We start from the raw sequence: 81616 nt of genomic DNA, 5'->3' as shown, positions 1-81616 counted from the left end.
TCACGCCGCACGCCGCCTGGTACAGCGAGGACGCCCGTGAGGAGTTGAACCGGAGCGCCGCCGCCGACGTCGCCGCCGTTCTCACCGGCGAGGTTCCCGACGGGCGCGTGGACCCGAACGCGGACTGGCTGTAGGTCGAGCGGTCACGGGCCGTAGGTCGGGGGCTCACAGCCGGTCGGTGAGATCGAACTCCGATCCGTCACCGTCGGGTCCGTCGTCCGAACCCTCGTCGTCCGCGTCGTCCGAACCCTCGTCGTCCGCGTCGTCCGAACCGCCGGCGTCCTCGGATCCCCCCGTCTCGATCGTGTCGACGCCGGCAGATTCCAGTCCGGCGGCCAGTCCATCGCCGAGTCCGTAGGTGTCCCGGACCGTCCTCGCGAGCACCCCGTCCCGCTCGAAGACGACGTAGACGGCGACGAACTCGTGGGCGGCCGGCCGGAGCACGAACACCTCTCGGGGCGCGTCGTCCCCTCGGGTCTCGTTGACCCGATCGACGAGCGGCTCCACCGGGAGCCGGGCCGCCCGAAGCTCCGCGAACGTGTCGGTTCCGGAACCGTCGGCGAACAGGTAGAGCGCGCCGTTCGGCTCGCCGTCGGTCGACCGCGTCGTGACCGATCCCATCGCCTCACCGTCGGCGCGGATCGTCCGCCACGCGTCGACGGCCGCCTCGAACATCCCCTCGACGCCGTCGGCGAACCGGAACCGGCTCTCGCGGACGGTCGTCACCTCGGTGAACCGCGCGGTGCCGTCCTCCCACGCCAGCGTCGCGTCGACGACGTTACCGGGATCGAGATCGGCGACCCGCTCGGCGAGTTCGCCCTCGTACCCGGTGGCCGTCGCGTACAGCGGGTCGTACGCCTCCGCGGCGTCCGGATCGGTCGGGTCGATCGCGTCCTCGGGCAGTTCGACGAGGACGAACTCGGCGGGCCCGTCGCCGCCGTCGACGGGTCGTGGTCGGCGGTCGTGGACCCGGAATCGACCGGTCGTCGTCGGGTTCATACGGACGGGACGGACGGTCGTCGGATAAGCCGGTCGGAACCGGACGGCGTCGGATCGGAACCGACTCCGTCGTCGAGTCGGGATCGGCCCCGCCGTCGAGTCAGCGTCGCCGGCCCGGACCGGATCCGTGTCGTTATGGGGTCGGCTCCCCAACCGGCGGTCAATGGGGATCCTCGAGGACAAGTCGAACGCCCGGCTGTTCTACAAGTACCTCTCGAAGGTGTACGACCGGGTCAACCGATTCAACTGGAACGAGGAGATGCGGGCGGAGGCGCTCTCGTGGCTGGAGTTCGGCGAGGACGACCGCGTGCTCGACGTGGGCTGCGGGACGGGATTCGGCACCGAGGGCCTCTTGGAGCACGCCGACGACGTCCACGGGCTCGACCAGAGCGTCCACCAGATGGAGAAGGCCTTCGAGAAGTTCGGGAAACGCGATCGGGTCGACTTCTACCGCGGCGACGCCGAGCGACTCCCCTTCCGGGACGACGTCTTCGACGTGGTCTGGTCGTCCGGCTCGATCGAGTACTGGCCGAACCCCGTCGAGGGACTCAGGGAGCTCCGTCGCGTCGCGAAGCCGGGCGGGCAGGTGCTCGTCGTCGGCCCCGACTACCCGCACAACCGCGTCCTCCAGCGGGTCGCCGACGCGATCATGCTCTTCTACGACGAGGCCGAGGCCGATCGGATGTTCGAGGAGGCCGGCTACGAGACGTTCGAACACCACATCCAGCGCGCGACGCCCCGGAGCCCGCGGGCGATCACGACCGTCGCGCGGGTCCCCGAGGAGTAGGTCGTCGCGCGGGTCCCCGAGGAGTAGGTCGTCGCGCGGGTCCCCGAGGGGTCCCGGGCCGACGCTCATCCCGGACGGGCCGTCGCCTCCAGCGTCGCGACCGGTCGCTCGCGAACGGCGAGGCGCACCTCGACCCGATCGCCGGGAGCGACGTGGGGATCGTTCGTCCCGGCGATCCGGAACGACGCGGACCCGCCGACGACCCACTCGTCGTCGCTCGCGGCGTTGAACGCCCCGGTGGGTCCGGGTCTGAATCCGGCCGCGGAGAAGAACGGCACCGGCGGCTGACGAGCCAGCGGCTCCCCGTTCACGCTGACGCGGACGGACAGATCGTCGACGGCGATCGGATCGCCGCCGTCGTGGGTGAGCGTGATCCGATCGCCCTCGACCTCCATCGAGACCATCGCGGTCGGGGCCGGTTCGGCGGGCGGATCGATCGTCGTCGCCGCCGTGACGCCGACCGCGAGAACGACGGTCATCGCGACGAGCAGCAGCCCGGCGAGCGGAGCGAGCGCGCGCGCCGAGTGGGACGGGTTCGACGCGTTCGACGCGTGTGATGGGGTTCGGGACGGCACGGGCCGTCTGGTTCGTGATCGGATAAAAGGGGTCGCCGCCGACGGTCACCCGCCGTCGTCCGTCTCGGACCCGTCCGCGACGTCGTCCGTCACCCGCGGCGTCTCGATGGGGTCGATGTCGTCGATCACGGCGACTCGCGGCTCGTCCACGACGGTGATCCGGTACGAAGCGGCCGGCGAGAGCGTCCGAACCACGCCGTCCCCGTCGGTGTTCCCGATCGTCTCGCTCGGACTGCCGCCGGAGCTCTTCGTCACCGTGATCCCCTCGAGCGGGTCGTCGGTGGCCGGATCGAGAACCGTGACGGTCACCGGTCCGCCGGGGTACGTCCGGTTGACGGTGACGTTGAAGCCGTCCTCCGACGTCGACACGGAGTCCGTGTCGGGGAACGCCGAGAGCGCCATCCGCTGGTGTTCGAGGAACACCTGCTCCGTGCCGCCGCTGACGAACGTCCGGAGGCTCCCGAAGTCGTGATCGACGGTGATCCGCTGGACCGCCCCCGCACCGAGCGCGTTCGGCTCCCGGAGGTCGGTCGTCTCCGGGTAGCTCTCGATCGTCGCGTTGATCGCGGCTTCGCTTCCGAGGTCGTCGCCACCGCGGTCCCACCGATCGCGCCGGAACGCCTCCCTGACGTATTGGTCGCCGTCGATCGCGGCGAGGACCAGTGCGTTCGAACTCGACTGGACGTGGATCTCGGTTCCCGTCCGATCGCCGCGGACCGTCTCGAGCGCGATCCGTCGGACGGGACCGTCGTACACCTGAAGCCGGACCTGAAGCGCGCTGACGCGGTCCGGCGTGTTGAACCCGTCCGTCTCCTCGGCGAGCTCGGAGAGCGTGTCGAGCCGACTGTCGTACTCGCGTGCGAGCGCCGCGATCCGAACCAGCTCGTCGAGGAGCTCGCGGTCGGTCAGCTCTCCCGAGGCGTGTGCGTTGATCGCCGTCGTCTGTCGACTGTCGAGGCTCACCTCGTTCTGTTCGACCTCGTTTATCGCGGAGAGGATGCGTCGCTGACGCTCGGCGTTCGTCTCGGCGGACTCGATGCGCCGTACCGCCGTTTCCGTCCGGAGGGCCGCGTCCGAGTCGCCGACCGCGAGCCCCAGGGACGTGCCGAGGTTGACGCCGCGCCGGTGGCTCGAGAGCCGCGGCTCGACCCCGGGGGGCGTCGACAACACGCGGAGCGTGAAGTTCTCGCCGTGTGTCGAGGCCGGTCCCGTTGCCGGGTCGATCGATCCCGTCCGAGCGGGGTCGGACTCGGGGACGGCGGACGCCGAGGCGGACCGAGCGTCGGCCGTCGCTCCGGCGGGACCGACCCCTGCGGCGATCGAGGAGACGAGGAGGAGGACGGCGACGAAGACCGAGAGGGCTCTCATCGTCGTCCGCTTCTCCGGCGAGGGTGAAAAACCCACCTCAACTCGGCGGGGGTCCGCCACGACCGACGGCGCGGGACCCGTGCCGTCTCAACGCGGAGATCCCCGCGATCGGCGACCGAGACCCGCCGCCGTCACGGGTCTCCGCGATCGACGAGACCGGGTATAGAAAGCGTTTTGCCCGGGGCGCGAGTGCCCCCGAACTACATGCGGAACCCCGCGACCCGCGTTCTCCTCGTCGCGTTCCTCGTCCTTGCCCTCGCGGGCGGATCGGGGATCGCGGTCGGGGAGACCGCTCCCTCCATCCACCCGTCACCGCCGGATCCGACGCACTCGAGTTCGATAGGGCCCGGCCCGTCAGCCCAGGTCGACGGGGCGGCCGTGCCGACGGGCGAGACGCGGATACGGATCGACTTACGGCCGAACCGCGACGCGCGGTGGGAGGTCGTCGTTCGCTACGAGTTCGCCGAACCGAACCGAACCGCCGCGTTCGAGACCGTCGGAGAGCGGTTCGTCGACGGGGAGGTGGGACCGTCACCGGCCCTGTTCGAGCGGTTCGCCGAGGAGGCGAGCCGAAGCGCCGACCGCGAGATGTCGGTGGTGAACGTCGACCGCGAGTTCGTCGTCATCGAGGACCCCGGGACGGCGAACGGGACGGACGGGGACGGAGGCGTCGACGGGGACGGAACCGACGAAAGCGTCGGAGCCGAGGACGTCGCTGCGGCCGGGGAGTTGCGGTTGACCTTCGTCTGGACCGACTTCCTCGCGGAGGACGACCAGGACCTCGTGTTGGGCGACGCGTTGACGACCACCGAGAACGGGACCTGGCTCCGGTCGCTTCAGTCCGGCCAGACGATCGAGGTGACCACGCCGGAGGGGTTCTCCGTCTCGGGGACGCCGGGCGCGAACGTGAGACTCGAGGACAACTCCGTGGTCATCGAGGGGCCGCGAGTGTTCGCCGACGGCGACCGCGTGGCGGTCGTGTATTCGCCGACGTCGCCGCCGCCGACCGAGGAAACGCCGCCGTGGACGCTGTTGGCCGGCGCGATCGTCCTCGCCGCGGTCGTCATCGCCGGAGGGCTCATCGGCTATCGCCGGCTCGAGTCCGGGGGCGACCCGACGTCGTCCGACGGGCCCGACGGACCCGACCCGGGGGCGGCGGCCGGCATCTCGGCGGCCGCCGGGGACGACGACGCCCCGGACGCACGGGACGACGGCGATCCCGGCGGCGAGGGCGAGGACGGCGAACCCGAGGAGGACCTCTCGCTCCTCTCCGACGAGGAGCGCGTCGAGCGCCTGCTCGATCGGAACGGCGGACGGATGCGACAGGCCGACATCGTCGGGGAGACGGGGTGGTCCGACGCGAAGGTCTCCCAGCTCCTCTCGGCGATGGCCGACGAGGGACGCGTCGAGAAGCTCCGGCTCGGTCGGGAGAACCTGATATCGCTGCCCGACGACCCCGACGCGGACGGGTCCGACGGAGCGGGCGGGTCCCCGGGCGACGAGGCCTGAGTCGACCCGTCTCGTCGCCACCGGCCGACGGCGAACCCGGGAGCCGAGGGTTCAAATCGGAGGCCGGCGAAGGGTCGGGCATGTACGCGGTCGTCGGGTGTAACCGGTGTGGAAACCTCTGGCTCGTTCGCGACCCGCGATCGAGCGAGACGGCCCGTTGTTCGCGGTGTGAAACCACCCATCGAACCGCGAAGCTCAAACGCCTCTTCGAGTCCGACGACCGCGAGGCGGCCCGCGAGGCGCGTGCGGCCCTGCTCGCCGAGAAACGGGGCGACGGCGAGGCCTTCGCCGACGTCGGGCACGTCTCGGAGCTCGAACGCGCCGTCGAGGACGCCGGGATCGACGACCGGGAGTACCTCGAAGCCTCGGGGCTCGACGCCGACGCGGTGTTCGACGCCGGCTCGCGTGCCGAGGGGAGCGCCGGGTCGACTCGCTCGCGGGAGGAGGTCGTCCGGGACGGGGTCGACGAGGCCGCGGAACCGACCGAGGAACGGATCGTCGCGTACGCGACGGACCACGGCGTTCCCGCCGAAGCGGCCCGTGACCTCCTGGAGAAACTGACGCGTCGCGGGGAACTCTCGGAGTCGCAGGGTCGGTACCGGACCCTTTGATCCGGCGGACAAAGCACTTACCCCCGGGCCCGGATCGCGGCGTATGGACACGCGAACCACCCTCCTGGCGGTCGCCGCCGCGGTCGTGCTCGCGGGCGCGGTCGGGATCGTCGCGGTCCCCGACGCGATCGACGACCCGCGGGCGGAGACGGACCGACCCGGACAGATCGACCTCGCGGACGTCGTCGTCTCGCCCGGCGAGGTCCGCGGGGAGACGGCCACGCTCGACCTCCTCGTCGACCTCAGACACCGCGGCTCGACCGTCGAGAACGTCACGGTCCGCCACCGCGCGATCGACGCGGACTCCGGGCTGCTCGTCGACGAGACGACCGTCGACGTCGGCGACGTCGACCGCGAGGGGGAGACGACCGTGAACGGCAGCCTCGACGTGGAACGGGAGGGCGGGTATCGCCTCGAGACGGTGGTCTACGCCGACGGCCAGCGTCGAAGCGAGCGGACCACGCGGGTCGCCGGCGTCTCGGCGCTCACGCCGACGTACGCGGACTCCCCGGTCGAGTTCGCCGACGGGAACGTCTGGCCGACCGTCGCCGTGAGCGTGGCCGGGACGAGCGAGGAGACGGCGACCCTCTCGGTGTCGGTGTCGGTCACGAACCGCGGCGACGACGCCTCCGAGGAGATCGACCTCCGGCTGCTGCTCCGACAGGCCGACTCCAACGTGATCGCCGACGAGGCGACCGAGACGGTCGGGTCGGTGCGTCCGGGCCGCACCGCCACGGTGACGACGACGCTCGAGGCCCCGGACGGGTACAACTACTACGTCGACGCCGCGCTCTTCGACGACGACGTCCTGATCGACGAGACGCAGGGCGTGGCCAACCTCGATCCGCAGGAGCGGATCACCGCGAACGAGACGGTCCGGGACGTCTCCTTCGAGATCGAGGACTTCTCCGAGGAGGCCGGCGACGACGCCCTCGACGGCGGCGCCGACGACGGCGCGCCGGACCGCGGAGACGCGAGCACCGACGACGCGACGCCCGGATTCGGGTTCGTCGTCGCGGTGGCGGGGCTCCTCGCCGCCGCGCTTCTCGCACGGAGGGAGTCATGAGCGACGACCCCTCCGACGGGCCGCCGAACGCCCGGACCGATCGCGACCGAGCCACCGACCGACGAGACGCCCGCCCGACCGACTCACGGAACACCGACGCCATGACCGACACCTCAGACGAAACGGAGACCGATTCGACGCGGACCGCCCCGACGACCGCTCCAGCAGCCGAGTCGGCGACCACTCCAGCAGCCGAGCCGGCGACCGCCCCGGACGGGGGCACCGCGGAGGACGACCCCGAACCGGCCGAGGAGAGCGGGTCTCGACTCTCCCGGCTCTCCTCCGAGGACCTCCGCGGGCTGCTCGACCGGATCGGCCTCGCCGCCCTGGTGTTGCTCGCGCTGATCGCGGGCTGGAGCTTCTACAGCCAGACCGGGCGGGCGATCCGGACGTGGCTCGATCCCGCCTACCAGCCGATCGCGCTCGCGGCGTTCAACCTCGCGGTGCTCTTCGTCGCGCTCGCCGGCGTGGCCCACCAGCTCTACCGGATCCGCGTCGGCGACGGCGGGACGGCCGATCCCGAGCCGCCCCGAACCGAAGAGCCGCGGGCGTCCGAGGACGCGGAACGATAGACGACGGGGCTACTCCTCGGGCAGGTCTTCGGTGTTTGCGGGGATCCGTTCGACCCGCCCCGCGAGCGTCGCGGCGTCGCCGGCGACGGTCGACGCCTCGACGCCCGCCTCGTCCGCGACCAGTTGGACGTGCGCCGCGAGCAGCGCGAGCGCGCGCAACCCCTCCGACTCGGGGTCGTCGGCGGTTCGCTGGGCGAACGTGGTGTCCACCTCGCCGTCGCGGACGACGCCGACGTGAACCGCCTCTATCTCGTCGCCGTCGAGCAGATCGCGGGCGCGCTCGAGTTCGGCCGCGAACTCGTCGCGCTCGTCGTCGCGTTCGTGGTCGTCGCCGCGTTCGTGGTCGTCGTCACGTTCGTCGCCGCCCTCCGACCGCGGGTCGTCGTCGCTCATGGACGCGCTTCGGACGAACGAGGGAAAAACGCCGCGCTACGCGGTCAGTCCGGACGCGGCCGCGCGACGAACAGCGCCTGTTCGAGCGTGAACGGGTCGTAGCCGGACTGGTGACAGACGCAGTAGGTCCCGTCGCCGACGCCGTACCGGGAGGACTCCTCGAGCTGTTTGTAGCCGGGGATACAACAGAAGTGCGTACAGACGTTGAGGTACGCCATGAACCCCTGGTCGGTCGAGGCCTCGATCCACTCGTCCTCCTGGGCGGCCTCCTCGATCCGCGTCGAGCGGATGACGGTCGCGTTGAGACTGGAGTCCGCGTCCTCCGAGCGCCACGTCACGGCCGCCGGCTTGCCGACACCGTCGCTCCCGACGCCGTTGCCCCACGTGTCGTAGTTCTGGAAGTCGTCGATGTGGATGCGGTCGCCCGAGTCGTACGTGTCGTCCTGCCACTCGTACTGGCCCGTCTCCGCCCGGAAGAGGTTGTCCGACTCGAAGTTCGGTGCCACGTTCTCCTGTGACTCCACGCCGCAGTACTGGAACCACGCGCCGGAGTACGTGCGCCCGCCGAGCTGCTCCTGGGCGACTTCGATCTCCACCCCGTTCTGCTCGATCGTCTGGACCTCGGGCCAGATCCCCTCGATGTACCCGTCGTCGGTGACGCGGACCGGGATCTGCGGGAGTCCGCGCGGAGCCGGTCCGGTCACCTTGGCGATCGTCATCGCGGTGGTCTGACCGCCGCCGACGCCGCCCGCCGTCGTCAGGGTGTTCACCGTCACCGACCCCGTCGCGCCGACCCCCGCGAGGGCCGCGCCGCCGACGACGCCCTTGACGAAGCGCCGCCGCCCGGACTCGGCCGGGTACTTGTCGGACATGCTCATACGATCGGTTCGGGATGGACCGGTAAAAAGGGTGACGAACCCGCCGGTTCTCCCCGGGTCGAAGCGAGGCCCCCGACGGCGCCTCGGCGAAGTCCACACGCAAACGATCGTGAACGTTCACTCGAATCCGAGGCAAACGTTCGGGGATACGGCGGTTTTAACCGGAACCCACCGAAGTGTGGATGGTATGGAGTTGCACAATCGGAGCGTGCGGACGGACGTCCGCGAGCTCGGCGCGCTGCTGGGCGACGTCCTCGCCGCACAGACCTCGACGGAGGCCTACGAGACGGTCGAGGACCTCCGGACCGCCGCGATCGAGTACCGCCAAGGCGACGCGTCGAGTCGTGGCGTCCTCGAGGAGACGATCGACGACCTCTCGGGACCTCGTCAGGACGTCGTCGCGCGGGCGTTTACGACGTACTTCGAGCTGATCAACCTCGCGGAGGAGCGCGAGCGGGTCCGCTCGGTCAGGAACGCGGACGCCGACGGCTCGTTACACGACTCCCTCGAGGCGACGGTCTCGGAGCTCGCGGCGGCCGGCGTCGAGGCCGACGAGTTCGAGGAGCTGCTCGCGGACGTGCTCATCGAGCCGACGTTCACCGCCCACCCGACGGAGGCGCGGCGGGCGACCGTCAAGGCGAAGCTCCGCTCGATCGCGACCCACCTCGAGGAGCTGGACGAGCGCGACATGACCGACCGCGAGCGCGACGCCGTCTGGCGCGACGTCACCGCCGAGGTGACGAGCCTCTGGGGGACCCGACAGGTGCGCCAGCGCCGTCCGGAGCCCGCAGACGAGGCCCGAAACGTCCAGTGGTACCTCGAGAACACGCTGTTCGACGTGGTCGGCGACGCCTACGAGGAGTTCGAGGAGACGATCTCGAGCGAGTACGAGGACGTCGACTGCCCGAAGCTGTTCGAGTTCCGCTCGTGGGCGGGCTCCGACCGCGACGGCAACCCGTTCGTCACGCCGGAGGTGACGGCGGAGACGCTCGAGCGACAGCGGGCGGTCGCCATCGACAAGTACCGCGACCAGTGTAAGCGGCTCTCGGCGGTGTTGAGCCAGGACGGCGACCGGTACGCGGTGGACGGCCCGCTTCGGGAGTCGCTCGCGGCGGACGCCGAGCGCTTCCCGACGGTGGTGAAGGAGGCCCGCGAGCGGTACCCCGACGAGCCGTACCGCCAGAAGCTGAAGCTGATGCGCGAGCGGCTCGATCGCGTCGACGACGTGCGGCCGGGCGGGTATCCCGACGGCGAGGCGTTCCTCGCGGATCTCGAGGTCATCGCGGAGTCGCTGACGGTCGACCGCAACGACGTGGTCCGCACGTCGTTCATCGAGCCGCTCCGCCGCCAGGTCGACACGTTCGGGTTCGTCCTCGCGTCGCTCGACCTCCGGGACCACCGCGAGAACCACACCGACGCCGTCGCCGAGGCGGTCGCGGCCGAGGGGGTCGACTACCGCGGAATGGACGAGGAGGCCCGCACCGAGTTCCTCACCGAGGCGATCCTCCAGGAGGAGCCCGTCGTCGACGCCGAGGAGCCCGGCGACGTCTCCGAGACGACCGACCGCGTGTTCCGTCGCTTCCGCGAGCTCGCCGACTGGCAGGCGGAGTACGGGTCCCAGGCGATAGACACCTACTGCATCTCGATGACCGAGGAGCCGAGCCACGTCCTCGAGGTGCTCTTCTTAGCCGACCAGGTCGGCGTCGTCTCGCTTCCGGACCACTGCGGGCTCGACGTCGTCCCGCTCTTAGAGACCGAGTCCGCGCTCAACGGCGCGGAGCGGATCCTCGGGACGCTCTTCGAGAACGAGGCGTACGGAACCGCCCTCGAGACCAGAGGGGAGATCCAGGAGGTAATGTTGGGCTACTCCGACTCCAACAAGGAGAACGGCTTTCTCGCGGCCAACTGGGACCTCTACAAGAACCAGCGCCGGCTCGCGAGCTTCTGCCGCGAGGAGGACGTCACCCTCCGGCTGTTCCACGGTCGGGGCGGGTCCATCTCCCGCGGCGGCGGGCCGATGAACGAGGCGCTGCTCGCGCTCCCGAACGAGACGGTCACCGGGCAGGTGAAGTTCACCGAGCAGGGCGAGGCGATAGCCGAGAAGTACGCAAACCACCGGATCGCCGAGCGCGAACTCGAACAGATGCTCGACGCGCAGATCCGCGCCCGCCACGAGGCCAACGAGGAGCCGACGGAGGACGTTCCCGACGAGTGGGTCGACGCGATGGAGACGATGGTCCCGGCCGCCCGGAACACCTACCGCGACCTGTTGAACACCGACGGGTTCGTCTCCTATTTCGGACAGGCGACGCCCATCTCCGTCGTCGAGGACCTCAACCTCGGGTCCCGGCCCGCCTCCCGGAGCGGGGAGCGCACCGTCGAGGACCTCAGGGCGATCCCGTGGGTGTTCTCGTGGACGCAGACCCGGCTCATCCTCCCCGGCTGGTACGCGCTGGGGTCCGGACTCGACGCCTACCTCGAGGCGGTCGGCGAGGAGGCGGGCCTCGAGACGCTCCGGGAGATGTACGAGGAGTGGCCGTTCTTCCGGACGACGCTCGACAACGCCGCGCTCGCGCTCGCGCGGACGGAGCCGGAGATCGCCGCCGAGTACGCCGACCTGGCCGACGACGACCTCCGAGAGCGGTTCTTCCCGGAACTCGTCGGAGAGTACGAACGCGGACGGGAGCTCGTGCTCGCGATCAGCGGTCGCGACGAGCTCATCCGGCGCGACTGGCTCGCCGAGAGCCTCGAGCGGCGGAACCCCTACGTCGACCCGCTCAACCTGCTCCAAGCCGACCTGCTCGGGCGGGGCGACCGGACGGAGGCGGAGGAGCGAACCCTCCGGCTCACCGTCAACGGGATCGCGGCCGGGATGAAGAACACCGGGTGACGCGAACGTTCACCGCCGGAGCGACCTCCGGGGCGACTCTCGAACCGACCCGAACCGATCGAGGAGAAGCGCGAACCTACGGGAGCGCCGACCGGAGGTCCTCACGGAGGTCGTCGGCGTCTTCGAGGCCGACCGACACCCGAACCAGCGTCTCGGGGATCTCCGCCGTGGCCTCCCCGTGACTCACCTCGTCGGGGAGCATCAGCGACGGCACCTCGATGAGGCTCTCGACGCCCCCGAGACTGGCTCCCGGCGTGAACACGTCGAGGCCCTCGACGAACGCTTCGAGCTCGACGAGTGTGCCGTCGAACTCGAACGACAGCATCCCGCTGTACCCCGACATCTGTTCGCTCGCGAGGTCGTGTTGCGGATGGCTCTCGAGACCCGGATAGCGAACCCGAACGACCCGATCGTGGTCCTCGAGGAACCTCGCGACCGCCGTCGCGTTCTCCTCGTGGTGTTCCATCCGTGCCGGGAGCGTCTTGATGCCCCGCGCGACCAGATAACAGTCGAACGGCGAGAGCACGTTCCCGAGCCCGATCCGCTGGGAGAACGCCAGCTTCTCGAAGACCGCGTCGTCGTCGGTGATGACGGCACCGCCGATGGAGTCGGAGTGTCCGTTGAGATACTTCGTGGTGCTGTGGACGACGACGTCGGCACCCAGTTCGAGCGGAGCCTGGAAGTACGGGCTCGCGAACGTGCTGTCGACCCCGAACGGGACGTCGTGGTCATCGGCGACGTCGGCCATCGATCGGACGTCACACAACCGCACCAGCGGATTCGTCGGCGTCTCCGCCCAGATCAGGTCGGTATCCGGGTCGACGGCATCGGCGACGTTTTCGGGGTCGCGGGCGTCGACGAAGTCGACGTCGACGCCGAAGTGACCGGCGACGAGTTCCGTGAGCAGCTTCTCGGTCCCGCCGTAGACGGAGTCCGACGAGACGACGTGACCTCCCGGCGGGACCAGCGACAGGACCGTCGTCGAGATGGCGGCCATTCCCGAAGCGAACGCCAGCCCGTGGTCACCGCCTTCGAGACGGGCCAACCGCACCTCGAGAGCCGCCCTCGTCGGGTTGCTCTCGCGGGAGTAGTCGTGTTCGTTGGCGTCGTCACCGTCGGCCCACCGAAAGGTGCTCGAGAGATGGACCGGCGGGACGACGTCGTGCGCCCCGCGCCCGTGAGAACGCGTCGCGTTGCCGGCTGCCCCGACGGCGATCGTCGCGAATCGGTCCTCGCGAGCGTCGCGCCCCGTCATCGTCGGATCACCCGACGATCCGCTCGAAGTCGGACGGTACCGGTTGGGTCGTCCATGGGAGACGTTCGGCGTGGCGGGGGATACGTCCGGAGGTCGAGGCGAGACTGGCCGAGACGAACACGCGGCCGATCTGCCGAATTCAATTTTGATATATCGTTATAGAGTATACTACACGGTCGCTCCTTGAGGTCGGGGGCTCTACCTCGAATCGTGCTGAAAAGTGGACGTCGACGGAATCGAGCAGCCCTGACGCCGACGAGCCGACGGCTCACGGCGCGACGAAACGCGAAAAACGGAGAAGACCGGTCTCAGGCGTAGCGTTCGAGTTCCGGCCGGTCGAGGTCCTCGAAGACCTCGGTCGCGACCTCCGAGAGGAACGCCTCGCCCTCGTCGGACACCCGGCGACCCTCGCCGGCGGCGGTGGTGACGAGCCCTTCCTCCTCGAGCGCCTGAAGCGACGCACGGATGAGCTTGCGGGAGCCGCTCTCGTGCTCGCCGGGACGGACGATGTATCGGTTGGAGCCACGCTTCTTCGAGCCGTACTCCGTGGCGAGCCGCTCGATGCCGACCGGCTCGTTCTGGGCGACCTTGCGGAGGAGACTCGCCGAGCGGACGTACCAGAAGTCGTCCTGTTCGGGCGGGAGCTCCTTGCCCGCGCCGGTCTTGGTGAACTCCACCCAGTCGGGCTCGTCGATCCGGTCCTCGAGTCGCGCCGCGACGGCCTCGATGAGGGCGTCCGCCGGCACGTCGTAGATGGTTACCATTAGGGGAGAATTCAGCCCAAGGTCGTTTAAACCCATCGTATTCGAGAGCCGTCGTGTGAGCCGTTTTCACGGAGAACGGCGGGCCTGACGGCTCGCCGGGAGGCTACTCGACGTACTCGTATTTCCGCTCGTTCATCCGGCCCCAGCCGGTGAAGACGAACTCCCCTTCGGGGGCGGTGAATTCCTCGATCTCGCGGTCGAGGTCCTTGTCGTACTCGTGGATGTCGTGGACGTCCTCGTACTCCTCCCACGAGAGGTCGTATCGGTCCTCGAGTTGGTCGTCGATGTCGAGCGCGTCGACCTCCGAACGCCACCCCTCACGAACCGTCTCGGCGTGGATCTCGGCCTGCGCGCCGGAGCCGTAGGAGGCGACGAGCAGCGTCTCGCCGACGAAGTCGCGGTCACGCGCGAGCGCGTCGCGAAGGGCGCTCACGCGGGCGACGTGGACCGAGGAGGTGTACCAGTTTCCGACCTCCCGGGAGAGCCCCAGCGTGGGCTCGACGGCGTCGTCGTACCACGTCCGATACTGCTCCGTCGTCTTCAGATCGTCCATGTAGCCGCGGATCGCCTCCTCGTAGGCCTCGCGGTCGTCGTACTCGTCCTCGCGCGGCTGGCGGCCGATCTCGCCGGCGAGGTCGTCCTCGTACTCGGTGTCGCGGATCACGTGGCGGTACGCGAGCAGGGCGGCCTTCCGGACCATCCCCGGGAACGGCGTGTGGAACGGGGCGTACGCGAAGTCGTCGAGTTCGATCTTCCCCGCGACCGACTCGTAGTCCTCGAGCGCCTCGCGCATCCGCGAGAGGTACACCTGCATCGAGCGCTTGCCGTCGACGCTCGGGAACTGCTGGTTCGGCTTCAGGAAGTCCGTCTCGTCCTTCGAGCCGTATCCCTGGTCGTCCGAGAGCTCGACGAGGTTCGGCTTCTCGGCGATAAGCATCGCGACCGCGCCCGCGCCCTGGGTCGCCTCGCCGGGGTCGCCGCGGGCGTACAGCGCGGTGTCGGTCGCGATCACGAGCGCCGCCCGGCCGCGGTTCCGCCCCGCGCGGATCCAGTTGTACGCGTCGTCGACGGCCTGCGTGCCGGCGACACAGGCGAACTTGCGCTCGCCCTTGTTGGCGTGGACGAAGTCGCCGTCGTACACCTTCTCGAGACACCCCGCGATGTACGTCGAGACGGGCTTGGAGTGGTCGAACGCCGATTCCGTGGCGACGTCGATCCGCCCGATGTCGTCGGGAACGAGCCCCTTGCGGTCCATCAGGCGCTTGGCCGCGTTCGCGCCCATGGTGACGATGTCCTCGTAGACGTCCGGAAACGAGGAGTTCGTGAGCCCGAGTCCCTTCGTGTACTTCTCCGGGTCGTCGCCCTTCTGCGGGGCGAACGTGCCCGGTAAGTCGAGTTTGAGCTTTCCGGATCGGATCTCGATGGCGTCGATCCCCACTGCGGTCATAAACGGTCGTTCATGGGACAGGCATATGGGTGTGTCGATAGGGTGTTACGTCGGTCGTCGAACACTGGCGACACTAATAGTTCTCGTTGACATACGTGGAACAGTTCTGTCCGCTGATCGTAGACCCCTGTCCACAGCTGATGTCACCGGCAGAATCGACGAACACGTCCGCTTGAACCGCACTCGATTGACCGAGAGAGACCTGTCCATCGGAAGTCACGCTGCCTTCGATGATGGCCCCCTGTTCGATAGTCACGTCGCCGCTGGCAACGACATCACCTCTGATGATCGAATCCTGTCCGATCGTCACTGCTCCCTCACTCGTGACGGTCCCATCCACTTCTGAATCGAAATTCAGTGTGATATCACCCCGTGCGTTTACCCCTCCCCCGACAACCGACTCTTGGCCGATTGTCACCGCTCCATCACTGATGATGGTTCCGCCCACCTCCGAACGGAAGTTCGTGGTGACATCCCCTTGCGCATCGACACCGCCTCCAACGACTGACTCTTGACCGACCGTCACCGCTCCACGACTCGTGACGGGTCCATCCACTTCCGAGCGGAGATTCAAAGTTACATCTCCTTGCGCATCAAGGCTATCTCCAATAGTGGACTCTTGGCCGACTGTCACCGCTCCACCGCTCGTGACGGACCCACTCACCTCCGAACCGGAGTTCATCGTAACATCACCGTTACCACTCGCATCACCGCTGATTGTGTGATCTGATGCGACGGTCAGTGATCCGGTCGAAAAGACGTTTCCGTTAACGTCGTTACTCACAGTCCGGTCTCCCGCTGCGGGCGCGATACCGAACGTCGTCATCGCTGTCGACCCGCTTGCCGGTTGTTCGAACACGACGTTATACTGTTCACCCGCGACATCGCCGGTACTGACGCCGTCAACCGTGACTTGGAGTTCGATTCCACTCGGATCACCACCAGATCCCGCCGTATAGACGATCTCCGCATTAGGTCCTCCAACGGTGATTTCGGCAGTTCCTGATCCAGCATCAACCGTTACGGTCGCCCCGTTGTACTGGACCTCTTGGCTGCCCGGAGGACCACCAACATCCTGCGGATCGTTGAGATCAATAACGATTTCTTCTCCCTCTGCCAGATCTCCGTCCAGCGAGAAGGAGAATGTCTGACTCTCACTGTTCGAGTTCTCAACCATATTCGTCACGAAGACCGAACTGAATTCGGTGATCTGTGTTCCATTAGTAGGTTCGGTAATCGTTACTTCAGCAGTTCCTACCTCCGTTTCGTCAGTCCAGCGACCACTGGCATCCTGCCCTCGAACCGTAACGTCATACGCACCAGTTTCCCAGGAGTCCGTAGATATCACCTCAGAGAGGCTGTACGTTCGTTCCGTGGTATCCGGGTCGTAGTTGAACGAGGTTGTGTAGGATGTACCATTCTCATGTTCAGCAAGGACTTCCGCGGCTTGGATCGGCGTTCCAGTTCGTATCGGGGATCCGTCGCCAACGCTGCTGATCGTGGAAGTGAGACTGAACGAATTTCCACGTGGGAGAGTTGTGGGTGAGACGGCAGTATCGTATACCTCCGGACCAGACACATTCCCGTTGCTGTCAGACGTCTCCGAAGGGATAACGACTCTCTCGTAGCCCTCGCCGTCTGTGCCGTCAGCATCGACACCATTGATCGTGAAGACCGTTCCACTCTCAGATCGAACTTGCCCGTTCGAATCTGTCCGAAGCGTTTGTTCGGGATCTGTGGCAGTCGTACTGTTGTAAACATCAACTTTCGCACCCGTGACTGGGTTATTATATCGATCACGAACCTCCACGATAGCGGTCCCACTCTCTGGAATTCGCACGATGTATCCGCTCGATTCGTCCTCAGCCGTGAGCCCAGACCCGATCCCAGCCTTTCCGATCCTAAGCTCGTACGACTCGGCGTTGATCGTCAGTCGAATATTATCTTCAGAAGTTACGCTAACAGTACCGTTTTCGATCCGGTCATCCCACTCAGTTGTGAGTCGCTCAAGTTGCTGATCCCCGGAGACGCTCGTCGGAAGAACGATCTCTAATGGTTCTGTCGGGTTTTCTCGCGTCAGTGTTACCGTTCGTTGACTCGCCGAGAGGGTCCTCGGTTCGATGCTCTGCTGATCAACACCACTCTCCGAGAGTTCTCCATCAAGCAGTGGGATCATCACGACACGCTGTTCATTACGAACGAGCGACTGTCCGGATCTTCCGAGTGCGGTTTCGTCGAATTCCGCAACGACGAGCGAATGTTCATACAGCAGATCCGGATCTCCTTGGATCTCGTTGTAGTTCACTGAATATCGAACCGAACGGGTGTTGAACGTGAGATTTCCGGCGTCATTATTCGGCCCATTCGTCCAGAAATCTCCTATATTCCCGTCTTCGGATACGTTAGCGTTCTCGATACGTAGCTCACGTGGTTCACTCGTTGATAACGATCCCGAGACGGGTGGGGGATTCAAAAAGAACGTCCGGGGTGGATACCGAGTCCCAAATTGGAGCGAAACGGGTCCGGAGTCTCCAGTCGTACTGGCAGATAACAGAGAATTCCGCAGGTCCAGGAACTCCCCTTCCACCTGCTGGCTGTGTTCGAACTCGATCTCCTCGTTTTCCGCGGGTACGAACTGGACCTGATACGTCGCCATCGCGAGGATCAGGAAGCCGAAGAGGATCACCGTCCCCACCACGACCGACTGGCCCCGACGGTCGTGACTGAAACTCATTGCCGTCTCTGGGTCGCCAACGGTTATAAATTCCCGCGACCGTGTTTCACGCGCGATAACCACCATTCCTCCGAGACGAACTACGACCCGAGACGGTCGGGATCGATCCGGCCGACCCACCGTCCATACACTTCATATCGGTATAGCAAATTCCGATCCGATCGCGATCTAGGCCTGATCCCCCACCGAGTACCGGGTCGTTTTTGCGCGCGGCCGCTGGAGACGGTCGTATGGCGAAACAGCCGCATCTGCTGGTGGAGGAGGGCGACGTCCACGAGACCGCGATCGTTCCCGGCGACCCGGGCCGCGTCGACCGGATCGCGGACCTGTGTGACGACAGCGAACTCGTCGCCGAGAACCGCGAGTACAAGGTCGTCAACGCGACCTACGAGGGCGTCGACCTCACGATCTGTTCGACCGGGATCGGCTGCCCGTCCGCGGCCATCGCCGTCGAGGAACTCTCGCGGGTCGGCGTCGAGACGTTCGTCCGCTGTGGCACCTGCGGGGCGCTCCAGGCCGACATGGAGGTCGGCGACATGGTCGTCGCGACCGGCGCGGCCAAAGAGGAGGGGACGAGCAAGCGCTACGAAGACGAAGTGTACCCGGCGGTCCCGGACTACGAGGTGCTCTCCGCGCTCGTCGACGGCGCGGAGGCGAACGACGAGGAGGTCCACGTCGGCCCCATCGTCTCCGACGACGCCTTCTACAACGAGAGCGACGAGTACGTGGTCGATTGGGAGGACGCGAACCTGCTGGCGATCGAGATGGAGGCCGCGACCGTGTTCTCGCTCGCCCGCCGGAAGGGCCTGGCCGCCGGCGCGATCTGTACCGTCGACGGCAACCTCGTCGCGGGCACCCAGAAGGGCGCCGACTCCGACGACGAGCTCCCCGAGAAGGCGAAGGACAACGTCGAGCGCGCGATCCGGATCACGCTCGATGCGGTCACCGGGCTGTAGGGTCGGTTCGACGCCGGCTCTTCCGAGCCCGCTCACTCCTCCTCGGCTTTGAACTCCACGAGCGTCAACTCTCGGTCGAGCGCGCAGTAGTCGTGCGGCGGGTCTCCGAGCACCCGCTCGATCCGGCGCTCCTCGTCGAAGTCGGCCCCGTCGGGGACGCAGTACTCGTGGCTCGGGCACTCGGTGTGGGGACACGGCCCGGCGAGCGTCGCCCGGCTCCCGGCGTACGCGCCCTTCGACGGGACGTTGGCGGGGACCGGCGCGGGCTCGACCTCGACCGCGCGGACGCCGGCGTCGTGGACGGCACAGTCGAGCGTCTGGGCGTTCTCGCGCACGTCGGTGACCCGGTACCGCGTCCCGACCGAGAGGTTGAGACACTGGCTTCGGTAGGGACAGCCCGCACAGTCGGACGACTCCCCCTCGTAGACGAACTCGCGCCCCGTGTCCGCGAGCCGCGAGCCGATGAGCGTGACCGTGGGCATGCCCGGAGGGAGGTCCCCCGGCGTCGTAAGCCTCCCGCATCGGAGGGGACGACGACGACCGCCCCCACGCCGCCTCGCCCGCGACCGCCGAAGGCAACGTACATCCCCCGCGCCCGAGAAGGGCCGTCGAATGATCGCGGAGCTGGCGAGGGACCTGAAACGCGAGGCCGAACGGGCGAACCAGCGGCGGCTCCTCGTGCTCGCCGGCGACCGCGACCGCGGCATCGACGCCGCATACGACGCGATCGAGGCGATCGGCGTCGACGAGGGAAGCGTCTCTCTCGTCTCCACCCGCGAGGGGTTTCGATTCGAGCGAGTCGCCCCGCGCGGCGCGAACGACCTCCTCGGTCGAACGCGAGAGGCCGTCGTTCTCGACTGTCACGACCGGTTCGTCCCGAACGCACTGGGTCGAGCCGCGGGCGCGGTCGACGGCGGCGGGCTCTTGGTGCTTTTGACGCCCCCGCTCGACGACTGGCCGGGGCGGCGGGACGGCTTCGACGAGTCGCTCGCGGTTCCGCCGTTCACGCTCGCGGACGTGACGGGTCGGTTCCGCGAGCGGCTCGTGGGGACGATACGGACGCATCCCGGCGTCGCCGTCGTCGATCTGGGCGAAACGGAAGAGGGGGTCGGTGGGAGCGGAGACTGGACGCCCACGATCGAACGCGAGGGGCTCACCCACCCGTCGCCGGCGCGGGCGCGGTCGCCGCCGACCCGCCCCGCGACCGCGACGTTTCCGGAAACCGTGTACGAGGCGTGTCTCACCGCCGACCAGTCGCGCGCGGTCCGCGTGCTGGAGTCGCTGTCGACACCGGGGTCCGCGGTGGTCGTCGAATCGGATCGGGGACGGGGGAAGTCGAGCGCCGCCGGGCTCGCCGCCGGCGCGCTCGCGCTCGACGGGAGCGACGTGTTGGTCACCGCGCCCGCCTATCGCAACGCCGCGGAGGTGTTCGCCCGTGCCCGGGAGGTCGTCGGTGCGGACGACGACGAGGGCAGCGACGAGGGGACGAGCCCGAACGACGCTCGAACGATCCGCGCTCCCAGCGGCGGCTGCGTCCGGTTCGCGTCGCCGGCGACCGCGGCCGAACTCCCCGAGGACCCGGACTGCGTCGTCGTCGACGAGGCGGCCGCGCTCCCGGTGCGGCTGCTCGAGCGGTTCCTCGCCGCGCCCGCGGTCGCGTTCTGTACGACGGTTCACGGCTACGAGGGGGCCGGCCGCGGCTTCTCGGTGCGCTTCCGCGACCGGCTGGCCGAGAGCGACTTCGCGGTCCGCGACGTCCGGCTCGACGAGCCGATCCGGTACGCCCGCGAGGACCCGGTGGAGTCGTGGGTCGCACGCGCGCTGCTCCTGGACGCCCGCCCGGCGGTCCCTGAGGCGGTCGCCGGGACGACCGTCGACGACGTCCGGTACCGGGCGCTCGCGCCCGACGAACTGCTCGACGACGAGGTCCTCCTCGGCGAGGCGTTCGGGCTGCTCGTGGCCGCGCACTACCGGACGGAGCCGAACGACCTCGCGCGGCTGCTCGACGCGCCGAACCTCGCCGCGCGGGCCCTCGTCGCCGGCGATCGCGTCGTCGCCGTCGCGCTGTGCGCCCGGGAGGGCGGGCTCGACCCGGAGACGCGCGCGGGGATGTACGAGGGCGAGCGCGTCCGCGGGAACATGGTGCCGGACGTGCTCACGAGCCAGCTCCGCGACGAGTCCGCCGCCGAGCCCCGCGGGCTCCGAACCGTCCGGATCGCGGTCCACCACGCCGTCCGCGACCGCGGACTCGGATCCCGCCTGCTCGACCGGGTTCACGGGGAGTTCGCGGACGACGTGGACTACCTCTCGGTCGGGTTCGGCGCGACGCCGCGGCTCCTCCGCTTCTGGCGGCGGGCGGGCTACCGGAACGTCCACCTCTCGACCACCCGCAACGACGCCTCCGGCGAGTACTCCGCAGTCATGCTCCGGCCGGACGGCGAGGCCGGGAGGTCCCTGCTCGACCGACACGCAGTCGCCCTCCGGGACCGCGAGCGCGACGCGCTCTCGGACGCCCACCGCGACGTCGACGCCGACGTGGTCCGCGGCGCTCTCGCGGCCTGTCCCGCGTCCGAGTCGATCGATCTCACGGACCACGAGTGGCGAGCCGTCGTCGGGGCGTCGTTCGGTCCGGGGATGTACGACGTCGCGCCGGGCGCGTTCCGCGACCTCGCGGTCGCGGTGCTGGTCGGCGGAAGCGGCGATGTCAGCCTCGACGACCGCGAGGAGCGGTTGCTCGTCCGAAAGGTGTTACAGGGCCGTCCGTGGGAGGCGGTCGCCGACGAACTGGACTACGTCTCGACGGCGGCGTGTATGCGCGCGCTCGGGTCGGCGTTCGAGCCCCTCGTCGAGTGCTACGGGACCGACCTCGCGCTGGCGGAACGCGACCGGTTCGTCGACCGCTGAGCGTCGGAGTTCGGTGATTCGGAAGATCGGAGAGCCGAGGAACGGAGAAATCGAAAGATCGGAAAACCGGTCAGTCGTCGGCGGACTCCGGGTCGTGGACCGGGATCGGGAGGTCGGCGACGTGGTCGGCGGCCTCGGAGAAGTTCGGCCCGGGTTCGATCTCGCCGGTCTCGGGGTCCCACTCGATGTAGCCCGCCTCCTCGAGCGCGGGGAGGTGGGTCTCGCGAAGCGCGGCCTCGATCTCCTCGGCGCGGCCGCGAGGTCGAAGGTCGGTCACCGATTCGACCGCGTCGTCGGCGATCGCCGCGACGACCCGTCGTCGCGACGCGAACTCGAGCGGCGACGTGTCGGCGGCAGTGGTGTCGTGGGCCATGGTCGGTTCCGTGTGTATTCGTAATCACACGGTACGGAGAAATAAAACTACGGGCGCGCTCGACTCACTCGGACCGATACGCCCGTCGGAGGAAGACGAGCACGCCGCCGAGCATCGCCAGGTTCCCGAAGAAGGCCAGCCGTTCACCGTCGCGGTCGTCCTCGTCGGCGTCCCAGAAGTCGTGCATCGTCACCGTGATGACCGCGAGGAAGGTGGCGGCCGCGCCGGTCGCGATCCGAGGGAGCCGCCAGAGCGCGATCCCCAACCCGGCGACGACCATCGTCCCGGATCCCAGCGGGGCCGCGATCTCGGGCAGCGGAACGCCCGCGGAGTCGGCGTAGTCTATCGTGTCCTCCATGTCGCGGAAGTCCTCGGAGGCCTGAAGCGCGAGCCCGAGTCCGAGCGCGACCCGGCCGAGCCGTGAGAGCGACTCGCCCGCGTCGGATTCCGATGTATCTCCGTTCATGTCCCACACGACGCACGCGAGGTACAAAACTCTACAGTCGGCGGCGGGGCGTTTCGGGGTCGCCATCGAACGGACTCACGACCGCGGTTCGAGAAACGCCGCCGCCGCCTCGCCGACGTCGACGGCGCGTCCGACGAAGAAGTGGTCGGACTCGAAGGCGACGGTCCCGATCCCCAGCACTCGCGCGCGCTCGACCACCGGCTCCCAGTCGGCCGTCGAGTCGCGGGTCGCGTACCCGATCCGAACGGGGACGTTCCCCGCCGCGAGGTCGTCGAGTGCGGCGACCGCGTCGACATCGGCCGCGAGCCGATCGGTCGGCGCGAGCGCGAAGACGCCGGAGAGATCCGGTCGACTCGCGGCCGTAACGAGCGCGACGGTGCCGCCGAAGGAGTAGCCGAACAGCCCGACCCGGTCGTATCGGTCGATCGCCCAGCCGACGGCGTCGTCGGCGTCGGTACACTCGCCGTACCCCTCGTCGTACTCGCCGTAGTCGAACCGCAGACAGTCGATCCCGAAGTCGGCGAGCGCGTCGCTGACGGCGGTCAGACGCTCGTCTCCGCGGTGGCCGCCGTGTCGCGGGTGCGGCGGACAGGCGACGACGACCGCGTCGGCGTCGGTGTCGACATCGTCGCCGTCCGCGACGTCCAGCGTCGCGCGCACGTCGCGGCCGCCGGGGATCAGGACGGTGTCGCTCACGGACGGGGCAGCCGTCAGGGCACCTGCGTCACGCGGTCGACGCCGTCGAGATCGGACAGGTCGGCGGCGAGCGCCTCCTGGTCGACGCCGGCCTCGTAGTAGAACACCACGTCGAAGGTACCCTCGCGCAGGAGCTGTTGACACTCCCAGACGAACGCCTCCTCGTCGAGGGTGCGCCCCTGGAACTGGTTCGAGGAGAAGTCGGTGTCGTCGTTGCCAGCCTCGATGAACGTCTCGCCCTTCCCGGCGTGGTCGGCGATGACCTCGTTGGCGTCGACGGTGAGCTCGTGCATCTCGAGGTCCTCCTGGCCGGAAAGCTCCGTGTGGACGATACAGCCGACGAGTTCGATGTCGCCGGGCTCGAGGAGCGCCTTCGTCCGCTGATAGAGGTCCGACTCCAGGGTCTCGCTCATACCCGATCGTTCGGTTCCGACGCTAAACGAGTGACGGTTCGGGCGCGGCGGTGAACCGCCCTATCGGAGCAGAGCGACCGTCCGATCGTCCCCTTCCTCGATCCGGACGAGACCGTCGTCGGCGAGGTCCGAAAGGAGACCTCGCAGCCACTCCCGTCCGTGTTCCCCATCAGGAGTGTAGTCCACGCGAATCCGATGGCCGAGCGTGTCGAGATCCATCTCGTCGTGCTCGCCGAGGAGCCGAACGATCCGCCCGCGGAACTGTCGCCTGCTCCCCTCGAAGCTCGGCTGTGTCGGAACGTCCGGCGCGGTGAAGTCGCCGGTCCCGTAGGCGTGACACCACTCGCGCCACGGGCAGCCCGCCTCGTCACACCGCGGTTGCTTCCCGCAGGCGACGCCGCCCAGTTCCATGATCGCGTTGTTCCAGACGCGCGACTCGCCGTCGGGCATGAGCAGCGAGGCGACCCGCTCGAAGGCGTCCTCGTCGTCCGGGACGTCGAAGGCCCGATAGAGCACGCGTTTCACGTTGGTGTCGACGACCGCGTCGCCCGCGTTGAACGCGAAGGAGGCGACCGCGTTGGCGGTGTAGGGACCGACACCCATCAGCTCCCGAAGCTCGCCGGGAGTCTCGGGAAACGTCCCGTCGTACTCCGTTTCGACCTGCGTCGCCGCCTCGTGGAGGTACTTCGCGCGGTTGTTGTACCCGAGCGAGTGGTCGGACCAGAAGGCGACCACGTCGCTTCGGTCGGCGGCGGCGAGGTCGGCGGCCGTCGGCCAGCGCTCGAGGAAGTCCTCCCACGCGGGAACGACCCGGTCGAGTTGGGTCTGCTGGCTCATCACCTCGCTGACGAGGACCTCGTAGGGGTCGGCCGTCCGCCGCCACGGGAACTCCCGGTGGTCCGCCTCGTACCACTCGACCAGCGCGTCGCGGACCGACTCGCGGTCCGTCGGGAGCGACGGGGCGTCGCCGTCGGCCAGCGACGGGGGCGTCCCCTCGTCGGATTCGACCATACGACCGGTCGGGCGGCGGGCGGTTTATCGGTGATGGTCCGGGGCGGTCCGGATCGGCCGTAGCGGTCGGTCGGTGGTCGGGCGGCGGTCGGGGGCGAGCGGGCGTCCCGCGACGGTCCCTCAGGCGACGTCCTCGATCGCGGCCGTCAAGAGCTCACAGCCGAGCTCGATCTCGCGTTCGGTGACGTCCAGCGGCGGGAGGATCCGGATCACCTTCTGGCCGCACGCGAGGGTGAGAAGTCCGTGTCGGACCGCCCGGTCGACCACCTCGTCGCGGCGGTCCGTCGTGTCGAACTCCACGGCGAGCATGAGTCCCTTCCCACGGACGTCGACGACGCCCTCGGGGTCGGCGTCGCGCATCGTCTCGAGGAACTGCCGGCCGCGTTCGCTGGCGTTCTCCATGAGTCCCTCCTCGCGGATCGCGTCGATCGTCAGCGAGCCCTGAAGCGCGCCGATGACGTCGCCGGCACCCCACGTCGAGGAGATCCGACCGGTCTCCTCCGGGAACACGTCCGAGCGGGAGACGGTGGCACCGACGCGGAGGCCCTTCGCGCTCGTGATCACGTCGGGCTCGAGCGCGTAGTTGTCCGCGCCCCACATCTCGCCGGTGCGGCCGAGCCCGGACTGGATCTCGTCGGCGATGAGGGTGATGTCGTGTTCCTCGACGAGGTCCGCGATCTCGTCGGTGAACGCCTCCGAGGGGAACCGGTAGCCGCCCTCTCCCTGGATCGGTTCCATGATCAGGTACGCCACCTCGTCGGGGTCGATGTGGCCGCTCTTCGGGTCGAGCTTCTCGCGCAGTTTGGACTCGCCGCCGGCGAAGAAGCCGCACGAGCAGGTGTCGGCCGAACAGGTCCGGTCGTCACAGAACGGCACGTCGTGGACGCCGCTCATCTCGGGGAAGTCCCGGCGGTAGACGGACTTCGAGCGGTTGAGCGAGAGCGCGCCGAGCGTCCGGCCGTGGAAGGCACCCTCGAAGGTGAGCGCGTACTTCGCGCCGTCGGCGTCGTCGTAGGAGATCTTGATCGCGTTCTCGACCGCCTCCGCCCCGGAGTTCGAGAGGAAGACGGTGTCCATGTCGTAGTGGGAGGTGATGTCGGTGAGCCGGTCCATGAGGTCGGCGGGACCGGGGGACGCCTCGCCCGGCGGGTTGCCGTCGGAGACGTAGAAGTCCTGACCCGCGATCTTCGTCGGGTCGACGACCCCGAACTCCTCCATCGGCTCGGTGATGAGCGGGTTGTTGTACCCGAGCGGGGCGGCGGCGACGTGGCTCGTGAAGTCCATGAGGACGTTGCCGTCGACGTCGGTACAGAAGGGCCCCGTCGCGGGCGCGCTGCGGTCCCAGACGAACTCGTAGACGTACGTGCTCGGTGCCGCCGATCGGTGGTGGTAATCGACCCACTCCTGGGCTCGCTCGCCCGGGAACTCGGTCACTTCGGGTGTTACGGTGTCACGGTCCATACACTAGTGTGTATCCCGGCCGCGAAAAAACAGGGGGCTACCATGGGAGGAGGGTCCGTGACGGACGTATCGATGGGAGAACGGAAGGGAACGGGTCGGGTCGGTCAGTGTTCGATGTACGTGGTCTCCCACTCCGTGCGGGCGTCGATCTCGCGTCGTCCGCGGCGCGTGAGCGTGTAGTAGTTCGTGCGACGGTCGCGTTGTCCCTTCTCGACGAGCCCCTTCTCGACGAGCGTATCGAGGTTCGGATAGAGCCGGCCGTGGTGGATCTCCTTTTCGTAGTAGTCCTCCAGTTCGTCCTTTATCGCCAGTCCGTGCGGCTCCTCGAGGCCGGCGATCACGTAGAGCAAGTCGCGCTGGAAACCTGTGAGGTCGTACATGCGGCTATGCGGACATATATGTGGAAAATAAATAAATATACCGTTACATCCGATCCCGAATACGGAAGCATCCGACACGTATCGCACCGATGTGAGCCGTTCAGTACTGTCAAATAAGAGACCATCATTCCCGGATCGACGACCGTTTTCGGCGTCTAACTGACATATGGGATCCGACATTATCTCGGCGAACTCGAGGGACCCCCACCGAACCGAGACGTCAACGTCGACGAGCCGTCGGCTCGCGATTCGATCGTCGAGAACGAACGCAGGCCCCACGCGGAAAAAAGCCGCGTGAGGCGGGCGTTCGAAATTGGTCCCCGCTGACGCTTCGGCCCTCCAGACGAAGCGTCACCTGACAGTATTGGGTTGATAGTAATAAACCTATCGAGCGCGCGCTACATGTGTTCCTTCTCCAACACCCATCCGAGCGCGCGTTTGTAGTGGGTGAACAGCTCCTCGACGCCGCGGTGGGACATCTCCTCGTCGGCCAACTCCTCGCACAGGAACTCGTACTGCTCGCGGATCTCCTCTTCCGAGCGCATGCGAACCGGTAGGGGAGCCCGATTCAAAGGGTTGTGGTCGCCGCGAGGCGTCGCCCCGACGTCGGGTCGGTTCGACCGCGAGCGACACGCCTATACGGCGACCCCGGATACACGACGGAACGATGGACGATCGGACGCGGGAGTACCTCCGGGGTCGGTTCGGCGACTACTACCGGGAGGTCTCGCTGTCGCCGCCGCCGGACGCACACCTGCGCGAGTGGGGACACATCCCGTGGACGCCCGGCGCGGGCACGACGATGGTCCGCCACCAGTCGATGTACGACCTGGGCGATCTCGACACGTTCTTCGCGGACAACGCCCCGCGACACGCGTACTTCTCGGCCGCGCGCTACGACGACCCCGGCGCGTCGACCATGTCGAGAAAGGGGTGGCGCTCCGCCGACCTCGTCTTCGACCTCGACGCCGACCACCTGCCGGGGGTCGACCCGGAGGAGGCGACGTATCGGGAGATGCTCGCGGCGTGCAAGGACGCCCTCCTTCGGCTGCTCGACTTCCTCGAGAACGACTTCGCCTTCGAGGACCTCTCGGTCGTCTTCTCGGGCGGACGCGGCTACCACGTCCACGTCCGCGACGAGGCGATTCGAGAGCTGGGAAGCGAGGCCCGCCGGGAGGTCGTCGACTACGTCCGCGCGATCGACCTCGACGTCGACGGACTGATCCGGACCGTCTCGGACCGTGGCACGACGAAGCGCGTGCTCCGCACCGAGGGCGGCTGGGGCGCGCGCGTCCACGAGGCGCTCGTCGAGTACGCCGACGACCTCCGGGAGATGGACGACGAGGACGCCCGAGAGCGACTGATGGAGCTCGACGGGATCGGCGAGGGACGCGCGAAGACGATCCTGGGCGCGTTCGACCGCAACCCCGACGCGGTCCGCGAGGGGAACGTCGAGGCCGGCGGGCCGGGCGTCCGACGGCTCGTCTCCGCGCTCGCCGCTCGGGTGGCCGCGACCGACGCCGCCCCGATCGACGAGCCGGTGACGACCGACACGCGTCGGCTCATCCGCCTGCCCGGAACGCTACACGGCGGGTCGGGACTCGTCGTCACGCCGATCGCGCGCGACGAACTCGACGCGTTCGACCCCCTTCGGGACGCGGTCCCCGACCGCTTCGTCGGCCGCGACATCCGGATCGACGTCGACGCCGATCGGACGGTAGAACTAAACGGAAAGAGGTGTACGATCCAAGCCGGCGAGAACACCGTACCCGAGTTCGCGGGCGTCTTCCTGATGGCCCGCGGCGAGGCGCGGAAGGCCCCCGAACGATGAATCTGGACGAACTGCGCTCGGTACAGGCGAAGGAACGCCGCAAGGACAGCCTCCAGCACCTGCGGGACGCCTTCTACGACGACGTCGCCGCGTACGTCTCCGACCTGCGCGCCGCGCGCGACCGGCGCGCGGAGCAGGTCGACAACCCCTTCTCGGACGACGACGTCCGGCGGATGTCCGACGAGCTCGAGACCGCGGAGGAGGTCGCGGAGGCGCTCTACGAGCGCCGCGTCGGCAAGGTGGTCAAGCTCGCGTCGTTCGCGGCGGCCGAGATGTCCGTCGAGACCGAGGGGATGACGACCCAGGAGCGCGCGCTCTTCGACGACCTCGTCGCGCGGATCCGCGCGAACAAGTCCGAGGTCCTCGCGACGCTGGCCGGCGACGTGCCGACCGCGGGAGACGACGGAACTCCTCCGGATCCCGAGCGGGAGGGGGAGCCGGCAGGAACCCCGACCCCCCGCGACGACGACGCCGGGTCGCCGGCGAGCGAACCCGACCCGCCACCCGAGACGGGAACCTCGGACGACCCCGATACACGGGAGACTGACGAGGCCGTCCCGCCGGAATCCGAGGGGTCCGTCCCGCCGGAAGCCGACCCGAATTCGGACGTACTGGCGGGAGCGATGGGCGGCGACTCGAACCCGTCCACGGCCGATACCGCGAGCACCGACGGCGGCCCGACGACCGTGGAACCCGACCCCGCGCCTCCCGGTGCGCCGGGCGTGGATGATCCGGTCGCCGACGGCCCGGAGACGACCCATGCCCCGAAACCGACGACCGACGGCCCGGAGACGGCTGCGAGCGACCGGACGGCCGACGATCCGGGACCGATGGGGGACGGGACGGCCCCGTCCGGAGGGATCGAGGCTCCGACGACGGACGGAACCGACACGCCGGAGATAGACCGGGAGACCGTCCGGATCACTCGCGACGTCGGCGAGATATTCGGCGTCGACGAGCGCGAGTACGACCTCGCGAGCGAGGACGTCGTCACCCTCCCCGCCGCGAACGCGAAGCCGCTCGTCGAACGGGACGCCGCAGAGCGGATCGAGTGAGCGAGCGCGAGTCGCTCCGCGGTCACGACCCTTTTCGTCCCGACTCCCCTCCGTTCGTCCATGAACGACGACGCAGGTCCGGGATCGCTCCGGGAGGGTCCGATTCCCGTGCGCACGCTCGGCGCGGCCGCGACGCTCGCCGCGCTCGGCGGGATCGTCCTCGCGATACGCCTCGATCCGACGTTCTCGTGGACGGCCGACGCGCTCTCGGACCTGGGCGTCCGCGACCGAAGCGCCCCGGTCTTCAACGGGGGACTGGTCCTCGGCGGGCTCGCGGGGCTCGGCTACGCGGCCGGGCTGTGGGAACGCGGGCGGGCGAACACCGCGGGTCGGCTCCGAGCCCTCGTCTTCGCGCTCGCGATGGTCTCGATGGCCGGCGTCGGCGTCTTCGATCTGACGCGGCCGCTCCACGCCCCGGCGGCGGTCGGCTTCTATTCCCTCGTCACGGTCGCGTTCGGGATCGACGGAGTCGTCCGTCGGAGCGTCGCGACCGGCCGGGTCGCGCTCGCGTTCGTCCCGGTCCACGTCGCCGTCTGGGCGACGTTCCTCGCGGGGTACTGGCCGGTGACCGGGCTCGCGCTCCCAGAGCTTCCGGGCGCGCTCATGCTCGCCGCGTGGGTGTGGTTCGTCGGCCCACTGCCGGTGGTCGGCGGACGTGAGGTCGGCGGGACCGACGGACACTAACCCGGTCGCGGGCTACGGGGGCCATGGACGTCGAGTTCCTCGGCGGGGCCCGCGAGGTCGGCCGGAGCGCGGTCCTCGTCGACGGCTCGCTGCTCCTCGACTACGGCCTGTTGACGGCCGACCCGCCGCAGTACCCGATCCGCGACCCCGAGCCCGACGCGGTCGTGGTCTCGCACGGCCACCTCGATCACGTCGGCGCGGTGCCGGCGCTCCTGAAGGGCGACCGGCGGCCGGCGGTCCACTGGACGCCGCCGACCGCCGACCTCGCGAGGGTCCTCGCGCGCGACACGCTGAAGCTCCACGGGAACAGTCCGCTGTGTCCGTTCTCCGAGGAGCACGTCGCCCGCCTGGGTGAGGTGGAGGTGCGACACGGCTACGGCGAGTCGTTCCCGGTCGCGGGCGGGGTCGACGGCGGCGGGAGCGATGCCGGCGGGACCGGATACGAGGTGACGCTCTTCAACGCGGGTCACGTCCCCGGGTCGGCGCACGTGCTCGTCGACGACGGGGACACTCGCCTACTGTACACCGGCGACTTCCACACCGACGACCAGCGGCTGGTGTCGGGGACGAGGGCGCGGCCCGACGCCGACGTCGTGATCTGCGAGTCGACCTACGCCGACGTGACCCACGAGGAGCGCGCCGCGGTCGAGACGCGCTGGGCCGACCGTGTACGGACGACGATCTGGGAGGGCGGGACCGTCGTCGCGCCCGCGTTCGCGATCGGCCGGACCCAGGAGCTGATGCTCGTCGCCGACGCCAACGACCTCACCCCCTACGTCGACGGGATGGGAAAGGAGGTGACGCGGCTGGTCCGCCGGCATCCCGAGTTCCTGCGCGATCCCGAGGCGCTCCGGCGCGCGAAGGGGGCCGCCCGGTTCGTGACGGGTCGGGACGGCCAGCGCGAGCGGATCGCCGCCGACAACGCCCTCGTTATCACCACGAGCGGGATGCTCGCCGGGGGACCGGTCCACTCGTACCTCCCCGAGATCCGGACGAACCCGACGAACGCGGTGACGCTGACGGGCTACCAGGTCGAGGGGACGCCCGGCCGGGAGCTACAGGAACACGGCCGGCTGGAGTTGAACGGGCGGGTTCGACCCGTCAGCGCGCGGGTGGACTCCTTCGACTTCTCCGCGCACGCGGACCGCGAGGGGCTGGAGTCGTTTCTGGACGACTATCGCGACTCGCGCGTGCTCGTGAACCACGGCGACCGGTGTGTCGCGTTCGCCGAGGACCTTCGGGCGGACAGGTTCAAAGCGAGCGCGCCGGAGTTGGGCGAGCGGATCGAACTCTGAGGATCGGAGGAGGATAGTCGCCGTCGGCGGTGGGGAAGGTGCTTCGAGAATCGACGGGTCTCACGTCACGACCGTGAGATCACTCGCGTCGACGGTACTCGTATTCGTCCCAGTGGTGTTTGTAGTGGTCGAATTCGTCGAAGTCGTGTTCCCGGAGGTATCCGGCGACTCACACGTCACGGTGTGGGTACGCTCCAGCGAGACGTTGACTCCTGACCCGTTCCCGGTCGCCACGAACCTGAGATCGACCTCCTCGTCCGCGTCAGAACAGGTCAGCGTGACCTCGATCGGCTCTTCCTCTCCCTGGTCGAGGGTGACGTTCACGTCCTCGTGACGCTGCCCGCCGGCCTCGACCGTGACGTCGAGCGTGAGTTCGCCGCTGAACCGATTGTGGTACTCGACGACGACTGTGGGGTCACCGCTTTCGACGGTGTCAGTGACCGCTTCGTAGCCGAGATACGCGTCCTCGTCATCGGTCACGTTGACCGCGAGTCCGCGGTCGGCCTCCATCGCGGAGAAGCCAGCCGTGCCGAAGACGAGCCCGACCGCCGCCGTGAACGCGAGCAGGACGCTCAGGGTACGCAGGGCGCTCACGCGGGCCGGCGGCGTTCGGCTGGTCGTGCTCATTCGTAGTTTTATCGCTTATTCGCGCTTTCGGAGCTCCGGTGGTTTCTCCGTGTTGCCGAGGCGCATCCGGCGGCCGATGGCGTAGTGGGCGGCGGCGGAGATCCCGAAGGCGGTGGCCGTGAACATTCCCACGTCCAGCGGGGCGAACGCGGCGAACCCCGGCGTGCCGGTCGCGACCGCGAGAAGCAGCGCGACCGCGACGCCCGCGAGCCCGACGTAGTAGAGGCTCCACGGGATCTCCCTGGTTCCCAGTACCTCGACGTAGATGTCGAGGTTCTCCAGTTCGGGCGTCGCCCAGACGAGGTTCTCCTCCTCGTCGAACGTCACGACGTTCTTCTCCTCCAGTTTCGGGAGGTGGGTGCGCTGGAGCGTGCTGTACACGTTCCGTCGGTCCTCGTACTCGACCTCCTCGGGTTCGACACCGACCTCCCAGGCGGTGACGTGCGTGGAGAGGTCGGAGACCTCGACGGCCCCTTCCTCGCGTTTGAGTGCGTGAATGACGAACCGTCGGCGACGGTTCGAGAGTACCTCGAAGATCTCGTCCTCGGAGAGCTCACCTCCGTTCGCGTTCGACTCGGTCGCCGTGGCGATAGTGGATAGCATCTGTGTCGGGACCCTCCTTGATCACCTACCGGTCGAGCACCTCCGTCCCCGAACCGGTAGATTTCGCTTGTAGCGTGTGAGAGGAGATGACATAAATAGGTTGGATAATTAACTTGTTAGTTTCAGAAATCTGATGATTGAAGCCCGCGATCGGTATCCGCGAGAGAAGCGGTTGAATTACGACAGGGAGCGCGTACGGCCCTTCAGGGAGCCATCGATCGACCATACACGACCGCCTGAAACCCGCTATGAGGGACACATGGTGTTCACGAGCACGGATCGATGGCGTCGTGAGCCGTGCTCGAATCGCATCGATCGGGACCCTTTGACCCATCGAGTCCGACCCGCGTACATGTCGAGGATCTCATAACGAAGTACCTCCCTCCGTATGTGACATCCAAGCACTCCCGGCCCGGACGTCCGGGTTGCGGGGGTGTGCGAACACAGGTGAGATACGACATGGAACGGCGCAAGTTCGTGATCGGTGTGGGATCGCTCGCTGCCGGCGGGGCAGCTGCAACGGGGACTGGTGCGTTTACCGCTGCGGAATTAAATGGACGGACCGCAAGTATCGGAGTCGTCGATGACACTCAGGGGCTGATCGGCCTCGAAGCCGGAGATAGCGAACTGGTTACTGACAGCGGAGGAGATACTGGCAACGAGCTACAGATCGATTTCAATACGGGGGTTAACGGTAAAAGCACCGGTGTCAATCCGAACTCCACCTACCAAGTTGGTGGACTTGGTGGAATTGATAATCTCGATCAGGTTCCAGGTAGTGGTTCTGGGACGAGTGCCCTAGATATCGCGATTGACACTACTTCGGATATCGAGAACAATTGTGCCTTCCGGCTGATGAACCAATCGGGCAGTAGCCAGCAGATCGAGATTACGTATCAGGCTAACGATAGCCTCCCATCCGGAGCGGAGGTCTACATGATCTCTCACTATGATCAGGGAGACGGTGAACCTGAAGAAACCAGTGCTCTCGAAGCGCGGGCAACGCCGGACGATCGGAGCGCAAGTATCCTGTACGACGAAGAGAGTCAATATTCCAGTAACGTTGCCAGTGGTACTGACGTTGAGGTCACCCTGATCGTTGATGTCGATGATGTGAGTGCCCCTGATGATCTCGGTGGAGAAATCGTTGTGCGTGCGGGAAGCCACGACGACTTTATTGATACGGACGATTCAGACGATTCCGCTCCTGAATAACTCGTCATGAACAGACGTGATGTCGTGGTTGGGCTGGGAGGGCTGGTTAGTACGGGAGCGTTAGCTTCCGGTACCGGCGCGTTTAGCGCTGCGGAAGTCTCTCGGCAGGCGAGTATCAGCGTCGTCAATGACAACAATGGTCTAGTCGGATTGATTGCGAATCAGGAGATTGCGGGCGTTCAGATGGATGGCGGTAGCGAGTTGACGATCTCGCTCGGAGATGGTAACAATCCTGGAGTAAACGTCAATTCGGTGTATCAGTTTGGGGCCTTCGTCACTGACGATGAAGTGAGTGACATCACAGGCGACACGTTCTCCGTGGTTACAGACGGAGATCCTTCCGATCTGAGCACCGGACAGGATTCGCTTGAATCAGCGTTCGCCATCGTGAACCAATCGCCACAGGACCTCTCAGTCACTGTGGATTTTGACCTCAACGACGACATTGATGGCGGAACGGCGTATGCCTTCGAGCTACAATCATCTCAAGGCGGTAACGGTACACGGGAAGGTGTTACGACGAGTCCCGTCACCGGTGAACTCCCCGCAGAGTTGGCTACCGGTGAGTCGATCGGAGTTTCGTTCATCATCAATGCGCTGGAAGGTACTACAGGTGATGCGATCTCTGGTAGTCTAAGCATCTCTGCGGAATCCGTTTAAAACACCGATTTTTCCCACTGTGGTGGGTTCCGGCTAAAGGGTCAAAAATCATCCGGGGAACCGGTCATAGATTGTGACAACGGTTTCGCTTCGAATAGATTCAATATAATATATAACTCAACATAATATAGTGGTGTGATTGCTATTGTAGTTCATTTGGAGTATCGATTGAACTGTATCGAGGATCGCCTTCGAGAACCCAGATATTCATTTACTCTCCCGAGACAAGTGCCTGAGGACTACTATTACGGTAAGTAGTATCACAGGGTTAGAATAATAGAGCCATGAGCCGTGCTCTTTCTGATCAAAAAATCTTGAAATTTTAATGAGCTGAGGTTGGTTCATATCGAGGATATCATAACGAAGTACTTCCCTCCGTATGGGTTATCCGAGCGCTCCCGGCCCGGATGTCCGGGTTGCGGGTGTGTGAACGCAGGTGAGATACGACATGGAACGGCGCAAGTTCGTGATCGGTGTGGGATCGCTCGCTGCCGGCGGGGCAGCTGCAACGGGGACGGGCGCGTTTACGGCTGCGGAACTAAATGGACGGACGGCGACTATTGGAGTCGTCGATGACACTCAAGGGCTGATCGGCCTCAAAGCCGGAGATAGCGAACTGGTTACTGACAGTGGAGGAGATACCGGTGACGAACTACAGATCGATTTCGATACGGGGGTTAACGGCAAAGACACCGGTGTCAATCCGAACTCCACCTATCAGGTCGGTGGACTCGGTGGAGTCCCCAGTCTCGACACTCTCCCCGGGGATCCCCCTGCTGAGGATGCTGCCGCCGACTTGGCAATCGATACAGAAACCAGTATTGAAGAAGAATACGCCTTCCAACTTCTCAACCAATCCGGTAGTGATCAGAACGTGGAGATCACATACGAGGCAAACGATGCGTTCCCGGATAATGCCTCGCTATACATGATTTCACACTATGACGAACCAGCGGATGATAATAACAGCGCGCTTGTAGCCTCATCCGAGCCCGATGCGCGACGTGCGAGTATCTTATACACCGATGACCCAGATGTGAATTGGTCGACAGACGTCGACTCTGGTCATAGTATTGAAGTTACTATAATCGTTGAAGTAGGTGAGGTTGGTTCTGGCGAGAGTCTTGGAGGTACCCTCGTCGTGCGTGCGGGAAGCCACGACGAATTCACCGACGATCCTGAATCCGCCTAACTAATCACCACAAAAACTCTGTCACTGTGGATTTCGATCTCAGCGATGACATCGATGGTGGAACGATAAATATAATCCATGGTCTAAGCATTTCCGCGGAATCAATCTAATACACTTTTAGTCACACTAGTAGATCAGAATAATATATTATGCCGCGGTCGAATATCGACTAGCACTAAGGTTCTCTGTATCTTCCATCGGACGTATTCTTACGCCTTTCCTGAATGATATCAGACTTTACACCGTCAAAAACCATCGCTCGATGCCCCATCGAGGACCGATTACTTTGGTGTCTGTGGATTGATATCCAAGTCGATGAGCATCCGCGGTTCGACGACGACACTGCTGATCCTCGCCGCCATCGCGGCGACTGCCCTGATCCTCTCCACAGGTGCTGCGATCGTCGACGGCCCCACCGATCCTCTCAACGACGAGGTCGCCCTCCAGCCCGGCGACAACCCGTACACCAACCTCGACGAGGACGGCGAACTCGTCATCGACGTCAGCGAGGACAACCCGAACCTCGACGCCGAAGGGGTGAACCCGAACGCCCTCACGGTCGAGAACGACCTCTTCTACGTCGTCTACAACGGGAGCGAGCCGGCCGAGGTGTGGATCGAACACGACTCGCAGGCGGTGACCTTCGTGATCAAGGGCCAACCGGCCGAGAGCAGTGAGAACCCGACGCTTCTGACCGCCGAGGACGAGACCGTTCCGGTCGGCGTCCGGGTCGACACCCGCGTCGCCGACCTGCTGCCGGGCGACCGCGTCCTCGACGAGATCTCGGTCCACGCCCGCCCCGCCGACCCGAAGGCGATCACACAGGAGAACGGCGGGATCGATGGAGACGGGGACGATGAGGACGGAGACGGCGAGGACGATGACGACGACTCCGATCCGACCGTCCTCGTCGACTCGCCCGATCCGACCGCCCGCCAGGTCGAGGTCTACTCGGTCGCGGTGGAGTCGGAGACCGAGGTCGATCTGGCGGACCTCGAGATGGGCGACCCCGCGGTCCGGCTCGACCGTCTGTCGTTCGTCCGGAACCGCTCGGGCGACGTGGAGTTCTCGGTCGAGGGGAGCGCAGAGCCCCCGGAGTCGGTCGAACCCGTGGACCGCCCCGGCGTCGACCCGCTCGGCTACTACGCGGTCTCCTTTTCGGAGCCCGACCAACCGATCGAGGCGGCGACCGCGGAGGTGGTCGTGGACCGCGACCGGCTGGAGGCGGCCGGTGTCGATCCCGAGCGGCTGGCGGCCTACCACGAGACCGACGACGGCGGGGGCGCGGGCGAGGACGACGGCTGGCGGACGACCGAGACGAGAGTGATCGACGAGGCCGACGAGACGGTCCGGCTCGCGGTCCGGTCGGACGGCTTCTCCGCGTTCGCGATCGGGGCCCACCGCCCCGCGCTCGAGCCGATCGAGGCGACCGCGTCCGCCGAAACGGTCGCGCCCGGCGAGCGGGTGACCCTCGAGGTGACACTCTCGAACGTCGGCCCGGTCCCCGCCGAGGACGCAGATCTCCGGGTCCGGACCGTCGACGGCGACCGCAAGGGCCGTTCCGACGGCGACCTCGCCGACTTCGCAGTCGACGCCGAGCCGGGGGCGACGACCACCGAGTCGGTGGCGGTGTCCCTCGAGGAGCCCGGCGAGTACGACCTCGTTCTCGAGGGCGACCGGCTGAGGAAGCCCGCGACCGTCGCCTCGCTCGCGGTGCGGGAGCCCGAACCGGATCCGGACTCCGATCCGGACGACGGGGCGGACACGGACCCTGGAGACGGATCCGCCGACGGGCCGGAGCCGACTCCCGGGACGGGATCCGACGACGGAACCGGATCGGACGCCGGCGGCGAGGAGTCGGTCTCCGGGAACGGCGCGGTCGGCGACGACGACCCATCACAGGAGCCGACGGAACCGGCCGCGTTCGACCCGGCGGACTTCGGCGGACTCGCGGTGCTCGTCGCCATCGTCCTCGCCACGCTGTTCTTAGTGCGCCGCGCGCCGCGGTGATCGACGCCGGGCGCGGTCGGACGGAGATCGGAGAACGGATCGCAGGCTCCGGGAAACGAGTCGGAACTTCGAAAAGGGAGTTCGTGTCGGGGTCCGGACCGACCTGCGGCCTACTCGCCGCCGTCGGTGTACGCCCGGTCCGCGAGCACGCGTTCGGCCGTCTCGTTGGCCTCGGCGGGGGTCGGACAGTCGCCGCAGTCGACCTCCTCCGCGAGCTCGCCGGCGAGCGTGTAGACGGCGGCACCGTCGGCGCGGTCGGCGACACGCTCGAACGTCGGCCGGTAGCCGGCGGCGGCGCGCTGGCCGATCTCGTCGAGCGAGGCGTCGATGGCGTATTCCAGCTGACGGACCGCTTCCTCGGGTCTCATACGCGTACCTCTCCGCCGGACGCACTTAAGTATACTCGGATTCGGAACTGAGTTAATACTGTCGAGGTCGGGCCCGTCGCCGGATCGACGTTTATACGCGTCCGGGGGCCGGATCCGGGGCATGACCGACGCAGACGAGCGCGCCGCGCTCGCCGAACGGGCCGCGCGGGCGGGTGCCCGCGTCGCGAGCGACGCGTTCCGGACCGACATCGCCGTGGAGGCGAAAGGCGAGGACGACGTCGTGACCGAGGCCGACCGGGCCGCCCAGCGGACGACCATCGAGACGATCCGCGAGTCGTTCCCGGAGGACGCGGTCGTCGGCGAGGAGGAGGACGCCCGCAAGCGCGTGCCCGACGAGGGTGCCGCGTGGGTGATCGACCCGATCGACGGCACGCACAACTTCGTCCGCGGGATCCGCGTGTGGGGGACCGCGGTGGCGGCCGTCGTCGACGGCGAGCCGGTGGCGGCCGCGACGGTCTGTCCCGCGCTCGAGGACGTCTACACCGCCGACGCCGACGGGGCGTACCGCAACGGCGAGCGGCTCTCCGTCAGCGACGTATCGGACCCCCGACGGGGGACCGTCGACCCGACGCTGTGGTGGGACCACGACGCCCGCGACGAGTACGCGAACGCCTGCGAGGCGATCGTGACCCGCTTCGGCGACATGCGCCGGCTCGGCGCGGCACAGGTCGTCCTCCCGACGGTCGCCGCGGGCGGGCTCGAGGGGACGATCTCGAACCTCCGGGCGAACCCCTGGGATTCCGTCGCCGGCGTCTTCATGATCCGGCAGGCCGGCGGACGGGTGACCGACCTGGAGGGGGACCGCTGGCGACACGACTCGACCGGGCTCGTCGCCTCCAACGGCCACCTCCACGAGGACGTGCTGGTTGCCGCGCGAGCTATCGAGGGCGACGACCGGGAGTGACGCAGGGAACGACCGTCCCGCTACCGACCCAGGTCCGCGTGCGCCGACGCGAGGTGTCTCGACCCGAGCGCGGCGAGAAGGGAGAGCTCGCCGGCGAGCGCGCCGACCGCGATCGCCTCCGCGAGCGCGTCGGCGTTGCTGCCGGCGGGGTCGCCGCCGCCACGAACGCCGAGCACGTCGAGTCCGGCCGCCTGCGTCGGGAGCTTCGTCCCGCCGCCGACCGTGCCGACCTCGAGGCTCGCGATCGACACCGAGACGTAGAGGTTCCCGTCGGCGGTCGCCTCCGCCGTGGTGATCGCGTTCGATCCCTCGACGACCTGCGCCGCGTCCTGACCGGTCGCGAGAAACATCGCCGCGACCGCGTTGGCGACGTGGGCGTTGAAGCCGAGCGACGCCGCCTTCGCCGAGCCGACGTGGTTCTTGCGTGTGTTGATCTCGGCTATCGCCGCCGGCGTCGTGTGGAGCCTGTCCTCGACGACCTCGCGGGGGATCTCGACGTCGGCGGTCACCGACCGCCCCCGTCCCTCGACCGCGTTGACCGCGGCGGGCTTCTTGTCCGAACAGAGGTTCCCCGAGAGCGCGACGAGTTCGGCGTCGGTCTCGGCCTCGAGCACGTCGCAGGCCTTCCCCGTCGCGATGGTGACCATGTTCATCCCCATCGCGTCCTTCGTGTCGAAGCGGAACCGGAGGTAGACGTTGTTGCCGACGACGTAGGGCGTGACGTCGAGCAGCTCGCCGTGGCTCGTCGTCGACTCGGCGGCCTCGCGGAGCCGGTCCTCGTTGTCGCGGACCCACTCGACGAGCGCCTCCGCCTCGGCCACGTCGGTCACGCGGAAGACGGGTGCGCGGGTCATCCCGCTCTTCGTGACGCGGGCGGTCGCTCCCCCCGCCGCGTCGATCACCGAACAGCCGCGGTTGACCGAGGCGACGAGCGCGCCCTCCGTCGTCGCCATCGGGAGGAACCGGTCGCCGTCGAACGCGCCGCCGTCGACCGCCACCGGCCCCGCGACGCCGAGCGGGATCTGGACCCCGCCGATCATGTTGTCGATGTTCGGGTCGGCGGCGGCCGCGTCGAAGGCGTACTCGCCGACGACGTCGAGGTCGGCTCCGGATCGGTCCGCGACCAGCCGGCGGCGGACGGTCGCGGCCGTCCCGGCGTCGACGTGGTCGTCCAGCTCGTGGAGCCGCACGTCGCCCTCGCGGACGCGCTCGAGGAGGTCCTCGACTGTGGGATCGGTCATGCCCGCGTCTCCTCGGGGCGGGTGCTAATGCGTGTCGATTCCGGGGCTTGGCGGGGTCGGATCTCTCGTGGGGAGACCTACCCGCGGACGAACTCCGAGAGGCGCTCGCGGAGGCTGTTCGGTCCCAGCGTGAGGTAGTAGGCGTCCCCGCCGTCCTCGTAGTAGCCGTCGATCCGCCGTTTCACCTCGAAGCCGATGTGTTCGTAGAAGCCGAGTGCCCGCTCGTTCGTCGTTCGCGCGTGACACGAGACGGACTGGTACTCCTCGGCGACGTCGGCGATCAACCGCTCGGCCAGCCCGCGCCCCCGGTGGTCCGGGTCCACGGCGAGAAAGAGCACGTAGCCGTCCCGTCGGACCGAGGCGAACGCGATCACCTCGTCGTCCTCGAGTATGAGATGGGTCGTGGACCGGCGGTAGGCGTCGGTGAAGAAGCCGCGTCGCTGGCGGAGGACGCCGTCGACCCGGTGGATCCGCTCTTTGAGTTCCCACGCCTCGCGGACGTGTTCGGCATCGCCGGGCGGGTCCGTCCGTCTCTCCACGTTGACGCTCACTGGGAAAACGTAACACGCCTGTGGAATATAACTCCACCGGCCGCGCGGCGCGTCCGCGACCGTTTCGACCGACCGAAGCCGGCCGGCCGAAGCGTTTTGACGGACTCCGCCGTGTCTTCGCCATGGCCGGCGCCGGCGACGACGCGACGGTCGGCGGCGATGACAACGCGGAAGCCGACTCCGCCCGAAGCGACGGACCGTGAGCTACGAACTCCGGGACCACACGGCCGACGTCGCCGTCGAGGCGACCGCCCAGAGCCTCTCGGCGCTGTTCGCGGCGGTCGCTGACGGGCTGACCGCCGCGAGCTGTGAGTCGGTTCCCGCGGGCGACGGTGACCGTTTCTCGATCCGCGAGACCGCGGAGAGCCGCGAGGCGCTGCTTTTCGACTACCTCGATCGGCTGATCTACGAGCGCGACGTGCGACTCGTCCTCCCCGCGGACCACGAGTGTCACGCGATCCCGCCGGACCCTTCCGTCGAAAGCGACCTCGACCCCGACGACGATCCGGCGTGGACCGTCGAGGCCAGCGCCCGCGGCGTCCCCCTCGACGCGGTGGCCGCCCGGGAGATCAAGGCGGTCACGTACTCCGAGATGACGCTCGAACGGCGCGACGGCGGGTGGTACGCCTACGTCGTCTTCGACGTCTGAGCTCGAGGCGGGACCGGTTCGACCGTCGTCGGTCGATCCCGCCGCCGGCCACCTGACGTAACGCCCTTCCCCGCCGGCGTCGAACTCCCGCGTATGACTTCACGCGAGTTCGACGGGATCCGGTTGGAGAAGCTGCGAGAGCACGTCTGGGAGATACCGCGCGAGGGCGACATGAACGTCCCGGCGCGGGTGCTCGCCAGCGAGGACCTCCTCGAGGAGATCGGCGAGGACGACACCCTCCGCCAGTTGAGGAACGCGACGCACCTCCCCGGAATGGTCGAACCCGCGCTGTGTATGCCCGACGGCCACCAGGGGTACGGATTCCCCGTCGGCGGCGTCGGCGCGATCGACGCCCGGACCGGCTGTATCTCGCCCGGAGCGGTCGGCTACGACATCAACTGCGGCGTCAGGATGGTCCGCACGTCGCTCGCCTACGACGACGTCCGCGGCCGCGAGGAGGAACTCGTCGACGCGCTCTTCGAGGCGATCCCCTCCGGGCTCGGTGGCGGCGGCGTGATCGACGGCGACGCCGACGCGATCGACGGGGCGCTCGAGCGCGGCGTCGAGTGGGCGGTCGAAGAGGGGTACGGGATCGAGAGCGACCTGGCGCAGTGCGAGGACGAGGGTCGGCGGCCCGACGCCAGGCCGGAGTACGTCTCCCAGAAGGCCAAGGACCGCGGCCGCAACCAGCTGGGCTCGCTCGGGTCGGGCAACCACTTCCTCGAGGTCCAGCGCGTCACGGACGTCTTCCGCGACGAGGTCGCAGACGCCTACGGGCTCTCGGAGGGACAGGTCGTCGTCCTGATCCACTGCGGAAGCCGCGGGCTCGGTCACCAGACGTGTAACGACTACCTGCGCCGGATCGAGCGGGAACACGCCGACCTCCTCGAGTCGCTGCCGGACAAGGAACTCGCGGCCGCGCCAGCGGGCTCCGAACTGGCCGAGGAGTACTACGGCGCGATGGGCGCGTGTATCAACTTCGCGTGGGTGAACCGCCAGCTGATCACCCACCGGACGCGGGAGGTGTTCGGCGACGTCTTCGACGCCGACCCGATCGACGACCTCGAGATGGAACTGCTCTACGACGTGGCCCACAACATCGCGAAGAAGGAGACCCACGAGGTCGGCGTCGGCCCCGACGGGCTGCCCGCCGTCGGCGACGAGGCGGTCGACCGCGCCGACCGCGAGTTATACGTCCACCGCAAGGGGGCGACGCGGGCGTTCCCCGCGGACCACGAGGAAGTCCCCGAGGCGTACCGGTCGGTCGGCCAGCCCGTGATCATTCCCGGGAGCATGGGCGCCGGTTCGTACGTGCTCCGCGGCGGGTCGGAGTCGATGTCGGTCTCGTTCGGCTCCACCGCCCACGGAGCCGGCCGGCTGATGAGCCGGACGCAGGCCAAACAGGAGTTCTGGGGCGGCGACGTACAGGACGACCTCGAGAGCGAGCAGGCGATCTACGTGAAGGCCCAGTCCGGCGCGACCGTCGCCGAGGAGGCCCCCGGCGTGTACAAGGACGTCGACGAGGTGGTCCGCGTCAGCGACGAACTCGGCATCGGTGACACGGTGGCACGGACGTTCCCGGTGTGTAACATCAAGGGGTAGACGGAAGGGTCGACGGAAGCAAGAGCGACCCGATCAGTCGTCGTCCGCGTCGCTCGCACCGTTCGTCCGGTCTGCGTCGACCGCGTTCTCCCCGCCGGCGCGGTCGGGGCGCTCGCTCCGCTCCTCCCGTTCACCCCGCTCGCTCCGCTCGCCCGTCCGGAGCACGTGACAGTCGCGACACCGGGCCTCGTAGGACTCCGCCGCGCCCACGAGGATCGTCGGGTCCTCGACGTGGGCGGGCTCGCCCTCGATGAGCCGCTGGTTTCGGGTGGCGGGCTCGCCACACACCGTACAGATCGCCCGGAGCTTGTCGACGTACTCGGCGGTCGCCATGAGCTGCGGCAGCGGCTCGAACGGCTCGCCCCGGAACGTCTGGTCCGTCCCCGAGACGATCACCCGGGAGCCGCGGTCGGCGAGCGCGTTACAGGCTTCGACGAGGTCGTTCGAGAAGAAGTTGGCCTCGTCGATCGCGACGACCTCGGCGGCCGGGTCGTCGTCGAGGATCCCGAGCGGGTCGTCGTCGTCGACGACGGTCGCGTCCCACTGCCGGCCGTTGTGCGTCCCGATCGTGGTCTCGCCGTAGCGGTCGTCGACCGCGGGCTTGTAGACGGCGACCGACTGGCCGGCGATCTCCGCGCGCCGCAGCCGGCGGAGGAGCTCCTCGGTCTTCCCCGAGAACATCGAGCCGGAGATGACCTCGACCCACCCGGACTGGGTGATCGCGTGCATGCGCTCACCGGGTGGATCCAGCGACTAAACGGTTTCTCTCCGGGCGTGCTCCGTCACCTCGGACCTCGGCGAACGGAGAGGAGGGGTCACGCCCGATGGACCGTCTCGCCGCCGAGAACGACGCGGGAGACGTCGGCGCTCCCCGCACGGCGCACGACCGCCCGAACGACGTCCCGCGCGCCGGCGAGGTTGTCGGAGTCGCCGTCGAGCACGAGCAGGTCCGCCGGCCTCCCCGGCTCGACGACGCCGCGGTCGAGCCCCGCGATCGCCGCCCCGTTCAGCGTCGCCATCCGGAGCACCTCGCGGGCGGGGAGGTCGGAGAGCTTCGCCGCGAACTCCATCTCGCGGAACATCGACGGCGAGTCCAGCATGACGTTGTCGGTGCCGAGCGCGACGGTCGTCCGCTCGGCGAGCTCGCGGATCGGCGGCACGCCGACGTTCGTCACGAGGTTCGACCGCGGGCAGACGGCGACCGGCGTCCCCGCCTCCGCGAGTCGGTCGAGGTGGTCACCCTCCGCGTGGACCATGTGGACGAGGAAGTCCGGGTCGAGGTCCATCGCCGGGTCGATGTCCTCGGCGTCGCGCTCGCCCGCGTGGATGCCGAACAGCTTGCCCGCCTCGCGGGTCGCGGTCCGGACCGAGTCGAAGTCGGCGTCGCGAGCGCCCGACGCCCCGTAGCCGTCGGCGACCGGGAGCACGCCGGGGTCGTCACGGCCGAGCACCACCGCACGGAGGTCCCGTTCGCCGAAGTCGACTCCGTCGCCCGCGAGCGCGTCCCGAAGCGCGCGAACCCCGTCGACGCCGCCCTCGCGGAACTCGAGGAAGGTCCCCGTCCCCGTCGACTCCATGTACCGGAGGGTCCGCGCCATCGCGGCCACCTTCTCCTCGTGGCTCGCGGCCCGCAGCAGGCGGTGTTTCAGCCCGTCCGGCGGCGCGACGAGTTCGTCGAGCGAGAGCCCCGCGCCCGCCTCCTTGGCGATCGAGTCGCCGATGTGGGTGTGCGCGTTCACGAACGCCGGGAGGACCACGGCGTCGCTCTCGGTCTCCCGTTCCTCGATCGCGGCGATCTCGCCCCCCTCGACGACGACGCGTCCCTCGACGGGCTCGAAGTCGGGGCCGCGGAGGACGGTCCCTTCGATGTCCATACGCCGGCGTCTCCGTCCCGAACATAAAACGTACCGGGACGGATCGGCGGTCGCGGTCGACGGGGTTGTCACAGTCGACGGGATCGTCGCGGTCGACGGGATTGTCGCGGTAGTCGGTCCTCCCGCGACGACGGATCAGAACTCGTCGAGCGTCGTCGGCATCGCCTTCCGCACCTCGATCACGAGCGCGTCGGGGTCGAGTCCGAGCACGTCGGCGGCCGCCCGGCCGACCCGGTCGGTCGCCGAGCCGGGCGCGTACACGCCGAGCCGCCACTGGTTCCGCTGGGCGACCCGCAGCGCGGAGACGAGCGGCGACTGCCGCTCGAGCCGCCGGACCTCGCCGTTGACCGTCACCCGCGCGGTCGACTCGCGCATCGAGGGCTCCGGCGGCACGTCGAGTATCACGTCCTCGCGGGCGACGCTGGCCTCCTCGGCGATCTCGCGTTCGAGCGCCAGTTCGCTCGCGTGGTCGGCGTCGTGGACGCGGTCGGGGACGTCGCCGTACTCCGCCCACACCGCCCGCTTGTAGAGGTCGCGCTCGTCGTACCGTCGCGAGAGCTCCGTCGTCGCCGGACAGTCGCGGATCGCCGCCAGGAAGTCGTGGTCGTCCATCCGGCGGAGCTCGGCCGCGCTCGTCGCCGTCGCGTCGAGGAGCTCCGCGGCCGCCCGTCGGAGCATCGCCTTCGAGATCCGCGCGACGTGGTGGGTGTAGACGACCGGGTTCATCAACGCCCGCGCCAGGAGGAGGCTCTCCGCCGTCTGGACGTTCCCCTCGTCCAGGACGAGCGCGGGCGAGTCCCCCCCGGATTCGACCCCCTCCACGAAGGTGAGCTCCCGGACGAACCGCTCGGTGTCGATGGTGCCGTAGGGGACGCCCGTGTGGTAGGCGTCGCGCACGAGGTAGTCCATGCGGTCGACGTCGAGCTCGCCCGAGACGAGACCGGCGTACGTTCCCTCGCCGGCGACGACCCCGGCGACCGTCCCGGGATCGAGGCCGTGCTCGCGGAGGACCTCACCCACCTCGCCGCCGTCGAGCAGCTCCTCGACGTCGTCGTGGTACTTTCCGGTCCGACGGTGGGTGAGCGACTCGAGGTTGTGGCTGAACGGGCCGTGTCCCACGTCGTGAAGCATCGCGGCCGCCTCGATCCGGTCGGCCTGTCGCCCCTCGATCCCGAGGTGGTCGAGCGCCTGTCGAGCGAGGTGGTAGACGCCGAGGCTGTGCTCGAACCGGGTGTGGTTCGCGGAGGGGTACACGAGCTGGACGGTACCGAGCTGTTTGACGTGGCGCAGCCGCTGGACGGTCGGCGTGTCGAGGAGGTCCGCGCCGACGCCGTCGATCTCGATGTGGTCGTGGACGGTGTCCTTGACCGTGGCCATGCGCCTCCTTCGTCGGGATCGGTTAAAAACGCGGACCTTCGGCGGTGCGGACCTCCGGCGGCGCGGAGTTCCCGCGGGTGCCACGGTTTATTACCCGACCCGATCGATCCTCCGGTATGTACGACGTGCTCATCGCCATCGACGCCGACGAGGCGCGAGCGACCGCCCAGGCTCGCGCGGTCGCGGACCTGCCCGGCGCGGAAGACGGCCTGACCGCACACCTCTGTCACGTGTTCACCGACAACCCCGAGGGAGCGTCGGTCAACCAGCTCGCGGCGGTCAGACGCGCCCGCGAGACGCTCGAGGACGCGGGCGTCTCGGTCGCTCACCACGAGGCGAGCGGCGATCCCGGTACCGAGATCGTCGACGCCGCCGACGACGTCGACGCCGACGCGATCTGCGTCTCCGGGCGGAAGCGGCGGCCGAGCGGGAAGGCGGTCTTCGGGAGCGTCACGCAGGACGTGATCCTCTCGAGCGAGCTCCCCGTGTTCGCGGTCCCGAAGCCGAAGCCCGAGTGATCGCGTGAGGGGAGCCGGTCACTCGGCGAGCCGGAGGCCCAACACGTCGCGGGCGGCCTCACGGACGGCCTCGACGTGATCGCCCGGACAGTACACGCCGAGCCGCCAGCGGCTGCGCTCGGCCGCCCGGATCCCGGCGACGAGCTCGGAGGCGTCCGACAGTCGCTGGGTGATCCCGTCGACGACGACGGTGGAGCCGGACTCCTTGAGTCCCGGTCGCGACGGGACGTCGACGACGACGCTCTCGGGATCCACGCCGGCCCGGTCGGCGATCTCGCGTTCGGCCGCGAGCGCCGCCTCGTGGTCGGCGTCGACGGTTCCGGCCGGCACCTCCCCGAGCCCGACCCAGACCGCACGCTTGTACAGGTCGCGGCGCTCGATCCGCCGGCCGAGCTCCGGGACGTGCTCGCGGAGGTCGACGAGCAGGTCGTGATCGGCCATCCGCCGGAAGGTCTCGACGTCCGTCCCCGTCCGGTCGAGATAGCGCTCGGAGGCGCGTTCGAGCATCGCGCCGGCGACCCGGGAGACGTGGTGGCGGTAGACGACCGCGTTCATCAACGAGCGGGCTAAAAGCAGGCTCTCGGCGGTGGCGACGTTCCCCTCGGCGAGCACGAGGTCGGCGCTCGCGGGGTCGGGGTCGCTCCCTCCGCCGTCCCGTTCGTTCCCGCCGTTGCCCCGTTCGTTCCCGCCGTTGCCCCGTCCGCTCTCGCCGTCGACGAGCCGGAGTTCGTTCACCAGTCGCCCGGTGTCGACGGTGCCGTAGGGGACGCCCGTGTGATGGGCGTCGCGCACGAGGTAGTCCATGCGGTCGACGTCGAGCTCGCCCGAGACGAGCGCGCCGACGCCGCCCTCGCCCGCGATCAGCGCCGCCACGCGTTCCGGGTCGAGACCGTGGCGCTCGAGGACGCGGGTGACCTCGCGGTCCGGATCGGTCAGGAGCCACTCGACGTCGTCGTGATCCCGGCCCGTTCGCCGCCGGATGATCCCCTCGGTCTGGTGGCCGTACGGGCCGTGGCCCGCGTCGTGGAGCAGCGCGGCCGCCCGGACGTGCGCGGCGGTGTCGGGGTCCAGATCGAGGCCGTCGAGCGCCTGCCGGGCGAGGTGATAGACGCCGAGGCTGTGCTCGAACCGGGTGTGGTTCGCGGAGGGGTACACGAGCCGGACCGTGGACAGCTGTTTGACGTGGCGCAGTCGCTGGAACGCCGGCGTGTCGATCAGCTCGGCCGCCGCCGGGTCCAGTCGGACGTGACCGTGAACGCTGTCCTTGATCGCGTTCATTCCTCGACGAGTTCCACGTCGAGCCGCTCCGCGACCGCGCGGACGACGGAGCCGCCGACGCCCGCGGTCGCCGCCCGGCCGTCCTCGATCGCCAACAGGTCGTCCTCGTCGACGTCGAGTTCGGCCGCCAGCTCCTCGACGGTGAGTCCCTCCCCCTGACGCGCCTCGGTCGTCAGGTCGCCGTAGCCGGAGACGAGGTACGGGAGCCGGTCCTCCTCGTAGTTCGTCCCCTCCTCCTCCCAGTGGGAGGAGTCGCCGGTCGCGGCGTCGTACATCTTCGCCTGCTTGTTGGCGATCTCCTGTGTGCGGCTGCGCGGGCCGCTCCCGTCCGCACCGCCGGCGCTGCCGGATCCGCCGCCGGAGCCGCCGGCACTCCCGCCCCCGCTTCCGCCTCCGCCGCCCCCGCTTCCGCCCGATCCCCGTCTGGAGTCGTCGTGCGGGCGGCAGTTCGAACAGACGAGCAGGCGCGCGCCGGCGACGTTCGCCCGCTGGAGGTTCGTCGTCTCCCGTCCGCAGAGCTCGCAGGCGTCGCCGTCGTCGTCGCCGCCTCCGTCCCCCGTCGAGTACTTTGGCATACCCCACGTAGCACCCCCGGTGCGGTAAAAGCTGGCGGGCCGTCGTCGGCTCAGCCGAGCCGCTCGAGGGCGGAGAGGATCCGCTCACGGCGGCGGTATCCCACCACGGCGGAGCCGACGAGCATCGCCAGCAGGACGAACGACGCTCGAAGATCGCCGTTCGCCACTCGAGGGCTCCCTTCGGTCGCCCTCGCACGACTCGCAGGGCTCGGTGTCGTTCGAAAGGCGCAAAGCGCCTTTCGTGATGTGGCCAGAACGCAGAGCGTTCTGGCTGCTAGCCAGAAACCAAAGATTTCTGGCGATGACGAGAGAGCTCCGATCTCTCGAACCATGTTCCTCGCTCGGTCACTATCGCTCCTTCGCGGCGGTGTCGCCGGCGGCTCCGCCGCCGGAGCAACCTATTTGTCCCCACTGTCGGTAGCCGGTGGCATGGCGTTCACTCTCGGCATCCACGAATCGGTTGACCTGATCTTTCCGCCGACCGTTCTGCGCGACGCTCTCGATCCGGACGACGGCGCGGACGCGGCCGACTCGGACGACGGCTCCGAGGTCCGCGTCGTCGGCTCCGCGGCCGAACTCGAGGCGTGCGACGCGCTGGTGACGTTCGCCTACGAGGACGCGTTCCTGTCGGCGGGGCTCTCGTGGATCCATTCGATCCAGGCCGGCGTCGACCGGTTCCCGTTCGACGAGCTCGAATCGCGGGGGATCCGTCTCACCAACAGTACCGGGATCCACGGCGACGCCATCGGCGAGACCGTCCTCGGCTACATGATCCAGTTCGCCCGCCGGCTCCACCGCTACCGCGACCGCGGGCGGGACGGCGAGTGGAAGCATCCGGAGTGGGACGAGCCGTTCACGCTCTCCGGCGAGTCGCTCTGTGTCGTCGGGCTCGGGACGCTCGGCCGGGGGATCGCCGCCCGCGCCGACGCCTGCGGGATGGAGGTCGTCGGCGTGCGACGGACGCCGACCCCCGTCGATCACGTTCGAGAGGTGTACACTCCGGGCGAGATCGAGGCCGCCGTCGCGGACGCGCGGTTCGTCGCGGTCGCCACTCCCCTGACCGAGGAGACGCGGGGACTGATCGGCGCGGACGAGCTGGCGGCGATGCCCGAGTCGGCCTACCTGTTGAACGTCTCCCGGGGCGGCGTCGTCGACGAGACGGCGCTCCTCGCGGAACTCGAGAACGACCGGCTCGCGGGCGCGGCCCTCGACGTCTTCGAGACGGAGCCGCTGCCGAGGGATTCACCCTTCTGGGGGTTCGAGGACGTCATCGTCACGCCGCACGCGGCCGCGGCGACGCGCGACTACTACCGGCGGATCGCCGACATCGTCCGCGAGAACCGTCGCCGGGCGGTCGCCGGCGAATCGCTCGTGAACCAGGTGATCTGAGGAGAGGACGGTTCAGCCGTCGGTCCAGATGACGGTCACGACCGTCCCGTCGTCCTCGACGGTCTCGTGGCGGTATCCCCGGTCGTCGAGCCGCGGGTAGAGGTGTTGGGGTCGACGGTCGTTGTACTGGATCAGCGCCACGTCGTCGTCCAGGTCCGCCAGCCGCTCGAGGGTGTCCTTGAGCGGTCGCGGCGGCGGGAGTTCCCGGGCGTCGAGCGTCTCGTGTTCCACGTCCTCCGGGACTCCGGCTCGGTCGAGGAACTCCGCGGTCTCGGGCATGTCCCGGGATACGGGGTTCGGACCCGTACGCCTCTCCCCGAACCCGTTCGGGAGAACCCCTACTCCGGACCCGTTCCGGTATCCGATATGAGCACCGACCTGCCCGACCCGTCCGACGCGAACCGGCGGCTCGACGCCCGCGAGATCGACGGCGAACCGTTCGGCGACATCATGGCCGCGCTCGAGGACCTCCCCGAGGGCGAGTCGCTGCTCCTGGTGAACGGTTTCGAGCCGGAGCCGCTGTACGACGTCCTCGAACGTCGCGGATTCCGATACGAGACGACGCGGAAGGAACCGACCGGCGACGACGGAGCCGCGGTCTGGCACGTCGAGATAAGCCATGCCTGAGTCCCGCGTCGACGGGATCGATCCGGCATCCGATCCGGAACGACTCCGGCGGCGATACCGGCGGCGACTCCGTCGGCGTGCGGCCCGGATCGAGCGGCGCGAACTCGAGGAGGCGGTCTCCGCGCTCGAAGCCCGCGGGACGCTCGCCGACGAACAGCGGGAGACGCTCCGGGCTCTCGCGTCGACCCTCGTCGGGAGGCTGACGGTCGGCCTCGATCCCGGCCCGGAACGGACGGCTCAAACCGATCCGGACCGCGTTCGCGCCCTCGCACGGCTCCTCGGCGTCGACGAGGAACGGAGCCCCCGTGATGACGCCTGAGGTACGGGACGATGGCGGCGTGGGATCGATGGTCGTGGTGCGGGATGGAGCGTTGGACGTGTTCTCCGCGCCAGCGACGACGGTTTGCCGAACGCTCGGCGACTACTCCTCTCGCTTCGGGAAGTCCGCGACGAACTCGCCGGGCGACTCCTCGTACACCTCGTAGGCGTCCTCGTCGAACGACGGCACCTCGGCGGCCATCTCGTAGAACAGCGGCTTCGGCTCGTGGTCGTTGACGATCGTGAGCGTCTCGCCCGGCTCCATCGCCTCGAACTTCTCGTGGATCTTCGTGTGACGGTCCACCGGCGGGATCTCTCGGACATCGAGTGTCGGCATGCGATCGACGGGACGGGAGCCGCCCGCATCGGCCTTGAGCCGAATACGTTCGGGACCTCAACTCGTCTCCGACGGTCCGCGGTCCGGTCGTGACCGAATCGACTCGAGAAAGCGGAGCGACCGGTCAGCGGACGGACGACTAGGGCCCGAGGTATCCCCACGCCTGTAGGCGGTCACCTTCGCCGTTGACCCACCGCTCGCCGATGTCGTCGCGGTAGTACATGTTGGGCATGACGATGTCGTCGATCCGGTCGTATGCCTGGTCCCGTGCTGCTTGCATCGTCTCTCCCTTGCCGGTCACGACGATCGGCATCCCGTTGTCGCCGGCGACGCGCCACTGGCCGTCCACTTTCTTGGCGTCTTCGAGGTGGATTCCCTCGCGGCCCCCCGTTTCGAACACCACGGCCGCGTTCCGGGAGTTCTCGTCGTACGTCTTCTCGTCGTCGAACGGGAACGGCGGCAGGACGACCCGAACCGCGATCTGATACCCCCTGTGAACGGTCACGTCGGGATCGTTGCCGTGGGCGAGGTCGTAGAAGAACTCGCCGGTGGACGACTCGATCGACTCCTCCTGCAGCGCGATCGTCGGGTACCCGAACCGCGGCGTGAACTCGAGCGGGTAGATCCCGTTCTCGTTGACGATACAGTTGATGTCGATGCTCCCGACGTACCCCTCGTCGGCGAGCCAGTCTTCGATTCTCCCGAAGGTCTCCTCGAAGAGTCTGTTCTGACCCGCCCAGAACATCGACGTACCCATCTCGCCGGTCGAGGGCCCGATGTTCCCCGGAAACAGTTTCTTGTGCTCGAAGTTGAAGTTGACCTGATCGATGAACTCCTCGCCGTTGAAGAACCCGCAGATGGCGATCTCGACGCCCTCGACCTTCCGCTGGAGCTGGAAGCCCTTCATTCGGTGGCCCCACGCCTTCTTGTAGGCGCGGAGGACGTCCACGACGTCGCTTCCGTCGTCCTCGTTGCCGACGTAGAGCAAGCGCTTGACGTTCTGGACTTCGCCGAGCGGCTTGATCACGTACGGCGCAGGGTTCTCCAGGACGTGTCGGATGCCCTCGTCGAAGTCGTGGAATACGTGGTGTTCGACGGTGTTCACGCCGTGTTCTTCGAGGATCTCCATCGCGTACCCCCGGTCCTCCTCGAGACGGTCGGTGTTCGGCGTGCCGCCCACGACGGCTTTGCCTTGCTCACGGAGTTCCTGAGCGAGTTCACCCGTGCCGACGTCCGATCCGACCCAGATGTCGTCGAAAACGATGACGTCGGCCCACTCGACTTCCGCACGCCAGTCGTCCGTCTTCGGGACGAATCCGTCCCCGATCTCTTGATCGCCTTCGGCTTCGATGTAGTACTTCACGTCGTGGCCCTCGCGGTGGACCTGCCAGGCCAGGTCGGTGATCAACGCGGCGTCCGCGGAGACGAACAGAAAGCACCTTTCGTCCATACGGGCGTGTCACGGTCAGATGACTTGAGTGTGTGTGATGATTTCGCACGACCGCGTTCGTGCGTACGCCCTCGCGATCCGGTACCGAGATCTAGTTTCGGGACGAATCCAGAACTGATTACGGGATCGCCACTGCGTCTTGACTGCTGAGAGATTCCGTCCCTATTCAGATGGGTGTCAAACGGTGTACAAGAGAGGGAGGGAGAACGATGGAACAGCCAGTTACTCAGTCTCGGCGTCGATCACTGGGTCTTCCCTTTCGTCAGTCTCGTTTGAATGTGCCGTCTGGTGGGCGTCGTTATACTGCTGGATTTTCCGGTAGAGCAGGTAGCCGAACCCCCCGACATACAGTAACACGTAGACGAAGAATGCGGAAAGTTGGGGAAGCCCCGTCGCGGTCTGGATCAGCCCGCTTCCGATACCGACCGTGGCGTTGTAGGTTGCGTGGATAAGCGCGGCGACGATGAGCCCCTTGACGATGATCGGCCCGCGGTTCTCGGGGTTAAACTTCGCTAACCCGAGGTAGTAGCCCGCGAACGACGAGTAGACGACGTGACCGGGGCCGGCCAACGCGCGCGTCGCAGTGATATCACCGCCGGTACCGATCAGGTCCAAACCGAGAGACAGGCCGCCGACTTCTCCGACCACCCCGCTGATGTAGATGGCGTTCTCGATGGTCGCAAATCCGAGTCCGGCGACGGCACCGTACACCGCACCGTCGATAACTGCGGCGAACCGATCGTCGTTATACGCGTAGAGCCGTACGGCAAGCAGTTTCACTGACTCCTCTACGGGGCCCACGATGAGGTAGAAAAACAGAACCATCCCGATACCACCGAGTGCCGTGAAAAACGGCTGAGACAAGCTATTGACGACGGCAGCAAAGCCCGCGGTGAGCACGCCGAGTATGAAGGTGGCCGCCAGCAGCGACAGTGGCTCGCTGGTCGTGACATCGCTGTACCAGACGTATCCCGCCAACGCCAACGCGGGGAGGGCAGAGAGGATCGTTAGCACGCCGAGAGGGGGCTCCCTCACAATACTGAGTCCGCCGACGGCGACGAAAATCAGTACCGCAAGCAGAACCAAGAGGGCCTGGCCGGAACGAACCGCCAGCCAGTAGACTGCGACCGAGACGCTATCGAGAAGGGATCGCTGTTCCCACGTTGAGATCCCGTAGAGATCTTGGTCGTCGTCCGCCGCCTCAACGGGATCCGTCTCTGTTTCTACGTCTTCCATGTCGTTTCTGTCAGCGGGTAGCTCGCTTCATCAGGACGGACAAAAATGAACCTATCAACCGGTGATTGACGAATCATTATCTGAACGTGGGTTTGGAATGGAAATCAAACCCTAGTTTGTCTCAGTTGATCAATCGTGAGATCTAGAGTGACAGATCGGCGTTGTCGTGGTGACTACACGCTCTGTATCTCGGAGGACATTCATGTCAGGTCGTGAACGACACAATCGGCTGATCGGTACGTGAGTTCCCTGTAGTGAGCGGTTCACCGACGGCGAGGCGAACGCCGAGCAGTCGGCCTTTTTCCCTCCAGGTTTTTCGAGGAGGGGTTCCCGAAGCGAACGCAGTGAGCGAGGGTACCCGACGAGAAAAAGGTGGGAGGGTACCCGACGAGAAAAGGTGATGTATCGACCACACTCCGAAAACGCCCCAACGAGGGTTCCAACGGAGTCGGTACGAACGATACCGACACTCCGGATTCGAGATCCGAACTGCCGGGCATGCCGTTCTAAAACGCCAATAACGGAGGATTATCGCTTTCATACACGGATACGATACCCATAACAATCCACCCGAGTCCCGTCGGGGGACGTGCGATGGAACGAACGAAGATATCCGATGACGACGAGGGAAAGCGAGTGGTCAACTCCAAAGGGAAGAAGATCGGGATGGTTACCGAAGTCGAGAACGGGAAAGCGTACGTCGACCCGGACCCCGGAATCACGGACTCGATCCGCTCAAAACTCGGGTGGAGAGACGCGGATTCGGACGATTATCTGCTCGAATCACGACGCATCGCCAGTATCAACGACGACGAGGTCCGACTCAAGCGCTAACGGCCATCCAGCAGCGGTATCGAAGCGGAGACATCGAATCGGAACCAAGCCCCGTTCGGACGGGCGGACGAGACGCAATGAACGCATCCGAAACAATGAGAGAAGCGATCGAAGTACAGCTCAGCAAAGAGTCGAAGGGAGAGGGTGGTGAGGGCCTGCCGGAGGTTCGAGAGGCGAGCGACCGCGCGAAAGCCGGATCGACGCCCCCCGACGTACCGACGAACATCACCCCGTCCGGCGGCCCATGAGCCCCTCCCAACCCGCCAACGACCTCGTCGAGACCCTGGATGACGGGGACGTCGCGCTCGGGGTCCTCGACAACACGTACAGTCCGACGCTCGTGGAGTTCTACGGCGAACTCGGCGCCGATTTCGTCTGGTTGGATCTCGAACACGGCGGCCCCGACCCGCGGGACGGGGGCCGGATGGAGGACCTGCTTCGCGCGGCCGAACGGACGGGCGTGGAACTGCTCCTCCGGCTTCCCGACACCGACCCGACGCTCGTCCGGAAAGCGCTGGATCTCGGCATGAGAAACGTGTTCCTCCCTCGCGTGGAAACCGCCGAGGAAGTCAGAGACGCGGTCCGATCCGCGCGGTTTCGCTACGACGATGGACCCGGTGATCGAGGACTGGCGTCGCCGCGGGCGTCTCGCTGGGGTCTCGCCGACGAGTACGTCGCCACCGAGGACCGGGAGACCCTCGTCGGCGTGACCATCGAGACCGAGGCCTCCGTCGAGAACCTGGACGAGATCCTCTCCGTTCCGGAGCTGGGGTTCGTCTTCATCGGCCCGTTCGACCTCTCGGTCTCGCTCGGTCACCCCGGCGAGATCGATCATCCGAACGTGGAGGAAGCCGTCGAGACGGTTCGATCGAAGGCCGTCGACGCGGACGTCCCCGTTGCGGGTCTCGGGTTCGGCATGGACGACGTGAACGAGAAGGCGGCGAACGGCTACCGGATGCTGAACCTCGGGAGCACGACCGGAGCGATCGAGGGGGCCGTCACGAGCTGGTTCGACGCCTACGAACCGAACGACGCCTGACCTGCCACCTCTCCGTGAGTTCTGGGTTCGAGAGGGTCGCCTTCCGGTCCGTGTGATGGCGTCTACTCCCGATACGGGACCGCATCCGCCGGGACCGGAAACGGGTCGCCGCTGCCGATGAGGCCCTCAACGAAGCCGGCGTTTCCGATCCCGTTTCGATGTCCTTTCGATCCCTTCTCCTACGGTGCCCGCGCGACGACCACGAACGTCTCCGTGCGGGTCGTTCCGTGGGCGACCTCGAAGCCGGCCGCCTCCAGCATCGCGGTCGCGTCTCCGAGACCGTACCGCTCCTCGAGCGGCGGCCCGGTCGCCTCGGCACCGTCCGCGGACCAGTCGAAGACGGCGAGTCTCCCGCCGGTCCGGAGCACCCTGGCGAGCTCGGTCACCGCGTCGTCGTCGGCGAACTCGTGGAACGTCATCGTCGAGAAGGCGGCGTCGAGCGCGTCCGCGTCGAACGGCAGGTCGGCAACGTCGCTCTCGACGAGTTCGACGTTCTCGGGGAGCCCCTTCTCACGGTAGCGGTCGTGCATCTCCGCCTGGACGTCGACGCCGTACACCGTCCCGGCGTGGGGTGCGACGTCGTCGGTGTAAAATCCCGTCCCGCTGCCGAGGTCGGCGACCGTCCCGTCCGCGGCGGGGTCGACCGCGTCGATCAGCTCCTCGCGGGAGACCCAGGCGTACCGCTCGGGGTCCTCGAGTTTCGCCGCCCGGTCCGCGTCGAACGTGTGAAACCCCATGCTACGGCTCCCCGTTCAGCGCCTCGACGACGTCGTCGATCTCCCGTTTCGTCGAGACCGCGTGGACCGACACCCGGACCGCGTCCGGGTGCGGGAGGTCCCGAATGACGATCCCCTGCTCGAGGAGCCGCTCGACGGTCGCCTCGGGTTCCTCGACGTCGACCGTGACGAGCCCGGACTCGTACGACTCGGGACTCAACAGTCGGTCCTCGCCGACGCCCTCCTTCAGACGGTCGGTGAGGTCCTCGATCCGGTCCGTGATGGCGTCGATCCCGATCGACTCGACGGCGTCGATCCCCTCGAGCAACCCGACGTGTGCCGCGGGGGTCGTGGTGCCGACCTCGAAGCGCTTCGCGCCGGGTGCGTACTCGATGTCGTGCGCGGTAGGCGTCTCCACGCCGCGGTAGCCGACCGACCCCGGCGTCAGCCCGTCGGCGACCGCGCGGTCGACGTAGAGGAAGCCGGAACCCCACGGGCCGAGCAGCCACTTGTGGCCGGCTGCCGCGACCGCGTCCGCGTTCCACTCGTGGAGGTCCACCGGGACCTGTCCCGGCGACTGGACCGCGTCGACGAGCGTGAACGCGCCCGCGTCGTTCGCGACCTCGACGAGGTCCTCGACGGGTAGCCGGGTGCCGTGCGTCCAGGTGATCGCGCTGAAGCAGACGAGCCGCGCGTCCGCGACCGCCTCGGCGTAGGCGTCGCGGTCGATCCGGCCGTCCTCGGTCTCGAGGACGCGGACCTCGACGCCGATCTCCTCCTCGAGCTTCCGCCAGGGGAGCACCCCCGCCGGGTGTTCGAGGTCGGTCCGGACGACGACGTCGCCCGGCTCCCAGTCGATCGCGGCGGCGATCCGCGCGATCCCGTCGGTCGTGCTCTCGGTGAGGGCGATCTCCTCGGGATCGGCGCCGAGGAACTCGGCGATCCGCTCCCGGACCGTCTCGTAGGTGCCGAACGCGCGCTCGTAGGGGTCTGTCCCGACCGGGTCGTACTCGTGGTCGGCGAGGAACGCGGACGCCGCGTCGACGACGTACTCCGGGCTCGGGCCGTGTGCGCCGTAGTTGAGATACGCCGTGTCCTCGTCCAACGCGGGAACGTCGGCCCGCAGCTCCCGCGGCGTCATGCGGTCACCCCCGCCGTCGGAGCGAGCGTCGGCATCGAGCCGCACATCACTCGAGACGGCCGGAGACGGCCTCCCGGAGGGCGTCCTCGGTCTGTGCGCCGACCATCCGGTCGGCGACCTCGCCGTCGGCGAACACCAAGAGCGTCGGGATCCCCTGAACGCCGTACTCGCCGGCGAGTCCCTGATGCCGGTCCACGTCGACCTTGAGGACCGCCGCGTCCGTCTCCGACGCGACCGCCTCGACCGCCGGCTCCATCATCTGGCACGGCCCACACCAGTCGGCGTAGAAGTCCACGAGCACGACGCCGTGTGAGCCGACGAAGTCGTCGAAGTCGTCGGCGCTCTCGAGCGCGACCGGTTCGGCCGGCACGGGTTCGCTGGTTTGTGTCATCACCCGTAGGTAGGCACCCCACGGTCATAACGGTTTTGGATACTCAATACAATACTCCGGCTCGGCGGCCTCGTCGCCGAGCGGGCCGCTCACTCGCCGCGCTGGGGCGAACCGGGGACGCCGCGGGTCCGCCGCACCGCGAGCGCGCCGTGATAGAGGATGACCGCACAGACGAGCAGCGCGGAGCCGATCAGGAGGACGAAGCTGAGCCGGTCGAGGACGGGCATCGACAGCCACGCGGAGAGTTCGCCGATCCCGACCGCGGCGCTGGCGACGAGCAGCATGAGCCCGAAGTAGATCGTCACGTCGTCCTCGTCGACGTAGGCGGTCGCGCTCGAGCCGATCCGTGCGCCGAGCGCGCTGCCAGTGAGCAGCGCCGTGACGATCCCGAGGTCGATCACGCCCGCGCGACCGTAGGTGAACGCGCCCACCGCCCCGGACATCAGCCCGCCGAAGAGGCTCGTCCCGACCGCGGCCGCGAGGGACGTGCCGATCACGTAGTAGATCGCGGGCATCCGGACGAACCCGCCGCCGACCCCGAGGAACCCGGAGACGAGTCCGACGCCGCCGCCGACGCCGGAGATCGTCCACAGCGACGCCCGACTGCCGTCCGCGAGCGTGGTCATCGGCGGGATCTCGTACGACTGGATCTTCCGAGCGATCGCCGGAACCTCGTCGGCGTCGTCTCCGGCTCCCTCGCCGTCGTTTCCCGTCTCGTCGGTTCCAGCGTCCGCATCGCCTCCGTCGTCCTCGTCGCCGTCGTCGGTGTCGAGCGCGCTCCGCGTGAACAACACGCCGATCGCCGCCAGCAGGAGCACGTACGCGACGCCGACGACGACGTTCGCGATCCCCAACACCTCGAGGCCGAAGACGAGCCGGCTTCCGAGCTCGATGCCGACGGTGATCCCGACGAACATCAGCGCGCCGAGCTTGTAGTCGACCTGTCCGGCGTCGTGGTGTTTCATCGTCGCGATCGCCGCGGTCCCGAACACGAACGCCATCGAGCTGCCGATGGCGACCGGGGCCGGGTACCCCAAGATCAGAAGCGCGGGCGTGACGAGGAACGAGCCGCCCATCCCGAAGAACCCGAAGAACACGCCGACCATGAACCCGAAGGCGACGAACAGGCCGAAGATCTCCGGGCCGAGACCGAGGAGCTCGGCCGTCGCGATGGAGCCGATCATCTCCCGTTCGCGAGCCGATCCAGGACGGCCGGCCCGACCGCCTCCTCGACGGCCCCGTACCCGACGTAGAGGGCGATCGCTTCGAGGAGGACGACCCCGATCACTGCGAGTGCCTGTACCGACGGCGACGCGCCCGCGAGGAGCTCCGTACCGGTCATCGGCTCCACCCGTCTCCCGACGCCCGCCTTCCGTGTCGAGTCGCTCGATCGATGTCGGTCATGTACCCGAGGATAGCCGACAGGGAGATATAACGGTTTTGGGTTAGTTGTACAATACTATATTCGCGTGAGCGACGGGGAACGATGGATAACTTATCGATATTATTTTCTGCGGGATCCTTCGGACCGTTCCGATCCGCCGACTCGACGCGGACTCGTTTCGACACGTCACCGTTACTGTCCGAGACGTGCGCCTGGTCTCGACGAGTTCGGTCCTCCCGCCGATGGAATACGGTGCGTCCATGGGGTTACATCACACACTCTTCGTGATCTCGAAACGACGTGTTCCCCGTCCGTGGGAATCTCCGTCCCTTCATTTATGTAGGCAGCACGTATCGGAGGGTATGAGCCACTCATCGCGTTCCTCGCGCATCGACCTCGACGCGGCGTTCAAGGCGTTCGGTGCGGTGACGATCCTGATCGGGGTGGGACTCACCGTGGGCGTGCTCGCGCTCACCGATCCGTTCGGCGAGTACGTCACGACCACGCCCGCCGCGACCGGAAGCCTGCTCTTCACCGGACTGCTTGCCGCGGTCGGCTACGCGGCCTACGCGCTCCGTCGACGCTGAGACCCCGGCGGCAGGGGCGAGGAGACGAACGACGACGGCCGAGGAGCGTTCGCGATCCGACTCGATCCTTCGGGCGTGATCCGAGCCGAACGTGGTCCCCTCTCGCTTGATACGACAGTATTATGTATTATTGGGATTTTCATACAATACATGTCCGACACACCGGACGACGACGTCGGGAAGTTAGGGATCGTGCTCGAGACCAGCGACCCCGAGCGTGCCTGGAACGCGTTCCGGCTCGGGATCACCGCAGTAGAGGACGGACGGGACGTCTCCGTGTTCCTCCTCGGTGAAGGGGTCGAAGCCGAGGAGATCGAAGACGACCAGTTCGACGTGCGAGAGCGCATGGAGGCGTTCGACGAGGCCGGCGGGGAGTTGCTCGCGTGTGGGACGTGTCTGGAGATGCGGAAACGCGACGGAAGCGAGGTCTGCCCGATCTCGACGATGAACGACCTCCTCGAGGTCGTGACCACCGCGGATCAGGTCGTGACGGTCGGGTGAGTCGCGGTCGGTTCGACGGCGGAGTCCCTTTTTCCCTCCAGGTCTTTCGAGGAGTGGTTCCCGAAGCGAACGCAGTGAGCGAGGGCACTCGACGAGAAAGAGGAGTGTATTGATCGCAACTGAGTCAGAATAGGTCACTCGCTGAGATCTCAACAGAGCCGTTTCAGCGGACTCGATCGGTTCGAGCCGGTTCGCTCCGAGCCGGTTCAGCTCGAGGCGGTCACCGACTCGGCGCCCTCGTATTTGTCCTCGAACTCCTGGATGAGTTGGCCCATCTTCGCGTACCAGTCGTTCAACATCCGCTGCATCTCACCCGAGATCTTCTCGGGATCGGTCGGCTGGTAGACGTGGTAGTAGCCGCCCTGGTCGTAGTTGATCTGTTCCTTGCTGATGAAGCCGGTCTGGAGGAGCCGCTGGACCGCACGGTAGGCGGTCGAGCGCTCCCGGTCGACGGCCTCGCCGATCTCGTCTATCGTCAACGGCTCCTCGCTGTCGACGAGCACCTGGAAACACTCGCGATCCAGCGGTTTGAGCCCGTGAAAACACTCCAGTAACCCCTCACACTCCATGTCGCTCCGTAGCTGTTCGGCCAACGAGTCTGGCATGGTATTACCCACGAGTACGACCCGTGTGCCTAAAAGGCTTGTGTATAGAACACACAATTCCGTGCGGACGGGTCCGAACGCGCCGATACGCCCGGCCTCGTACCGCTAACCGCCCCGACCGCTCAGGCCGAGCGCGGCGGCGGCACCAGAAAGACGTTGCCGGCGGCGTTCACGACGACCTCCTCGCTCACGCTACCGAGCAGCAGCCGACGCAGACGGCTCCGGCCGCGAGACCCGAGAAGCAGCGTGCTCGGCTCGTGTTCCCGTTCGGCGGCCAGGATCTCCGCCGCGGGGTCGCCCCGCCTGACGTCCGTCCGGGCCTCGAGCCCCCATCCGTCGAGCCGGTCGACGAGGTCGCCGAGACGTGCCTCCACGTCGTCCTCGTCGCCGGTGTCGTCCTTCGGCGACCGCACGTGAACCAGCGTGACCTCCTCGGTCGCGTGCCGGAGGTACTCGAACGTCTCGAAGGCACGTTCGGCGTTCTCCGAGAAGTCGGTGGCGAAGAGCGTCCGCTTGAACAGGTGTCGTCGCACCGTCTCGGGCTCGTCGACGCCGCGTTCGATCCGGTCGACGAGCAGCGGGACCACCGTGGTCCGGGCCAGGTTCCGCGCCGTGGACCCGATGACGCGGTTCTCGAGCGGGCTCTTTCCACGGGACCCGACGAGGATCAGGTCGGCACCGACCGCTCCCGCGATCCCGTTGATCCGGCGGTGGGGCGTCCCCCGAACCACGTGGGTCTCGACGTCGAATCCGGCCGCCTCGACCGTCGAACGATATCGTCGAAGCCCGCGTTTCCGTCGCTTCTCGAAGTCGATCCCGGGCATCCCGGAGTGGACGTTCGAGGGGACCACCGTCACGAGGTGGACCCGATCCACGCCGATCCGGGAGAGGCAGTTCAGCCCCGTCTCCGACTCGACCATCGACTCGCTGGCCGTCGAGAGGTCGGTCGCGAGCACGGCCGACTTCCCGGTCATCGATCCCGTCCCCGTTCCCGTGTCCGTCCCCGTTTCGCTGCCCCGCCCGACCACCCAGTATTCTCCATACTGTACAATACTCTTCTCCGGAGATAAAACCCGCGATCGGGTCGTCGAGCGATATAACTCGACGGCGACACGTTCTCCGGGCATGACCGACGACGAGACCGATCTCGCGGACGCGGTCGACCGGTTCCTCGAGGAGGCGGACGCGACGTTCGACCAGTACGAACGGGGATACGCCGACGCCGACGCGACCGTGTCGGTGCTCCGAAGCCACGCCGACGACCTGCGGGACGCCTTCGAGGAGGAACGCGCGAGGGAGTGAGCGAGTGAGCAAATGACGAGCGGGCGAGCGAGTCGATCAGGGCGCGAACCGGGGCCAGGGACGCGTGCGGGGTCAGGGACGCGCACCGATCAGCTCGCGAACGCGGGCGACGTGTTCGCCGAAGGCCGGGTCGCCGCGTTCGCGCGGGCGGTCCACGTCGACGTCGACGACCTCGCGGACGCGACCCGGCTCGGCGGCCATGACCACGATCCGGTCCGCCAGCGTCACCGCCTCGGCGACGTCGTGGGTGACGAAGAGGACGGTCTTTCCCGTCGACGCCCACACGTCGAGCAGTTCGCGTTGAAGCATCTCGCGGGTCTGCGCGTCGACCGCGCCGAACGGCTCGTCCATCAACAGGAGGTGTGGATCGACCGCGAGCGCCCGTGCGATGGCGACGCGCTGTTTCATCCCGCCCGACAGCGACTTCGGATAGGTCCCTCTGAACTCCGTCAACCCGACGAGTTCGAGCATCTCGTCGACCCGCTTCGCGCGTTCGTCGGCCGATCGGTCGCTCCGCTCCAGCCCGAACCCGACGTTCTCCTCGACGGTGAGCCACGGGAACAGATGGTACTCCTGGAAGACGACGCCCATGTCGGTCGTCGGCCCGGTCACTCTGGTTCCGTCGAGCCGAACCTCGCCGTTCGTGGCGTCGGCGAGTCCGGCGATGACCCGGAACAGCGTCGTCTTTCCGCAGCCGGAGGGGCCGACGAGACAGACGAACTCCCCCGCCTCGACCGAAAAGGAGACGTCCTCGAGCGCGCGGACGGGATCGCCGTCCCCGTCGTAGGTCTTGCCGACCCCGTCGACGACCACGCCCGGATCGTCGTCCGCGTCGACCGCCGCCGGCTTCCCGTTCACGCCTGCCATATCAACACCCGGCGTTGGACCGCGCGGAAGGCCACGTCGACGAGGAGGTACATCAGGCTCAACACGAGGATGTACGCGATCACCTTGTCGACCAGCAGGTTGTTGCTCGCGCGCAGTATCTCCCGACCGACGCCCGGCACGCCGAAGATCTCGGCGGCGACCACGAGCATCCAACATCGACCGAGGCCGGTGCGGATCCCGGTCGTGATCCCCGGCAGCGCCGCCGGGAGGACGACCGACCGGACCATGTCGAGATCGCCGCTAACTCCGAGCGTCCACCCCACGTCGAGGAGGTCCTCGGAGACGCCCTCGACGGCTCCGTAGGCCGCGTAGAAATTGATCCAGAACGCGCCGACGGCGATGATGAACGCCGCGCCGGCGTCGTTGATCCCGAACCACGCGATCGCGAACCCGATCAGCGCGAGCGGCGGAACGGGTCGAAGGGTTCGAACGAGCGGCGCGGTCAGGTCGTCCAGGAACCCGCTCCAGGAGAAGGCGACGCCGGCACCGACGCCGAGACCGGTTCCGACGACGGTTCCGGGGAGCCAGTGACGGACGCTCGACGCCAGCGCCGCGGTCATCGTGCCGGACCCGAGCTCCTCGAGGAACCGCGTCCCCACCGCCGCCGGCGAGGGCAACACGTACGCCGGCTGCGTGAGCGAGACGAGATACCAGAGTCCGAGAAACCCGACGATCCCGGCGACGCCGCGGAGCAGTCGCTTCGGGTCGTCGAGGTCGAGGCCGACCCGTAGTCCCGAGCCGTCCCTCTCGTCGAACCGTCCCGAGGTATCGGTGGCCATCAGAGCGAGTCGTAGACCTCGAGATCGAAGATCCCGTCGTTCGTGAGCCGTTCATCGATCTGTCCGTTGTTCGCCGCGAACTCGGCGAACACCGGCGTCGCGTCGGTGATCTCCGCGGGGTCGGTGACGAAGTTCGACAGCGGCGAGTCGAGCGCGCGCCGGGCGCGGTCGGCGGGCATCCCGATGCCCTCCTCGACGTGTCGGGCGGTCGCGTCCGGCTCCTCGTCGATGAACTCGGTGGCGCGGACGTGCCCCTCGAGGAACTGCGCGGCGAGCGGCGACTCGCGGACCTCGTCGCTCATCAGGGTGACCGCGGCCGGCTGGCCGGGGAGGACCTCCGCGGCGGTCCGAAGCATCGCCACGGAGGAGTCCTCGGCGTCCGCGATCGTCGGCACCGGCTCCATGATCGAGGTGCCGTCGATCTCGTCGTTGGCGATCGCCTGCCAGACCGCGCTCGCGCCGCCTATCTCGATGATCTCGACGGCGTCGTTCGTTTCGGGGTCGACCCCGACGTCCTGGAGCCAGTACCGGAGCAGCACGTCCGGGACGCTGCCCTGCGGGAACGTGCCGAACCGGAAGGGACGACCGTGCTCCGTCGCCCAGGTCTCGAACGCCCCCGCGCCCTCCGCCTCGAAGGTGTCGTGGAACGAGGACTCGGCCATGATCCCCATCGGCTCGCGGACGTTCGCCGCGGTCACCTGCGCGGGGATGCCGCGGTCGATGACGATCATCGCCGGCACGATCCCGAACATCGCGACGTCGATGTCGCCGCCCCCGAACGCCTGAACGATCGCCGGGCCGTCGGTGAACTCCTCGCCGGTGACCTCGGCGTCGACGTCCTCGAAGTAGCCCTCCGCCTCCATCACGTACCACTGGAGGTCCGGGTAGATCGGCATGTGTGCGACGGTCAGCTCCTCGAGTCCGCCGCCGTCGCCGCCGAGACATCCGGCGAGTCCCACGGTCGCGGTTCCGCCCGCGGTCGCGAGAAAGGACCGCCGTGAGACTCCCGCGTTTCGCTGGTTCATGTCGATCCAAGGGGATCGGGGATCAATACCCTCGCGCCACCAGCAATCGCCGACCGTACCGGTGACGCGACGGTATCCGGATATCGTTCGATGTCCGACGCTCGACCGGGTTCTCCACCGATCCGTCCGATCCGTCGCGTTCCCGATAGCCGTAAGGATTGCCGGTCTCGGAGATCCGTCGGATCGCCGTCGACCTCCCGCCTCGACTCGCCGCCGTTTATGTCGCCCGCGCGCCACCCTCCGCCATGGTCTCGGAGATCTTCGACCCCGACGCGTGGGAGCCGGTTACCGACGAGTTCGAGGACGTGACGTACCACCGCGCCCGCGACGCGCCGGTCGTCCGGATCGCGTTCGACCGGCCCGAGGTCCGCAACGCGTTCCGCCCGGGAACCGTCGACGAGCTGTACGCCGCGCTCGACCACGCCCGCAAGCGGGCCGACGTGGGCTGCGTCCTCCTCACGGGCAACGGTCCCTCGGAGAAGGACGGCGGCTGGGCGTTCTGTGCCGGCGGCGACCAGTCCGTGCGCGGCGGCTCGGGCTACGAGTACCGCGACGACGACGAGGCGGACGAGGCGGACGACCCCCTCGTGCGCGAGGCGAAGGCCGGTCGGCTCCACGTCCTCGAGGTCCAGCGGCTGATCCGGTTCATGCCGAAGCCGGTGGTCGCGGTCGTCCCCGGCTGGGCGGTCGGCGGCGGCCACTCGCTCCACGTCGTCTGTGACCTCACGCTCGCGAGCGACGAGCACGCGAAGTTCCTCCAGACCGACCCGGACGTGGCCTCCTTCGACGGCGGGTTCGGTTCCGCCTATCTGGCGAAACAGGTGGGACAGAAGAAGGCCCGCGAGGTGTTCTTCCGCGGGAAGACCTACTCCGCCGAGGAGGCCGTCGACATGGGGATGGCCAACGAGGCGATCCCGCATGAGGAACTGGAGGCCGTCGCGCTCGAGTGGGCCGAGGAGATGACGAGCAAATCGCCGACCGCGATGCGGATGCTGAAGTACGCGTTCAACATGACCGACGACGGCATGGTCGGCCAGCAGGTGTTCGCCGGCGAGGCGACCCGACTCGCGTACATGACCGAGGAGGCCCAGGAGGGGAGAGACGCCTTCCTCGAGAAGCGCGATCCGGAGTTCGGCGACTATCCCTGGCACTACTGATCGAACGTCACGAATGTCGCTGCGGTCGGCGCGTGCCTCCGAGTGCCCGGAGGGCACGAGGAGCCCGCGCGAGGGAGGTGGCGGGCCGGAGCGGCTCGCCCGCGACGGTCCGTCCACCGAGGCTGGGGAGGCCTGAGGTGCGGGGCGGTTGCGGCCGCGGAACGCGGTGGGGGCGGGATTCGAAGGGTCGGTCGAGCCGGGCGGGGCTTCGGAGGGCGTGTTGTGGCTCCCGTCGCTCGCGAGTAGCGCATCACGGAACCGTGAGGGACGGGATTCGAACCACGGTCGCTCCCGTTCGCTCGCCGCGTCGCGGCTCGCTCACCTCCCGCTCCCTGCTTCGAATCCCTTCCGGTCAGATACCTGCGGCTCGCGAAGTGCTCGCCGCAGGTATGCGGGGGAAGGGATTCGAACCCTCGAACCTCTACAGGAGCGGATCTTAAGTCCGCCGCTTTTGGCCAGGCTCAGCCACCCCCGCGCACTCCCCGCTTCCGGTGGCGCGGTCAAACCCCTTTCGGATACGGCCCGCCTCCACCGGCCGATCCCTACCAGTCGACCGAGAGCGTCCCGTCGCCGTGCGGGTCCGGCGCGATCTCCTCGTCGGTCCGCCGGTCGACGACGTGGATGACCCCGCGCTCCTTCTTCGCCGGACACACCTCGGCGGCCCGGACGTTCTCGGCTAAGTCGTCCTCGCCGATGTAGTAGGTCCGCGGCTTCGCCATCCCGCTCACCACGTCCATCTCCCAGTTGTCGGCGACCTCCGCGCACTTGCCCGCGCCGAAGCACTTGTTCGCCTCGAAGACGATCTTGTACGGCTTCTCCTCGACCGGCGGCCCCTCGCCGCCGATGTCGCTCGCGGAGAGGACGCCGCCGTCCGTCGCCGCCGATCCGTCGCCGGCCTCGTTCCGGCCGTCGTCCGCGCCGCCGTCGGCTCCGGTCCCGCGCTCGTCGCTCATACCCGTCGTTCGGTCCCGGCGGGACTTTCGTCTGTCGGTCGCGCGGCCCGCCGGGGCCGACGAAGGGGCCGTATCGGTCGGGATCGGCCGCGAGACGCCGCCCCGTCCGGAGTCGAACGGTTCAAGTATTCGCTGGCTGTTCGTACGGACATGAAAGACCAGGGACGCTCCACGCGCAAGCGAACCGGCGGCCGACTGAAACACGCCTCGAACAAGAAGCGCCACCAGCTCGGCCGCGAGCCCGCCGAGACGACGGTCGGCGAGACCCGCGTTCAGTACATCGACTCCCGCGGCAACGAGCGGAAGGTCCGCGCGCTCGCGACGAACGTCGCGCAGGTCGCCGACGGCGGCGAGGTCGTCGAAGCCGACATCGAGGACGTCGTCGAGAACCCCTCGAACGTCAACTACGTCCGCCGGAACATCGTCACCAAGGGCGCCGTCATCGAGACCTCGGAGGGCCGCGCCCGCGTCACCTCCCGACCCGGCCAGACCGGCCAGGTCAACGCCGTCCTGATCGAGTAGACTCGACTTCGGCGACGCCGGTTTTCCGAATTTTCGTGGGTCCGTAGTCTCGACTCTCTACGGTGATGTAGACGCTTTATTTCCCGTCGTTATCGTCGCGAGGTCCGTCTCTCACTCCCTAGCCGCTCGGCTGTACGCAGTTGTCGACGGGGAGAACACCATCGAAGCCCCAGCCTCGCGACTGCCCCTTTGAATCCCACCCGAACCGAAACCCCCAGCACCGCGCCTCACGCCTCCCCAGCCTCGGTGGACGGACCGTCGCGGGCGAGCCGCTCCGGCCCGCCACCTCCCTCGCGCGGGCTCCTCGTGCCCTCCGGGCACTCGAAGGCACGCGCCGACCGCTTTCGGTCCATCGATACCGACCGATCTCAAGCTATTTGTCCGTTCCCGTCCCCGGTCGAGACGTGTACGTCGGCGTCGACGAGGCCGGAAAGGGGCCCGTGATCGGGCCGATGGTCGCCGCGGCGGTGCGTGCGGACCCGGAGAGCCTGCCGGCCGGCGTCGACGACTCGAAACGCGTCGCCCCCGAGCGACGGCGGGAGATCGCGGCCGAACTCCGCGCGAGCGACGCGGTCGACGTGGCGGTCGCGACCGTCGAGACCGCCGAGATCGACGCGCCCGACACGGACATGAACACGCTCACCGTCCGCGGACAGGCGCGGGCGGTCCAGGCCGTCGTCCGCGCCGGCGACCGCGTCGTCGCCGACGCGGGCGACACCTCCGAGGCGCGGTTCGCGCGGCGGCTCCGCGAGTTCGTGACCGACACTGATGCCGTCGACTCCGTCGACGTCGACGCCGCCCACGGCGCGGACGAGTCGGACCCCGTCGTCGGCGCGGCGAGCGTCGTCGCGAAGGTGGCCCGCGACGCGCGGGTCGCCGCGATCGACGCGGCGTATCCCGACTACGACGGCGTCGGCAGCGGCTACCCGAGCGACCCGACGACGCGAACGTTCCTCCGCGAGTACGTCGCCGACCACGGTGACGTCCCGCCGCACGCTCGGCGGTCGTGGTCGACGTGTGCGGACGTGCTCGCGGCCGCGGAACAGTCCGGCCTCGACGAGTTCTGATCCCGTCTCCGACCCGCGGCCCTAGTCCTCGCGCAGCGCCAGCGCCGCCAGCAACGCCTCGAGTTGGACCTGCTCGTTCGCGCCCTCCGCGATCCGGTAGTCGGCCTCGCCGATCCGCTCCATCAGTCGGACGGCCTCGCGCTCGTGGAGGTCGAACTCCCAGACCGACCGGTGGAGCTGGTCGATCACGTCGCCGCCGGCCATCCCGGTGTCGGTGAGTAAGGTGTCGAGCGTCGCACGCGCCTTGGTGAAATCGCCCGCCAGCGCATCGGTCACCATCGACTCGATCTCCTCGGGGCGCGCGGTCGCCGTGATCGCGTATACCGCCTCCTCGTCGACCACGTCGCCGGTCGTCGCCGCGGCCTGAAGCGAGTTGATCGCGCGGCGCATGTCGCCGTCGGCGGCGTAGACGAGGGCGTCGACGCCGGCATCGGTCACCTCGATCCCCTCCGCCGCCGCGATCTCGCGGGTCTGCGCGGCGACCGCCTCGTCCGACAGCGGCGAGAAGCGGAAGACCGCACACCGCGACTGGATCGGGTCGATGATCTTCGACGAGTAGTTGCACGAGAGGATGAAGCGGGTGTTGTCGGAGAACTGCTCCATCGTCCGGCGGAGCGCCGATTGGGCGTCATCCGTGAGGCTGTCGGCCTCGTCGAGGAACACGATCCGGAAGTCGCCGCCGAACGACGACCGCGCGAACCCCTTGATCCGGTCGCGGACCACGTCGATGCCGCGCTGGTCGGAGGCGTTGAGTTCGAGGAAGTTGCCGCGCCAGTTGTCCTCGCCGTAGATCTCGCGGGCGATGGCGGTGGCGGCGGTCGTCTTTCCTACACCGGCAGGACCGCTGAAAAGGAGGTGCGGCACGTCGTCCTGGTCGATGTAGCTCTGGAGGCGTTCGACGATCTCCTCCTGTCCGTGGACGTCCGATAGCGACTGCGGGCGGTACTTCTCGATCCAGATCTCGCGTCCCGTCGCGGTCGCAGCCGGCTGCTCGTCGGCCTCACTCATTGCTCGATCGGAGGGTCGGCGGGGTGATAAACGAACCGAGAACCCGACGGTGGGAGACGATCCGCTCTCACTCACTCACTCGCTCGCTCGGCATCGACGAGGGGAACCGCCGCCGGAACTCGTCGTGGAAGGCCGTAAGCGTCAGCACGTCGTCCTCGGCCTCCCTCAGCCTGCGGCGCGTCTCCGGGTCGATCCGGGGTGCGAGCACGAGCGCGGCGGCCCCGGTCGAGACGGTCCGCGCCCGCCAGTCGACGTAGGGATCGCCCGCCCACGACGGCAGGTCGGCGAGCAGCACGGCGTTGCGCCACGCGAACTCCCGGACCTCCTCCAGTCCGAGAAGCGCGAGTCGGTCGTCGAACGGGTCCGAAAGCGCGTCCGCCCCGGCGACGCCCGCGGCGTCGTACACCGCGACGAGCGCCTCCTGGACGGCCGCGACGAGCCGGGCGAGGACGTCGTTGATCCGGTCGTGGTCCGCCCGCTTGCGGCCGCGGTCCGGGTCGATCCCCACGTCTCGAAGCGTGTACGTGAGGTCGTAGGTGATGTGGGCGTTGACCCCCGAGAGGGCGTCCTGGAGGACGAGGTTCTCGCCGCGGACGGCGGCGGCGAACCCCAGCAGCCACGCGCGGGGGAGCGGGTCGAACTCCCGGCGCTCGAAGGCGACGAGCGCCCGCCGATAGCGCTCCGCGAACGCGACGAGGTACGATTCGACCCACTCGGGGTCGGCGAAGAAGTCCGCCTCGATCGCGTCCCCGACCGCCTCCGTCATCCGGGAGTACACCGTGAGGAACACCGCGCGCCGGTCGTCGCGCTCGCGGAGGTACGCCTCGGTTCGGGTCAGCCGGTCGGAGACGTCCTCGACCGAGGAGAAGGGGTCAGCGACGAGATCGAGCAGCGTCGAGTCCGGTTCGTCGTCGAGTTCCGCGGCGATCGCCTCGGCGTCCACCCCGGTACCCCGCCGGTAGGCGGCGAGAAGCGCCCGTGTCTCGGCGGTCGTGGGAAACGTGGCGCGGATCGGGAACATGTGGTGTGATGTGCTGTGACACGTCGTCGAGGACCGTCCTCGGATCCGGGTACACGGCCGGACCCGAAAACGCTGGCGGCGGTGCGGTAGTGGGGCGGTGCGACGGTGACGGTGCGGTAGTGGGGCGGTAGTGGGGTGCGACGGCGGCGATCACGACCTCGGCCGTCGTCGTCGTCCGACCCGTCAGAGCCGCTGGAGTTCGTAGGCGAACACCCAGATCCCCATCAACACGCCGACGGGGACGACGACCTCGGCGACCTCCTCGGAGATCGGCAGTTCGGCGACGTCGATGAGGAGCCGCGTCGTCGTCGTGGCGAGTTGCGCGAACATCTCGAACTCCTCCTGGATCGTGTTCGTCAGTACCGACCCGACCACGAGCGTCACCATCGCCGCGGTGCCGTGGATCGTCCCCCGTATATGTGGCATATCCAAGGGATCCGGAACGGGGATTATATGACTTTCGTCGAGCGGAGTGAATGGGACTCGCCGGTTCCTTCGGTCCCGCGCCGTCCTCGCTCGAGCTCGGCGTTCACCGAGTCCGCGGCTCTACTCGAACTCGGCGACCAGTTCGGGGACGACGTCGAAGAGGTCGCCGACGATCCCGTAGTCGGCGATGTCGAAGATTGGCGCGTTCGGGTCGGTGTTGATCGCGACGATCGTGTCCGAACCCTTCATGCCGGCGACGTGCTGGACCGCCCCGGAGATCCCGACCGCGATGTACACGTCGGGAGTGACGACCTTCCCGCTCTGACCGACCTGGCGGTTCTTGGGGAGCCACCCGTTGTCGACGATCGGCCGGGACGAGGAGAGCGTCGCGCCGAGCGCGTCCGCGAGCTCCTCGACGAGTTCGAGGTTCTCCTCCTCGCCGATCCCGCGTCCGACCGAGACGAGCACGTCGGCGTCCGCGATGTCGACGTCGCCGCCGCCGACCTCCTCGAAGCCCTTGACCCGCGCGCCCGACTCGGGTGCCTCGATCTCGACCGGCTCGATCTCGGCGTCGCCGACCCCCTCGGCGGGGACGAACTCGCCGCCGCGGAGCGTCAGACAGAAGCGGTCGCCCTCGACGGCGACGGCCGTCTCCACCTTCGATCCGTACATCTCGCGAGTGACCGTCAGACCGTCGTCCGCGTCGTACTCGAAGCCGAGGACGTCGGCCACGAGCGGGAGGTCCAGCCGCTCGGCGACCGCGGGCGCGTAATCGAGGCCGTTGACGGAATTCGGCGTGAGCACCGCGGCCGGGTCGATTCGATCGACGAGCGCCTCGACGGCGGCCGTATAGACCGTGTGGTCGAACTCCTCGCCGTTCGCGACGGCGTGGATCCGGTCGACGCCGGGTCGGTTCAGATCGTCGGCGAACCGCTCGACGTCGCCCGCGACGACGCCGACGTGGAGGTCGCCGCCGAGCGCGTCCGCGAGCTCCCGGCCGGCGGTGAGCAGTTCGAACGAGACGTCACGCAGCTCCCCGCGACGGTGTTCGGAGACGACGAGCACGTCGCTCATCACGCGCCCACCCCCTTCTCCCGCAGGACCTCGGCAAGCCGTCCCGCGGCCTCGCCGGCGTCACCTTCGATGAGCTCCGCGTCGGAGTCGCTCTCCGGCTCGTACATCTCCGTCAGCGTCAGCGTGCTCTCGACGTCGGCGGGGGTGAGCCCGAGGTCGGCCAGGTCCGTCGCGGCGATCTCCTTGCGCTGGGCCTGTCGAATGCCACGGAGACTGGCGTACCGCGGCTCGTTGAGCCCGGTCTGGACGGTCAACACGGCGGGCAAGTCGACCTCGGTCAGCTCCTCGATCCCGCCCTCCAGCTCGCGGTGGACGTTCGCCACGCCGGCGTCGGCGTCGAGATCGAGGTCGTTGACGACCGCGGCGTGATCGAAGCCGATCCGCTCGGCGAGCGCGACGCCGGTCGCGCCGAACGCGGTGTCGGCGGCCTGAACGCCGCTCAACACGAGTTCCGGTTCCTCCTCGTCGACGACCGCCTCGAAGACGTCGACCTTCGAGGAGACGTCGGCGAAGGTCCCCTCGAAGGCGTCGTCCCACACGCGGACCGCGCGGTCGGCACCCTTCGCGAGGGCCATCCGGATCGTCTCCTCGGCGCGCTCGGGGCCGATCGTGACGGCGACGACTTCCTCCGCGATCCCGGCTTCGGCGAGCTGAACGGCCGCCTCGATGGCGTAGTCGTCCCACTCGTTGAGGTCGTACTCGAGGTCCGACGACGCGATGTCGGTCCCCTCGATCTCGAAGTCGTCGTCCGCCTCCCCGACCTCCTTCACGGTCACGAGGACTTTCATGGACCTTCCTCCGGCGGTCGGGAGGTAATGGTTTTCGGAACCGTTCCGAGGCGGCTCGAACGAGGGCTCGAGGCGGCCCGAACGAAGGACCGAACCGGCCCGAACGAGGGCTCAAACCGGCCACCGGACGCTCAGTCGTCCGCGCTCGCGGGGTCGCCGTCGCCGGCTCCCGTTCCGTTCGGGAGCATGGGGCTGCCGTCGGCGCGGGGGCCGAGCGTCGGCCCGTGCGGGCCGTCGTCGGGGTCGATCCGCCGGCGCGTCCGGTAGTCGGTCGAGCGCTCGACGGGCGTGCGGCCGATCGCCGTGATCATCTCGACGTAGTCGTCGAACGAGCGGTACTCGCCGTACTCGCCGCCCGCGCGCTTCGTGATCTCCTCCGAGAGGATCGTCCCCATGAAGTCGTCCGCGCCGCAGTTGAGCAGTTTGAGCCCGTGTTCGTCGCCGGACTTGACCCACGACGCCTGGACGTGCTCGACGTTGTCCAAGAAGAGTCGCGCCACGGCGACGACGAGCTCGTCCTCGTCGCGGGAGGGGCCGGAGTCGACGACGCCCTGCCGGTACAGCGGCGTGTTTCCGTGGATGAACGAGAGCGGGACGAACTCCGTGATCCCGCCGGTCCGCTCTTGAAGGTCGCGGATCACCTTCAGGTGCTCCGCGCGGTGTTCGACCGTCTCGACGTGGCCGTACATCATCGTCGAGGTGACGTCGAGGCCGGCCGCGGCCGCGCCCTCCATCGCGGCCACCCAGTCGTCGGTGCGGATCTTTCCCGGACAGATCACGTCGCGCACCTCGTCGACGAGGATCTCGGCGGCGGTGCCGGGCGCGGAGTCGAGCCCGGCGTCGGCCAACTCGCGGTAGACGGACTCGTAGCTCCAGTCGGTGCCGCGTTTGGCGTGATAGGCCTCCTCCGGCGTCATCGAGTGGAGGTGGACGCCGCCGACCGACATCGCCGCCATCTGCTCGAGGTAGGTTCCCGGATCGGTCGCGTACGCCTCGGGCGGCTTGTAGTTCACGTCGCTCGCGGGGTCGTCGTGGGCGGCGAGGACCTCGTGGTGCTCGTCGTTCAACGCGAACGCCGGGTGGAGCCCGGAGACCGAACACACCTCGTAGATCCCCATCCCGAGGGCGTCCTCGACCACCGCCCGCGACTCCGCGGGCGTCTTCGTGAACCCCGCGTGCTCGACGTCGCTTTCGGCCTCGAAGGCGTGCGCGCTGTCCTTGAAGTTACAGAACAGACAGCCCGTGTTACAGGCGGTGGTGACGTTGTTGTTGAGGTTGGCGACGAAGGTGACCTCGTCGCCGACCTCCTCGGCGCGGCGGCGGTCGGCGAGCTCTAAGACGGCCTCCTTGCGGACCGGGTCGATCCCGTCGACGTCGGTTCCGGTCGCGAGCAGTTCCGTCGCGTCGTCGACGGAGAGTCGGACCCCGTCGCGGGCCTTCGAGAGGGCGTTCTCGAACGACTGGTCGGTCGCCGGCTCGGGGAAGCCGAAGTCGTTCGGGTCCAGATCGGGCTCCGTCGTCATCCCCCTACCGTCCCGGCCCCACGGATAAAAACGAGGCGGTCACGGCACCCGCGGTCGGCCGAGCGGTCGCCTCGCCCGCCCCGGTCGATGACGGCGTCGATCGGCTCCGCCGCCGATCGGTTTTTATCCGCCGCGAGTTCTCTCGTATACGATGGTCGCCGCCGGCTTCCCGCTCGCTCCGCCGACGTACGCGCTGTTCGTGCTGGCGGCGGCGACGCTGATCGTCACGCCGGGTCCCGACACGCTCTTCGTGCTCTCGTGTGGCCTCGAGAACCGCGCAGCCGGTCTCCGCGCCGCGCTCGGCGTCACGGCGGGGATCCTGTTTCACACCGCGCTCGTCGTGGTCGGCGTCGCCGCGGTGTACCGCGCCGTCCCGGGCGCGGAGCGAGTCGTCCGCGTCGCTGGCGGGATCTACCTCTGTTATCTGGGCGTCGACACGCTCCGATCCGCCGGCGACGACGCGCCGCCGACGGGGGGCGACGGCATCCGCGAGGGCTTCCTCGTCAACGCGCTCAACCCGCAGGTCGCGCTGTTCTTCCTCGCGTTCCTGCCCGGGTTCGTCGGGGGTGGCGACGTCGGTGGAGGAGCAGGTGGCGGCGGAGTCGGCGGCGGCGCGCTCGGCGGATTCAGCGCCGAGAGCGGAGCCATCGCGCTCCTCGGAGCGACCTACGCCGGGCTCACTGCCGTCTATCTCGGTTGCGTGGCGATCGCCGCCGACGGGGCCGCGGGGGTGCTTCAGTCCGCGGAAACCGGCCGCCGGCTGGACCGGGTCGCGGGCGGGATCCTGCTCCTGCTCGGCGTGTGGGTGCTGGTCGGGTGAGCCGAAAGGGGTCTCACCGAACCGGCACGCCGGTCCAGCCCTCACGGCCGCGACGGGCCGACCCCGCCTCGGCGCGCCGCCGCAACCGCTCGACCCGCTCGGCGGTCGGGGGGTGCGTCGAGAGCCAGCGCTCCAGCGGGTCGCCGGTGTCGCGGTGAGAGGAGAAGGGAGCGAACGGCCAGGACGGGTCGCTCGCGCGGTCGATCCGACGCAACGCCCGCGCGAGCGCCAGGGGGTCGCCGGTCACTGCCGCAGCCCGGTCGTCCGCCGCGAACTCCCGCCTGCGGGACCGGGTGCGTGCGAGCAACGTGGCGAGGACGAACGCGGCGACGACCCCGCCCGCGAGGAGGCGGTGGAGCCGCGCGAAGACGCCCGAGCGATCGCCGGGTCGTCCCCGGATCCACGCCGACCCGCCCGCCAGTCCGGACAGCGCCAGCAGGGCGGGAAGCGTCGCGAGCGTGACGACCCCGACGACGGTTCGCGCGAGGCCGTCGACGAGCGCGGCGACGAGCCCGTCGTTCGTCTCGAGATGCGCGAGCTCGTGTGCGAGGATCCCCTCGAGTTCGGGCGGCGACAACAGCCGGAAGAGCGACCGGTCGATCACGAGCGAGCCGCCGCCGGACCCGCCGACGGCGAACGCGTTCGGCGCACGCGCGTCCGAGACGTACAGCGTCGGTCGGTCGACGTCCATTCGAGCGACGAGCGCGTCGAGCCGGCGGTGAAGCTCCGGGGCGTGTGCCCGGGGGATCGGGTCGGCCTCGAGCGCGGCGAGCAGCCGCGCCGTCCCGAACCGGTAGCTCAGGTACGCGGACCCGAGCGTGGCGGCGGCGAGCAGGACGACCAGTTCGGCGGTCCCCGGTCGAAGCGCCCACAGCGCGCGGAGCGCCTCGAAGACGAGCAGCGCCGCGGCGAGGTACCCCGCGAGGAGGACGAGGCCGACGGTCGCCGTCGCGAACCGAAAGGCGATCCGGGCCATGCGCGCCGTACGCGTCGCAGGAACAAAACCGGTGGTGTCGCGATGGAGGGGCGGCGAATCCCCTCGGGAGAGAAAGCGGATTTAATCCCCCCGGGGGAGAAGGCGGGTCCATGGACCCACGCGTTCGCGAACACGCGGAGATCATCGCCAACCACTCGACCGGCATCGAGGCCGGCGATAACGTCGTCATCCAGCTCCCGAAGGAGGCCGAGGACCTCGCGGTCGCGCTCCACGAGATCTGCGGCGACCGCGGGGCGAAGCCGGTGTATCTCAACTACTCGAAGCGGTCGGACCGCGCGTTCAAACGCGCCGCCGACGGCTTCTCGGAGCCCGGTCATCGGCGCGCGCTCTACGAGGAGACGGACGTCTTCGTGATCGCCCGCGGCGGGCTCAACGTCACTGAGGACGCCGACGTGGACCCCGAGACGAACGCCGCGTACAACCGCGCGATGGAGGAGGTGAAACGCGAGCGCCTCTCGAAGACGTGGTGTCTCACGCAGTACCCGACCTCCGGACACGCCCAGCTCGCGGGGATGAGCACCGAGGCGTACGAGGACTTCGTGTGGGACGCCGTCTCGCTCGACTGGGAGGCCCAACGCGAGTTCCAGGCGGGGATGGTCGACATCCTGAACGACGCCGAGGAGCTCCGTATCCGCTCGGGCGAGGAGACCGACCTCACGATGAACCTCGCCGGCAACACCGCCCTCAACGACCAGGGCGAGGCGAACCTCCCGGGCGGCGAGGTGTTCACGGCCCCCGTCCGCGACGGCGTCGAGGGCGAGGTCCACTTCGACCTCCCGCTGTACCGCTACGGCCGCGAGATCGACGGGGTCCGGCTGCGGTTCGAGGACGGCGAGGTGGTCTCACACGCCGCCGAGCGCAACGAGGACCTGTTGACCGGGATCCTCGACACCGACGAGGGGTCGCGGCACCTCGGCGAGCTCGGGATCGGGATGAACCGCCAGATCGACCGGTTCACCTACAACATGCTGTTCGACGAGAAGATGGGAGACACCGTCCACATGGCGGTCGGGTCCGCCTACCCCGACACCGTCGGGGAGGAGAACGAACTCAACGAGTCGGCCGAGCACGTCGACATGATCGTCGACATGAGCGAGGACTCGGTCATCGAGGTCGACGGGGAGGTCGTCCAGCGTAACGGCACGTTCGTGTTCGAGGACGGGTTCTAGCTCCCGACCCCGTCGCCGATCACGCGCAGGTTCCGCTCGATCCCCCAGTCGGACCGTCGTTCGAGCAGGAACGCGACCGCGAAGTACACGGGGGCACCCGACGGAACCGACACGAGGAGCGTGACGCGCGGAGCCGGACCCGTCGCGAACGCCACGTACCACAGGGCGGCGAAACGACCGAGGCGGCGACGCGCGCCATCCGGGGCCGTTCACGAACGACCGCTGGTCGATCGGCGTGCTGATCGCCGACCCGGACTGAGGGTGACGACCCGAACCGAGGGAGCGATCCGGTCGGGGTCGTTCCCGAGACGGGTCGAGTTCGGATCGCCACACGGCGATATGCGGCCCATTACTTCCGACCGAGGGGTCGGAATCCGGACAATGATTCGGTCAGAACCAGCGGAACGAGCGGCGAAGTCGCGTCCGCGCTCGGCGATACAGCTATACACGCTCCGGAACATCGAGGAGTCGTTACCGGAAACGATCCGCCGGGTGGCGAAGGCCGGATTCGAGGGAGTCGAGTTCGCCGGCGCGTTCCTCGAGGCGGACCCCCACGCGGTCCGGAGGGCCCTCGAGGAGACGGGCGTCGAGCCCGTGGCCGCACACGTCGACCTGCGCACCCTGGAGAGCGACCTGGAGTCGGTCGTCGACCGCTGTCGTCACGTCGGCTGTGACCACCTCGTCATCCCGCACCTCGGTGCCGGCTACTTCCGCACGACGACGCACGTCGACGCGCTGGCGACCCGGCTCGACGGCCTCGCGAGTCGGATCGCCGGCCACGGACTCCGGCTCTCGTATCACACCTCGAAGGACCCGTTCCTCCCGCTTCTCGACCGGTTCGGGCTCGGCGTCCCCGCGAACCTCCCGTCGCCGAGCATCGTCTGGGAGCAGGTGGCCGAAGCGATCGATCTGACGGTTCGCGGGACGGACCGAACCCTGGAGGCGACCGGGTTCGGTCGGCTCGTGTCCCGCACGGACGACCTCACGTTCGAGGTCGACGTCGGGTGGGTCTCCGCGGGCGGGTACGACCCGGTCGACGCCTTCGAACTGCTCGGCGATCGCCTGTCGCTGATCCACGTCGCCGACGTCGCGCGAACGCGTCGCTTCCCGCCGGCGTTCCGGTCGGTCCCGCCCGGCGAGGGGATCTTAGACCTCGAACGGGTGCTGCGGGCCTCACACGAGACCGGCGTCGACTGGCTCGTGTTCGAGGACGACCACCCGTCGGACCCCGAAGCGGCGGTCTATCGCGGTCTGGCGACGCTCGATCGGACCGACTGACCGTCGATGACCGAACGGTCCCGAGCAGGCTCGAACGGCCCCGAGCAGGCCCGAACGGCCCGTTCCGCCCGGCCTGTCTGAATCCGGTCTGATCGGCGGCTATCCAGCCCGAACTCGCCTGATCACCCGTCGGATCGGGCCCGTGACCAGCGAGAGGCCGGGGCGTCCGTCGACCAGCCACAGCGTGACCCCGAACACGACCGATCCGAGCTGGAGCGCGATGACCGCGGAGAGCTCCAGGGTGAGCAGTCGCGCGACGTACTCGGTGAGCAGTCCGGAGACGCCGTCGACGAAGGACCCGCGGTCGGGCCGTGGCATCCGATCGGCGATCGGCCACAGAACCGGGGAGAGCGCCAGTCGCCCGTGCGACAGCGACGCCGGGACCACGTCGCCGACCAGGTGGAGCACGTACCCCGTCAGGAAGGCGCCGCCGACCGCTCCCGCGCGTCGGCGCTCGGCGAGCGCGTACACGGCGATCGCCGCCGGAACGCCGAGAAACACCGAGTGAGCCGCCGCGTACCCCGTGGTGAACACGTTGAACTCCCAGGCGAGCGGTTTGTCGATCAGGTCCGGGAGCACGGCGCCGAACGCGAGCGCGACCGTGGGTGCGTCCCCGGGTCGCGACCGATACCTGCCGTGAACGTACGTCGAGTAACACACGTAGGCGAACAGCACGTGCTCCCAGGGCCACATGTGACGACGGACCCGTCGGTCGGGGGTAGTTATGAACGGGGTACCGAGGGATCCGTCCCCACCGACGCGGCCGGGATCGGTATCGGAGCCGAAACCGGGCCTCCGCGCGATGCGGTTACCCCTCGAACGGCTCCCCGTCGAGCGATATCTCGGCGTCGCCGTCGACGGTGACGTCGTGGAGCTCGCCGCGGAACCGGTAGCCGCGGTCGTCGTTCGTGACCACGCCCTCCGCGGTGGACCCGGAGACGTGGCCGGCGTCCCGGCTCGATCCCCCGTCCGGAACGAGCTCCCCGCCGACGGTCACCTCGTACGTGGACGGGGTGCCCGACCCGTGGATCCGGATCCGACGTTCGGGATCGTCGTCGTCCGTCGACGCCGCGACGAGCCCGTTCATCCGACCCGCGATCGTCGCGACCGTCGCGACCGCCGCCCCGCCGAGGCGAGCGTATCTCCGACGCGTGATCCGTGTGGAACCGTCCCCGTCGCGATCGGCGTCGGGCGGTCCGTCTCCCGTCGACTGCAGTCCGTGTGCCAGCTTGTGTGCCATTGCGGCCGTTAATCTCCCATTACCGGCAATAAGTATTTGGATCGTGATATATCCGTTATCGGATGACTGTTCCGACGGTGGACCGGTTCCGAAACCGGTCGTGGCGCCGAGGAATCGGTAGACTGCGCCGGATCACGTGTCGTCGGGCCAGTCCGCAGATCCGCCGAGCTGTCCGGCTTCGTACATCTCCTCGAGAGGATTCCCCTCCAGCTCCAGGGGGAGGTGGACGCGGCCGCGTTGCCGCGCGGACTCCCAGCTCGCGAACACCAGTTCGGTGCCGCGGAGCGCGCGCCGACCGGAGAAGACCGGCTCCGTCCCGGCCGACAGCGAGTCGACGAGGTGCTCGATCGCCTTCTCGTAGTGGGTCGGCGGGTCCGCGGGCCACGTCGGCCCCGGCAGGAGCTCGGTGGATTTACTGAGGGCTGCGCGGACGATCCCGAGCTTGGGACCGTAGACGTTCTCGTCGGTGTCGACGGTCCGCCACTTCCCGTCGGTTCGCACCCGAAGGGCCGTCCCGTCGTCCGTTTGGATCTCGATGGTCCCGTCCTCGCCGACGACCCGGAGGTAGGCGTCGACGCTGGTCACGCCGTCCTCCGCCGTGGACGCGACCCCGAGGGTGCCGTCCGCGTACCGCCACTGGGCGATCGACCGCGTCTCGTTGAGCGCGCCGAACCACCGGTTCTCGTGCGAGCAGTCGATCGCCGCGAGCACCCACTCCGCGCGCGCGCCGTCCACGAAGAGGTCACAGAGGTCGAAGAGGTGCGAGCCGGCGTCGAAGAGGTTCACCTCGGACCACTCCAGTCGTTCGAGCTCGCCGATCTCCCCGTCGTCGAGCAGCTCCTTCGCCCGCAGGACCGGCTCGGCCAGCCGGCGCTGGTGGTCGATCGTCAACTGGACGCCCTCGCGGTCGCAGACGTCCACCATTCGTCGGCTGTCGCCCCACGTCGTCGCCATGGGTTTCTCACAGTGGACCGCGTCGACCGACGCCGCGGACGCGCTGTCGACGACGAGGTCGGCGTGAACCGCCGGGGGCACGCAGATGCTCACGATGTCGGGCTCGACCTCCTCGAGCATGACCTCGTGGTCCTCGTAGACCGCGTCGAGTCCGTGGTGCTCGGCGAACGCCTCCGCGTTCTCCGGAACGATGTCCGCACAGGCCACGAGCGAACACGACTCGAGGCGCTGATACCCGGACGCGTGGCGGTATGCCATCGCGAACCCGTCTCTATCCCGCGTTTCCGGGTCCTCGCCGGTCCCGATCATCGCGACACGGTATGTCATTATAGCCATCACACGAGGACGAAAGAATAGTATACGTCTGCTAACGGAGCCGTGGGTCGCCGAAACGGCCGAAACACGGCACACATCAGTCGGGAAACGGAGGTG

89 protein-coding genes, 1 tRNA gene and 2 pseudogenes are annotated in these 81616 nt (G+C 68.1%); 36 read left to right on the top strand and 56 right to left on the bottom strand.

Annotation, left to right across the window (positions count from 1 at the left end):
* Positions 1-134 (top strand): annotated as a pseudogene (locus F3H10_RS06815) (C-terminal binding protein); the annotation flags it as partial.
* A 31-nt stretch (positions 135-165) separates the two neighbouring features.
* Here F3H10_RS06815 and F3H10_RS06810 read toward each other — a convergent pair.
* Positions 166-999 (bottom strand): DUF6663 family protein, encoded by an 834-nt coding sequence (locus F3H10_RS06810; RefSeq protein ID WP_149784043.1) that lies wholly within the window; start codon positions 997-999, stop codon positions 166-168.
* Positions 1000-1162: 163 nt separating this feature from the next.
* On the opposite strand from F3H10_RS06810, the gene F3H10_RS06805 reads away from it, so the two are divergent.
* On the top strand, positions 1163-1786 hold the full coding sequence (locus F3H10_RS06805; RefSeq protein ID WP_149784042.1) for a methyltransferase domain-containing protein: 624 nt from the start codon (positions 1163-1165) through the stop codon (positions 1784-1786).
* A gap of 65 nt (positions 1787-1851) precedes the next feature.
* Here F3H10_RS06805 and F3H10_RS06800 read toward each other — a convergent pair whose 3' ends face one another.
* Positions 1852-2280 (bottom strand): type IV pilin N-terminal domain-containing protein, encoded by a 429-nt coding sequence (locus tag F3H10_RS06800; protein ID WP_262488559.1) that lies wholly within the window; start codon positions 2278-2280, stop codon positions 1852-1854.
* A 126-nt stretch (positions 2281-2406) separates the two neighbouring features.
* Complete coding sequence (locus F3H10_RS06795) at positions 2407-3729, bottom strand: DUF7094 domain-containing protein (RefSeq protein WP_149784041.1); 1323 nt, start codon at positions 3727-3729, stop codon at positions 2407-2409.
* 204 nt (positions 3730-3933) lie between these two features.
* On the opposite strand from F3H10_RS06795, the gene F3H10_RS06790 reads away from it, so the two are divergent.
* The 4 genes from F3H10_RS06790 to F3H10_RS06775 all read left to right on the top strand — a co-directional run bounded on the left by F3H10_RS06790 (position 3934) and on the right by F3H10_RS06775 (position 7487).
* Complete coding sequence (locus F3H10_RS06790) at positions 3934-5238, top strand: helix-turn-helix transcriptional regulator (RefSeq protein WP_149784040.1); 1305 nt, start codon at positions 3934-3936, stop codon at positions 5236-5238.
* A gap of 80 nt (positions 5239-5318) precedes the next feature.
* Positions 5319-5849 carry a DUF5817 domain-containing protein gene (locus F3H10_RS06785; protein ID WP_149784039.1) on the top strand — a complete coding sequence of 177 codons (531 nt, stop codon included), beginning with the start codon at positions 5319-5321 and terminating at the stop codon, positions 5847-5849.
* 43 nt (positions 5850-5892) lie between these two features.
* Positions 5893-6915 (top strand): DUF7490 domain-containing protein, encoded by a 1023-nt coding sequence (locus F3H10_RS06780; RefSeq protein WP_149784038.1) that lies wholly within the window; start codon positions 5893-5895, stop codon positions 6913-6915.
* The gene (locus tag F3H10_RS06775; protein WP_149784037.1) at positions 6912-7487 is read left to right on the top strand and encodes a hypothetical protein; all 576 of its coding nucleotides are present in this window, start codon (positions 6912-6914) and stop codon (positions 7485-7487) included. Before F3H10_RS06780 ends, F3H10_RS06775 begins: the two co-directional genes overlap by 4 nt.
* 9 nt (positions 7488-7496) lie before the next feature.
* On the opposite strand, the gene F3H10_RS06770 is transcribed toward F3H10_RS06775, so the two are convergent.
* Positions 7497-7880, bottom strand: a complete 384-nt coding sequence (locus F3H10_RS06770; RefSeq protein ID WP_223174233.1) for a hypothetical protein — start codon at positions 7878-7880, stop codon at positions 7497-7499.
* Between the two features lie 44 nt (positions 7881-7924).
* Complete coding sequence (locus tag F3H10_RS06765; protein ID WP_149784036.1) at positions 7925-8758, bottom strand: ubiquinol-cytochrome c reductase iron-sulfur subunit; 834 nt, start codon at positions 8756-8758, stop codon at positions 7925-7927.
* Positions 8759-8945: 187 nt separating this feature from the next.
* Between F3H10_RS06765 and ppc the strand changes: the two genes are divergently transcribed.
* A complete protein-coding gene (gene ppc / locus F3H10_RS06760; RefSeq protein WP_149784035.1) occupies positions 8946-11648 on the top strand; it encodes a phosphoenolpyruvate carboxylase in 2703 nt (900 codons plus the stop codon).
* A gap of 76 nt (positions 11649-11724) precedes the next feature.
* On the opposite strand, the gene F3H10_RS06755 is transcribed toward ppc, so the two are convergent.
* From F3H10_RS06755 to F3H10_RS06740, 4 genes are all read right to left on the bottom strand, one after another.
* A complete protein-coding gene (locus tag F3H10_RS06755; RefSeq protein ID WP_149784034.1) occupies positions 11725-12903 on the bottom strand; it encodes a trans-sulfuration enzyme family protein in 1179 nt (392 codons plus the stop codon).
* Positions 12904-13211: 308 nt separating this feature from the next.
* Complete coding sequence (locus tag F3H10_RS06750) at positions 13212-13667, bottom strand: 30S ribosomal protein S19e (RefSeq protein ID WP_149784033.1); 456 nt, start codon at positions 13665-13667, stop codon at positions 13212-13214.
* Between the two features lie 103 nt (positions 13668-13770).
* The gene (hmgB, locus tag F3H10_RS06745; RefSeq protein WP_149784032.1) at positions 13771-15114 is read right to left on the bottom strand and encodes a hydroxymethylglutaryl-CoA synthase; all 1344 of its coding nucleotides are present in this window, start codon (positions 15112-15114) and stop codon (positions 13771-13773) included.
* Between the two features lie 73 nt (positions 15115-15187).
* Positions 15188-17848 carry a polymer-forming cytoskeletal protein gene (locus F3H10_RS06740; protein ID WP_188127888.1) on the bottom strand — a complete coding sequence of 887 codons (2661 nt, stop codon included), beginning with the start codon at positions 17846-17848 and terminating at the stop codon, positions 15188-15190.
* A 230-nt stretch (positions 17849-18078) separates the two neighbouring features.
* Between F3H10_RS06740 and F3H10_RS06735 the strand changes: the two genes are divergently transcribed.
* Entirely contained in the window at positions 18079-18804 is a 726-nt protein-coding gene (locus tag F3H10_RS06735) for a nucleoside phosphorylase (RefSeq protein ID WP_149784030.1), read from the top strand.
* A 32-nt stretch (positions 18805-18836) separates the two neighbouring features.
* On the opposite strand, the gene F3H10_RS06730 is transcribed toward F3H10_RS06735, so the two are convergent.
* Positions 18837-19286 (bottom strand): UPF0179 family protein, encoded by a 450-nt coding sequence (locus F3H10_RS06730; protein WP_149784029.1) that lies wholly within the window; start codon positions 19284-19286, stop codon positions 18837-18839.
* 130 nt (positions 19287-19416) lie between these two features.
* Here F3H10_RS06730 and tmcA point away from each other — a divergent pair, with 130 nt between their 5' ends.
* Positions 19417-21708, top strand: coding sequence for a tRNA(Met) cytidine acetyltransferase TmcA (gene tmcA, locus F3H10_RS06725; protein ID WP_149784028.1), 2292 nt, complete (start codon positions 19417-19419; stop codon positions 21706-21708).
* A 70-nt stretch (positions 21709-21778) separates the two neighbouring features.
* On the opposite strand, the gene F3H10_RS06720 is transcribed toward tmcA, so the two are convergent.
* The 8 genes from F3H10_RS06720 to F3H10_RS16015 form a co-directional block, all read right to left on the bottom strand.
* Entirely contained in the window at positions 21779-22081 is a 303-nt protein-coding gene (locus F3H10_RS06720; RefSeq protein ID WP_149784027.1) for a DUF7344 domain-containing protein, read from the bottom strand.
* A 64-nt stretch (positions 22082-22145) separates the two neighbouring features.
* The gene (locus F3H10_RS06715; protein WP_149784026.1) at positions 22146-22547 is read right to left on the bottom strand and encodes a DoxX family protein; all 402 of its coding nucleotides are present in this window, start codon (positions 22545-22547) and stop codon (positions 22146-22148) included.
* A 75-nt stretch (positions 22548-22622) separates the two neighbouring features.
* Positions 22623-23243 carry an alpha/beta hydrolase gene (locus tag F3H10_RS06710; RefSeq protein ID WP_149784025.1) on the bottom strand — a complete coding sequence of 207 codons (621 nt, stop codon included), beginning with the start codon at positions 23241-23243 and terminating at the stop codon, positions 22623-22625.
* A gap of 14 nt (positions 23244-23257) precedes the next feature.
* The gene (locus F3H10_RS06705; RefSeq protein WP_149784024.1) at positions 23258-23656 is read right to left on the bottom strand and encodes a DUF5778 family protein; all 399 of its coding nucleotides are present in this window, start codon (positions 23654-23656) and stop codon (positions 23258-23260) included.
* A gap of 60 nt (positions 23657-23716) precedes the next feature.
* Entirely contained in the window at positions 23717-24667 is a 951-nt protein-coding gene (locus tag F3H10_RS06700; RefSeq protein ID WP_149784023.1) for an HhH-GPD family protein, read from the bottom strand.
* 120 nt (positions 24668-24787) lie between these two features.
* A complete protein-coding gene (locus F3H10_RS06695) occupies positions 24788-26128 on the bottom strand; it encodes an aminotransferase class III-fold pyridoxal phosphate-dependent enzyme (protein ID WP_149784022.1) in 1341 nt (446 codons plus the stop codon).
* 104 nt (positions 26129-26232) lie between these two features.
* Positions 26233-26508, bottom strand: a complete 276-nt coding sequence (locus tag F3H10_RS06690; protein WP_066411259.1) for a PadR family transcriptional regulator — start codon at positions 26506-26508, stop codon at positions 26233-26235.
* 398 nt (positions 26509-26906) lie between these two features.
* Entirely contained in the window at positions 26907-27053 is a 147-nt protein-coding gene (locus F3H10_RS16015; protein WP_188127887.1) for a hypothetical protein, read from the bottom strand.
* Positions 27054-27175: 122 nt separating this feature from the next.
* On the opposite strand from F3H10_RS16015, the gene priS reads away from it, so the two are divergent.
* Genes priS through F3H10_RS06670 form a run of 4 tightly spaced genes read left to right on the top strand, consistent with a single transcriptional unit; the run spans position 27176 to position 31373 of the window.
* Complete coding sequence (priS, locus tag F3H10_RS06685; RefSeq protein WP_149784021.1) at positions 27176-28339, top strand: DNA primase small subunit PriS; 1164 nt, start codon at positions 27176-27178, stop codon at positions 28337-28339.
* Complete coding sequence (locus F3H10_RS06680) at positions 28336-29394, top strand: DNA replication complex subunit Gins51 (protein ID WP_149784020.1); 1059 nt, start codon at positions 28336-28338, stop codon at positions 29392-29394. Before priS ends, F3H10_RS06680 begins: the two co-directional genes overlap by 4 nt.
* A gap of 60 nt (positions 29395-29454) precedes the next feature.
* Complete coding sequence (locus tag F3H10_RS06675) at positions 29455-30078, top strand: DUF998 domain-containing protein (RefSeq protein WP_149784019.1); 624 nt, start codon at positions 29455-29457, stop codon at positions 30076-30078.
* Positions 30079-30101: 23 nt separating this feature from the next.
* Positions 30102-31373: an MBL fold metallo-hydrolase gene (locus F3H10_RS06670; protein ID WP_149784018.1), complete on the top strand. Its 1272-nt coding sequence runs from the start codon at positions 30102-30104 to the stop codon at positions 31371-31373.
* Positions 31374-31433: 60 nt separating this feature from the next.
* Here the strand turns inward: F3H10_RS06670 and F3H10_RS06665 are convergent, their stop codons facing one another.
* Both F3H10_RS06665 and F3H10_RS06660 read right to left on the bottom strand, forming a co-directional pair.
* Entirely contained in the window at positions 31434-32000 is a 567-nt protein-coding gene (locus tag F3H10_RS06665; protein WP_149784017.1) for a hypothetical protein, read from the bottom strand.
* Between the two features lie 15 nt (positions 32001-32015).
* On the bottom strand, positions 32016-32603 hold the full coding sequence (locus tag F3H10_RS06660; RefSeq protein WP_149784016.1) for a DUF7344 domain-containing protein: 588 nt from the start codon (positions 32601-32603) through the stop codon (positions 32016-32018).
* Between the two features lie 459 nt (positions 32604-33062).
* Between F3H10_RS06660 and F3H10_RS06655 the strand changes: the two genes are divergently transcribed.
* From F3H10_RS06655 to F3H10_RS06640, 4 genes are all read left to right on the top strand, one after another.
* Positions 33063-33818, top strand: a complete 756-nt coding sequence (locus F3H10_RS06655) for a hypothetical protein (protein WP_149784015.1) — start codon at positions 33063-33065, stop codon at positions 33816-33818.
* A gap of 6 nt (positions 33819-33824) precedes the next feature.
* Positions 33825-34478 (top strand): hypothetical protein, encoded by a 654-nt coding sequence (locus F3H10_RS06650; protein ID WP_149784014.1) that lies wholly within the window; start codon positions 33825-33827, stop codon positions 34476-34478.
* Positions 34479-34926: 448 nt separating this feature from the next.
* Entirely contained in the window at positions 34927-35670 is a 744-nt protein-coding gene (locus tag F3H10_RS06645) for a hypothetical protein (protein ID WP_149784013.1), read from the top strand.
* A 315-nt stretch (positions 35671-35985) separates the two neighbouring features.
* A complete protein-coding gene (locus tag F3H10_RS06640) occupies positions 35986-37680 on the top strand; it encodes a DUF1102 domain-containing protein (RefSeq protein WP_149784012.1) in 1695 nt (564 codons plus the stop codon).
* A 110-nt stretch (positions 37681-37790) separates the two neighbouring features.
* Here the strand turns inward: F3H10_RS06640 and F3H10_RS06635 are convergent, their stop codons facing one another.
* Entirely contained in the window at positions 37791-38048 is a 258-nt protein-coding gene (locus F3H10_RS06635) for a hypothetical protein (protein ID WP_149784011.1), read from the bottom strand.
* A gap of 121 nt (positions 38049-38169) precedes the next feature.
* Here F3H10_RS06635 and F3H10_RS06630 point away from each other — a divergent pair, with 121 nt between their 5' ends.
* Positions 38170-38973, top strand: coding sequence for an inositol monophosphatase family protein (locus tag F3H10_RS06630; RefSeq protein WP_149784010.1), 804 nt, complete (start codon positions 38170-38172; stop codon positions 38971-38973).
* 20 nt (positions 38974-38993) lie between these two features.
* Here the strand turns inward: F3H10_RS06630 and hmgA are convergent, their stop codons facing one another.
* Together hmgA and F3H10_RS06620 are read right to left on the bottom strand one after the other, a co-directional pair.
* Complete coding sequence (gene hmgA, locus F3H10_RS06625) at positions 38994-40214, bottom strand: hydroxymethylglutaryl-CoA reductase (NADPH) (RefSeq protein WP_149784009.1); 1221 nt, start codon at positions 40212-40214, stop codon at positions 38994-38996.
* Between the two features lie 77 nt (positions 40215-40291).
* Positions 40292-40765 carry a GNAT family N-acetyltransferase gene (locus F3H10_RS06620; RefSeq protein ID WP_149784008.1) on the bottom strand — a complete coding sequence of 158 codons (474 nt, stop codon included), beginning with the start codon at positions 40763-40765 and terminating at the stop codon, positions 40292-40294.
* Positions 40766-40964: 199 nt separating this feature from the next.
* On the opposite strand from F3H10_RS06620, the gene F3H10_RS06615 reads away from it, so the two are divergent.
* Both F3H10_RS06615 and F3H10_RS06610 read left to right on the top strand, forming a co-directional pair.
* Positions 40965-41414 carry an archease gene (locus F3H10_RS06615; protein WP_149784007.1) on the top strand — a complete coding sequence of 150 codons (450 nt, stop codon included), beginning with the start codon at positions 40965-40967 and terminating at the stop codon, positions 41412-41414.
* A 93-nt stretch (positions 41415-41507) separates the two neighbouring features.
* Positions 41508-43016 carry an RtcB family protein gene (locus tag F3H10_RS06610; protein WP_149784006.1) on the top strand — a complete coding sequence of 503 codons (1509 nt, stop codon included), beginning with the start codon at positions 41508-41510 and terminating at the stop codon, positions 43014-43016.
* A 33-nt stretch (positions 43017-43049) separates the two neighbouring features.
* On the opposite strand, the gene F3H10_RS06605 is transcribed toward F3H10_RS06610, so the two are convergent.
* From F3H10_RS06605 to F3H10_RS06595, 3 genes are all read right to left on the bottom strand, one after another.
* Complete coding sequence (locus tag F3H10_RS06605) at positions 43050-43745, bottom strand: thymidine kinase (protein ID WP_149784005.1); 696 nt, start codon at positions 43743-43745, stop codon at positions 43050-43052.
* 86 nt (positions 43746-43831) lie between these two features.
* Positions 43832-44890, bottom strand: a complete 1059-nt coding sequence (locus F3H10_RS06600; protein ID WP_149784004.1) for an amidohydrolase family protein — start codon at positions 44888-44890, stop codon at positions 43832-43834.
* A gap of 135 nt (positions 44891-45025) precedes the next feature.
* The gene (locus F3H10_RS06595; RefSeq protein ID WP_149784003.1) at positions 45026-46267 is read right to left on the bottom strand and encodes an HD domain-containing protein; all 1242 of its coding nucleotides are present in this window, start codon (positions 46265-46267) and stop codon (positions 45026-45028) included.
* Positions 46268-46383: 116 nt separating this feature from the next.
* Here F3H10_RS06595 and F3H10_RS06590 point away from each other — a divergent pair, with 116 nt between their 5' ends.
* Entirely contained in the window at positions 46384-46785 is a 402-nt protein-coding gene (locus tag F3H10_RS06590; RefSeq protein WP_149784002.1) for a universal stress protein, read from the top strand.
* An 18-nt stretch (positions 46786-46803) separates the two neighbouring features.
* Here F3H10_RS06590 and F3H10_RS06585 read toward each other — a convergent pair whose 3' ends face one another.
* Positions 46804-48063, bottom strand: coding sequence for an HD domain-containing protein (locus F3H10_RS06585; protein WP_149784001.1), 1260 nt, complete (start codon positions 48061-48063; stop codon positions 46804-46806).
* On the bottom strand, positions 48060-48638 hold the full coding sequence (locus F3H10_RS06580) for a helix-turn-helix domain-containing protein (protein ID WP_149784000.1): 579 nt from the start codon (positions 48636-48638) through the stop codon (positions 48060-48062). Before F3H10_RS06580 ends, F3H10_RS06585 begins: the two co-directional genes overlap by 4 nt.
* A 429-nt stretch (positions 48639-49067) precedes the next feature.
* Between F3H10_RS06580 and ddh the strand changes: the two genes are divergently transcribed.
* The gene (gene ddh / locus F3H10_RS06575) at positions 49068-50027 is read left to right on the top strand and encodes a D-2-hydroxyacid dehydrogenase (protein ID WP_149783999.1); all 960 of its coding nucleotides are present in this window, start codon (positions 49068-49070) and stop codon (positions 50025-50027) included.
* A gap of 12 nt (positions 50028-50039) precedes the next feature.
* On the opposite strand, the gene F3H10_RS06570 is transcribed toward ddh, so the two are convergent.
* Positions 50040-50306, bottom strand: a complete 267-nt coding sequence (locus tag F3H10_RS06570; RefSeq protein ID WP_149783998.1) for a DUF2249 domain-containing protein — start codon at positions 50304-50306, stop codon at positions 50040-50042.
* 87 nt (positions 50307-50393) lie between these two features.
* Between F3H10_RS06570 and F3H10_RS06565 the strand changes: the two genes are divergently transcribed.
* Positions 50394-50654: a DUF2249 domain-containing protein gene (locus tag F3H10_RS06565; protein ID WP_149783997.1), complete on the top strand. Its 261-nt coding sequence runs from the start codon at positions 50394-50396 to the stop codon at positions 50652-50654.
* Positions 50647-50973, top strand: coding sequence for a glutamyl-tRNA reductase (locus tag F3H10_RS06560; RefSeq protein WP_223174231.1), 327 nt, complete (start codon positions 50647-50649; stop codon positions 50971-50973). The genes F3H10_RS06565 and F3H10_RS06560 overlap by 8 nt, the downstream gene beginning before the upstream one ends.
* Positions 50974-51075: 102 nt before the next feature.
* On the opposite strand, the gene F3H10_RS06555 is transcribed toward F3H10_RS06560, so the two are convergent.
* From F3H10_RS06555 to F3H10_RS06545, 3 genes are all read right to left on the bottom strand, one after another.
* The gene (locus tag F3H10_RS06555; RefSeq protein ID WP_149783996.1) at positions 51076-51309 is read right to left on the bottom strand and encodes a DUF2249 domain-containing protein; all 234 of its coding nucleotides are present in this window, start codon (positions 51307-51309) and stop codon (positions 51076-51078) included.
* Positions 51310-51448: 139 nt separating this feature from the next.
* Positions 51449-52759 carry a phosphoribosylglycinamide synthetase C domain-containing protein gene (locus tag F3H10_RS06550; RefSeq protein WP_149783995.1) on the bottom strand — a complete coding sequence of 437 codons (1311 nt, stop codon included), beginning with the start codon at positions 52757-52759 and terminating at the stop codon, positions 51449-51451.
* Between the two features lie 222 nt (positions 52760-52981).
* Positions 52982-53995 (bottom strand): PrsW family intramembrane metalloprotease, encoded by a 1014-nt coding sequence (locus F3H10_RS06545; protein WP_149783994.1) that lies wholly within the window; start codon positions 53993-53995, stop codon positions 52982-52984.
* Between the two features lie 594 nt (positions 53996-54589).
* Between F3H10_RS06545 and F3H10_RS06540 the strand changes: the two genes are divergently transcribed.
* The 3 genes from F3H10_RS06540 to F3H10_RS06535 all read left to right on the top strand — a co-directional run bounded on the left by F3H10_RS06540 (position 54590) and on the right by F3H10_RS06535 (position 55868).
* A complete protein-coding gene (locus F3H10_RS06540; protein WP_149783993.1) occupies positions 54590-54829 on the top strand; it encodes a PRC-barrel domain containing protein in 240 nt (79 codons plus the stop codon).
* Positions 54830-54906: 77 nt separating this feature from the next.
* Positions 54907-55077 (top strand): hypothetical protein, encoded by a 171-nt coding sequence (locus F3H10_RS16010; protein ID WP_188127886.1) that lies wholly within the window; start codon positions 54907-54909, stop codon positions 55075-55077.
* A complete protein-coding gene (locus tag F3H10_RS06535; protein WP_149783992.1) occupies positions 55074-55868 on the top strand; it encodes an HpcH/HpaI aldolase family protein in 795 nt (264 codons plus the stop codon). The genes F3H10_RS16010 and F3H10_RS06535 overlap by 4 nt, the downstream gene beginning before the upstream one ends.
* 179 nt (positions 55869-56047) lie before the next feature.
* Here F3H10_RS06535 and F3H10_RS06530 read toward each other — a convergent pair whose 3' ends face one another.
* The 5 genes from F3H10_RS06530 to F3H10_RS16005 all read right to left on the bottom strand — a co-directional run bounded on the left by F3H10_RS06530 (position 56048) and on the right by F3H10_RS16005 (position 59458).
* The gene (locus tag F3H10_RS06530; protein WP_149783991.1) at positions 56048-56605 is read right to left on the bottom strand and encodes a class I SAM-dependent methyltransferase; all 558 of its coding nucleotides are present in this window, start codon (positions 56603-56605) and stop codon (positions 56048-56050) included.
* A gap of 1 nt (position 56606) precedes the next feature.
* The gene (locus tag F3H10_RS06525; protein WP_149783990.1) at positions 56607-57725 is read right to left on the bottom strand and encodes an aminotransferase class V-fold PLP-dependent enzyme; all 1119 of its coding nucleotides are present in this window, start codon (positions 57723-57725) and stop codon (positions 56607-56609) included.
* A gap of 46 nt (positions 57726-57771) precedes the next feature.
* The gene (gene trxA, locus F3H10_RS06520) at positions 57772-58116 is read right to left on the bottom strand and encodes a thioredoxin (protein WP_149783989.1); all 345 of its coding nucleotides are present in this window, start codon (positions 58114-58116) and stop codon (positions 57772-57774) included.
* Positions 58117-58205: 89 nt separating this feature from the next.
* The gene (locus F3H10_RS06515; RefSeq protein WP_149783988.1) at positions 58206-59300 is read right to left on the bottom strand and encodes a sulfite exporter TauE/SafE family protein; all 1095 of its coding nucleotides are present in this window, start codon (positions 59298-59300) and stop codon (positions 58206-58208) included.
* Positions 59297-59458: a DUF7512 family protein gene (locus F3H10_RS16005; protein WP_188127885.1), complete on the bottom strand. Its 162-nt coding sequence runs from the start codon at positions 59456-59458 to the stop codon at positions 59297-59299. Before F3H10_RS16005 ends, F3H10_RS06515 begins: the two co-directional genes overlap by 4 nt.
* Before the next feature lie 404 nt (positions 59459-59862).
* Here F3H10_RS16005 and F3H10_RS06510 point away from each other — a divergent pair, with 404 nt between their 5' ends.
* Positions 59863-60087, top strand: a complete 225-nt coding sequence (locus tag F3H10_RS06510; RefSeq protein WP_149783987.1) for a hypothetical protein — start codon at positions 59863-59865, stop codon at positions 60085-60087.
* Positions 60088-60237: 150 nt separating this feature from the next.
* A complete protein-coding gene (locus F3H10_RS06505; RefSeq protein ID WP_149783986.1) occupies positions 60238-60588 on the top strand; it encodes a DsrE family protein in 351 nt (116 codons plus the stop codon).
* 206 nt (positions 60589-60794) lie between these two features.
* On the opposite strand, the gene F3H10_RS06500 is transcribed toward F3H10_RS06505, so the two are convergent.
* Together F3H10_RS06500 and F3H10_RS06495 are read right to left on the bottom strand one after the other, a co-directional pair.
* A complete protein-coding gene (locus F3H10_RS06500; RefSeq protein WP_149783985.1) occupies positions 60795-61193 on the bottom strand; it encodes a helix-turn-helix domain-containing protein in 399 nt (132 codons plus the stop codon).
* Positions 61194-61315: 122 nt separating this feature from the next.
* Entirely contained in the window at positions 61316-62167 is an 852-nt protein-coding gene (locus tag F3H10_RS06495) for a universal stress protein (RefSeq protein ID WP_149783984.1), read from the bottom strand.
* A gap of 151 nt (positions 62168-62318) precedes the next feature.
* Here F3H10_RS06495 and F3H10_RS16000 point away from each other — a divergent pair, with 151 nt between their 5' ends.
* A complete protein-coding gene (locus F3H10_RS16000) occupies positions 62319-62495 on the top strand; it encodes a hypothetical protein (RefSeq protein ID WP_188127884.1) in 177 nt (58 codons plus the stop codon).
* Between the two features lie 72 nt (positions 62496-62567).
* Here F3H10_RS16000 and F3H10_RS06490 read toward each other — a convergent pair whose 3' ends face one another.
* The 4 genes and pseudogenes from F3H10_RS06490 to F3H10_RS06480 form a co-directional block, all read right to left on the bottom strand.
* Positions 62568-63362, bottom strand: coding sequence for an ABC transporter ATP-binding protein (locus F3H10_RS06490; RefSeq protein ID WP_149783983.1), 795 nt, complete (start codon positions 63360-63362; stop codon positions 62568-62570).
* Positions 63350-63829, bottom strand: a complete 480-nt coding sequence (locus F3H10_RS16560) for an ABC transporter permease (protein ID WP_223174237.1) — start codon at positions 63827-63829, stop codon at positions 63350-63352. The genes F3H10_RS06490 and F3H10_RS16560 overlap by 13 nt, the downstream gene beginning before the upstream one ends.
* Positions 63726-64217, bottom strand: a pseudogene (locus F3H10_RS16555) (asparagine synthase-related protein); the annotation flags it as partial. The pseudogene F3H10_RS16555 and the gene F3H10_RS16560, both read right to left, overlap by 104 nt.
* Positions 64162-65187 (bottom strand): ABC transporter substrate-binding protein, encoded by a 1026-nt coding sequence (locus tag F3H10_RS06480; RefSeq protein ID WP_149783981.1) that lies wholly within the window; start codon positions 65185-65187, stop codon positions 64162-64164. The pseudogene F3H10_RS16555 and the gene F3H10_RS06480, both read right to left, overlap by 56 nt.
* Positions 65188-65432: 245 nt before the next feature.
* Here F3H10_RS06480 and F3H10_RS06475 point away from each other — a divergent pair, with 245 nt between their 5' ends.
* Complete coding sequence (locus F3H10_RS06475) at positions 65433-66344, top strand: 1,4-dihydroxy-2-naphthoyl-CoA synthase (protein ID WP_149783980.1); 912 nt, start codon at positions 65433-65435, stop codon at positions 66342-66344.
* Positions 66345-66734: 390 nt separating this feature from the next.
* Here the strand turns inward: F3H10_RS06475 and F3H10_RS06470 are convergent.
* Positions 66735-66819: transfer RNA gene (locus F3H10_RS06470), tRNA-Leu, on the bottom strand.
* 67 nt (positions 66820-66886) lie between these two features.
* Positions 66887-67297, bottom strand: coding sequence for a ferredoxin (locus F3H10_RS06465; RefSeq protein WP_223174230.1), 411 nt, complete (start codon positions 67295-67297; stop codon positions 66887-66889).
* 150 nt (positions 67298-67447) lie between these two features.
* On the opposite strand from F3H10_RS06465, the gene F3H10_RS06460 reads away from it, so the two are divergent.
* Positions 67448-67819, top strand: a complete 372-nt coding sequence (locus F3H10_RS06460; protein ID WP_149783979.1) for a 30S ribosomal protein S8e — start codon at positions 67448-67450, stop codon at positions 67817-67819.
* Between the two features lie 227 nt (positions 67820-68046).
* Here the strand turns inward: F3H10_RS06460 and F3H10_RS16435 are convergent, their stop codons facing one another.
* Positions 68047-68172 carry a hypothetical protein gene (locus F3H10_RS16435; protein ID WP_262488558.1) on the bottom strand — a complete coding sequence of 42 codons (126 nt, stop codon included), beginning with the start codon at positions 68170-68172 and terminating at the stop codon, positions 68047-68049.
* A gap of 51 nt (positions 68173-68223) precedes the next feature.
* Between F3H10_RS16435 and rnhB the strand changes: the two genes are divergently transcribed.
* Complete coding sequence (gene rnhB / locus F3H10_RS06455; RefSeq protein WP_149783978.1) at positions 68224-68886, top strand: ribonuclease HII; 663 nt, start codon at positions 68224-68226, stop codon at positions 68884-68886.
* A 21-nt stretch (positions 68887-68907) separates the two neighbouring features.
* Here rnhB and F3H10_RS06450 read toward each other — a convergent pair whose 3' ends face one another.
* The 6 genes from F3H10_RS06450 to cofH all read right to left on the bottom strand — a co-directional run bounded on the left by F3H10_RS06450 (position 68908) and on the right by cofH (position 74726).
* Positions 68908-69894, bottom strand: coding sequence for a replication factor C small subunit (locus tag F3H10_RS06450; protein ID WP_149783977.1), 987 nt, complete (start codon positions 69892-69894; stop codon positions 68908-68910).
* A gap of 67 nt (positions 69895-69961) precedes the next feature.
* A complete protein-coding gene (locus tag F3H10_RS06445; RefSeq protein ID WP_149783976.1) occupies positions 69962-70915 on the bottom strand; it encodes a DUF5995 family protein in 954 nt (317 codons plus the stop codon).
* 183 nt (positions 70916-71098) lie between these two features.
* Positions 71099-71341, bottom strand: coding sequence for a hypothetical protein (locus F3H10_RS06440; RefSeq protein WP_188127883.1), 243 nt, complete (start codon positions 71339-71341; stop codon positions 71099-71101).
* A 120-nt stretch (positions 71342-71461) separates the two neighbouring features.
* Positions 71462-72415 carry an electron transfer flavoprotein subunit alpha/FixB family protein gene (locus tag F3H10_RS06435; protein WP_149783975.1) on the bottom strand — a complete coding sequence of 318 codons (954 nt, stop codon included), beginning with the start codon at positions 72413-72415 and terminating at the stop codon, positions 71462-71464.
* Positions 72415-73203: an electron transfer flavoprotein subunit beta/FixA family protein gene (locus F3H10_RS06430; protein WP_149783974.1), complete on the bottom strand. Its 789-nt coding sequence runs from the start codon at positions 73201-73203 to the stop codon at positions 72415-72417. Before F3H10_RS06430 ends, F3H10_RS06435 begins: the two co-directional genes overlap by 1 nt.
* 131 nt (positions 73204-73334) lie before the next feature.
* Positions 73335-74726, bottom strand: coding sequence for a 7,8-didemethyl-8-hydroxy-5-deazariboflavin synthase subunit CofH (gene cofH, locus F3H10_RS06425; protein ID WP_149783973.1), 1392 nt, complete (start codon positions 74724-74726; stop codon positions 73335-73337).
* A 151-nt stretch (positions 74727-74877) separates the two neighbouring features.
* On the opposite strand from cofH, the gene F3H10_RS06420 reads away from it, so the two are divergent.
* Positions 74878-75546, top strand: coding sequence for a LysE family translocator (locus F3H10_RS06420; protein WP_149783972.1), 669 nt, complete (start codon positions 74878-74880; stop codon positions 75544-75546).
* A gap of 13 nt (positions 75547-75559) precedes the next feature.
* On the opposite strand, the gene F3H10_RS06415 is transcribed toward F3H10_RS06420, so the two are convergent.
* Positions 75560-76522, bottom strand: a complete 963-nt coding sequence (locus F3H10_RS06415) for a M48 family metallopeptidase (protein ID WP_149783971.1) — start codon at positions 76520-76522, stop codon at positions 75560-75562.
* A gap of 110 nt (positions 76523-76632) precedes the next feature.
* On the opposite strand from F3H10_RS06415, the gene F3H10_RS06410 reads away from it, so the two are divergent.
* Both F3H10_RS06410 and F3H10_RS06405 read left to right on the top strand, forming a co-directional pair.
* Positions 76633-77712, top strand: coding sequence for an aminopeptidase (locus F3H10_RS06410; protein WP_149783970.1), 1080 nt, complete (start codon positions 76633-76635; stop codon positions 77710-77712).
* A 381-nt stretch (positions 77713-78093) separates the two neighbouring features.
* Positions 78094-78990 (top strand): sugar phosphate isomerase/epimerase family protein, encoded by an 897-nt coding sequence (locus F3H10_RS06405; RefSeq protein WP_149783969.1) that lies wholly within the window; start codon positions 78094-78096, stop codon positions 78988-78990.
* 99 nt (positions 78991-79089) lie between these two features.
* Here the strand turns inward: F3H10_RS06405 and F3H10_RS06400 are convergent, their stop codons facing one another.
* From F3H10_RS06400 to F3H10_RS06390, 3 genes are all read right to left on the bottom strand, one after another.
* Complete coding sequence (locus tag F3H10_RS06400; RefSeq protein ID WP_149783968.1) at positions 79090-79683, bottom strand: metal-dependent hydrolase; 594 nt, start codon at positions 79681-79683, stop codon at positions 79090-79092.
* Positions 79684-79798: 115 nt separating this feature from the next.
* The gene (locus F3H10_RS06395) at positions 79799-80230 is read right to left on the bottom strand and encodes a hypothetical protein (RefSeq protein WP_149783967.1); all 432 of its coding nucleotides are present in this window, start codon (positions 80228-80230) and stop codon (positions 79799-79801) included.
* Positions 80231-80362: 132 nt separating this feature from the next.
* Positions 80363-81511 (bottom strand): Gfo/Idh/MocA family protein, encoded by a 1149-nt coding sequence (locus tag F3H10_RS06390; RefSeq protein WP_149783966.1) that lies wholly within the window; start codon positions 81509-81511, stop codon positions 80363-80365.
* Positions 81512-81616 lie beyond the last annotated feature (105 nt).

The organism is Halorubrum aquaticum, assembly GCF_900113615.1.
Lineage (GTDB): Archaea > Halobacteriota > Halobacteria > Halobacteriales > Haloferacaceae > Halorubrum > Halorubrum aquaticum.
This window is presented reverse-complemented; position numbering and strand designations above follow the sequence as displayed.

What these genes read in the sequence shown, in the direction of transcription:
- F3H10_RS06810 (WP_149784043.1), bottom strand. Translation starts at nt 999, where the DNA reads ATGAACCCGACGACGACCGGTCGATTCCGGGTCCACGACCGCCGACCA.
- F3H10_RS06805 (WP_149784042.1), top strand. Translation starts at nt 1,163, where the DNA reads ATGGGGATCCTCGAGGACAAGTCGAACGCCCGGCTGTTCTACAAGTAC.
- F3H10_RS06795 (WP_149784041.1), bottom strand. Translation starts at nt 3,729, where the DNA reads ATGAGAGCCCTCTCGGTCTTCGTCGCCGTCCTCCTCCTCGTCTCCTCG.
- F3H10_RS06790 (WP_149784040.1), top strand. Translation starts at nt 3,934, where the DNA reads ATGCGGAACCCCGCGACCCGCGTTCTCCTCGTCGCGTTCCTCGTCCTT.
- F3H10_RS06785 (WP_149784039.1), top strand. Translation starts at nt 5,319, where the DNA reads ATGTACGCGGTCGTCGGGTGTAACCGGTGTGGAAACCTCTGGCTCGTT.
- F3H10_RS06780 (WP_149784038.1), top strand. Translation starts at nt 5,893, where the DNA reads ATGGACACGCGAACCACCCTCCTGGCGGTCGCCGCCGCGGTCGTGCTC.
- F3H10_RS06775 (WP_149784037.1), top strand. Translation starts at nt 6,912, where the DNA reads ATGAGCGACGACCCCTCCGACGGGCCGCCGAACGCCCGGACCGATCGC.
- F3H10_RS06770 (WP_223174233.1), bottom strand. Translation starts at nt 7,880, where the DNA reads ATGAGCGACGACGACCCGCGGTCGGAGGGCGGCGACGAACGTGACGAC.
- F3H10_RS06765 (WP_149784036.1), bottom strand. Translation starts at nt 8,758, where the DNA reads ATGAGCATGTCCGACAAGTACCCGGCCGAGTCCGGGCGGCGGCGCTTC.
- ppc (WP_149784035.1), top strand. Translation starts at nt 8,946, where the DNA reads ATGGAGTTGCACAATCGGAGCGTGCGGACGGACGTCCGCGAGCTCGGC.
- F3H10_RS06755 (WP_149784034.1), bottom strand. Translation starts at nt 12,903, where the DNA reads ATGACGGGGCGCGACGCTCGCGAGGACCGATTCGCGACGATCGCCGTC.
- F3H10_RS06750 (WP_149784033.1), bottom strand. Translation starts at nt 13,667, where the DNA reads ATGGTAACCATCTACGACGTGCCGGCGGACGCCCTCATCGAGGCCGTC.
- hmgB (WP_149784032.1), bottom strand. Translation starts at nt 15,114, where the DNA reads ATGACCGCAGTGGGGATCGACGCCATCGAGATCCGATCCGGAAAGCTC.
- F3H10_RS06740 (WP_188127888.1), bottom strand. Translation starts at nt 17,848, where the DNA reads ATGAGTTTCAGTCACGACCGTCGGGGCCAGTCGGTCGTGGTGGGGACG.
- F3H10_RS06735 (WP_149784030.1), top strand. Translation starts at nt 18,079, where the DNA reads ATGGCGAAACAGCCGCATCTGCTGGTGGAGGAGGGCGACGTCCACGAG.
- F3H10_RS06730 (WP_149784029.1), bottom strand. Translation starts at nt 19,286, where the DNA reads ATGCCCACGGTCACGCTCATCGGCTCGCGGCTCGCGGACACGGGGCGC.
- tmcA (WP_149784028.1), top strand. Translation starts at nt 19,417, where the DNA reads ATGATCGCGGAGCTGGCGAGGGACCTGAAACGCGAGGCCGAACGGGCG.
- F3H10_RS06720 (WP_149784027.1), bottom strand. Translation starts at nt 22,081, where the DNA reads ATGGCCCACGACACCACTGCCGCCGACACGTCGCCGCTCGAGTTCGCG.
- F3H10_RS06715 (WP_149784026.1), bottom strand. Translation starts at nt 22,547, where the DNA reads ATGAACGGAGATACATCGGAATCCGACGCGGGCGAGTCGCTCTCACGG.
- F3H10_RS06705 (WP_149784024.1), bottom strand. Translation starts at nt 23,656, where the DNA reads ATGAGCGAGACCCTGGAGTCGGACCTCTATCAGCGGACGAAGGCGCTC.
- F3H10_RS06700 (WP_149784023.1), bottom strand. Translation starts at nt 24,667, where the DNA reads ATGGTCGAATCCGACGAGGGGACGCCCCCGTCGCTGGCCGACGGCGAC.
- F3H10_RS06695 (WP_149784022.1), bottom strand. Translation starts at nt 26,128, where the DNA reads ATGGACCGTGACACCGTAACACCCGAAGTGACCGAGTTCCCGGGCGAG.
- F3H10_RS06690 (WP_066411259.1), bottom strand. Translation starts at nt 26,508, where the DNA reads ATGTACGACCTCACAGGTTTCCAGCGCGACTTGCTCTACGTGATCGCC.
- F3H10_RS16015 (WP_188127887.1), bottom strand. Translation starts at nt 27,053, where the DNA reads ATGCGCTCGGAAGAGGAGATCCGCGAGCAGTACGAGTTCCTGTGCGAG.
- priS (WP_149784021.1), top strand. Translation starts at nt 27,176, where the DNA reads ATGGACGATCGGACGCGGGAGTACCTCCGGGGTCGGTTCGGCGACTAC.
- F3H10_RS06680 (WP_149784020.1), top strand. Translation starts at nt 28,336, where the DNA reads ATGAATCTGGACGAACTGCGCTCGGTACAGGCGAAGGAACGCCGCAAG.
- F3H10_RS06675 (WP_149784019.1), top strand. Translation starts at nt 29,455, where the DNA reads ATGAACGACGACGCAGGTCCGGGATCGCTCCGGGAGGGTCCGATTCCC.
- F3H10_RS06670 (WP_149784018.1), top strand. Translation starts at nt 30,102, where the DNA reads ATGGACGTCGAGTTCCTCGGCGGGGCCCGCGAGGTCGGCCGGAGCGCG.
- F3H10_RS06665 (WP_149784017.1), bottom strand. Translation starts at nt 32,000, where the DNA reads ATGAGCACGACCAGCCGAACGCCGCCGGCCCGCGTGAGCGCCCTGCGT.
- F3H10_RS06660 (WP_149784016.1), bottom strand. Translation starts at nt 32,603, where the DNA reads ATGCTATCCACTATCGCCACGGCGACCGAGTCGAACGCGAACGGAGGT.
- F3H10_RS06655 (WP_149784015.1), top strand. Translation starts at nt 33,063, where the DNA reads ATGGAACGGCGCAAGTTCGTGATCGGTGTGGGATCGCTCGCTGCCGGC.
- F3H10_RS06650 (WP_149784014.1), top strand. Translation starts at nt 33,825, where the DNA reads ATGAACAGACGTGATGTCGTGGTTGGGCTGGGAGGGCTGGTTAGTACG.
- F3H10_RS06645 (WP_149784013.1), top strand. Translation starts at nt 34,927, where the DNA reads ATGGAACGGCGCAAGTTCGTGATCGGTGTGGGATCGCTCGCTGCCGGC.
- F3H10_RS06640 (WP_149784012.1), top strand. Translation starts at nt 35,986, where the DNA reads ATGAGCATCCGCGGTTCGACGACGACACTGCTGATCCTCGCCGCCATC.
- F3H10_RS06635 (WP_149784011.1), bottom strand. Translation starts at nt 38,048, where the DNA reads ATGAGACCCGAGGAAGCGGTCCGTCAGCTGGAATACGCCATCGACGCC.
- F3H10_RS06630 (WP_149784010.1), top strand. Translation starts at nt 38,170, where the DNA reads ATGACCGACGCAGACGAGCGCGCCGCGCTCGCCGAACGGGCCGCGCGG.
- hmgA (WP_149784009.1), bottom strand. Translation starts at nt 40,214, where the DNA reads ATGACCGATCCCACAGTCGAGGACCTCCTCGAGCGCGTCCGCGAGGGC.
- F3H10_RS06610 (WP_149784006.1), top strand. Translation starts at nt 41,508, where the DNA reads ATGACTTCACGCGAGTTCGACGGGATCCGGTTGGAGAAGCTGCGAGAG.
- F3H10_RS06605 (WP_149784005.1), bottom strand. Translation starts at nt 43,745, where the DNA reads ATGCACGCGATCACCCAGTCCGGGTGGGTCGAGGTCATCTCCGGCTCG.
- F3H10_RS06600 (WP_149784004.1), bottom strand. Translation starts at nt 44,890, where the DNA reads ATGGACATCGAAGGGACCGTCCTCCGCGGCCCCGACTTCGAGCCCGTC.
- F3H10_RS06595 (WP_149784003.1), bottom strand. Translation starts at nt 46,267, where the DNA reads ATGGCCACGGTCAAGGACACCGTCCACGACCACATCGAGATCGACGGC.
- F3H10_RS06590 (WP_149784002.1), top strand. Translation starts at nt 46,384, where the DNA reads ATGTACGACGTGCTCATCGCCATCGACGCCGACGAGGCGCGAGCGACC.
- F3H10_RS06585 (WP_149784001.1), bottom strand. Translation starts at nt 48,063, where the DNA reads ATGAACGCGATCAAGGACAGCGTTCACGGTCACGTCCGACTGGACCCG.
- F3H10_RS06580 (WP_149784000.1), bottom strand. Translation starts at nt 48,638, where the DNA reads ATGCCAAAGTACTCGACGGGGGACGGAGGCGGCGACGACGACGGCGAC.
- ddh (WP_149783999.1), top strand. Translation starts at nt 49,068, where the DNA reads ATGGCGTTCACTCTCGGCATCCACGAATCGGTTGACCTGATCTTTCCG.
- F3H10_RS06570 (WP_149783998.1), bottom strand. Translation starts at nt 50,306, where the DNA reads ATGCCCGAGACCGCGGAGTTCCTCGACCGAGCCGGAGTCCCGGAGGAC.
- F3H10_RS06565 (WP_149783997.1), top strand. Translation starts at nt 50,394, where the DNA reads ATGAGCACCGACCTGCCCGACCCGTCCGACGCGAACCGGCGGCTCGAC.
- F3H10_RS06560 (WP_223174231.1), top strand. Translation starts at nt 50,647, where the DNA reads ATGCCTGAGTCCCGCGTCGACGGGATCGATCCGGCATCCGATCCGGAA.
- F3H10_RS06555 (WP_149783996.1), bottom strand. Translation starts at nt 51,309, where the DNA reads ATGCCGACACTCGATGTCCGAGAGATCCCGCCGGTGGACCGTCACACG.
- F3H10_RS06550 (WP_149783995.1), bottom strand. Translation starts at nt 52,759, where the DNA reads ATGGACGAAAGGTGCTTTCTGTTCGTCTCCGCGGACGCCGCGTTGATC.
- F3H10_RS06545 (WP_149783994.1), bottom strand. Translation starts at nt 53,995, where the DNA reads ATGGAAGACGTAGAAACAGAGACGGATCCCGTTGAGGCGGCGGACGAC.
- F3H10_RS06540 (WP_149783993.1), top strand. Translation starts at nt 54,590, where the DNA reads ATGGAACGAACGAAGATATCCGATGACGACGAGGGAAAGCGAGTGGTC.
- F3H10_RS16010 (WP_188127886.1), top strand. Translation starts at nt 54,907, where the DNA reads ATGAACGCATCCGAAACAATGAGAGAAGCGATCGAAGTACAGCTCAGC.
- F3H10_RS06535 (WP_149783992.1), top strand. Translation starts at nt 55,074, where the DNA reads ATGAGCCCCTCCCAACCCGCCAACGACCTCGTCGAGACCCTGGATGAC.
- F3H10_RS06530 (WP_149783991.1), bottom strand. Translation starts at nt 56,605, where the DNA reads ATGGGGTTTCACACGTTCGACGCGGACCGGGCGGCGAAACTCGAGGAC.
- F3H10_RS06525 (WP_149783990.1), bottom strand. Translation starts at nt 57,725, where the DNA reads ATGACGCCGCGGGAGCTGCGGGCCGACGTTCCCGCGTTGGACGAGGAC.
- trxA (WP_149783989.1), bottom strand. Translation starts at nt 58,116, where the DNA reads ATGACACAAACCAGCGAACCCGTGCCGGCCGAACCGGTCGCGCTCGAG.
- F3H10_RS06515 (WP_149783988.1), bottom strand. Translation starts at nt 59,300, where the DNA reads ATGATCGGCTCCATCGCGACGGCCGAGCTCCTCGGTCTCGGCCCGGAG.
- F3H10_RS16005 (WP_188127885.1), bottom strand. Translation starts at nt 59,458, where the DNA reads ATGACCGGTACGGAGCTCCTCGCGGGCGCGTCGCCGTCGGTACAGGCA.
- F3H10_RS06510 (WP_149783987.1), top strand. Translation starts at nt 59,863, where the DNA reads ATGAGCCACTCATCGCGTTCCTCGCGCATCGACCTCGACGCGGCGTTC.
- F3H10_RS06505 (WP_149783986.1), top strand. Translation starts at nt 60,238, where the DNA reads ATGTCCGACACACCGGACGACGACGTCGGGAAGTTAGGGATCGTGCTC.
- F3H10_RS06500 (WP_149783985.1), bottom strand. Translation starts at nt 61,193, where the DNA reads ATGCCAGACTCGTTGGCCGAACAGCTACGGAGCGACATGGAGTGTGAG.
- F3H10_RS06495 (WP_149783984.1), bottom strand. Translation starts at nt 62,167, where the DNA reads ATGACCGGGAAGTCGGCCGTGCTCGCGACCGACCTCTCGACGGCCAGC.
- F3H10_RS16000 (WP_188127884.1), top strand. Translation starts at nt 62,319, where the DNA reads ATGACCGACGACGAGACCGATCTCGCGGACGCGGTCGACCGGTTCCTC.
- F3H10_RS06490 (WP_149783983.1), bottom strand. Translation starts at nt 63,362, where the DNA reads ATGGCAGGCGTGAACGGGAAGCCGGCGGCGGTCGACGCGGACGACGAT.
- F3H10_RS06480 (WP_149783981.1), bottom strand. Translation starts at nt 65,187, where the DNA reads ATGAACCAGCGAAACGCGGGAGTCTCACGGCGGTCCTTTCTCGCGACC.
- F3H10_RS06475 (WP_149783980.1), top strand. Translation starts at nt 65,433, where the DNA reads ATGGTCTCGGAGATCTTCGACCCCGACGCGTGGGAGCCGGTTACCGAC.
- F3H10_RS06465 (WP_223174230.1), bottom strand. Translation starts at nt 67,297, where the DNA reads ATGAGCGACGAGCGCGGGACCGGAGCCGACGGCGGCGCGGACGACGGC.
- F3H10_RS06460 (WP_149783979.1), top strand. Translation starts at nt 67,448, where the DNA reads ATGAAAGACCAGGGACGCTCCACGCGCAAGCGAACCGGCGGCCGACTG.
- F3H10_RS16435 (WP_262488558.1), bottom strand. Translation starts at nt 68,172, where the DNA reads ATGGACCGAAAGCGGTCGGCGCGTGCCTTCGAGTGCCCGGAGGGCACG.
- F3H10_RS06450 (WP_149783977.1), bottom strand. Translation starts at nt 69,894, where the DNA reads ATGAGTGAGGCCGACGAGCAGCCGGCTGCGACCGCGACGGGACGCGAG.
- F3H10_RS06445 (WP_149783976.1), bottom strand. Translation starts at nt 70,915, where the DNA reads ATGTTCCCGATCCGCGCCACGTTTCCCACGACCGCCGAGACACGGGCG.
- F3H10_RS06440 (WP_188127883.1), bottom strand. Translation starts at nt 71,341, where the DNA reads ATGCCACATATACGGGGGACGATCCACGGCACCGCGGCGATGGTGACG.
- F3H10_RS06435 (WP_149783975.1), bottom strand. Translation starts at nt 72,415, where the DNA reads ATGAGCGACGTGCTCGTCGTCTCCGAACACCGTCGCGGGGAGCTGCGT.
- F3H10_RS06430 (WP_149783974.1), bottom strand. Translation starts at nt 73,203, where the DNA reads ATGAAAGTCCTCGTGACCGTGAAGGAGGTCGGGGAGGCGGACGACGAC.
- cofH (WP_149783973.1), bottom strand. Translation starts at nt 74,726, where the DNA reads ATGACGACGGAGCCCGATCTGGACCCGAACGACTTCGGCTTCCCCGAG.
- F3H10_RS06420 (WP_149783972.1), top strand. Translation starts at nt 74,878, where the DNA reads ATGGTCGCCGCCGGCTTCCCGCTCGCTCCGCCGACGTACGCGCTGTTC.
- F3H10_RS06415 (WP_149783971.1), bottom strand. Translation starts at nt 76,522, where the DNA reads ATGGCCCGGATCGCCTTTCGGTTCGCGACGGCGACCGTCGGCCTCGTC.
- F3H10_RS06410 (WP_149783970.1), top strand. Translation starts at nt 76,633, where the DNA reads ATGGACCCACGCGTTCGCGAACACGCGGAGATCATCGCCAACCACTCG.
- F3H10_RS06405 (WP_149783969.1), top strand. Translation starts at nt 78,094, where the DNA reads ATGATTCGGTCAGAACCAGCGGAACGAGCGGCGAAGTCGCGTCCGCGC.
- F3H10_RS06400 (WP_149783968.1), bottom strand. Translation starts at nt 79,683, where the DNA reads ATGTGGCCCTGGGAGCACGTGCTGTTCGCCTACGTGTGTTACTCGACG.
- F3H10_RS06395 (WP_149783967.1), bottom strand. Translation starts at nt 80,230, where the DNA reads ATGGCACACAAGCTGGCACACGGACTGCAGTCGACGGGAGACGGACCG.
- F3H10_RS06390 (WP_149783966.1), bottom strand. Translation starts at nt 81,511, where the DNA reads ATGACATACCGTGTCGCGATGATCGGGACCGGCGAGGACCCGGAAACG.